Here is an 81,570-nt window from a genome sequence, read left to right as displayed (position 1 = left end):
AGTGCCCACACAGATTGTCTGATAAATTGTTAAAGAGCAGTGCCGCTTCGTTTTCGCTGCGGCGCGGGGTGTGCATATTACGCTTTCCCGCTACAGAGTCAAGCGTTTATTTTGCTTTTCTCTGCTGGCCCGGCGGCGTGTGTGCCGTTGTTCCGTGTCAGTGGAGGCGCATTATAGGGAGTTATTTCGACGTGACAAGCATAAAATACAAAAAACTTTTCGTTCGCTCACTTTTCAAACTCAACGCTTATTTAACCCGCGAATCGCCCGATAAATGCGCGATTTCACGCGCAAAACTGGCCACCTGCGACCAGTCGGTATAAACCACTTCTTTACGCGTATCGGTTTCGCCCCCCGTCATCTTCATAATCAGGCGGATCATGAAGCGGTCATACCAGCGATAGCGAGGATAACGCAGCGCACCAGCAAAGACGGCACAAAGGTCTGGCTGCCATGGAGAGTTCAGCAAGAACTTGCGCGTGTAGCTGTTGGTCTGCGGCGTACGCTTCTCTGCTTTACGAGCAACCAGATTGACCGAGTAGAACGCGCCAGGCAATTTGTTGAGCACCGCGGTGTGCTTTTTCACGAAGCGATCGAGTGCCGGATGAAAATGACCGTAACGAATTGACGCGCCAATCACCACGCGATCGTAATCCTGCCAGGTAATCTGTCCGACACGATTCAGGTTCACCACATCAGAGTAAATTCCCAGCTCTTTTAATTCCGAAGCCAGATACGCAGCAATCTCACGCGTTTGTCCGTCTCGCGTAGAGAAAAGAATAAGTGTTTTCATCAACGGCTCCTTATTCGCGCCAGAACGTTGGGGTGAACAGCACCAGCAACGTAAAGACCTCAAGACGGCCAAACAGCATATTGGCAATGAGGATCCATTTCGCAACCGGGTTCATACTGGCAAAGTTATCCGCCACAACCCCCAGGCCTGGCCCAAGGTTATTTAATGTTGCTACGACGGATGCAAAAGCAGAGAAATCATCCACCCCCGTCGCGATGATCGCCAGCATACTGACGATAAAGACCAGCGCATACGCCGAGAAGAAACCCCACACGGCTTCGAGGATACGTTCCGGCAGTGCCCGGTTTCCCAGTTTGATGCTGTAGACCGCGTTCGGGTGGACCAGACGTTTCAGTTCACGGTTGCCCTGCTTGAACAGCAGCAGAATACGAATCACCTTCAGACCACCGCCCGTGGAGCCCGCGCAGCCGCCGATAAACGCGGAACACAGCAGGAGCACCGGCAGGAACAGCGGCCAGCGCGCAATACTGTCCGTGGTAAACCCGGCGGTCGTCGCCATCGACACCACCTGGAAGAACGCCTGGTTTAACGTGGTCAACGCGGAGTTATAGACATCATGGAACCACAGCACCAGGGTACAGATGATAACCAGCGTAAGCTGAACGCCAATGAACATGCGGAACTCGGGGTCACGCCAGTACACTTTCAGGCTGCGCCCGCTGAGTAAAGAGAAGTGCAAACCGTAGTTACAGCCGGAAATCAGCAGGAAAATAGCAATGATGGTGTTAATCGTAGGACTGTCAAAGTAGCCCACGCTGGCATCGTGGGTGGAGAACCCGCCGATAGCAATCGTCGCAAAGCTGTGTCCGATAGCGTCGAATGCAGGCATCCCGGCAAACCATAATGCCAGCGCACAGGCCACAGTAAGCAGGACATAAATCAGCCACAGGGTTTTCGCCGTCTCGGCAATACGCGGGCGCATCTTGTTATCTTTCAGCGGTCCGGGCATTTCGGCACGATAGAGCTGCATCCCACCGACGCCCAGTATAGGCAGGATAGCCACCGCCAGGACGATGATCCCCATACCGCCGAACCATTGCAGCATCTGGCGATAAAAGAGAATAGCGTGCGGTAACGAATCCAGTCCCACCAGCGTCGTCGCTCCGGTTGTTGTTAAACCAGAGAACGATTCAAAAAATGCGTCCGTGATGCTCAGATTCGGTTGTTCGGAGAAGATAAAGGGCAAAGAACCGACACTTCCCAGTACCGTCCAGAACAGGACGACAATCAAAAATCCTTCGCGTGACTTCAGCTCGCCCTTCTGACGACGGTTAGGCCACCACAACAGAGAGCCGATCGCCAGCGCAACAAAGAAAGTCTGGGTAAATGCCCGCCCCGCGCCGTCCCGGTAGATAAGCGCCACCAGCCCAGGGAGAATCATCGTCCCGGAAAAGAGTATGACCAGCAGTCCAACGATTCGGGTTATGGCACGAAAATGCATCTCTGCCGCTTCCTTTGGTATTCAAAAAAGTGAGGTGGGGATTATTCTTCAATCGGCAGCAATTGCAACGAACCACGACTAAAATCAGCCAGTTTTGCTGAAAAAGCAGCCAGTTCCGCCTGAGGAAGCGCCACGCGTAATTGCACCATTGCCTGATATTCACTGTGCGCGATAACGCCGTTAAACTGCTTCAGCAACGCTTCGATACCGGATAACTGTCCGTAATCGCACAGTAAAGTATATTCTGTGAGTGGTGTTTTGCGGGTAGTTATCAGCAAATTCAGTGCCTGCTGAACTCCGCCGCCATACGCTTTAACCAGCCCACCCGTGCCTAACAGGATCCCGCCGTAGTAGCGCACCACCACGGCGGTAATTTCACCCACACCGCTGCCCATCAGCTGCGAAAGCATGGGTTTTCCGGCTGTGCCAGCCGGTTCACCGTCGTCGGAAAAGCCCAACTGCTGCGAATCGTCCGGAGGCCCCGCGACCCACGCCACACAGTGGTGACGTGCGTCAGGATGCTCCGCCCGAACAGATTCAACAAACGCCTTTGCCGCCTCTACGCCATCGGTATGTGCCAGCAGCGTAATAAAGCGGCTTTTCTTGATTTCCTCAACAAAGGTGACCGGTTCAGCCGGTATCAGCCAGCTTTCCATCAGGCCAGCTTCAGATCTCGCGTCATATTCTCGATACCGTTTTCGTGAACGACCACGTTATCTTCAATACGAATACCACCAAACGGTTTCAGCGCTTCAATTTTTTCCCAGTTGAAGTGTTTGCTGAACTGACCTTCACGCCAGGGTGCTAACAGCGATTCGATAAAGTAGATCCCCGGTTCAATCGTCAGCACCATACGTGGTTCAAGAATGCGGGTGCAGCGCAGGTAAGGATATTTAGACGGTGCCGCCAGGTGCGTGCCGGTATCATCCTGCATAAAGCCTGCAACATCGTGAACCTGCAGACCCAACGGGTGACCGATCCCGTGCGGCATGAATGGCCCGGTCAGATCGTTCTCGACCATCGCCTCTTCGCTCATGTCTTTCACAATCTGGTGCTTACGCAACAGCTTCGCGATGCGCTGATGGAACTGGATGTGGTAATCCACGTAACTGGTTCCCGCTTTCATGGTACTGATAAGGGCCAGCTGTTCGTCATTGACGTCTTTGATCAGATGCGCAAAGTCAGTATCCGCGTTTGCCGCCCATGTACGGGTCAGGTCAGCCGCATAACCGTTGTACTCCGCACCCGCATCCAGCAGGAAGCTGCGCATCTCCGACGGCACATGGTGATCGAGTTTGGTGTAGTGCAACACGGAAGCGTGTTCATTCAGCGCGACGATGTTGCTGTACGGCACGTCCGTATCACGGTGCCCGGTCGCGGTCAGGTAGGCCTGGTTGATGTCGAACTCGCTCATGCCAGACTGGAATGCTTCATGCGCGGCGCGGTGGCCGTTCACTGCCGTTTTTTGCGCTTCACGCATGCAGTAAAGTTCGTAGTCGGTTTTATATGCGCGATAGTAATGCAGGTAATCCAGCACCCCTTTCGGGTTAAGCTTGTCAGCCGGAATATCCAGGCCCAATGCACGCTCCGGAACAGGGCCAATATAGGCGATGTCGCCGCGTGCGGCAGGCAGTTGACTGCCAATGCCGTCGGCTTTTGGTAATGCAATGATATCCACTTCTTCCGTCCAGAAGCTGGTCGGCAGCGGTTCCACGTTGTGCCAGTAATCGACAGGCAGATAGAACCACAATTTTGGCTTATTCACGCCATCCACCAGCAGCCAGCAATTTGGAACCTGGGTTACCGGCACCCAGGCCTTAAACTGCGGGTTGACCTTAAACGGATAAGCATGGTCATCCAGAAAAGTATTCAAAAGCTCGCCAGAGTGGATTAACAGCGCATCCAGCTTAAAGCGGGCCAGTACATCGCGGGTACGTTCCTGTAGGGTAACGATATGATTTTTATAAAGCGAAGCCAGTGAGTCCATCATTCTTCCTTTCGTTTTATTGACCTCAAGTCATCGCATCTTAGCACACCTCACTCCGGCTGCGTGATTTACACCGACCGTGATCAATGCAGCAATTTCTTAATGAGTAATTTGCATTTTATTAACATAAATTCCACACTCCGATTCATCTGGTATGACCAGATCCAATTGCTGGATTCAGGAGACTGACATGCTCTACAAAGGCGACACCCTGTACCTCAACTGGCTGGAAGATGGCATTGCCGAACTGGTGTTCGATGCCCCCGGCTCAGTGAATAAGCTTGATACCGCGACGGTGGCCAGTCTTGGCCAGGCGCTGGATGTACTTGAAAAACAACCTGAATTAAAAGGGCTGCTGCTGCGTTCGAACAAAGCGGCCTTTATTGTCGGTGCCGATATCACCGAATTCCTTTCTCTGTTCCTGGTCCCGGAGGAACAGCTGAGCCAGTGGCTGCACTTTGCTAACAGCGTCTTTAATCGTCTGGAAGATCTGCCTGTCCCGACCATTTCCGCCGTTAATGGCTACGCGCTGGGCGGTGGCTGCGAATGCGTATTAGCAACTGATTACCGTCTGGCGACGCCGGACCTGCGCATCGGCCTGCCGGAAACCAAGCTGGGTATCATGCCGGGCTTTGGGGGTTCAGTGCGTATGCCGCGTATGCTGGGTGCCGACAGTGCACTTGAGATCATTGCCGCAGGTAAAGATGTTGGCGCAGAACAGGCGCAGAAAATCGGTCTGGTCGACGGCGTTGTGAAACCTGAGAAGCTTGTTGAAGGCGCACTCGCCATTCTGCGTCAGGCGATTAACGGCGATCTCGACTGGAAAGCCAAACGCCAGCCGAAGCTGGAACCATTAAAACTCAGCAAAATTGAAGCCGCCATGAGCTTCACCATTGCCAAAGGCATGGTGATGCAGACTGCAGGTAAACACTACCCTGCCCCCATCACCGCGGTGAAAACCATTGAAGCTGCGGCCCGCTTTGGCCGCGATGAAGCCCTGAAACTGGAAAACCAGAGTTTTGTCCCGCTGGCACACACCAATGAAGCTCGCGCGCTGGTTGGCATCTTCCTCAACGATCAGTTCGTGAAAGGTAAAGCGAAACAGCTGACCAAAAATGTGGAAACGCCGAAACATGCGGCGGTACTCGGTGCCGGCATTATGGGTGGCGGCATCGCTTATCAGTCAGCCTGGAAAGGCGTACCGGTGGTAATGAAGGATATCAGCGAGAAATCCCTGACGCTGGGCATGACCGAAGCGGCCAAACTGCTGAATAAACAGCTGGAACGCGGAAAAATTGACGGACTTAAGCTCGCAGGCGTGATCTCCACCATTCAGCCTGTGCTGGAATATACCGGCTTCGACCGTGTTGACGTAGTAGTCGAAGCCGTCGTTGAAAACCCGAAAGTTAAAAAAGCGGTGCTGGCGGAAACGGAAGACAAGGTTCGCCCGGATACCGTGCTGGCCTCTAACACCTCTACCATTCCTATCAGCGAACTGGCGAGCGTGCTTAAGCGTCCGGAAAACTTCTGTGGGATGCACTTCTTCAACCCGGTACACCGGATGCCGCTGGTCGAAGTGATCCGTGGGGAAAAAACCTCAGACGAAACCATCGCCAAAGTAGTGGCGTGGGCAAGCAAGATGGGCAAAACGCCGATCGTGGTTAACGACTGCCCGGGCTTCTTCGTCAACCGCGTACTGTTCCCTTACTTCGCCGGTTTCAGCCAGCTGCTGCGAGACGGTGCAGACTTCCGCAAAATCGACAAAGTGATGGAAAAACAATTCGGCTGGCCGATGGGCCCCGCGTATCTGTTGGATGTGGTCGGCATTGATACCGCGCATCACGCCCAGGCGGTGATGGCGGCGGGCTTCCCGCAGCGCATGCAGAAAGATTACCGCGACGCCATTGACGCTCTGTTCGACGCTAACCGCTTCGGTCAGAAAAACGGTCTTGGCTTCTGGCGTTATAAAGAAGACAGCAAAGGCAAACCGAAGAAAGAAGAAGACGCGGCGGTGGATAGCCTGCTGGCCGAAGTTAGTCAGCCAAAACGTGACTTCACTGACGATGAGATCATCGCCCGCATGATGATTCCGATGATCAACGAAGTGGTGCGTTGCCTGGAAGAAGGCATCATTGCCAGCCCGGCAGAAGCAGACATGGCGCTGGTGTACGGACTGGGCTTCCCTCCGTTCCACGGCGGCGCGTTCCGCTGGCTGGACACGCTCGGCAGCGCCCGCTATCTCGATATGGCTCAGCAATATCAGCACCTTGGCCCGCTTTATGAGGTGCCGGAAGGGCTGCGTAACAAAGCGCGCCATAACGAACCCTACTATCCAGCAGTTGAGCCAGCCCGTCCGGTTGGCGAGCTGAAAACGGCTTAAGGAGTCACAATGGAAAAGGTTGTCATTGTTGATGCGATTCGCACCCCGATGGGCCGTTCAAAAGGCGGTGCATTCCGTAACGTGCGTGCGGAAGACCTCTCCGCGCACCTGATGCGTAGCCTGCTGGCGCGTAACCCGGCGCTGGACCCAACCGCGCTCGACGATATCTACTGGGGCTGCGTACAGCAGACCCTGGAGCAAGGCTTCAACATCGCTCGTAACGCCTCGCTGCTGGCGGAGATCCCACATTCGGTTCCGGCAGTCACCGTCAACCGTCTTTGCGGTTCGTCAATGCAGGCGTTACATGATGCAGCACGTATGATCATGACCGGCGATGCTCAGGCCTGCCTGGTCGGCGGCGTGGAGCACATGGGGCACGTGCCGATGAGCCATGGGGTCGATTTCCACCCGGGTATGAGCCGCAACGTAGCAAAAGCGGCGGGGATGATGGGCCTGACCGCAGAGATGCTCTCCCGCCTGCACGGTATTAGCCGTGAAATGCAGGATACCTTTGCCGCACGCTCTCACGCTCGCGCATGGGCGGCGACACAGTCCGGTGCGTTTAAGAATGAGATCATCCCAACCGGTGGTCATGATGCAGACGGCGTTCTGAAGCAGTTCAGCTACGACGAAGTGATCCGCCCGGAAACCACGGTCGAAGCCCTTTCCACGCTGCGTCCGGCATTTGATCCAGTCACAGGAACAGTAACGGCAGGTACTTCTTCCGCGCTGTCCGACGGGGCTGCCGCGATGCTGGTGATGAGCGAAAGCCGTGCCCGCGAGTTAGGTTTAACCCCTCGCGCCCGGGTACGTTCAATGGCGGTCGTGGGTTGCGATCCTTCCATCATGGGTTACGGCCCGGTTCCAGCTTCGAAGCTGGCGCTGAAAAAAGCAGGATTAACCGCCAGTGATATCGACCTGTTTGAGATGAACGAAGCCTTCGCCGCGCAGATCCTGCCGTGCATTAAAGATCTGGGACTCATGGAGCAGATCGACGAGAAAATTAACCTCAACGGCGGCGCGATCGCCCTCGGGCATCCGCTGGGCTGCTCCGGGGCGCGTATCAGCACCACGCTGATTAACTTGATGGAGCGCAAAGATGCCCAGTTTGGTCTGGCAACGATGTGTATCGGGCTGGGTCAGGGTATCGCGACGGTGTTTGAGAGAGTGTAAATCAGGAAAAGTATCTCAAAGCCAATGCCGTCAGAACAAGGCGGCAAGCGAGCGAATCCCGATGAGCTTACTCAAGTAAGTGATTCGGGTGAACGAGCGCAGCCAACGCAGTTATGGCGTCATTGGCGAAGAGAGACAGTTTAGTTGCCGTTCTTCCCGCCTGTCAGGGGCGGGTTTTTTATTTAGATGAAGGCAAAAGCATCGCCGAAGAGACGGTCTTCACGCGCATCACGTTCGTTACAGAACAAGTCACGGGCAATTTTCGCCATCTCAAAACGGCCAGCGATATAGATATCGTGCCCTGCCAGTGTGCCATGATCCTGTAGCACCGCCGTCAGTACCGTACCGCTGCGTCCACGCCAGCCTTCTTCCGGCTGCTCAACCACCGGCTCTATGCGCAGGTTAGGATGGGTTACGCTCAGCGCTTCCAGTTCAGACAGGTCATAGAGATGTTTCTCTTCACGGCCACCCCAGTAAATGGTGATGTCACGGTCCGGGTTACGCGCCAGTGCGGTCAGCAGAATAGAGCGCACATAAGAGAAGCCCGTACCGCCCGCGATCAGGATCAGCGGACGGTCTTCGTCATCGCGCAGCCATGCATCACCATGAGGAATGTCGACCACAATCTCACGCTCTTTAAGAATGCGGTCCATGACGGCCATCGCATACAGGTTAAGCTCTGACGCACCAATATGAAGCTCAATAAATTCCTGCTCCGCTGGCGTTGAGGCCATAGAGAAAGGACGCTTATCACGCTCATCCATCACGACCATCAGGTACTGACCCGCGCGGAAAGAGAATGGCGCTTCTGGCACTAAACGGACGCGATATACGGTGTCGGTGATGGCATCTACCGAGGTCACTTTACAGCTTAAGGTTGTCATTCGCTCTCTCTGTCGGGAAGTCTATAGGGCTTAACGGTCAAGCTCAGGGTTTACCGTTATTCATTATGGCCAGCTTGTCCCAGATCGCGTCAATTCGCGCGGTCACTGCAGGATCTTTTTTGATCGGGCGACCCCATTCACGATCGGTTTCGCCAGGCCATTTATTGGTGGCATCCAGTCCCATTTTTGAGCCAAGACCGGAAACCGGCGAGGCAAAATCCAGGTAATCTATCGGCGTGTTTTCGACTAACACCGTATCGCGCGCCGGGTCCATTCGCGTGGTAATGGCCCAGATTACGTCATTCCAGTCGCGGGCGTTAACATCATCATCGCAGACAATAACAAACTTGGTATACATAAACTGGCGCAGGAAAGACCATACGCCCATCATCACGCGTTTCGCGTGACCAGGATACTGTTTCTTCATCGTGACCACCGCCATGCGATATGAGCATCCTTCAGGCGGCAGATAAAAATCAACAATTTCCGGGAACTGCTTTTGCAGGATCGGCACAAACACTTCATTCAGCGCCACTCCCAGTACCGCCGGTTCGTCCGGTGGACGTCCGGTATAGGTGGAGTGATAGATCGCATCTTCACGCTGTGTAATGTGCGTAACGGTAAACACCGGGAAGTTATCCACTTCGTTGTAATAGCCGGTATGGTCGCCGTAAGGGCCTTCTGGCGCCATTTCACCCTGCTCAATGTAACCTTCCAGCACAATTTCCGCACTGGCCGGAACTTCGAGATCGTTAGAAATACACTTCACGACTTCGGTTTTGGTTCCGCGCAGCAGGCCTGCAAACGCGTATTCAGAGAGTGTATCCGGCACGGGGGTCACCGCACCCAGAATGGTGGCCGGATCGGCACCTAACGCGACAGAGACAGGGAAACGTTCACCCGGATGCTCAGCACACCACTCCTGGAAATCAAGCGCGCCGCCGCGATGCGACAGCCAGCGCATGATGAGTTTATTCTTGCCAATTAATTGCTGACGGTAAATACCGAGATTTTGCCGCTCTTTGTGAGGGCCGCGCGTAACCGTCAACCCCCAGGTGATCAGCGGAGCAGCATCTTCAGGCCAGCACTGCATAATAGGGATTTTGGTCAGATCAACCACATCGCCTTCCAGCACTTTCTGCTGGCACGGCGCGCCGCGCAGGCGTTTAGTTGGCATGTTCAATACTTGCTTAAACTGTGGCAGTTTGTCGAACAGATCGCGGAAGCCTTTCGGCGGCTCTGGCTCTTTCAGAAACGCCAGCAGTTTACCCACTTCACGCAGCGCCGTAACGTCTTCCTGCCCCATCCCCAATGCAACACGACGTGGAGTACCAAACAGGTTGCACAACACCGGCATGGCGTACCCTTTCGGATTTTCAAACAGTAATGCGGGGCCACCGGCACGCAGGGTGCGGTCAGCAATTTCTGTCATCTCCAGATAAGGATCAACAGGAAGTGTAATGCGTTTGAGTTCACCCTGCTTTTCCAGCAGCGTCAGGAAGTCGCGGAGATCGTGGTATTTCATGCAGTTAGTCATGGCCTCTCTGTAAGCGCTTCATTATACGGCGTAAGCCTGCTTGATGCTGTAATTTTGTTAAATTAGCGTGAACTTATGCGTTCTGTTCCATTTTCCCCCATTATAATCAACTTAGCGATCCCGCCAGGGTTTTGATATGCTTGCGCCCCGAACTAAGGGAAAGAGTGATTATGCAGGCCTGGTATTTACTTTATTGCAAACGCGGGCAGCTTCAGCGCGCGCAGGAACATCTTGAACGTCAGTCTGTAAATTGCCTGACACCCGTGATCACGCTTGAAAAAATGCAGCGCGGGAAGCGCACAACCGTCAGTGAACCCTTATTTCCGAACTATCTGTTCGTGGAGTTCGACCCGGAAGTCATCCACACCACCACCATCAGCGCCACACGCGGTGTCAGCCACTTTGTACGCTTTGGTACCAGCCCGGCGATGGTTCCGTCAACGGTGATCCATCAACTTTCGGTTTATCAACAACCCGAAGGTATCACCGACCCGGAAACACCTTACTCAGGGGACTGCGTCGTCATCACGGAAGGTGCTTTCGAAGGGTTGCAGGCGATTTTCGCTGAACCGGACGGCGAAGCACGCTCCATGCTGTTGCTCAACCTGCTGAACAAACAGGTTCTGCAAAGCGTTAAAAACACCGACTTCCGCAAAGTTTAAAAATCGATCCCAAACAGGTGACGCACGTTGTCATCCGTCTGCGCGGAAAGCCAGTGGGGATCTTCTCCGCGCCGTTTCGCCACGTTCTCAACGATGTGCCCAAGATGTGCAGGTTCATTTCGCCGCGACGTCGGTTTGGGTTTCATGTCTCTCGGCAGCAGATAAGGCGCATCCGTTTCCAGGAGCAAACGATCAGCCGGGATTACCGGCAACAGCTCGCGAAGCTCAAGCCCGCGGCGCTCATCACAAACCCAGCCAGTGATCCCCAGAAAGAGCCCACGTTCCAGGCAATCCAAAGCCTCCTGTCGCGAACCGGTAAAGCAGTGCAGCACCGCACCGGGTATTTTATCCAGCCACGGGTTCAGAAGGGCAAGAAAACGCTCATGCGCGTCGCGGCAGTGCAAAAACACCGGCATTCCAAGCTCAGCTGCCAGCGCAAGTTGTGCCGTGAACGCTTTTTCCTGCTCTTCAGGCGTGGAAAAGTTACGGTTGAAATCGAGACCGCATTCGCCGATCGCCACCACTTCTGGCATCTTCGCCAGCCTGTACAGGGTATCGCCACTTTCCGCAGTCCACTGGCTGCTGTCATGAGGATGTACACCAGCGGTCGACCAGCAGCGCTCGTAGCGTTGCGCCAACAGCTGCGCCTGCTCGCTTTCATGCAGGTTGGTTCCTGTCAGCAACAGTCCTTTCACTCCGGCAGCAAACGCACGTGCAACGACCTCATCACGATCTTTCGCAAACTGCGAGCTGGTCAGGTTGAGTCCAATATCAAACATGCGAATCTCCATATAACAACCGCCCTGACGGGCGGTTGATTTTACTCTTCAGTGGTCTTGTCTGACGTATCGTCTTCGTCATCTGTTCGACGTCCTTTACCCACGTAGAAACGCGAGAAGAAGACACCGACCTCGAACAGGCAATACATCGGTATGGCCAGCAGCGTCTGGGAGAACACATCCGGCGGTGTCAGCAGCATGCCAACCACAAATGCACCGACCAGGATATACGGACGCTTCTTACGCAGATCATCAGGGGTAGTCACCCCTACCCAGCAAAGCAACACAATGGCCACCGGCACTTCGAATGCCACGCCAAAGGCCATAAACAGTGCCATCACAAAGCTGAGGTAGCTAGCGATATCCGTCGACACCTGGACACCTTCCGGCGCGGTATGCGTCAGGAAGCCAAAGGCCAGCGGGAAGACAACGAAATAGGCAAACGCCATGCCGATATAGAACAGCAGCGAGCTGGATACCAGCAGCGGGATCACCAGCTTGCGTTCGTGTTTGTACAGTGCCGGCGCCACAAATGCCCACACCTGGTAAAGAATGATCGGCGCAGACGCAATCAACGATACCCAGAAAGTAAGCTTAATAGGGGTGAAAAACGGTGATGCAACATCTGTTGCAATCATCGTTGCCCCCAGCGGCATCTGCTTGATCAGCGGCGCAGAGACCACTTGATAGATGTCATTGGCGAAGTAGACCAGACACAGGAATATGAGTAAAACTGCAATAATGCAGTTTAACAGTCGCTTACGCAGCTCTATAAGGTGCGTAATAAGCGGTTGAGTATCATCTACTGCCATGTTTACGCTTTATCACTCGACGATGGGGATGATTCGGAAACAGGTGCTACGGGCTTAACTTCAGCCGCTTTTACCGCTGGCTCTTCCGGCTGCGCCTGTTTTTTCGGTTCAGGTTCCTGCGGCGTTTGTTCAGGCGCTACAGCCTGATGTTCAGCGCTAGCAGGCGTTACGCCCTCGCGCTGCTCCTCGCTGCCCTTCACCACCGGGTTATGGATGGTGTTCGCTTCATCACTCGCTTTTTCAGGATCGTTAATGCTAAAGGAGCGCTTCATTGATTCCGCCGCTTCGCGCAGCTCATCCATTGAGGCTTTCAGTTCCGGCGTCAGGTTATCCATGCTCGCCTTCTCTACCTTTTTCAGGCTTTCCTGAAACTCCTGCAACTTAAGTTCCTGTGCCAGCTCATTCTGAACGGTCGATGCAAGCGATCTCAGCGCACGAACCCAGCCCGCAACAGTTTTCACCGCCACCGGCAGACGCTGCGGCCCCAAAACGATCAGGCCAATCACAAAGACCAGCAGCAGCTCACTAAAACCAATGTCGAACACGACTTACACCTGCTCTTTATCGTGGCGTTTAGCGTCTTCCTTTTTGGTTTCGTCTTGCTTGTCGGAGATGGATTTAGCAGTAAAGTCAGCGTCCTGGCTGGTTTTATCCTGCTTGCTCTCATCATCGCTCATCGCTTTCTTGAAGCCTTTGATAGACGCGCCCAGATCGGAACCGATAGAACCGAGCTTTTTGGTGCCGAACAGCAGCACGACGATGACGGCAATGATCAACAATTGCCAGATACTGATACCACCCATACATGTTCCTCAGGGATAGATGATTAATTAGTCAGGTCGCATTATACGTATGCAACCTGTCGATAGCGACGCAAAATCAGCGCGTCTTTCTCCAGCCAACGAGCCAGACAACCACGCCACCAGCCATCAACCAGGCGGGCATCATCTGCCAGTCCGGACGGTTGATCAGAAGCAGCGTACCACTTAGCAGCAGCGTTGCTCCAATCCCAAAAAGATAGCGTGACTGACCCTGGCGAGCACGGCTGGACTGAAGTTCGCGGGCGATTTTATCCATGCTGTGCTGAAGGTTCTTGCTCTGACGCAAACTGTCGTAAACCAGTTCAGGAATTTCAGGCATTTTTTCGATCCAGAACGGGCCTTTCTCTTTCAGTGAACGCACCAGTGCCGGAATGCCAACCTGATCTTTAATCCAGGATTCAAGGAAAGGTTTCGCGGTCTTCCACAAGTCTAACTGAGGATAGAGCTGTCGGCCTACACCCTCAACGTAAAGTAATGTTTTCTGAAGTAAAACTAACTGTGGCTGTACTTCCATGTTAAAGCGGCGAGCCGTGTTAAACAGGTTTAAAAGCACGTGTCCAAAGGAGATTTCCGCCAGTGGCTTCTCAAAAATCGGTTCGCAGACGGTTCGAATAGCAAACTCAAACTCTTCGACGTTGGTATCCGGTGGCACCCATCCGGAATCGACGTGCAGCTCGGCCACCTTACGGTAGTCGCGGTTGAAGAAAGCGATGAAATTCTCAGCAAGATAGCGTTTATCTTCTTTGTTCAACGACCCCACAATCCCACAGTCGATACCGATATACTTCGGATTCTCAGGATGTTCGTAGCTCACGAAGATATTGCCCGGGTGCATGTCCGCATGGAAGAAGCTATCGCGGAACACCTGGGTAAAGAAGACCTGTACGCCACGTTCGGCCAGCAACTTCATGTTCGTTCCCTGTTTCTCCAGGGCCGTCACATCCGAGACGGGAATACCGTAAATACGCTCCATTACCATCATATTCTGGCTACAGTAGTCAGAATAGACTTCGGGTACGTAGAGCATCGGGCTGTTTTCAAAGTTGCGACGCAGCTGAATGGCGTTTGCCGATTCACGCAGCAGATTAAGCTCATCAATCAGAGTTTTTTCATATTCCCGCACCACTTCCATCGGGCGCAGACGACGTCCATCAGGCAGCAAACGGGGCACCCAACGGGCCAACCGGTAAATCAGCTTCATGTCCGCTTTGATGATCGGCAGGATGTCCGGGCGAATAACCTTAATGACAACTTCTTTACCGTTTTCTTTCAGACGTGCTGTGTGGACTTGTGCGATAGAGGCCGACGCCAGAGGCTGGATGTCGAAATCGTCAAACCAGGTTTCGACGGGAATGTTGCCCATCGCCTCTTCGATCTGCTTTTTCGCGCGTGCGCCGTCAAACGGTGCAACGCGATCCTGCAGCATCGCCAGCTCATCCGCAATCAGAGGCGGGAAGAGATCGCGGCGAGTCGAAAGCATCTGACCGAATTTAATCCAGACCGGACCGAGCTCCTGCAGCGCCAAACGCAGACGTTCACCCAGCGGCTGTCCCTTATGTCGATTAGGCATCCAGAACAGCATCCGCCGCCAGATACGAAGCGGCAGCGTGATACGCATTTTAGGGATAAGCTCGTCGAGCCCGTAGCTCAAAAAGATGCGAATAATGAAATAGAGGCGCCGCATTTCACCAGGCGTCATTTGCCCTCCAGTTTTTCCAGCCGTTTGGTTAACGCATCAACCGCACGTTCAACAGCAGCGGTCTCTTCCGCAAACCACGCCACTTCCAGTGGTCCAGGGGCCATACGCCACTCTTCCGTCAGCACTTCCGCCGCATAGCGTTGTTGCCGTTGCAGGTTTTTACGCAAAAAAGCCGCCCCACCATGAATAGCTTTACCGACCCCTTCGGCGGCAATGTCACCAACAAAAGGTGCAAGCAGCTCTGCGGGGTCGAACTCGGCAAGGTCACTGAGCGCAACGAAATTCTGTACAACCTGAATGTCGCCTTCCACTTCCAGCTCACCGCTGCGGATCAGTGCAGTTAATTGCTGGCGGTCGCGTAATTTTGGCAACACGCTCATGTGCGTGATAACAGAGCAGTCGGCTTCACCCTCCCACTCACCCAGAACGTCAAGCTGGCGTTCGCTGAAAACCAGCACCAGCGGCGTCGAGAACTCTTTTAAAACAATGCGTAATACCTTCCCGTTAAGCCGCTGACGTGCAGCTTTCAGCGCCGGGGCGCGATACAGAAAGGCATTCAGTACATTCTCGATGCCAGCAGTGACCAGGGGTTTAAAGGGCACAAGACACCTCCACTCAGAATTTGTAACCGCGATGCAGCGCGACGACACCCGCCGTCAGGTTGAAATATTCAACGTTCTCAAATTCCGCATCCTGCATCATGGCTTTTAATGTGTCCTGATCCGGGTGCATACGAATAGATTCAGCCAGATAACGGTAGCTTTCCGCGTCGTTTGCCACCAGCTCACCAATGCGAGGGAGCACGTGGAATGAATAAGCGTCGTAAGCTTTGCTCAGTGGTTCAATAATCGGTTTAGAGAACTCAAGCACCAGCAGACGTCCACCCGGCTTCAGCACGCGATACATAGAGCGCAGCGCTTTCTCTTTATCAGTGACGTTACGCAGACCGAAGGAGATGGTAATGCAGTCAAAAGTGTTGTCCGGGAATGGCAGCGCTTCGGCGTTCGCCTGCACATATTCCACATTCCCCACCACGCCGATGTTACGCAGCTTTTCGCGTCCCATTTTCAGCATTGAATCATTAATATCTGCCAGAACGACACGGCCAGTTTCGCCTACCAGGCGAGAGAATTTCGCGGTTAAATCGCCCGTGCCGCCAGCTAAATCAAGCACCGTTTGTCCACGACGCACACCGCTGCAGTCGATGGTGAAGCGCTTCCACAAGCGATGAATACCGAATGACATTAAGTCATTCATCACATCGTACTTCGCCGCCACAGAGTGAAATACGTGGGCCACCATGTCAGCTTTCTGCGCTTTGGCAACAGTCTGAAAACCAAAGTGCGTCGTGTCTTGTGAATCGTCAACCATCTCAGAGCCTGCTTATCAGTAAAATGTTTGTGAAGTGTACCAGATTGGACGCGTTTGCCCTACGATTCAACCACCGCGAAACAAACGCGTCGGCTGCTCATCTGGCGATAATTCCGCTGCTAGATCGTTGTCTTCACTGTTTGTCTTTTGTTCAGCACTGCCTTCACGCAGGCGGAACTCCTCGTCCTGCGACGTGGCCTGTTCAACCAGTTCCGGATTAATCTCGCGTTTTACTTCGACGCCCAGACTACGGAATGCCTCAGCTTGTGCCAGTAAGTTGCCACGTCCGGAGGAGAGTTTTTTCATTGCCTGACGGTAGTTATCCTGCGCGCGGTCAAGGCTTTGCCCGACCGAGGACATATCGTCCACGAACAGACGCATTTTGTCGTACAGCTTGCTGGCTCGATCGGCAATCTGTTGCGCATTGCGGCTCTGGTGTTCATAGCGCCACAGGTTCGCAATGGTTCGCAAGGCCACCAGCAACGTGGTCGGGCTGACCAGCATAATGTTATTTTTCAGCGCTTCGGTGATCAGTTCAGGCTGCCTGTCGAGTGCCAGCAGGAAGGCCGGTTCAACCGGAATGAACATCAGCACGTAATCCAGTGAGCGCAGGCCCGGCAGTTGCTGGTAGTCTTTTCTGCCGAGCAGACGGATATGGTTACGCACGGAAGCAATATGCTCCTGCAATGCCGACTCTCGGGTGTAATCATCTTCCGCATTAAAGTAGCGCTCATATGCCACCAGCGTCATTTTGGCGTCGATGACAACGTCTTTGCCCTGAGGCAGACGCACTATGACATCGGGCTGCATGCGCGAGCGAGCATCATTTTCGATGCTGACCTGAGTCTCATACTCATAACCTTCACGCAGGCCTGAGGCCTCGAGCACGCGGGTCAGGACCACTTCCCCCCAGTTTCCCTGGGTTTTGTTATCCCCTTTCAGCGCGCGAGTCAGGTTGACCGCCTCCTGTGCCATCTGTGCATTCAGTTGCTGAAGATTGCGAATCTCATGCGCCAGCGTGTGCCGCTCGCGAGCCTCCTGACCAAAACTGTCCTGCACCTGACGACGAAAACCGTCCAGCTGTTCACGCAGGGGCGTCAGAAGGCTGTTCAGGCTCTGGCGATTCTGTTCATCAACGCGGCGGTTGCTGTGCTCGAAAATGCGGTTGGCGAGGTTTTCAAACTGTTCGCTGAGGCGTTGCTCGCTGTTGATCATCTGGCGGATTTTGTCTTCCGCATGCAGTTGGGTGGATTCAAGACGGGTGGTCACTTCGCGGAGATCGGCCTCCAGCGAGGTGTTGATATCCCGCAGGTTGCGTAGTTCGTTGTTGAGCAACTCGCACTCATCGCGCCAGTGCTCGCTCAGAGCAAGTTGCTGTTTTGCCGCGCTTAAATCGGCGACCATCTCTTCTCGCTCGGCCAGTTGGTCGGCCTTCTGCTGTGCATGCTGGTAGCTGGAAATGAGCCAGCCAATCCCTAAGCCCACCAGCGCAATCACCGCGTAAATCAGGATCGAGATATCCACAATGCCCCCTGCATCAACGTATTACCCGCACAAAATAGAATTGTGCTGTATAAACGTCCAGTTTGAAAGGGTTTTCCTGCGAGGTGCTACGCAAAAAATAAAGGCCGAACGTGTCGGCCTTTTATTGCATGCAGAAGAGAGGACTAGATCAGGCGACGCGCCGCTTCCACCACGATTTTCACGGCATGACTTTCGGTCTGTTTCATGGTTTCGGCGTTCGGGATCTCCTGCTGGGTACGGTTGACGATAACGCCCGCCACCATACCGGCACGCAGACCCTGGCTTGCGCACATGGTCAGCAGCGTCGCAGACTCCATTTCGTAGTTCATTACGCCCATAGACTGCCACTCTTCCATAGAACCTTTGAAACGGCTCACCACGCGACCAGAGAAGGTGTCATAGCGCTCCTGGCCTGGGTAGAAAGTATCGGACGAAGCGGTCACGCCCACGTGCGTGGTCGCGCCCACAGATTTCGCCGCTTCAACCAGCGCAGTGGTACATTCGAAGTCTGCCACTGCCGGGAATTCCATTGGCGCGAAGTGCAGGCTTGCGCCATCCAGACGAACAGATGCGGTGGTGACCAGCACGTCACCGACATTGATATGCGGCTGAATAGCGCCGGTGGTACCGATACGCAGGAAAGTACGAATGCCCAGTTGCGCCAGCTCTTCAACAGCAATGGAGGTCGACGGGCCACCGATACCGGTAGAACACACGATCACGGCTTTGCCATCCAGCTCTGCACGCCAGGTGGTGAATTCACGATGGGCTGCCAGCTTAACCGGCTTATCCATCAGCGCGGCGATCTTTTCCACACGCTCAGGATCACCCGGGACGATAGCGAGCGTAGCCCCTTGTAAATCGTTTTTGGTGAGGCCGAGATGAAAAACATCAGACTTAGACATAGGTGACTCCTCTGTGGGTCGGTTAGTCAGAAGAAGTAAAATGGTACTTTACAGAAGCAATACGCATAATTTCGTGACGCACTTCACCATGAATGAAAATGATTGCAGTAAATTTCCATAAAAAAGTGATTTACATCACATTAACAAGTTATATCGTGGTGTGCTGCACAAAAGATAGACCGTTTAAGGCACTGTGGGTTGTTAACCTGGTGTCTATATTTACCTTTGCGCTAACTCATTGGTACGGAGAATGCCATGACTGAAAAAATCGGTTTTGCACCTGCTGCAGCCCCGCATGCTTCAACCATCGTTTCAACGCCCGAAGAGGCCATAACGGCGGGTGAGACCTCCATCCCCTCGCAGGGGGATAATATGCCGGCTTACCACGCGCGGCCAAAATCGGCAGAGGGTCCGCTGCCCATCGTCATTGTGGTTCAGGAAATTTTTGGTGTTCACGAACATATCCGCGACCTCTGCCGCCGGCTGGCGCTGGAAGGGTATCTGGCCGTTGCGCCAGAGCTCTACTTCCGTCAGGGCGATCCGAACGACTACAGCGATATTCCAACATTACTCAGCAACCTGGTCAGCAAAGTCCCTGACGCGCAGGTCATGGCCGATCTCGACCACGTTGCCAGTTGGGCAGCACGTAACGGCGGTGATGCACATCGTCTGATGGTGACGGGTTTCTGCTGGGGAGGGCGTATCAGCTGGCTGTATGCCGCCCATAACCCGCAGCTCAAAGCCGCTGTCGCCTGGTACGGCAAACTGGTGGGTGAAAAAACGCTGAATTCACCGAAACATCCGGTTGATATCGCCACCGAGTTGAATGCCCCCGTGTTAGGGCTTTACGGCGGTCAGGACACCGGTATTTCGCTGGATTCGGTAGAAACCATGCGCCATGCGCTCCGCGCGGCAAATGCGAAGGCGGAGATCGTGGTATACCCGGATGCCGGGCACGCATTTAATGCCGACTATCGTCCGAGTTATCATGAGGAATCTGCAAAAGACGGATGGCAGCGAATGCTGGCGTGGTTCAGCCAGTACGGCGGTAAAAAAGGGTAAAAGCAAAAAGCCCGGCGGCGATGACGCCTTACCGGGCCTACAACTTATCACGCCTGACGCAAATTCTGCGCCGCCTGCACCATGTTCGCCAGTGCAGCGCGGGTTTCCGGCCAGCCGCGGGTTTTCAGTCCGCAGTCCGGGTTCACCCACAGACGCTCTGCCGGAATGCGCTGGGCCGCTTTTTTCAGCAGAGCTTCGATCCACTCCACGCTCGGCACGTTCGGAGAGTGAATGTCGTACACCCCCGGTCCTATTTCGTTCGGGTAGTCGAACTCTTCAAATGACTCCAGCAGTTCCATGTCTGAACGCGATGTCTCGATGGTGATCACGTCGGCATCCAGCGCGGCTATCGAATCCATGATGTCGTTAAATTCGCAGTAACACATGTGGGTGTGGATCTGGGTGTCATCCTTCGCGACCGCGGCGTTGATGCGGAAAGCCTCCACGCCCCATTTCAGATAGGCATCCCAGTCGCTACGACGCAGCGGCAGACCTTCGCGCAGCGCCGGTTCGTCGATCTGAATAATGCCAATGCCAGCGGCTTCCAGATCCGCCACTTCATCACGCAGTGCCAGCGCGATCTGTTTGGCGATGGTTTCGCGGCTCACATCTTCACGCGGGAAGGACCAGCAGAGAATCGTTACCGGACCCGTGAGCATTCCTTTCACCGGTTTATCTGTCAGAGACTGGGCATACTTCGCCCATTCAACGGTAATCGCTTCTGGACGGCTGATATCACCAATCACCACCGGCGGCTTCACGCAGCGGGAACCGTAACTCTGCACCCAGCCATTTTGGGTAAACACGAAACCGTCCAGGTGTTCACCAAAGTATTCCACCATGTCGTTACGCTCGGCTTCACCGTGCACCAGAACATCCAGACCTAAACGTTCCTGCTCGATAATCGCCTGTTTAATGTGTTCAGCGATACCGGTGCGGTAATGATTCGCATCCAGATTGCCCTTTTTGAAGTCCAGACGCAGGCCGCGGATCTCGGTAGTCTGCGGGAAAGAACCGATCGTCGTGGTTGGCCAGGCTGGCAGGTTAAAGCGAGCGCGCTGGGCTTCAGCGCGCACTTCATAGGCGCTCTGGCGCTGACTGTCCTGAGCCGTGATGGCTGCCAGACGTTTTTCGACTGCCGGGTTGTGTACGCGAGCCGAGTCACGGCGCGCCTGGATCGGTGCGCTCCATTCGGTAATCGCTGCCGTGTCCCCCGTGTTCAATGCATCACGCAGCAGCGTCAGCTCCTCACATTTCTGCAAGGCAAAGGCAAACCAGCTCTTCACTTCTGCGTCCAGACGGGTTTCAGCGCTGAGATCAATTGGGCTGTGCAACAGTGAACAAGACGATGCCACCCACAACTCACGTTTGCCGACGATGTCTTTAACCTGAGCGTATTTCTCAGTGAGATCGGCACGCCAGACGTTACGGCCATTCACCACACCGGCCGAGAGCAGCCAGTCCGCAGGCAGGCGTTTGTGCAGCTCCGCGACATCATCTTTACCGTGTACAAAGTCAACATGCAGACCCTGCACTGGCAGCGCGGTGATGGTCTTCAGGTTTGGCGTCACGCCTTCGAAATAGGTAGTCAGCAGCAACTTCACCTGTCCGGCAAGTGCGTCATACGCCGGTTTGAAGGCATCTAGCCATTCCTGCGGCAACTCGAGCACCAGAGCAGGTTCGTCGATTTGCACCCACTGGATACCGCGTTTGCCCAGCTCAATCAGCACCTGTTTGTAGACCGGAAGAATGTCGTTCAGCAGGCTGAGGCGATCAAACTGCTCACCCTTCACTTTGCCAAGCCACAGGTACGTAACCGGCCCTAGCAGCACAGGCTTCACCTGGTGACCCAGCGCCAGCGCTTCGTCCACCTCATCCAGTAATTGCGTCCAGGTCAGTTTGAACTGCTGACCTTTAACGAACTCCGGCACCATGTAGTGATAGTTGGTATTAAACCACTTGGTCATTTCAGCCGCTGCCGCTGGCTCACCTGTTGGCGCGCGACCACGGCCGATGCGGAACAGGGTGTCGATATCTACCGATCCATCTTTGTTCTGATGACGAGCCGGCACATTGCCAAGCAGCAGGCTTGTCGTCAGAACATGGTCGTACCAGGCAAAATCGCCCACCGGCAGCAGGTCAATGCCCGTCTGTTTTTGCTGATCCCAGTGACGCGCACGCAGTTCGCGTCCAACGGCCAGCAGTTCTTCACGGGTGGTACTACCCGCCCAGTAGCTTTCTTGCGCTTTTTTCAGCTCGCGACGCAGGCCAACGCGAGGGAAACCGAGAGTGTGATTGCGGATTGTCATGTCATGCCCCTTGTCAATTTTCGGTATTTAGACGTCCAGATGTTTACACATCCATAATTGGCGGTTACTGTATATTCCTCAAGCGCAAAATGTTCATGGCGAAGTGAAGGACTTTCATGATCGAGATAAAACACCTGAAAACGCTACAAGCGTTGCGGAACTGCGGTTCTCTTGCGGCGGCGGCAGCCTCGCTGCACCAGACCCAGTCCGCCCTTTCTCACCAGTTCAGCGATCTGGAACAACGCCTCGGCTTTCGTCTTTTTGTGCGTAAGAGCCAGCCGCTACGCTTTACGCCTCAGGGTGAGATTTTGCTGCAGCTGGCAAATCAGGTGCTGCCGCAAATTGCCAGCGCCCTGCAGTCCTGTAACGAGCCGCAACAGACCAAACTGCGTATCGCCATTGAATGTCATAGCTGCATTCAGTGGTTGACCCCCGCACTTGAGAATTTCCGCCAGAAGTGGCCGCAGGTGGAGATGGACTTTACATCCGGGGTGACGTTTGACCCGCAGCCCTCGCTCCAGCAGGGCGAGCTGGATCTGGTCATGACCTCTGATATTCTGCCGCGCAGCGGCCTGCACTACTCCCCAATGTTTGATTATGAAGTGCGTCTGGTGCTGGCACCGGATCATCCGCTGGCGGCCAAAACGCGCATCACACCGGAAGACCTGGCGACGGAAACGCTGCTGATTTACCCGGTTCAGCGCAGTCGTCTGGATATCTGGCGTCACTTCCTGCAACCGGCAGGCATTAGCCCTCAGTTGAAAAGCGTGGATAACACTCTGCTGTTGATTCAGATGGTGGCGGCCAGAATGGGTATCGCGGCACTGCCGCACTGGGTGGTGGAGAGTTTTGAACGCCAGGGCCTGGTGGTGACCAAAACCCTGGGCGAAGGACTGTGGAGCCGGCTGTACGCCGCCGTGCGCGATGGCGAGCAGCGCCAGCCGATTACGGAGGCGTTTATTCGCTCAACGCGGAACCACGCGTGCGACCATCTTCCGTTTGTGCGGAGCGCGGAGCGACCCAGCGGCGATGGACCCACAGTGAAGCCAGGATCACCGTTCCCCCAATAAGGAAACTCGGCCAGTGGGGTTGCTGCTGCCAGATTGCAAGGTTAACCAGCAGACCCGCGGGCACATGCACGTTGTTCATGATCCCCAGCGTACCGGCGTCGACTTGGGTCGCGCCGTAGTTCCACATGAAGTATCCCAGCCCTGAGGCCACCACACCCAGCCAGACCAGAACGCTCCATTGCACCGTAGTGGTCGGCAGTTTTTGCGGGTTACCGAGCATGAACCACGCCGCTACCGCGATAATCGCGGCCCCCATATAGAACCATGCGAACGCGTTATGCTGCGGCATCGGACGGGTTTCCATCAGACGTTTGTAGCCCACCATACCGATGGCGAAACTGATGTTGGCGAGCTGGACGAACATCAGCCCGGTCCAGAAGTGGTCGCTGACTTTGTCATAGCGAATAATCGCCGCCCCAATAACTGCCAGTGCCGCGCTCAGCAAGTATCCCCAGCGTAAACGGCGCTTGCTGAGCAGATCGTAAATCAGCGTGATATAGAGCGGCGTGAGTACGGTAAAAAGCAGAAACTCCGAAACAGACAGGTAGACGTAGGCCCGAAAGCTGAACAGATACATGATGCCGAGCTGCATCGCCCCCACCAGCATATACAGCACAATGGTTTTCAGCGATTGCCCGCGCGTACGCAGAAACGGCAGGAATACCAGCGCCGCCAGCCCAACACGCATCAGCACCGAGAAATAACTGTCGACCGAACCAGCAAGATATTCGCCAATCAGGCTAAAGGAGAAGGCCCACAGGATAGTGGTGATAATGAGTAGCGCCACAATGCTTGTCTCTCAGAAAGAAGGACAGGCATTGTAGCGAACTCTTTAGTTGACAACTGAGCAATAAATAACCAAATGAAGATTATTCAAGGAACAGCTTGCGCAGATATTTCGGTACCGCGTTGTCACCGTTAGTGCCGATCACTTCCAGCTCCGGGTGCAGGTCTTTCAGACGCTGGTGCGCGTTCTCCATAATGCAGCCCTTGCCTGCCATCGAAAGCATTTCGGCATCGTTCATACCGTCACCAAAGGCGATACAGTCTTTCAGCTCGAAGCCCAGACGCTTTGCAACCGCTTCCAGCGCATGGCCTTTGGATACGCCCCCGGCCATCACTTCCAGACAGGTCAGCGTTGAGAAACTCACGTTAACACGGTCGCCCCAGCGAGCGTTGATCGCCTGCTCCAGCGGCAGCAATTCTTCGTGGCTTTCGCAGGTGAAGAACACCTTGCTGATACCTTCAGGTTCAAGCAGGGCTGGCTCGTACAGGGTGTAGTTGAATACCGCTTCCTTGAAGAAACGCATTTCGTCAGGGCGGTGGCGGTTCATAAACCACTCATCATCACGATAGACGTTAGTCACGATATCCGGGTTATTGTGCACCACGCCGAACAGATCGGCGGCGATATCGCGATCAAGGTTATGCGCGAAAATCAGGTTGCCGTCCGTATCGTGTACGCGCGCACCGTTAGAAGTGATCATGTACGATTTGATTTCCAGATTATCGCGGATCTGCCCCACGTCTACGTGGTGGCGGCCGGTGGCAAACACAAAGTTCACGCCACGGGCAGTCAGAAGCTTTAAGGTCTCTTTCGCGTAAGGCGACAGGGTGTGGTCGGGGGAAAGCAGCGTGCCATCTAAATCAGATGCAACAACCTGGTACATAGGGAAATTTAACCTCAATAAAAAAATCAGTTATGCCTGTTGAAAAATTCAACAATAGCGTTGAGCGCGACTGAGCGCATAGCGTCCTTTTCAAAAAGGATCTCATGGTACGCGCCGTTGATGACCAGCGGTTTTCCCCCTTCACAGGGGTGACCGGCGGCAGCGCGGAGTTCACAAAAACGATCGTGCATGCGGTTATCCACCACACGCTCTTCTTCAGCCTGAATCAGAAGTGTTGGCGTGTCATCATCACCCGCGCCAGCAAGCACCTGTTCCCCGGCAAGAATACCTTCCCGCACCCAATGATAGGTCGGACCGCCAACGCGCAGGCGTGGTTCATCGGCATAAAAACGCAGGTTACGACGATAACGCTGTCGGCTGTGGGTTAACACGTTCATTGCAAACGGCAATGCACGCCAGCGCCCCGTCCCGATGGCATAGCCTTCACGAATGCGCTGATGGCCCTCAGCCCAATCGAGAATATGGCGCACCATCCAGTCAGGAAAACGCATGACGATGCCATACATTGGCGCAGTAAGCGCAATGGCATCGCACTGGTGCTCATAGCGCTGCAAAAATAACGTAGATATGGCCCCACCCATAGAGTGCGCCAGAATATAGCGCTTACGCCATGGACCAGGTTCAACTTCCTGCTGCCAGAACGCGGCAAGATCGTCGACATAATCGCTGAAATTATCCACATGACCGCGGTGCGTGTCCGATAACAGACGACCAGAAAGCCCCTGCCCACGATGGTCGATAATCAACACATCAAAGCCAAGATGGACAAGATCATAAGCCAGTTCGGCGTATTTGATGTAGCTCTCGATGCGCCCAGGGCAGACGACGATCACCCGATCGTTTTTCACATTGCGGAAACGCACGAAGCGTACCGGAATATCACCGACGCCCGTAAACTCATCTTCCTCACGCTGCCGCCAGAAATCGGTCAGCGGCCCCATAGAGAAAGCAGCAAATGCGTTTTCTCGTGTTTCCCAGTCCTTTTTCTGCTGAAACATCGGGTTTCCACTCACGTAAGCCAAGGAATATCGTTTTTTCGTAACAGGTCACAAAATGACTCAACAATAGCGTATTGTGGCATAAAAATAGACGGTTCGGGAGCTTCAAATGACCTTCGAGTGGTGGTTCGCCTACCTGCTGACATCCATTATCCTCAGCCTTTCACCGGGCTCAGGTGCTATTAACACAATGACCACCTCCATCAACCACGGCTATCGCGGTGCGGCGGCGTCGATTGCCGGTTTGCAGACCGGGCTGGGCATTCATATTGTGCTGGTCGGGATTGGTCTGGGGACGCTGTTCTCCCGCTCTGTGCTGGCGTTCGAAGTACTGAAATGGGCCGGTGCAGCGTACCTGATTTGGCTGGGTATTCAGCAGTGGCGCGCGGCCGGTTCGATTAATCTCAACACGCTTGCCCAGTCGCAAACCCGTGGTCGTCTGTTCAAACGTGCAGTATTTGTAAACCTGACCAACCCGAAAAGCATTGTTTTCCTGGCTGCCCTGTTCCCGCAGTTTATCGCTCCACATCAACCACAGGTGATGCAGTATGTGGTGCTGGGCGCGACCACCATTATCGTCGATATCATCGTGATGATTGGTTATGCGACGCTGGCACAGCGAATTGCGGCGTGGATTAAAGGGCCTAAACAAATGAAGGCCCTGAATAAAGTGTTTGGTTCGCTGTTTATGCTGGTGGGCGCGCTGCTTGCATCAGCGCGTCACGCTTAGCGAGAAATGATGAGATGAATACCAAAGCCGGCGAACAGCGCGCCGGCAAAGCCGTCGATCCACTTCGCGATGCGCTGATAGCCACGGCGCATCGCCGGTAAGGCAAACAGGCTTGCAACAATGGTGAACCACGCAAACGTCTCAACGACGATCAGCAGGAAAATACCCCAGCGTGCGCCCGCACCAACGCTATCACCCACAAACAGCGAGAACACGGAGCCGAAATAGATAATCGCTTTTGGGTTTGCCAGATTGGTCAGCAGCCCCTTCACAAAGCTGCGGCCACCCGTTGCCAGCTCAACCTTTGGCTCTTCTGGTTTTTTCTCTTCTTTCTTCAGCGCCCCGCGCAGCATCTGGTAGCCCATCCAGCACAGGTACAGCCCGCCGCCAACCATAATGATGTTATGCAGCCAGGCCATCTTTGCCAGGATCAGGTTCAGACCGAGCAGTGCCACCGCCGCCCAGACCATCACGCCCATGGTGATACCCAGTACCCCCATCATCGCCTCTTTGCGGGAGCGGCTGACGGCCGTTTGTGATACGAAGAAAAAGTCAGGACCCGGGCTCATCAGCGCAACGATGTGCACTAACGCCACGGTGAGAAATAGCATTAACATAATTCGCTCGCGGGGAAATAATTCAGTGAGTCATCATCCTGGCACTTTTTCGCCCGGCTGACTACTCCTCATCATCACCGTCGGCGTGAGAGCGAATGAGCGCCATAAACTCTTTGCCAAAACGTTCGAGCTTACGCGTGCCGACACCGTTGACGCTGAGCATTTCGCTGGCGCTCAGCGGCATCTGTTCGGCCATCTCAATCAGCGTCGCGTCGTTGAAGACGACATAAGGCGGGATATTCTCTTCATCGGCAATGGCTTTTCGCAGCTTGCGCAGTTTGGCGAACAGCTTACGGTCGTAATTGCCGCCGTAGGATTTCTGCATCACGCGCGGTTTGAGAGCAACTACGCGCGGCACGGCGAGTTTCAGTTCCACGTCACCGCGCAGCACCGGACGCGCGGCTTCGGTAAGCTGCAGTGCGGAGTGCTGGGCGATATTCTGTGTGGCAAAGCCAAGGTGAATTAGCTGACGAATAATACTGACCCAGTGCTCGTGGCTCTGGTCCTTGCCAATACCGTACACTGGCAACTTGTCGTGGCCCATGTCGCGGATACGCTGGTTATTGGCACCGCGCAGCACTTCAACCACGTATCCCATGCCGAAGCGTTGATTGACACGGTAAATGGTCGAGAGCGCCTTACGCGCATCCATCAGACCATCGTACTGTTTAGGAGGATCAAGACAGATATCGCAGTTACCGCACGACTCCTGACGCCCTTCACCAAAATAGTTGAGCAACACCAGACGGCGGCAGGTTTGCGCTTCGGCAAAGGCCCCCATCGCGTTGAGCTTATGGCGCTCGATATCCTGCAGCTGTCCCTGCGGTTTCTCTTCCAGACAGCGGCGCAGCCATGCCATATCGGCCGGATCGTAAAACAGCATTGCTTCCGCAGGCAGGCCGTCACGCCCGGCGCGGCCGGTTTCCTGATAGTAGGATTCAATATTTCGCGGGATGTCGAAGTGCACAACAAAGCGCACGTTGGGTTTATTAATCCCCATCCCAAATGCCACCGTCGCGACAACAATTTGCAAGTCATCACGCTGGAATTTCTCCTGCACGTCGGCGCGGATGTGGTTTTCTAACCCGGCATGATAAGCCGCAGCGCTAAAGCCACGGTTTTGCAGACGCGCAGCCGTGTCTTCCACTTTTGCGCGGCTGTTGCAGTAAATAATGCCTGACTTGCCGCGCTGTTCCTGCACATAGCGCAAGAGCTGATCCAGCGGTTTGAATTTTTCCATCAGCATGTAGCGGATGTTCGGGCGATCGAAACTGCTGACCTGAATCAACGGGTCGTTCAGCCCCAGCAGACGGACAATATCCAGCCGCGTGGTGTCGTCCGCCGTGGCGGTAAGCGCCATAAACGGAAGCTCGGGGAAGCGCTGACGGAGCTGGCCGAGGGCCGCGTATTCCGGGCGGAAATCGTGTCCCCACTGGGAAATACAGTGTGCTTCATCTACCGCCAGCAGCACCGGATTCCAGTGCGCGAGATGGTCGAGGAAGTTATCCAGCATCAGGCGTTCCGGCGCGATATACAGCAGGCGGATCTGCCCGGTGCGGCACCCGGCCATCACCTCTTGCTGCTGCTCGCGGGTCTGCGTGGAGTTAAGACAGGCCGCCGCCACGCCGTTGGCAAGCAGCTGGTCAACCTGGTCTTTCATCAGAGAAATAAGAGGAGATACCACGACCGTCAGGCCGTTAAGCACCAGCGCGGGCACCTGATAACAGAGTGATTTACCGCCACCGGTCGGCATCACCACCAGGCAATCACGACCTTCCAGCACGGTTTCAATGATGGTTTCCTGGCCAGGGCGGAACTGCTGGTAGCCAAAGGTTTCATGCAAAACCTGTTTAGCCAGCGACTCCTGATTCAATACTTCCGCCTGCGCCACATTAACCCCATATGCCAGAAATGAAACAGGCGCTATTTTCAGCGCCTGAGAGAGAAACTTCAACGTTTAACGCAAAAACATTCGAGCAGTCTAGAAAATATCGTTCAGCATCACGCCCACACCCACGCGGGTCTGGTTGAAGTTATAGTCGATGAGCGACTCGCCGTAACCGCTGTAGACCTGGGTATAAATACGCACATGTTTGGTCATCGGGTAGCTTAAGCCCAGTTCTGCGCCGCCGTAGCCGGTATTCCAGTTGTACTGGCCTTTGGCGCTCAGCACCGCATCACCCAGTTGATAACCAATCTTGAGCTGATAGTAGCCCATATATTTGGTGATATCCGGGTTGTCATCGGTGCTCCCCACCACGTACCACGGCTTCACTTCCACCATCAAATTGCCATTCTGCGCCATCAGGCGTGTGTAGGCGCGGTTCCAGCTACGTGACGTTGGGTCAGAACGACCGTTTGAATCATGGTTGAAACCTACCTCGACGTCACGCAACGTCCAGCCGGCGAACTCGTAATCCGTAGCAAAACCAAGGAACAGCTGCGGCTCATAGTTGGTTTCACGGAACGGCGATGACTCCCCGCTGTTAGATAACTGCCACCAGGATTTCTGCGTATAAGACGCGCCGAATACCGAGTTTGGCCCCAGAATGCCGCGCCAGAACGGGAATGCGAGGCTGAGCTGATACTTCACTTCATCTTTACGCGCATTATCAGCCCAGTTATAGGAGCTTATCGCCTCTTTATTGAGATCGCTGGTCTGAGTGTAAATCACGTAGTTGGTGTCATAAGGATAGAGCGTGAACGGATTGTCATGCTCCTGAAGAAGGTTCGCGATAATGCTGCCGTGAACGGCAGGTTGATCATGCACCTCTTTAATCGTCGCTTCCTGCGCAATTGCTGTGAAGGGCAGCGCAACTGCCACCAGTAACCAGGCCAGATACGTCCGCATCGGTGGTGTTCTCCTGCAAAAAATTAAGATGACTTGAATAGTTATGTGGCGGACATTCTACAGACTTCTGCGACAACTGCTGCATCCTCGTTTCTGAAAGTGGAATTCCTTATTGCCACGGCATAAAATCAACATTTCGTTAACAATAAGGATGTGATGTCTCATGTCAGCCATGCTTACCGCCGAAGAAGTTTTAAAACTCGTGGGCGAGATTTTTGTCTACCATATGCCGTTTAACCGTGCGCTGGGGCTGGAACTGGAGCGTTACGAGAAAGACTTTGCCCAGCTGAGTTTCAACAACCAGCCGATGATGGTGGGCAACTGGGCACAAAGTATTTTGCACGGCGGGGTGATTGCCTCCGCGCTCGACGTGGCGGCAGGCCTGGTCTGCGTGGGCAGTACGCTGACGCGTCATGACACCATCAATGAAGATGAACTGCGCCAGCGCCTGTCGCGCATGGGCACTATTGATTTACGTGTCGACTATCTTCGTCCTGGGCGCGGAAATCGTTTTACCTGCACCAGCAGCCTGCTGCGCGCGGGGAATAAAGTTGCCGTGGCGCGCGTTGAATTACACAACGAAGAACAGGTTTACATTGCCAGCGCAACCGCCACTTATATGGTGGGTTGAGACGATAAAATCGGGTAAAATTAATTCACTTTTTTGTAACGGATTTTCCCGATGGATGCTAAACAGACGCGGCAGGGCGTTTTACTCGCTCTTGCCGCTTATTTTATTTGGGGTATCGCCCCGGCGTATTTCAAGCTTATTGCCTACGTTCCGGCTGATGAGATCCTCACTCACCGCGTCATCTGGTCGTTCTTCTTTATGATCGCGCTGATGAGCCTCAGCCGTCAGTGGTCGGGTGTCAAAACGCTGCTGCAAACACCGAAGAAAATTTTCCTGCTGGCGCTCTCTGCGGTGCTGATTGGCGGTAACTGGCTGCTGTTTATCTGGGCCGTGAATAACCACCATATGCTTGAAGCGAGCCTCGGTTACTTTATTAACCCACTGGTGAACATTGTGCTGGGGATGATTTTCCTCGGTGAACGCTTCCGACATATGCAGTGGCTGGCGGTGATCCTTGCATTCTGCGGTGTACTGGTGCAGCTATGGACCTTCGGTTCACTGCCGATCATCGCGCTGGGGCTGGCGTTCAGCTTTGCGTTCTACGGTCTGGTGCGTAAGAAAATCGCGGTGGAAGCACAAACCGGGATGCTGTTTGAAACCCTGTGGCTGCTGCCGGTCGCGGCAATTTACCTGTTTGGTATCGCTGACAGCGCCACCAGCCACATGGGCAGCAACCCATGGTCGCTGAACCTGATGCTGATGGCAGCAGGCGTGGTGACCACCATTCCATTGCTGTGCTTTACCGGAGCGGCAACGCGCCTGCGTCTCTCCACGCTGGGCTTCTTCCAGTATATTGGCCCGACGCTGATGTTCCTGCTGGCAGTGGTGTTTTACGGCGAAGTGCCGGGGGCGGATAAGATGGTGACATTCGCCTTTATCTGGGTGGCGCTGGCGATTTTCGTTGCCGATGCCATTTATACCCAGCGCAGGACCCGCAGAGGAATGTAGGTGTTTTGTAGGGCGGGTAAGCGTAGCGCTACCCGCCAGATTTTTACAGCCAGTTACGACGCTTAAAGTACAGATACGGCGCCAGCCCGGCGAGGATCATAAAGATAATCGCGCCAGGGTAACCAAAACTCCACTTCAGCTCTGGCATAAACTCAAAGTTCATCCCGTAGCTCGACGCCACCAGCGTCGGTGGCAGGAACACCACGGAAACCACCGAGAAGATCTTGATAATGCGGTTCTGCTCGATGTTGATAAAGCCCATCGCCGCCTGCATCAGGAAGTTCACCTTCTGGAACAGGGATTCGTTGTGCGGCAGCAGGGATTCGATATCTCGTAAAATCTCACGCGCCTGCTCCAGCTGACCACCCGGTAGACGCGCTTTACGCACCAGGAAGTTCAGCGCACGCTGGGTATCCATCAAACACAAACGCACCTTCCAGCCGATATCTTCCAGCTCCGCCAGCGTGGAGAGTGCTTCATCGTACTCATCGCCCTGATGGCCCTCCATGATCACGCGGCTCAGCTTTTCCAGATCGCTGTAGATGTTTTCAATCTCATCCGCCAGCTGTTCAATTTTGGTTTCGAACAGGTCAAGCAGCAGCTCATAGGCATTGCCGTCCACCATCGCCTGGCTACGGGCGCGCATGCGATAGAGACGAAACGCAGGCAGTTCGCGTTCGCGCAGCGTAAACAAGCGACCATCGCGGATGGTAAATGCCACGGTGGAGTTGCCCGCGTGGTCTTCGGCGTCTTCAAAGAAGAAGAAGGAGTGGATGTGCAGACCGTCTTCATCTTCAAAAAAACGCGCAGATGCTTCGATATCTTCCAGTTCCGGGCGAGTCGCCAGGCTTTGTCCCAGCTCAGATTGTACGCGAAGGCGTTCATCGTCGTCCGGCTCGACCAGATCCACCCATACGGCATCAATGAGGGGCTGTGACTCTTCGGCTTCAAGCCGAGTCAGTCGGTTATTTTCGAGTTGAAATGCGCTCAACATGACCGGGACTCCCAATGCAAAAAATATCGGACAGTTCGGTGGGCACACAGAAACAAATTGGGTTTCAGACCATTAAACAGCCTGACTCAGCGCGACAGGAATAATGCAGGTCGCTGACAACCACTAAGGCCATCAGCAAGAGGAGATAGCCTTAGGAGTTGTTCCTGGATGACAGGGAATTGAGCCAGTATCTACTGGGTGTGTCCAAGGCGAATGTCCTCTTAGCGTAATCGTGCGCGCATGTTACGCCAGCAATAACTGTGGCGTCAACACGCAACGGGACGCTGAAGGGCATTAATTGACCTTCAATGTATAAGGCTAGCAGATTATTACAAAAATATTATATTTTTCTGAATGTTAGACTGTTTCCAGCTTCGCATAGGCCGCCACCAGCCATTTGATCCCTTGCCCCTGGAACGCCACCTGCAGGCGGCTATGCTCGCCGCTGCCTTCCAGATTCACAATGGTACCTTCGCCAAACTTCGAATGGCGCACGCGCTGGCCCAGCTTGTAGCCGGTGTCGGTTTCCGCAATCGGCGAGCCCATACGCTGATGGCTGACCGGACGGCTGATGCTCGCACGCAGACGCACCTCTTCCACACACTCTTCCGGCAACTCGCCAATAAAGCGCGATGGACGGTGATACACCTCTTTACCGTACAGACGTCGGGTTTCGGCGTAGGTCAGCGTCAGCTTTTGCATCGCACGGGTGACGCCCACATAGGCCAGACGACGCTCCTCTTCCAGGCGGCCGCCTTCATCCAGCGACATCTGGCTCGGGAACATCCCCTCTTCCATGCCGACGATAAACACCTGCGGGAATTCCAGACCTTTTGCGGAGTGCAGGGTCATCAGTTGAACCGCATCCTGCCAGGTATCCGCCTGCCCTTCGCCCGCCTCCAGCGCGGCGTGAGAGAGGAACGCCTGCAGCGGCATCAGGTCTTCGTCTTCTTCGTTGTAGCTGAACTGGCGCGTTGCCGTGACCAGTTCCTCTAAGTTCTCAATACGGGTCTGGCCCTTCTCGCCCTTTTCCTGCTCGTACATGGTTCTCAGGCCGGAGTCTTTAATCACCCGGTCGGTCTGCACGTGCAGCGGCATATCGGCGGTTTCCTGCGCCAGAGCATCAATCAGTTCGAGGAAACGCTGCAACGCACTGGCGGCACGGCCGGCGAGCGCTTTTTCCTGCAGCAGCTCGCGGCACGCCTGCCATAGCGTGAGCTGACGATCGCGAGAGGCCTGACGTACGACGTCCAGCGTACGGTCACCGATACCACGGGTTGGCGTATTCACCACACGCTCAAAGGCCGCGTCGTCGTTACGGTTCGCGATCAGGCGCAAATACGAGAGCGCATCTTTGATTTCCTGGCGTTCGAAGAAGCGCATACCGCCGTAAATACGGTACGGCATGCCCACCTGCAGCAGCGCCTCTTCCAGCACGCGTGATTGGGCGTTGCTGCGGTAAAGAATGGCGCACTGCTCCAGCGCACCGCCGTTGTCCTGCCAGGTTTTGATGCGATTCACCACGAAGCGGGCTTCGTCGAGTTCGTTGAAGGCGCAGTAAATCGAAATCGGTTCGCCGTCGACGCCATCGGTCCACAGCTTTTTACCCAGACGCCCGTTGTTGTTTTCAATCAGGGCGTTGGCCGCGCTCAGAATGTTGCTGGTTGAGCGGTAGTTCTGTTCCAGACGGATGGTCTGTGCACCGGGGAAATCGTTGAGGAAGCGCTGGATGTTCTCCACTTGCGCCCCACGCCAGCCGTAGATGGACTGGTCGTCATCGCCAACGATCATCACCTTACCGGTATCACCGGCCAGCAGGCGGATCCACGCATACTGGATGTTGTTGGTATCCTGGAATTCGTCCACCAGGATATTGGTAAAGCGTTCACGGTAGTGCTGCAGGATGTGTGGTTTGTTAAGCCACAGTTCGTGAGCGCGCAGCAGCAGCTCCGCGAAGTCCACCAGACCGGCGCGATCGCACGCTTCCTGATAGGCCTTGTAGACGTTCTGCCAGGTCTGCTCGACCGGGTTGCCAAAGCTCTGAATATGGTGCGGGCGCAGCCCCTCGTCTTTCTGACCGTTGATGTACCACATCGCCTGACGCGGCGGCCACTGCTTCTCGTCGAGGTTCATCGCCTTAATCAGGCGCTTCAGCAAGCGGAGCTGATCTTCGCTGTCGAGGATCTGGAAATCCTGCGGCAGGTTGGCATCCATATGGTGCGCGCGCAGCAGACGGTGCGCCAGGCCGTGGAAAGTCCCCACCCACATGCCGCCCTGGCTGGTGCCCATCAGCTGTGCGATACGGTGGCGCATCTCTGCCGCCGCCTTGTTGGTAAAGGTTACCGCCATGATGGAGTATGGCGAACAGTTCTCCACGCTCTGTAACCAGGCGATACGGTGAACCAGCACGCGCGTCTTACCACTGCCCGCCCCAGCCAGCACCAGCAGGTTAGTACGCGAGGCCGCTACGGCTTCACGCTGTTTGTCATTAAGGCTGTCGAGCAGGTAAGAAACGTCCATTGGCACCGTCACGTCATGTCGGGCAGGCGAATATTTCCACTCGCCAAAACCCTGTTAATTTATACAGAACAATTGATGATTATATCAGCGTCGTGAGGGATGCCAACCGCGAAATTTCCACGTGCGGCAGAAGACGGCTATCGGAGGCGATCATCAGGTCAGCGTTTTCCGGCTTGATCCAGCAGGCCTGCATACCGCAGCGGATTGCACCGGCCACGTCAGTGGTCAGGTCATCGCCTACGTGCAGAATTTCACCCAGCGACAGATTCAGTTTTTCTGCCGCCAGATGATACATATCGCTGAATGGTTTGGAGCGCCCATGCGGGCCGGCACGCAGCACAAATTTGAAGTAATCGCCAAGACCAAACAGCTCCGGCTGGGCATTACCATTGGTGATCGCCACCAGCGGCCATTTTTCGGCCAGAGCAGCCAGCGTGTCGTGGGTTTCCTGTGGCACGTCGATACGGCTACGCCATTTGGCAAAGTTTTCCATCGACGCTTCAGCGCCTATCGCGGCATCACGCGCACTCATGCCGACGTTGAGCATGGCTTGCTCTACCGCACGGCGACGCCATTCGGTCACGTCGTGGTAAATGTCGGGTTCGGTCTCCCGCAGGGATTGACGCAGCTTCTGGAAATCCTTGTTCTGCATCGCCTTCAACGCCGGATGGTAGTTCTGCACAAACGCCAGTGACTCCTGCTCGGTACGCAGAATTACCTCGCGGTTGTCATAAAGGGTGTCATCCAGGTCAAAGGTCAGAGCTGAGATCTGCCCAAGTGGGCGGTAAAAACGCATTATTTCCCCCGTTTGGCGCGTGGATGCGCCGCGTCATACACCGAGGCAAGGTGTTGGAAGTCTAAGTGGGTATAGATTTGAGTGGTCGACAGATTCGCGTGGCCAAGCAATTCCTGCACGCCCCGCAGATCACCGCTCGACTCAAGCATGTGTGTCGCAAAGGAGTGACGCAGCTTGTGCGGGTGAACGTGGCTGTTCAACCCCTGCTTAATGCCCCACTCCGCAAAGCGCTTCTGCACGTTACGCGCCGAGATCCGCTTGCCGAGTTTCGACAGGAACAGCGCATCTTCTTCCGCGCCAAACAGCCCGCGCAGATCCAGCCAGTGCTCAATCCAGGAGACCGCATTGCGGCCAATCGGCAGACGGCGCTCTTTGCTGCCCTTACCCATCACCCACACTTCGCCGGTGTCCAGGTCGAGATGTTTTAAATCAAGATTGACCAGCTCAGATAGACGCAGACCGGCGCCGTACATCACCTCCAGCATTGCGCGGTCACGCACGGCCAGCGGATCGTTAAGATCAATATCCAGCAGGCGATTCACATCGTCAACGTCAATATTTTTAGGTAAATGGCGCGGCGCTTTTGGTGTGGCAATTCCTTTTGCCGGGTTGGCTTTTAACCCACCCTGGCTGACAAGCCAGTCGAAGAAACTGCGTAATGCAGAGAGCCTGAGTGCCAGACTCGCCGGGCCTAGTCCCTTGCGGCGACTACGCACCACAAAGGCTCGCACGGTTGCAGCGTCACATTGTTGCCAGCTTTTCAGGCCGATCTCTTCGGCAATCTGCATGATGGCATCAAGCTGACGCTGATAGTTCAGTAGCGTAATCGGGCTAAGCTGACGCTCCACGCCCAGATAGCGCAGAAAGCGCGTGACGTCAGTGGTGAGTAGTCCGTCCGTCATACGCGCTCAATCCAGCGCTCCAGCAGCTCAGGCAGCATCAGAGCGATCTCTTGTAACAGGTGCGTAGCTTGCCCCTGCTCATAATGATGCGCATCGCGGCTGGTAAATAACATCACGCCCAAATCGCCATCGCGCCCCATCAGCGACATCGCCACCGAGCCAATCGCTTTGGCCTCCGGTAATACCACCAGCAACTCAGGTCCGTTTAGCGGTCCCAGGTAGTGGTGCTCGTGGCCCAGACGCTGAATACGCAACGGTTCAAACGCCTGACGGCTGAGAGCCAGATGGGTAAAACCAGACGGCGCGCCAATACGCCAGCGGTCAGGGAAAAGACGAATCGTTGCGCCCGCCAGCCCAAGCTCGCGTGCCCAGCGGTGGAAGCGACTCAGGAACTCTTCAAGGCTGTGCGCCGACGCCAGACGCGCCTGCAGATGCAGCAGACGATAGAACAGACTTTCGTTGGTGCTGGCCTGTTCCATCAGCAGCGTCATGTTCTCTTCGAGCTGATTGATGTGGTTGCGCGAGCGTGCCATGTGCCATTCGACCAACGACACGGTCTCACGAACCGGATGCGGCACGCGCATCTGTTCGACGACGCGTGCATTGCGAATAAAAAACTCAGGATTGCGCAGCAGATAATCAACAACAGCTCTGTCGTCCAGTTCCGTCGCTGTTTCCTGCAGTTCTTCCCCTGGTTGTTTCATAGATGGATAAACCCGTCATAGACATGTGCCGCCGGGCCAGTCATATACAGTGGATGACCCGGTCCTTTCCAGGCGATATCAAGCCGACCACCTGGTAACTCCACGCGAACTTCTTCTGCCAGTAACCCTTGCGAGATGCCAACGGCCACAGCAGCACAGGCACCGCTTCCGCAGGCCTGAGTTTCGCCCGCGCCGCGCTCGTAAACCCGCAGACGGATGTGCTCACGCTTCACCACCTGCATAAAACCGATGTTCGCGCGCTCCGGAAAACGCTCGTGGCTTTCCAGCACCGGGCCGAGCGTTTCGACGGCGGCGGTTTCCACATCATCAACCTGAATCACGCAGTGTGGGTTACCCATCGAGACGACGCCGCACAATACTGTCTGCTCGGCCGCACGCATAATATAGGTCTTTTCCGCTTTGTTTGCGCGGAACGGTACTGCCGAAGGCTCGAAGTTAGGTTCACCCATGTTAACGCGAACCAGCTCGTCATCAGTCACGCTGAGCACCATGCGACCATTGGCGGTGCTGACGCGGATATCACGTTTGTTGGTTAGCCCCTTCAGGCGAACAAAGCGAGCAAAACAGCGCGCGCCATTACCGCACTGGTTAACCTCACTGCCGTCCGCGTTAAAAATACGGTAGTGAAAATCGAGGTCGGGATCGTACGGCGGCTCAACAACCAGCAGCTGATCGAACCCCACGCCCAGATGCCGATCCGCCAGGCGACGGATCAGTTCCGGGGAGAAAAACACATTCTGCGTTACCGCGTCGACGACCATAAAATCGTTGCCAAGGCCATGCATTTTAGAGAACTGCATCATTTGCTCCATTGCGCGGGTACAGAACGTTGTCGTCAGAGATTAACCTGAGTCGGGCCACCGTTGTCGCCACGATCGTTAGTATCTGGCGTAGAAGACTCAATGCCGCTTTGCACAGGTTTCGTCGGCGGCGGTGCGGTTTTATCCGCTGGCGGGAAATACAGTGGTCCTTTCAGTCCACAGCCAGTCAGGCTAAACAGCGTGATGAGAACGGCAAGCGTTCGAAAAGCGTTTTTCATTATAAAATTGCCCGTAAGTTCAAATCTGGTTCTATCATCGCAGGAGAAGACACAAAAGCAAGAGTTTGCCGCTTTCCTGCAACGGGAATTATTTAGCGTTATACTGCCGCCATCACGAAAAACAGGAACAAAACTATGAACGACAGTGAATTCCATCGCCTTGCCGACAACCTGTGGATGACCATCGAAGAACGTCTTGACGACTGGGACGGCGACAGCGATATCGATTGTGAAATCAACGGCGGTATCCTGACCCTGAGCTTCGAAAACGGCAGCAAAATTATTATTAACCGTCAGGAGCCGCTTCACCAGGTATGGCTGGCAGCCAAACAGGGTGGCTACCATTTCGACCTGAAAGACGGTGAATGGGTTTGCGACCGTAGCGGCGTCACGTTCTGGGATCTGCTGGAGCAGGCGGCGACCGCGCAAGCGGGTGAGGTCGTGAGTTTCAGGTAGTTTTGTTGCCCGGTGGTGCTTACGCTTACCGGGCGAAAAGACTCAGGAGAAATACTGCTGCAACAGTGGCGTGGTGTCCTGATTTGCAGGCACCGCAGGCGTGACGGCCTGGGTCCGGAACGGGATCACCTGCACGCGGCCATCGACGTTCACAATCTGGTAGAACTGCGGCAGGTTGAAGTTGATAAAGCTTGAGCCGTAGGTGAAGCGGTCGTGTGAAGAGGAATAGAAGCGGCTGACGTCGCGCACCAGTTCCTCTTTACTGCCTTCACAGTGGTGATAGACCTCGGCGCGGTTGGTCTCATCCAGAATGTAGATGTTGAAACCGGCATCGTCGCCCGACTCTTCAAAGAAGAACTGAATAATCCCTTCGCTGGCAAAACCATCCACCACCTGCGGCAGTTTGACGTGGTTGGTTTCCACCTGCACGGACAGGCCATGCAGCTTGTTGTGCGAAATTGCGCCATAAAATTCGATAGCGTTTTCCAGTTTCTGTACCGACACATTCAGACGTTCAAAGAACAAGCCCCAGGTCTGACCGGAGACGCGCAGCGCTTTAAAGCGCCCGGTTTCCTGGCGAGTACTGGAGAGGCGCAGTTCAATACATTCAGAGACCAGCTGCTGCACACGAGTACGAATCAACCCGCGCAGGTGCTGGCTGTAGCAGAACACTTCTACGCTGTCCGGCGGCGCGGCATCCTGGTGCATCTTACCGAGAATGGTTTTCAGCGCTTCGATCATCGCCTGCTCGCCGTTGAAATGCAGGGTACGCACTTCGTTCCACGAGTTGCGGTACAGCAGGTCAACGCTGCCCACCAGGCAGTTTTGCTGCTCGCCAAAGCTAAAGACGTCCAGCTTGCGGAAATCAAAATGAACCACCTGATTGCGGAAAGCCGCCGTCGGGTCGTATTCCAGGTTGACGATAATCGCCAGATGGCGGATTTCACACGGGCTGTAGAGCGCTTTTGGCGTTGGCGCAGGCAGGCGCAGCGGGAAGTGATGGGACACATCCGCTACCATCTCCTGCAGTTTGGCTAAATCGACGACCTCGTTACCCTTGATGAACAAACGGGTACGTGAAGTCAGCAGGCCGTTAAACCAGGCCCAGGCCACCAGCTTGTTCAGGTAGCGGTTATACTCCAGCGGCTGATGGCTGATGATCGAATCCATGCTTGGCGCACGGTTGTACAGATACCACCCGGTGCGGTTCGCGCGTCCCGGCGGCACATAGATAAACGTCAGATTCGGTTCAGACAGGTCAGGCGAAATCTGCGGGTTAACCAGCGTGACTTTACCTGGCAGCGCTTCAAACGCAGCGTACAGTTTACGGGTCAACACCCCGATATCCTGCGGGCTGGCGGAGACGCTGAGATTATTGCGGCGCGCAAAGCGGATCAGGTTACGGTAGCTTTGCATCATCGCATCAAGCAATTCGTTGTGCGCTTCACGCACCTGGTCGATTTTCCAGTTGGCGCGGTTGTCGAGCATGGACAGACGCTCTTCGTCCCATCCCCACTCTTTGACTAACTGACTAACTACCTCACGACGCCAGCCAACGCAGGCACGTTCGCGGCTCAATTTTTCACAGACTTTGAGATAGAAACATCGACGCACCAGGTCAAGACGCGTGGTGTCTTCAATGGCATTCAGGTATTCGGTGACGCGTTCGAGCATCATGCAGTAGGCATCAAGCCCGAAGGAGACAATCTCGCCATCGTGCAGACGCTGTTTGATGTCTTTCGCCAGCAGGCGTGGCGTGGGGTATTCCCAGGAGTAGGCTTCGAGCAGCAGCGTTTTCAGCACCGCTTTATACGGGGAGTCAATGCTCTTATAGAGCTGCCAGAGGCTCGCGCCAAAGTACTCTTCGGCCGAGAGAGAGCTCAGGCCGCCCAGGTCCAGCCATTCGTTTGGCGTCAGCACGCCCTGCGCATACAGCGACATGACGTAATCGTCGTAATGCTCTTCTTCTTCGCACGGCACCATATTCCAAAGAATACGCTTACCGGCCAGACGAACGGCAGTACGGTAAAATTCATCCAGCAACAAAATGTGCTGGGTCGAGCCGCAGTCCTCACCACCCAGACTGCCGCTTTCGTTATGACGGAAACGGTTTTCATCAATCAGGAAGAAACTCACTTCCACGCCGAGCGACGCAGCCCAGCTCTCCAGCAGGCTGCATTTACGCTGCAGCAGCTGACGCTCTTCGTTATCGAGCCAGGACTGATGGCAGACCCAGATGTCCAGGTCAGAAGAACAGCTTTGCCCTACCGATGAGGTACTTCCCATAGAGTAAACGCCGGTAATCGGCAGTTCACCTTTCGGGGACTCCTGCGGCGGCATGCCACGGTAGAGTTCCAGCTCATTCAGATAATGCTGTTGGGTTTCATCAGGCGTGAAAAGGCAAATGCCCTGGGGAACGTTACCATCGAGGTAACCCGGCATCAGCGGATGGTGATAGTGCAATAATGTCGGCAGCAGACTGTATACCTGCTGGAAAGCAGGGCCCATAGCAGCAAGCGCGCGATCCACACGCAGTTGATTTATGGCATCCAGTCTCTGTTTCAGAGTCTCAATATAGAGGTACAAGACGTATCGCCTGATGTTTCCGGGTGTCGCAAACTATTCAAAACACGAATAACAGCGGACCCGCAGTATTTCAAAAAGATAACCGTTACCCTTTTTCGCCCTTATCATTTTTGGTGGTACCGACGAAAAAATGGTCTAAAACGTGATCAATTTAACACCTTGCCGATTGACCGTAAAGAAAGATGCGCTACATACAAGTGTAGCACCGTTCTGTACGTGTAAATTCCTGAATACGGCTATGGCTGACGAATACGCCGCCTTGTCCCTCTCACTCTTCATCAACCGTAAAACTGCCATCCCAGAGTCAACAATGTTAGGATGGTTAGCGATTGATAATGACGGTAACAAGCATGTTAGACAATGTTTTGAGAATTGCCACACGCCAAAGCCCTCTTGCGCTCTGGCAGGCACATTATGTGAAGCAGCGCCTTGAAGCCTGCCACGGTGGATTGCGCGTCGAGCTAGTGCCGATGGTCACGCGTGGTGATGTGATCCTTGATACGCCGCTGGCGAAAGTGGGCGGCAAAGGCCTGTTTGTCAAAGAACTGGAACTGGCATTGCTTGAGAACCGCGCTGATATTGCCGTACATTCGATGAAAGACGTACCCGTCGAGTTTCCGGAAGGGCTGGGTCTGGTGACGATCTGCGAGCGCGAAGACCCGCGTGACGCGTTTGTCTCTAACCACTATGACTCGCTTGATGCGCTGCCTGAGGGCAGTGTGGTTGGCACGTCCAGTTTACGCCGTCAGTGTCAGTTGGCAGAGCGTCGTCCGGACCTGATCATCCGCTCGCTGCGCGGTAACGTCGGCACGCGTCTGAGCAAGCTGGATAACGGCGATTACGATGCCATTATTCTTGCGGTGGCGGGTCTGAAGCGTCTGGGGCTGGAGTCGCGCATTCGTGTGGCGTTGCCACCGGAGCTGTCGCTGCCCGCCGTGGGTCAGGGTGCGGTCGGCATTGAGTGCCGTCTGGACGATGCGCGAACCCGCGCACTCCTTGCCCCTCTGAACCATGACGAGACCGCTATTCGCGTAAAAGCCGAACGTGCGATGAATACCCGCCTCGAAGGGGGATGCCAGGTGCCGATTGGCAGCTATGCTGAATTAATTAACGGTGAGCTGTGGTTGCGTGCACTGGTTGGCGCACCGGACGGTTCGCAGATGGTACGCGGTGAGCGTCGCGGCAAAGCACAGGATGCCGAGCAGCTTGGCGTGTCGCTGGCAGAAGAGTTACTGGATAACGGCGCCCGCGAGATTCTGGCTGACGTTTATAATGGAGAACCCCCTGCATGAGTATTCTTGTCACCCGCCCTTCTCCCGCAGGAGAGCAATTAGTGAGCCGTCTGCGCGCACTGGGGCAGGTGGCCTGGAGTTTTCCGCTTATTGAATTCTCCCCGGGTCGGGAACTGTCTGTGCTCGCCGACCAGATGAATACCCTTCAGGAAGGCGATCTGCTGTTCGCGCTGTCGCAACATGCCGTGGAATATGCCCACGCACAGCTGCAACAGCAAGGTCTGACCTGGCCAACCGCCCCCCGCTATTTCGCGATTGGCCGCTCGACGGCGCTGGCTTTACATACCATCAGCGGTGCGAATGTGCGTTACCCGTTAGATCGGGAAATCAGCGAAGTCTTGCTACAATTACCTGAATTACAAACTATTGCCGGCAAGCGTGCGCTGATTTTACGCGGTAACGGCGGACGTGAACTGTTGGGTGAAACGCTGCTGGAGCGTGGAGCTGATGTCACGTTCGTTGAGTGTTATCAGCGCTGTGCAAAACACTACGATGGCGCGGAAGAGGCGATGCGCTGGCACGCGCGAGGCATCAATACGCTGGTGGTGACCAGCGGCGAAATGTTACAACAGCTTTGGGCACTGATACCGCTTTGGTATCGCGAAAACTGGTTACTCCGCTGTCGACTTCTGGTCGTCAGTGAGCGTCTGGCGAACAAGGCCCGGGAACTGGGCTGGCAGGATATTCGGATCGCTGATAACGCCGACAACGATGCGCTGCTGCGCGCATTACAATAACTCTCAAATGGGAAGCCATAATGACGGAACACGATAAATCCTCCGCCGTGGTTGAAGAGACCAGGGAGACTGTGGACGCGACGCCACAGCCAGAGACGAAAGAGAACATCGCTGAGAAGAAAAACGGCAGCAACAAAAAAAGCCTCGCGCTGAGCGCGATTGCCATCGCTATTGCGCTGGCGGCCGGCGTTGGCCTGTACGGTTTGGTGAAACAACAGAGTGCTAACCAGACGGCCACCAGCGACGCACTGGTGAATCAGCTTACGGCTCTGCAAAAAGCGCAAGAGACACAGAAAACCGAACTGGAAGCGGTGATTAAACAGCAGGCAACCGCACTCGCCGAGGCGAACAGTAAACAAGAAGAGTTGACCAAACAGCTGGGCGACGTGCAGCAGAAAGTGGCGACGATCTCCGGCACCGATGCTAAAACCTGGCTGCTCTCCCAGGCTGACTTCCTGGTGAGGCTCGCCGGGCGTAAGCTCTGGAGCGATCAGGATGTCACCACTGCCGCCGCACTGCTGAAAAGCGCCGATGCGAGCCTGGCGGACATGAACGATCCAAGCCTCATCACCGCACGTCGCGCGATCACCGAAGACATCGCCAGCCTCTCCGCCGTCTCACAGGTGGATTACGATGGCATTATCCTCAAAGTGAACCAGCTTTCGAATCAGATTGATAACCTGCAGCTGGCAGATAACAACGACGACGACTCCCCGATGGATTCCGACGGCACCGAGCTTTCCAGCTCCCTGAGCGAATGGCGTGTGAACCTGCAAAAAAGCTGGCAGAACTTTATGGACAGCTTTATCACTATCCGCCGTCGCGACGAAACCGCCGTTCCGCTGTTAGCGCCGAATCAGGATATTTATCTGCGCGAAAACATTCGTTCCCGCCTGCTGGTTGCCGCCCAGGCCGTGCCGCGTCATCAGGAAGAGACCTACAAACAGGCGCTGGATAACGTCTCTACGTGGGTACGCGCCTACTACAACACCGATGATGCGACGACCACCGCCTTCCTCGAAGACATTGATAAACTGAGCCAACAGAACATCACCATGAACGTGCCAGATAAGCTGGAAAGCCAGCCGATTCTGGAGAAGCTGATGCAGACGCGAGTGCGTAATTTGCTGGCACAGCCAGGTGTACCGGCTGAGCAAACTGGCGGAGCCGCTCCTGCTCCTGCACCTGAAAGCGCGCCGCAAGGAGAGTAATGATGCTAAAAGTCCTCTTACTCTTCATCCTGCTGATCGCCGGGATCGTGCTGGGTCCAATGCTTGCCGGTCATCAGGGTTACGTCCTGATCCAGACCGATAACTACAACATCGAAACCAGCGTAACGGGTCTGGCGATCATTCTGATCCTCGGTGTGGTCGTGCTGTTTGCTGTCGAGTGGGTCCTGCGCCGTATTTTCCGCACCGGCGCGCATACGCGTGGCTGGTTCGTGGGTCGTAAGCGCCGCCGCGCCCGTAAGCAAACCGAACAGGCACTGCTGAAACTTGCGGAAGGTGACTATCAGCAGGTTGAAAAGCTGATGTCAAAAAACGCCGATCATGCCGAACAGCCAGTAGTGAACTATTTGCTGGCCGCGGAAGCCGCGCAACAGCGGGGTGACGAAGTCCGCGCTAATCAACACCTGGAACGTGCGTCTGAACTGGCGTCTAACGACCCGATTCCGGTGGAAATTACGCGTGTTCGTCTGCAACTGGCACGCAATGAAAATCACGCTGCACGCCACGGCATCGACCGCCTGCTGGAAATTGCGCCACGTCACCCGGAAGTTCTGCGTCTTGCTGAACAGGCGTATATTCGGACCGGTGCATGGGGTTCACTGCTGGACATCATTCCATCAATGGCGAAGGCCGAAGTGGGTGATGATGAACATCGTGATGAGCTTCAGCGCCTGGCATGGATTGGCCTGATGGATCAGGCTCGCGCCGATTTGGGCAGCGACGGTCTGAAAACCTGGTGGAAGAATCAGAGCCGGAAAACGCGTCAGCAGATCCCACTGCAGGTGGCAATGGCAGAACATCTTATTGAATGTGACGATCATGACACCGCGCAGGAGATCCTTCTCGACGGTCTCAAACGCCAGTATGACGATCGGCTGGTGATGGTGATCCCACGCCTGAAAACCAACAATCCAGAACAAATTGAAAAAGTGCTGCGTCAGCAGATTAAAACCGTCGGTGACCGTCCGCTGCTGTGGAGCACGCTGGGTCAGTCGTTGATGAAGCATGGCGAATGGCAGGAAGCGAGCCTCGCCTTCCGCGCGGCACTGAAACAGCGTCCGGATGCGTTTGACTACGCATGGCTTGCCGATACGCTGGACAAACAGCATAAGCCCGAAGAGGCAGCCGCCATGCGACGTGATGGGTTGCTGTTGACGCTGCAAAACAACGGTACTCAGCAGTAAATAAACAGGAGGCCAAATGGCCTCCTTTTTTTATCGCCCATCTCCTGCTACATTCTGTGTACCCATATCTGCAAACGCACCCGCCAATGTAACGATGTCTTTTCATTAACCTTTTTCACACACGCGCACATTCTGCAGCGCGGACTAAATTGTTTTTGAAAGGAAATCTTCATGAACTCGCTTTTGTATGCGCTTATTGAAGCGCTGCGCGGCCACCGCTGGCTGCGCCTGCTTGCCTGTGCTTTTATCTTTACTTCGCTGGGAAATGGTTTAACCCAGGTTGTGGTCTTCGGTTTGCTGTTAGCGTGGTCAGCCTCGCCAGCACTGCTAACCCTCGCTTTTCTTTTCGCTACGGTACCAGGATTTGTCGGTAGCCTGATCGGTGAAAAGCTGTGCTCGAGCTTTTCTCCAATATCTCTGCTGATACTGACCGAAGGACTGGGCTTGCTCGCCCTGCTTTTTCCCTTGTTTGGCGTGGGTTATCACAGCATTGCCGCTTTACTCGCCGTGCAATCCACCGAAGCGCTGCTCAGCGGGATGAGTTGGCCCGCGCTGACGTTGCTCTTTAAGCGCGGTCTCAGTGAAGCGGAGTTACCTGCGGCAACCTGTCTGGAAACTGTGATTTTTGCTTCTCAGGTGTTGTTAGGAACCGGACTGGGCGTAGTGCTGTTCCAGAAGACATCCGTGTTTACACTGCTGGCTGTTGATGCCGCCAGCTTTCTCGGGTCACTGTTAATGCTATGGCTGGCTGAGCGCCAGTTTTCTGCACCATCACTCCCGCCCCCTGATGAAAAGAAAGCGCCTGCGGCGTTACGCTGGCGAGCGTTGACCAGTCGGCAAAAACGCAGCCTGCTCATCCTCCCAGCGCTGGCAGCCGTCGGTTCACCGGCGATGGCGCTCCTTCCGGCACTCGCGCAACAGATCCATCCTCAGAATGCGGCGGGTCTTGCGCTGCCTCTGCTTTTCGCGAGGAGTATGGGACAGCTTTGCGGCCCCATGCTGCTAAAAAGAGACAGCCTGGCGCACTTTGCTGCCCACACACCGCGAATCATCGTTTGTCTCGGTATCTTTCTGGCCGCTTATGGCATGCTTCCGTTTTTATCCGGAGGGCTGGCCTGTGCGCTGGGGATGATCTTTATCGCACATCTGGCTTCGAATGTTCTCTTTGCGGCTGGCACGTTTGCTGTTCTTAGTAGCTTTGATGACACGCAAACCGCTTCAGCCAGCGGTAAAGCCTGGCGCTGGCAAACGCTCAGCGCCTCTCTTTTCACTGGCATCGCAGCGATGGTGGCAACCGGGTTTGGCTCAGTGCAGGCACTCTATACCGTCTCGTCAGTGGCTCTACTGATCGTTGCTCTGATCATGTGCTTTTATCGGGAGTAAGACATAAAAAAACGCCTGCTATAAAAGCAGGCGTTAAAACAGGTCTATAAGACAACATATTTGGTGCTTCACTCAACGTTGTGTCCATGGTGTTTGATGAGGCCGAAGCGACATCTGTCAGTGGACGATAAGCACCGTAAATGGCTCTGCGTCATTCCTGAGTTTATGAGGCACTAAGGCGAACATAAGAGATGGAATGAGCATCTACACGCATATTATTGCACGTAACGTGCCAACATAACACTCCGAACTTTTACACCGCGCAACATTTTAAGATAAAAGAAAATTATGCTGTTAAGCACCCTCTGAGGCCCGACAATAATCCGGCAAACACAACAATATGTCTCCTGGAGGAGACAGTAAAATCAGCAAAGGATTTTTTTCTATTTTTTCAATTAATTGCATGTCGCTAAATCGCGACAATAAATGTAGGTGCTGTCGGGGGATTGCTACAGGATGAAAAGGAGCAGAAAACAAAAAACCCCGCCGAAGCGGGGTTCAAAATTGGTCGGCGAGAGAGGATTCGAACCTCCGACCCACTGGTCCCAAACCAGTTGCGCTACCAAGCTGCGCTACTCGCCGATGTACTGCTTTTTGAATTTTTAGTTCAATTCATTTAAAAAGTCGTGGTGCGAGGGGGGGGACTCGAACCCCCACATCCTAAGGACACTAACACCTGAAGCTAGCGCGTCTACCAATTCCGCCACCTTCGCAATTCACAACTCTTTCAATAATGGGGTGGCTAATGGGATTCGAACCCACGACAACTGGAATCACAATCCAGGGCTCTACCAACTGAGCTATAGCCACCACTGTATTCTTAACTCACGCGGTACTGACTACTTCTCAGACCACCGCAGCTCCAGCACCGGGTAAATGGTGCGCCCGACAGGATTCGAACCTGAGACCTCTGCCTCCGGAGGGCAGCGCTCTATCCAGCTGAGCTACGGGCGCTTAGCGCCGTTGCGGGGCTGGATATTACGTACCTCCGTCCCCGCTGTCTAGTGCTTTTTTGAAAAAAATGCGCGTTTGGTTATGGTTTGCACATTTTGCCGCTTATTCCTCCACTTTCTGCGTGGTGGCACGGCTACCCAGGCCAAAAAGCTTATACGCAGCTGTCACTGCCGCCAGGAAGATCACCCCGACAAACAGCGACATGCGGGTATCTTCATTAAAGTACATTCCAATTAATACGCAAACCAGGAACGCCATCGTTAAATAGTTCGCATACGGGAACAGAATTGAGCGGAACGGATGGCTTTCAATCGCCTTTTTATGCGCATGGCGGAAACGCAGCTGGCTTATCAGGATAACAAACCACGGCACCATGCCTGGCAGCACGCTGGCGCTATAGACGTAAACAAATACGCGCTGCGGGTTAGGAATGATGTAATTCAGACAAGAGCCAACCAGCAGTATCGCAATGGAGACCGCCACGCCCGCAACCGGAACGCCAGAACGTGAGACTTTACTCATCGCCGCAGGCAGCTGGTTATTCTTCGAGAGTGCATAAAGCATACGACCACAGCTGTACATTCCACTGTTACAGCCTGACAATGCCGCCGTCAGTACCACAAAGTTGATGATACCTGCCGCCGCCGTGATGCCAATTTTCGCGAAGGTTAAAACAAACGGGCTACCGGTCGTGCCAATTTCGTTCCACGGGAAGATGGTCACGATGACGAAGATCGCGCCCACATAGAAAATCAGGATACGCCACAGCACCTTACCCACCGCACTACGCAGCGTGACTTGCGGGTTTTTCGCTTCACCGGCGGTAATACCGATAAGCTCCACGCCCTGATACGAGGCCACAACGATACACAGCGCCGTCAGGAAGCCCTTCCAGCCGCCAGCGAAGAAGCCGCCGTTTTCAGTCAGGTTACCAAAGCCGATAGCGTGTCCGCCGTTGCCAAAGCCGAAGAAAATCACGCCCAGGCCAACGACAATCATCACGATAATCGTGGTGACTTTAATCATTGCGAACCAGAACTCAATTTCACCGTAAAGGCGCACGGCGGCCAGATTTGCCAGCGCCACCAACCCTACGGCAATGAGCGCGGGTATCCACTGAACCATGTCCGGGAACCAGAACTGGACGTAGACCCCTATCGCGGTGATCTCTGAGATGCCTACCGCCATCCACATAAACCAGTATGACCAGGCCGTCAGGTAGCCGAAGAACGGGCTCATATAGCGATGCGCGTAAACGGCGAAAGAACCGGTCACTGGCTCCAGGAAGAGCATTTCGCCCATCGAACGCATAATGAAGAAAACAAACAGCCCGGCGATAATATACGCCAGTAATACGGAAGGGCCTGCCCATTTGAGCGTACTTGCGGAGCCCATAAACAGGCCGACGCCGATAGTGCCGCCCAGCGCTATCAGTTCAATATGACGAGCTTCCAGCCCACGCTGTAGCTCCGGTTTTTTCTCTGCCATAGATCCTCGATTGTGTTTGCTGTTTCCCGACTTAAGACCGGGTATTGTTTTTTAGGGGTACTAAAATACGGAGCGAATGGTTTCTTAAAATCTGCCAAATGGCAAACGATGCATTAAAAAAATGAATGCATTGCACAGATTATCAGCAGTTTTGCAGGGGAGTTGCAGCGCGAATAGCATATCGCGCTACATTTTGATTACATTTTCCCGGTGTAATGCCAGGCGAGGTAGCGAAGCAGGCGAATCTGTCGTTTAATGCGCGTCGGTTGCGATAGCAGGCGGTACAGCCACTCAAGGCCCAGATTTTGCCAGACCTTGGGCGCACGCTTAACGTGGCCAGTAAAGACGTCGTACGTGCCGCCGACGCCCATGTACAGGGCATCCGGGCAGACCAGACGGCAGTCACGCATCAGGATCTCCTGGCGCGGGGAACCCATCGCCACGGTGACAATTTTCGCCCCGCTGTCGCGAACGCGCGCAAACAGCGCCTGCCGATCTTCCGGTTTGAAGTACCCATCCTGGCTGCCGACAATATTAACATTCCATTGACGACGCAGTTTCTCCTCCGTCTGGACCAGTATCTCCGGCTTCCCGCCAATCAGGAACACGGGCGTGCCCTGCGCACCTGCGCGGGCCATAAGCTGCTCCCAGAGATCGGCACCCGCCACGCGGGAAACATTAGCGTCAGGATACTTTTTACGGATTGAGCGAACCACGCTGATACCGTCCGCGTATTTAAACTCAGCGGCTTCAATCAGACTTTTGACTTCCGCATTATCCTCAACTGCCAGCATTTTTTCCGCATTGATGGCCACCAGCGTCCCGGATTTCATTTGGCCGTCGGCAAAAAGAAAATCCAGTGCGTGCTGCATGTCGCGCCAGCCAATAAGCTGCAAACCACGTAGCGCATAGCGCGGTGCAGACGTTTTATCAGTCATTACTATCCTTACTCAGACTTGCGACAGCGTTGTGCTGCCCTGCGGCTCGCGCTTGTGCACAAGCCCTGCACTGTCAAACAGCCAGTACAACAATTTAGCCAGTAACAGGCAGACGCCGAAAATGACCATGAAGAACACCACGCGCGAAACGAATGAGTCCAGCCCTTCGCGCGCCAGAACGATCATATTGAAAATGGCACCAAAGCAGAAACTGTGCAAAATGGCCGCTTTATAGCGGTTGGTCTCTTCGTTACCACGCACGTAAAGCCAGTCGAACCACTTAATAATCAACCCTACGGCAACGGCCCCGGGCAGAATGAACCACGCCCCACCCATCACGACCAGAGAGCCAATCAGCGTTGGCGAGATGGCCAGTCCGGAATGGTTGTTCAGTACTTCCCAGGTAAAATAGTTCGCGGTATTGAGCACCACGCCAGGACGGTCCGGCCATAGCCAGGAAGGGATAAAGACGTAGAAGTCGCGAACGATTGGCGCCAGGCCCTGGAAATCAATCTTGTCGTAGTTTTGCAGCAGTAATGCCAGGTTTTCCCACGGCGAGAAGGTATCACGCGTCAGGTAGAGGAACGTGTAAAACGCTTCATCACCCGCCACATTCATTCCGTAGCGCTTCAGTGCCAGCCAGAACATCCCGACAATGCCAAACACCCCAGCCGCCACCAGCATCCACAGCGAGATCCAGCCGCGAATAATGCCGATAAACAGGAAGATCGCGAAGGCGATAATGATGTTCGCGCGCGTCCCCCCCACAATCATGTAGGTCAGAATGCCGAACGCGACGGTACTGACCAGGAAGAACAGCCACGCTTTGCTGTCCTGGCGCAGGAAGAAGATCACCAGCATTGCCGGGATGAAGAAGTAGAAGAAACGCTTAAGCGCCACGCCTGAGACTTCGGCCGAAAAAATCTGGCTGTAGGAGTGCAGCTTAAACAGCAGGAAGCCGTTATGCATGAAGAAAATGCCGACACTGACCAGGGCGATGGTCATTAGCATCACCCATGTCAGGTGGGTCTCCACCCTGTTCATGGTAAAAAGCGCCCGGCGTGGTGCGGTTGCCTGCGTTGAACGCAGCCGCGTTTTATAGGTGACGTAGTAAACTGCATAGAAACAGGTTGCAGCCAGAAGTGCCTGGAGCAAAATTTCTGGTGGCGCGACGCTCACGTCGAAGCGGAAGACCAGAATGCTGGTCAGTGGGAAGCCAAAAAAGAACGTCAGCAAAAACAGTAACGAGAAGAACACGTTAAAGTTGAAACGCACGCGGCGGAATTCGAACCAGGTGAGCGTAGCGATAAACAGCGTGCTCAGGAGCCAAACGACCAGCAAACCGCTGAATTGCAACTGGCTCATGCTTTGCCTCCTGCAGCGATACGCAGCGCACGGTGCCACGGCGAGAGGTAATTCGGGCTAAAGAAGTCGATGGAATTTTTGTCCACCAGCGCCAGTTGTCGCTGTGCTTCCCGAACAACTTCTTCATTAAGCACATCGGTGGTAAACAGCACCGGCAGATTCTGCTCGACCATATCTTGCCAGAACGGATTATCGCGATTAAGTACACAGGGGATCCCGGCCTGAATCAGCAGACACAGTGTGCCAATCCCCTGCTGGCGGGCAAAGATAAAATACCCGAGATCGCATTTCCTCAGCAGCGCAAGGTACTCATCAAATTCCAGCTTATTATCGAGAATTTGCAAATTCCCGGCGCTGAATAACGCCAGCCCCTGTTGGCGAACCTCGTCGATATAGGCGTCGTTGTTGAGGGGGTAACCCATCGGGACAACCACATTGACGGTATCGCCAAATTGCTGATGAACAGCCCTGAGCGCGGCAGCATGTTCGTTGCTGCGATCGCCAGAGTTACCGACCAGAATCGTCAGTTTCCCCTCCCGTGGCGTGCCGGTCCCCATGGTGTTAAGCGCCGGGTTCATTCGGGTCGGGAAATAGAGCAATTCGCCGCGCACATCAGGATGCTGTTTCGCAAAATAATTCAGATCGCCACGGGTGGCAAAAACACAGCCCACGCGTCCCTGCGCCATGCGACGCAGCGGGTAGAAAAGCCGGAATTTCCAGCCGCGGGAAACCTCGTAAAGATCGGCCCCCCAGATATGCCAGCTGCACTGGGAGGGTTTAATTCCGCCGCTTAACAGTGCCAGCCACAGACCGGTATTAAACTGCCCGTGGAAGAAGAAGCGTTGCTCACGATCCGCTTTGGCTTTGGCAACGACCGCCTTCGCCAGCGTAGCCTTATCCGGCCAGAAGCGAATCTTCAGCGCCGGACACGCCTCGCTCAGGCCCTTATCCTGACCTGCAACCATAAATTCACGCGCATCAGGATCGTCCGATGCCAGCTCATCGTTAAAGAACCGCAATACGGTCTGGTTATGGTGTGGGATATCCGATCCCAGGATGTGAATCAGTGCAGTCATGCGCGTTTACGCCAAAGTAAAAATACGCCGCAACAGGCAGCAAAATAAACGATATAGGTTGCCATGTAGGCCTGAGCCGCTCCCAGTGCCCCGTGCGCGGGGATCAGCCAGTGCGAGAACACCGTCAGGAGCGTAAACTGGCTAATCTCAGCCAGGATATACAAACGCAGCGAGGCTTTCGCAATCACCAGATAGCCAAAAACGTAAGCCCCCACTTTCAGTACATCCCCCACCAGCTGCCAGGCAAAGAGATCGCGCATGGCGGTAAACTTCGCCGAGAAAAGCAGCCAGATGGCAACATCGCGCAATAACCAGACGGTAAAACTCGCAGCCGCAACAGCCGGCAACACAAAGCGCAGAGATCGAAAAATCTCACGGGTAATATCCTGTCTGGACGTCAGGCGCGATAAGGTTGGCAGTAAATAAACGCTAAAGGAAGCCGTTATAAACTGGAGGTAGGCGTCGGAAATGCTACTTACGCCCTGCCAGATACCGACCTCATCCCAGCTATAATGCGCCGCCAGCAGGTTTCGCATCATCACGTAGGCCACGGGTAGCGTGACGGAGGTGATGAGCGCCATCAGGGTAAATTTACCCAGCTGGCTGGCAAGAATCTTATCCCATTGAGGTTTCAGGTAGCTCAGAGGGATGACGCCACGACGCATCAGCATAAAGGCGGCAGGAACAACAACCAGCGCCGGGACGAGCGCCAGCCCCAGCAGTGCGCCTTCATACCCTCCAAGGCGATAGCAGAAGTAATAGGCAATAACGCCGATGACGCTCCCGAGAATTAACGCAAGGGCATTCCCGGCAGCATCACGAAAGCCTTTCATCAGCGCCAGCAGCAGGTTAGCCCAAGCAATCCCCATCTGAACCAGCGCAACCAGACGCACCAGCCCCTGGTAATGGGTGTGCCCAAACAACCCCTGGCTGATGGGTGCCGCCGCCAGCAGAAAGATAATCGCCATCAGGGTTGAAAACCCCGTGACCATCGCCGAGGAGGTGCCCACCACCCTGCGAAGCTGAGCCGCATCATCGTGATACTGCGCAACGTATTTGGTCACGCCGTTAAAGATGCCGGCACCGGCCAGCACCCCAAGAACGGTAACAAGCTGACGGAAATTACCCGCCAGCCCCACACCCGAGGGGCCAAATGAGACGGCCAGCAGCTTGACGACCAGCAGCCCGGCGCCAATTTTTACAAGCGTGGACGCGGCGGTCCACACCGATGCTTTTGCCAGAGACATATCAGCCGAAATAACTCAGAAGGGTATTAATCACCGTACGCTGGTTAACCGGCGCGAGGTTGTAGAACAGTGGCAGGCGAAGCAGACGCTCACTTTCTTTGGTAGTGTAACGGTCTTCACCTGAGAATACCCCAAACTCCTCGCCCGCCGGGCTGGAGTGCAGCGGAATGTAGTGGAACACCGCCATAATTTCGGCTTCTTTCAGCCAGGCAATAAGCTGGCTGCGATCGTCGTTATCGCGTAGCTTGATGTAGAACATATGCGCGTTGTGGACGCAATCTGCCGGAATGGTCGGCAGCTCAATACGCCCGGCTTTTGCCAGAGGTTCAAGCGCATCGTAATAGGTTTGCCACAGGGAGAGACGCTGAAGGTTGATGCGTTCCGCCGCTTCAAGCTGCGCCCACAGATAGGCCGCCTGCAGATCCGCCATCAGATAGCTTGAGCCAATATCGCGCCAGGTATATTTGTCGACCTGGCCACGGAAGAACTGGCTACGGTTGGTGCCTTTTTCGCGGATCACTTCCGCACGCTCCACCAGCGCCCGGTCGTTAATCAGCGTCGCACCGCCTTCTCCACCCGCGGTGTAGTTTTTGGTTTCGTGGAAACTAAAGCAGCCAATATGGCCGATCGTGCCCAGCGCGCGTCCCTTGTAGGTCGACATCACGCCCTGGGCGGCATCTTCCACCACGAACAGATTATGTTTTTTGGCGAGCGCCATGATGGTGTCCATTTCACAGGCCACACCCGCGTAGTGAACCGGCACGATCGCGCGCGTTTTGTCGGTGATAGCCGCTTCAATCAGCGTCTCGTCAATGTTCATGGTATCCGGGCGGATATCCACAAAGACGATTTTCGCCCCGCGCAGGACAAACGCGTTCGCTGTGGAAACGAAGGTATAGCTCGGCATGATCACTTCATCGCCGGGCTGGATATCCAGCAGCAGCGCCGCCATTTCCAGAGATGCCGTACAGGACGGGGTCAGCAGCACTTTGGCACTGCGAAAACGCTGTTCCATCCACTGCTGACAGCGACGGGTAAAACCGCCGTCACCACAAAGTTTGCCGCTGCCCATGGCAGACTGCATATAGTCGAGTTCCGTTCCGACGACGGGTGGTGCGTTAAATGGAATCATCTTGTCACCTGTATAACCAGTAGGCGGTGGCGTCGATGTTGGCACCACTCGCAATATAACGTTTAAGCGCAGCGGTGTTGCCCACCTGGGTCGCCACCCGCAGCGTCGAAACCTGCTGCTGTTGCGCCCAGTGCATCGCCGCCTGCATGAGTTTTTCACCCATGCCACGCCCGGCTAATAAGCCAATACGCGCCTCACGCTCGTTGAGCTTACGCAGCGAGACGAACCCCTGGATTTGACCGTCTCCAGCACGAAAAACCAGGCAGACGTGGTCAAAGGTGCCTTTGACCGCATTCTCCACCCACTGCGCGTAGAAACGACCGCTGTCGTCAGGCGCGTACCAGGGCGTGCGAAAACGGCTCTGAGCAAACGCCCGAACCGCCATCTGACGCAGCACGGGAATATCCTGTTCGGTTGCAAATTCCGCGCCTGACGCATCATGCCGGGTGAGCGTTATAGAAAGATCGACCTCACCTTCAACCAGCTTAAAGCCGTGTTGCTGGAGCGCATCAAGCAGGTCAGCACGGTCTGCTGGGATCTTAGCCTGAACCCTCTGCCAGGCCGTAAAGTCAGATTCCGTCAGTGCCGGCGCATTATCGCGCAGACGCACAATGGCCGAAGGTAGACCGAAAAAGGTACTCTCCCAGTTCAGAGGTTCAAGCACCCCATTCAGGCTACTCAACGCCAGACACCTTTGGTATCAACAATATACTGCTGACGAACAGCAGCGCCGGACGTTGCTTTAAATTCTTTATGATCCACCAGCAGCACCAGCACATCCGCCGTCGCCAGCGCATTCTCCAGCGCGGTCAGCGTACAGTGCCCCGCCAGTTTTGTCGGCAGCTCATGAATATTCGGTTCGACCACCAGCGTTTCGCCCTTGTGCCATCCGGCAATCATCTCAGCAATTTCCATTGCCGGGCTTTCACGCAAATCATCAATATTCGGTTTAAATGCCAGACCAAAGCAGGCAATTTTCAGTTCACTGGCGCGCTTGCCGCTCTCTGCCAGACAATCCGCAACCGTGGTTTTAACCTGATTGAGAACCCAGTGAGGTTTGCTGTCGTTCACTTCACGCGCGGTGCGAATCAGACGTGCCTGCGCCGGGTTTTGCGCCACGATAAACCACGGATCGACGGCGATACAGTGACCGCCCACGCCAGGGCCTGGCTGCAGAATGTTGACGCGCGGATGGCGATTCGCCAGGCTGATTAACTCCCAGACGTTAATCCCCTGATCGGCGCAGATCAGCGACAACTCATTCGCAAACGCGATATTGACGTCACGGAAGCTGTTTTCCGTCAGCTTGCACATCTCGGCGGTGCGGGAGTTAGTCACCACACACTCACCTTCCAGGAAAATCTTGTACAGCGCGCTGGCACGTTCGGAACAGACTGGCGTCATACCGCCAATCACGCGGTCGTTTTTAATCAGTTCGACCATGACCTGCCCCGGCAGCACGCGCTCCGGACAGTAGGCAATATTGACATCGGCCTGCTCACCCGCCTGCTGCGGGAAGCTGAGATCGGGACGCGCTTCAGCCAGCCACTGCGCCATCTGCTCGGTTGCCCCAACCGGAGAAGTTGATTCCAGGATCACCAGCGCCCCTTTCTTCAGCACAGGCGCAATGGATTTCGCCGCCGACTCGACGAAGGCCATGTCGGGCTCGTGGTCGCCTTTAAATGGCGTTGGAACAGCAATCAGGTACGCATCAGCTTCAACAGGCGTCGTGCTGGCACGCAGGAAGCCCCCCTCAACCGCCTCTTTCACCACGCGATCAAGATCGGGCTCCACAATATGAATTTCGCCACGGTTAATGGTTTCTACCGCACGCGCGTTGATATCCACACCGACAACCTGCTTTTGACGGGAGGCAAACGCTGCCGCAGTAGGCAAGCCAATATAGCCAAGACCAATGACAGAGATGGTAGTAAAACTCATAGCGATATCCGATTGTGTTTAAGTGCATGCAAAATACGACCACAAGCCTGCCCGTCTCCGTACGGATTATGGGCCCGGCTCATCGCCTGATACTCTTCATCGTCGTGCAGCAGGCGCGTGACCTCTTCGACGATCAACTGTGTGTCAGTACCGACCAGGCGTACCGTTCCCGCTTTGACGGCTTCCGGACGCTCGGTCGTTTCACGCATCACCAGAACGGGCTTGCCAAGGGACGGAGCTTCTTCCTGAATGCCACCGGAATCGGTGAGGATCAACCAGGCATGATTCATCAACCAGACAAACGGCATGTAATCCTGAGGTTCAATGAGAAGGACATTTTCGACATGACCCAGGATACGGTTGACGGGCTCGCTAACATTTGGGTTGAGATGCACCGGATAAACAATCTGTACATCGTCGTTCTGCGCGGCGATTTCAGCCAGTGCATGACAGATTTGCTCAAAGCCCCGGCCAAAGCTTTCTCGACGGTGCCCAGTGACCAGGATGGTTTTCTTGCCATTATTCAGGAACGGATAGCGGGCATCGAGGTCCTTCTGCAGATCGCTGTTTGCCAGTACGCGATCGCGTACCCAGATCAACGCATCAATGACCGTATTGCCGGTTACAAAGATTTTGTTATCAGCGATATTTTCACGCAGCAAGTTCTGACGCGAGTTTTCGGTTGGCGCAAAGTGGTACATGGCCAGATGACCGGTGAGCGTGCGGTTGGCCTCTTCCGGCCATGGGGAATATAGGTTTCCGGTACGCAGACCCGCCTCAACATGACCGACGGGAATACGCTGGTAAAACGCAGCCAGACTTGTCGCCACGGTGGTGGTGGTGTCACCGTGAACCAGGACAACGTCAGGTTTGAATGACTCCAGAATCGGCTTGAGCTCTTGCAGAATCCGGCAGGTTATCTCGGTCAACCCTTGCCCCGGCTTCATAATATTGAGGTCATAATCCGGGACGATGGAAAAGAGCGTTAAGACCTGATCGAGCATCTCACGGTGTTGGGCTGTGACGCACACTTTCGCTTCAATATCAGGATCATTGGCCAGCACGTGAACCAGAGGTGCCATCTTAATGGCCTCCGGCCTGGTGCCAAATACGGTAAGTACTTTCACATCGATTCTCTTCGATTAGACGATGAAGGCCTTAGCCTTCATCGTAGACGGCGTTCTTAGTTTGTGCGACGACGCGTTAACGCCACGCCAGCGCCCGTTAGTGCTCCTACAATCCCCCACATAATCATCAGGAATGCACGACGCGGACTATCGCGTTTTACAGGTTCTTCAGGCGTTCGCAAATAACGATAGGTCTGAAAACGCGGGTCCAGCGTTGGACCAACATTCAGCGTAGTGAGCATCGCGCGGTTTTGATCGTAGTCGAGGTCAAAATCAGGGCCAACGGCCTGGAGGTTTTCCAGACGAGCCTGCAACATTGGGCGACCAAGCAGGAACATTTCAGAATCAGGCAGTTCATCCGCCGGGACATCCGTTTCGCTGCGGGAAATATTACGCTGCTCCGCAATTTTCAGCGCCTGCTCAATATTGTGTACGCGGCGAGAGAAAATGGCTTGTGCCACCTCTTCCTGACGTTTTACCTGGGCTTTCATCTGGATGGTACGGGCCGCCCAGGCACCTTTAAGCTCTTCATTGAGATGGCTTGCAGCACGCTGGCTGGCAAAAGCAACATACTGACGCAACAGGTTATTAGCATCCGGTGCCGTTTCCGCAACCAGTTTGACGCTGTCATTAACGTTACGCAGCGCATCACCCGGCGTGAACTGGATGTTGTTTATCAGGTCATCCAAAAACGCGGCATCCGCTTTGCTGTTGCCCACCATACGCTGCTTGTAATAATCCGTCTGACTCCAGAAATCGCGGCGTGTATCCCACGAGGCCAGTTGCATCACAAACTCTTTGTATGCCTCATCCATGACGGAAGCCTGATCGGGTGCCGCCAGATTCGCCTTGATATCCAGATTACGCAAGAACTGCTGCTGGGAATAAAACCCGCCGAGCATGTTAACCGTTGGTCTGTCTGTAATTGCCGTGGCGCTCCACTCTTGTTTTGCAAAGAAAGTGTAGGCCAGCGCTAACAGTGCGAACACCAGCGCGATCCCCGCAATCCAAAGTTTGCCTGCCCATAACACGCGAAACAAACCCCGAATATCCAGTTCATTCTCAGTTACCACTGATTTCGCTCCCGCCAACGGTTGAGTCATCATAGTCCCGGTTTTACTTAGTTAATGTTGTGTTTTTGTCATTGTTACGACGCATCCTGCGTTTAATACGTTTAATGAATCGCGCTACTTTCCATGCGCGCTTAATGCAGTAGCCGTAGAAAGAAAAAGCTAGCAAGAACAATACCAACATAGCCCACTCAGGCACAAAATGTGTATATTCCGCCGTCACGCCAATCCCTGCTAGAATAGCAGCCGCCAGAGTAATAAGCACAAATGCCTGTCGGGAAGTGAATCCGGCTCGCATGATCAAATGATGAATGTGTTGACGGTCAGCAGAGAAAGGACTCATCCCTTTACGCAGGCGGCGATACATAATCGCAACCATATCCATTAATGGGATAGCAATAATCCATAATGCCGTTACCGGACTAATAGGATGAACATCACCCTGAGTGGTTTCCAGTAAGATCCAAATGATAGTAAAGCCAATAAGCGTGCTGCCCGCATCCCCCATGAAAACTTTATAGCGTCGCCCCAGTGCGCCAAGGTTTAACAAGATATAAGGCAAGATGGCCACAATCATGGCAAAACACCACATAGCGAGGCTATATTGTCCATCGAACCATAAAATGAAACCAATTGCGGCAAATGAGACGCAGGACAACCCTCCCAGCAAACCATCAATACCATCAACCATATTAAACGCGTTGATCGCAACCCACACTGCGAATAGGGTCAAGAAATAGCCAAATGGACCAAGCTCCATCTCCCATGAGCCAAAAATATAGCCCAGGCTACTCAAGTGCAATTTTGCGAACACCATCATTGTAATCGCGACCGCTGCCTGAACGAAGGCGCGAATTTTGACACTAATATCGTATCTATCATCAAGAGCACCAATCACTACAAGGACGGCGGCACAAGAGAGATACAACCTGGCATGCGGGATATAGTAATCTGCGATAGCAAACGTGAAGCCAATCCCCGCGAAAACAGAGATACCCCCGACCAAGGGGATCATACCTTGATGACGTTTACGGAAGTTGGGTTTATCCACTAATCCCAGATATTTCGCCACCTTACGCGCAAAAAACAAAAAACAGGTGGTAAACAAGAAAATACTGGTTAGTTCAGTAAACGTATCAAGTAGGTTCACAATGGATGTTCTCAACAAATGTTAGTCAAGGAAGTATAACCATCAAGGCGCTTAGCCTGAAGTTATAAAGCAAACCTCTTACAGTTCCATTTGTTTATTATTCAAGCTATTAATGTTTTTACTGTGCGAATTATCTTATTGTTGCACCTACACGTCAAAATTGGGAGTAGGTGGTACTAGCGTATAGTCCATAAAAGAAAAACGCCACGTAAAAACGTGGCGTTCGCTGGCTTTATTTGCGTTACGAGCGTTTCATCATGTCGAAGAAATCGTCGTTGGTTTTGGTCATCGCCAGTTTATTAATGAGGAACTCCATTGCATCGATTTCACCCATTGGATGGATGATTTTGCGCAGGATCCACATTTTCTGCAGCTCTTCCTGTGTGGTGAGCAGCTCTTCTTTACGGGTACCGGAACGGTTGTAATCGATAGCCGGGAAGACGCGTTTTTCTGCAATCTTACGAGAGAGGTGCAGTTCCATGTTGCCTGTACCTTTAAACTCTTCGTAGATAACTTCGTCCATTTTGGAGCCGGTATCGATCAGCGCCGTCGCGATGATGGTCAGGCTGCCGCCCTCTTCCACGTTACGTGCAGCACCGAAGAAACGCTTCGGACGATGCAGGGCGTTGGCATCCACACCACCGGTCAATACTTTACCGGAAGCCGGAACCACAGTGTTGTACGCACGGGCCAGACGCGTAATGGAGTCGAGCAGGATGATCACGTCTTTCTTGTGCTCAACCAGGCGTTTCGCCTTCTCGATAACCATTTCCGCAACCTGAACGTGACGAGATGCAGGTTCGTCAAAGGTAGAAGCCACAACTTCACCTTTAACCAGACGCTGCATCTCCGTTACTTCTTCCGGACGTTCGTCAATCAGCAGCACCATCAGCACACAGTCTGGGTGGTTATAGGCAATGCTCTGCGCGATGTTCTGCAGCAGCATGGTTTTACCCGCTTTTGGCGGTGCCACAATCAGACCACGCTGACCACGACCAATTGGTGATGCCAGGTCCAGAACACGCGCAGTTAAGTCTTCGGTAGAACCATTACCACGCTCCATGCGCAGGCGAGAGTTCGCGTGCAGCGGCGTTAAGTTCTCAAAAAGGATCTTGTTACGTGAGTTTTCTGGTTTGTCGTAGTTAACTTCATTAACTTTCAACAGCGCAAAGTAGCGTTCACCCTCTTTAGGAGGACGAATCTTACCTGAAATGGTGTCACCAGTGCGGAGGTTGAAACGGCGGATTTGGCTAGGGGATACGTAGATGTCGTCAGGGCCGGCGAGGTAGGAGCTGTCTGCAGAGCGGAGGAAACCAAATCCGTCTTGCAATATCTCCAGCACACCGTCGCCAAAGATATCTTCGCCACTCTTCGCGTGCTGCTTCAGGATGGCGAAAATGATGTCCTGCTTGCGCATACGAGCCTGGTTTTCCAGCCCCATATTTTCGCCGAGAGTGATCAGCTCAGAAACCGGCGTATTCTTTAATTCGGTAAGATTCATAATGGTGTGGGTTCTTAAACTCGGGGTGATTCTCGAACTTAATGTTGTGAATGGTATGGCAGGGTCATCCATGCCTGTTTAGCGGCCATCAACTCATGTCTGTTCGCTGTCTGGTCACAGGGAAAGAACGCAGAACTGAAACGACAAGACGGATTGAGTGACAAGCCCGGAATTTAGCCACTTCACGCACTGTATAAGTCAACAACGGGAAGTATCGGGTAAAACAAGATTCAAACAACAAGATATGTTTAAAACGAAGTCATAGCTAACTTAGCACGACTTCAGCCGGGCGTCCAGAGTTCCTCATCATTTAGCCGGGAGCTCTGAACGCACAGCGGAGAAACCTTACGCCAGGTTAGCGTCGAGGAACTCTTTCAGTTGACCTTTGGACAGCGCGCCCACTTTGGTCGCCGCCACTTCGCCGTTTTTGAACAGCAGCAGGGTCGGAATGCCACGGATACCGTATTTTGGTGCGGTGCCCGGGTTCTGGTCGATGTTCAGCTTGGCAACGGTCAGTTTGCCCTGATATTCGTCGGCGATCTCATCCAGAATCGGGGCGATCATTTTGCAAGGACCACACCATTCAGCCCAGAAATCGACGAGGATCAGCCCGTCAGCCTTAAGTACGTCCGTGTCAAAACTGTCGTCAGTCAGGTGAATAATTTTATCGCTCATATATAACTCCACAGGAATAAGCCTGGTACGTTGGTTTTGTCTCCACCAACGACGTGTTGATGTCGCATTAACCAACTAAAGGTTGACTTTATTTCACCGGATACGCTTTCGTAAAGCAATAGTAAGCTGATATTCTACCACACTATGAGCAAAACACATTTAACAGAACAGAAGTTTTCCGACTTCGCCCTGCACCCAAAGGTGACGGAAGCCCTTGAAAAAAAAGGGTTTCATAACTGCACGCCCATTCAGGCCCTCGCGCTGCCGCTAACGCTGGCCGGTCGCGATGTTGCAGGGCAGGCGCAAACCGGTACTGGCAAAACGATGGCGTTTTTAACGTCAACGTTTCATTATTTACTTTCTCATCCAGCGATTGCAGACCGCAAAGTTAACCAGCCGCGTGCGCTAATTATGGCCCCAACGCGAGAACTGGCGGTACAGATCCATGCAGACGCTGAGCCCCTGGCGCATGCTACCGGCCTGAAGCTTGGCCTGGCCTATGGCGGCGACGGCTACGATAAACAGCTTAAAGTGCTGGAAAGCGGTGTGGATATCCTAATCGGTACCACGGGCCGCCTCATTGATTACGCTAAACAGAACCACATTAACCTCGGTGCCATCCAGGTTGTGGTGCTGGATGAAGCTGATCGTATGTACGATCTGGGCTTCATTAAAGACATCCGCTGGCTGTTCCGTCGCATGCCTCCGGCAAATCAGCGTCTGAACATGCTGTTCTCCGCGACCCTTTCTTATCGTGTACGTGAGCTGGCGTTCGAGCAGATGAACAACGCCGAATACGTGGAAGTGGAGCCCGAGCAGAAAACAGGTCACCGCATTAAAGAAGAGCTCTTCTATCCATCCAATGAAGAGAAAATGCGTCTGCTGCAAACGCTGATCGAAGAAGAGTGGCCAGACCGCGCCATTATTTTCGCGAACACCAAACACCGCTGCGAAGACATCTGGGGTCATCTGGCTGCAGACGGTCACCGTGTTGGCCTGCTGACCGGCGATGTGGCGCAGAAAAAACGCCTGCGTATTCTTGAAGAATTTACCCGTGGCGATCTCGATATTCTGGTCGCAACCGACGTGGCAGCACGTGGTTTACACATTCCAGCCGTGACGCACGTCTTTAACTATGACCTGCCAGATGACTGCGAAGACTATGTTCACCGTATCGGTCGTACCGGTCGTGCGGGCGCAAGCGGTCACTCTATTAGCCTTGCGTGTGAAGAGTATGCGCTGAATCTTCCAGCCATTGAGACCTACATCGGTCACTCTATTCCGCAGAGCAAATACAATCCGGAAGCGCTGTTAAGCGAACTGCCGCCGCCTAAGCGCCTTACCCGCGCCCGCTCCGGCAATGGCCCGCGTCGCTCTGGCGCACCGCGTAATCGTCGTCGTTCAGGTTAAGAAAATATGCTCAGTTCCACCTCGCTTTATGCGGCAATTGATCTCGGTTCGAATAGTTTTCATATGCTGGTTGTGCGCGAGGTGGCGGGAAGCATACAAACGCTGACGCGTATTAAGCGCAAGGTCCGCCTCGCGGCGGGCCTGAGCAGCGATAACCACCTATCCCATGAAGCCATGGAACGTGGCTGGCAGTGTCTGCGGCTCTTTGCTGAGCGTCTGCAGGATATCCCGCATTCCCAAATTACCGTTGTCGCCACGGCGACGCTCCGCCTGGCAGTTAACGCCGTAGATTTTATTGCTAAAGCGCAGGAAATTCTGGGGTGTCCGGTTCAGGTTATCAGCGGTGAAGAAGAAGCCCGCCTGATCTATCAGGGCGTTGCCCATACGACAGGAGGTGACGATCGCCGTCTGGTCGTGGATATCGGCGGTGCCAGCACCGAACTCGTGACCGGCACCGGCGCCCAAGCAACGTCACTGTTCAGCCTGTCGATGGGCTGCGTGACCTGGCTTGAGCGCTACTTCACTGACCGGAATCTGGGGAAAGAAAACTTCGACGAGGCGGAGAATGCCGCACGCGAGGTGTTGCGTCCGGTCATGAATGAACTTCGTTATCACGGCTGGAAAGTCTGCGTGGGTGCTTCTGGCACTGTGCAGGCCTTGCAGGAAATCATGATGGCGCAGGGAATGGATGAGCGGATCACGCTTGCCAAGCTCCAGCAGCTTAAACAGCGCGCTATTCAGTGTGGGCGGCTGGAAGAGCTTGAAATTGAAGGCCTGACGCTTGAACGTGCGCTGGTTTTCCCGAGCGGGCTGGCCATTCTGATTGCGATTTTCACCGAGCTAAACATTCAGTGTATGACGCTGGCTGGCGGCGCACTGCGAGAAGGCCTGGTCTATGGGATGTTGCATCTGTCGGTTGATCAGGACATTCGCAGCCGTACTCTGCGCAACGTGCAGCGTCGTTTTCTGGTTGATATCGACCAGGCGGGTCGTGTGGCGCAACTGGCATCACGCTTCGCCGATCAGGTTGCCACCGGCTGGGATCTTGACCCTTTGAGCCGTGATTTATTGCTGAGCGCCTGCGCGCTACATGAAGTGGGGCTGAGCATTGATTTCAAACAGGCCCCTGTTCATGCGGCCTATCTGGTACGTAACCTCGATTTACCGGGCTACACGCCTGCACAGAAAAAGTTGCTGGCAACCCTGCTGCTGAACCAGACCAACGCCGTTGACCTCTCCTCTTTACATCAACAAAACGCCGTACCGCCACGCGTGGCCGAGCATCTTTGCCGACTGCTACGTCTGGCGATTTTGTTTGCCAGCCGCCGCCGCGATGATTTGCTACCTGCCATCAATCTGGTCGCTGATGGCGAGAAGCTTTCGCTGACGTTACCGGAAAATTGGATTGATAATCATCCACTTGGGGCAGAGATGATCGAACAGGAGTGCCAGTGGCAGAGTTATGTACACTGGGTTCTTGAAGTGAAGTAATACCCTGAGCATTGCCGGGTGGCGGTTTCGCCATACCCGGCCTTCGAATAATTATCCTTTCTCTTTGGCTTTCGCGAGCATCGCGCGAATGTTCGCCACGTTAGCCTGCCCCTTGTGCATCCGCTCTTCTGCCGTAATCACTTTGCGCTCCTGCTCCCAGATCAGATCGTCCTGCGGTAGCTCCAGCAGAAAACGACTCGGTTCCGGACGCACCAGTTCGCCATACTGACGGCGCTCTTTGCACAGCGTGAATGTCAGCTCCTTCTGCGCGCGGGTGATCCCGACATAGGCCAGACGGCGTTCCTCGTCGACGTTATCTTCATCAATGCTGCTCTGGTGCGGCAGCAAACCTTCTTCCATACCGACCAGATATACATACGGGAACTCCAGTCCTTTTGACGCGTGTAACGTCATCAGCTGAACCTGGTCAGCCTCTTCCTCGCTCTCGCCACGCTCCATCATGTCGCGAAGGGTAAAGCGGGTGACCACCTGAGTCAGGGTCATTGGCTCATCTATCTCCGAGCCTTCCAGCATTTCGGTCATCCAGCTGAAGAGCTGGTTAACGTTTTTCATCCGCATCTCAGCCGCCTTCGGGCTGGCGGAGGTTTCGTATAACCAGGATTCGTAATCAATACCGTGAATGAGATCGCGCACTGCCGCGACAGGTTCACGTTCCGCAAGGCGCTGCACTTCACCCAGCCAGTGGGTGAAACGGGTTAACGAATCGTAACCACGTCCGGTCAGCGTCTGACTCAGCCCCATATCAAAGCTGGCGGTAAACAGGCTTTTGTTGCGGGTCATCGCCCATTCGCCAAGCTTTTGTAGTGTCGCCGGGCCGATCTCACGTTTCGGGGTGTTCACGATGCGCAGAAACGCGCTGTCATCATCCGGGTTGGTGAGCACGCGCAGATAGGCCAGCAGATCCTTGATTTCAGGACGCGAGAAGAACGACGTACCACCCGAAATTTTGTAGGGGATGCGGTTTTGCATCAGCATCTTTTCAAAGACGCGCGACTGGTGGTTACCGCGATACAGGATGGCGTAATCCTTGTACTCGGTTTTATTCACGAAGTGGTGGGCAATGAGCTCGCCGGTAACGCGTTCAGCCTCATGCTCTTCATTATTGGCACTGAGCACTTTCAGCTCGGTGCCGTAACCCAGTTCGGAGAACAGACGCTTCTCAAACACATGCGGGTTATTGGCGATCAGGATATTCGCCGACTTGAGGATACGCCCGGAAGAACGGTAGTTTTGCTCCAGCTTAATCACCTGCAACGCAGGAAAATCTTTGCTTAACAACACCAGGTTTTGTGGACGCGCACCGCGCCAGGAGTAAATTGACTGGTCATCGTCACCCACCACGGTGAAACGCGCGCGCTGCCCCACCAGCAGCTTCACCAGTTCGTACTGGCTGGTGTTGGTATCCTGATATTCATCCACCAGCAGGTAGCGGATCTTGTTCTGCCAGCGTTCACGTACCTCTTCATTACGCTGAAGCAGCAGCGTTGGCAGGAGGATCAGATCGTCGAAATCCAATACGTTGCACGCTTTCATATGCGCGTCGTACAGACCATAACAGTGTGCGAAGATCCGATCCCGTTCGCCCTTCGCACTCGCTGCCGCCTGTGCAGGCGTCATCAGATCGTTTTTCCAGTTTGAGATCGTCGAGATCAGCTGTTGCAGCAGAACTTTGTCGTCTTCGATCAGGCCTTCGGTGAGCTCTTTGAGCAACGCCACCTGGTCAGTGTCATCGAAAAGAGAGAAGTTAGACTTCATCCCCAGTGCGGCGTATTCGCGTTTAATGATATCCAGCCCCAGGGTATGGAAGGTGGAGATCATCAGCCCGCGCGCCTCTTTGCGCCCCAGCGTCTGGCCAACACGCTCTTTCATCTCGCGCGCTGCTTTATTGGTAAATGTCACCGCCGCAATGTGGCGTGCCTGATAGCCACACCCACGAATTAAGTGGGCGATTTTATTCGTGATCACGCGGGTTTTACCGGAACCCGCCCCTGCCAGCACCAGGCATGGTCCAGTAACGAATTCGACCGCTTGTTGTTGTCCAGGGTTTAAACGCATGGGAATATTGCTCAATCTTCGAACGGGGTGTGGATTGTAGCAGAAAGCCGGGCGCAGATTTACCGGCTAATGATAAAGTGGATAAATCGCGTTTAACCCGTAGAGCAGAACCATGAAAAAGAGCGCAGCAGCCCTGCATATTCTGGTAAAAGAAGAGAAACTGGCCCAGGAGATCCTTGCCAAGCTTGAGCGCGGCATCAGCTTTGATCATCTGGCAAAGCGCTACTCTAAATGTCCGTCCGGACGCAATGGCGGGGATCTCGGGGAATTTCAACAAGGTGCGATGGTCGGCCCGTTCGATCAGGCAGTCTTTAGCTGCCCGCTCCTGAAGCCCTACGGCCCGGTAAAAACCAAATTTGGCTACCATATCATTAAGGTGCTGTATCGCCGCTGACGCGTGGTATATTGCGCCCCGATTTATTTCAACCAATTCAAGGCACGATCATGGCAAAAACAGCAGCAGCAGTGCACATCCTCGTTAAAGAAGAGAAACTGGCTCTGGATCTTCTGGAGCAAATTAAGAACGGTGCCGACTTCGGTAAGCTGGCGAAGAAGCACTCCATCTGCCCATCAGGCAAACGCGGTGGTGACTTAGGTGAATTCCGTCAGGGTCAGATGGTTCCGGCGTTCGACAAAGTGGTCTTCTCTTGCCCGGTACTGGAGCCAACCGGCCCGCTGCACACGCAGTTCGGTTATCACATTATTAAGGTTCTGTATCGCAAATAAAAAGCCGGGTAGCGGCTGCGCCTTACCCGGCTTACGTCTTAGCGTTTTGTAAGTCGGGTAAGCGAAGCGCCACCCGACAAGGTTGTTAACCCGCTACCGCGATACGTTTCATATCGGTCATGTAGCCACGCAGTTTGTGACCCACTTTCTCGATCTGATGGCTGCGAATCGCTTCGTTTACATCGCGCAGCTGCGCGTTATCCACGGCTCCTTCTGCAATCGCTTTACCCAGATCGCCTGTCTGCAGCGTAGTCATGAACTCTTTCAGCAGCGGTACGCAGGCGTAAGAGAACAGGTAGTTACCATACTCAGCGGTATCAGAGATCACCACGTTCATTTCGTACAGACGCTTACGGGCGATGGTGTTCGCAATCAGCGGCAGCTCGTGCAGTGATTCGTAGTACGCAGACTCTTCGATGATGCCGGAATCCACCATGGTTTCGAACGCCAGCTCAACGCCTGCTTTCACCATGGCAATCATCAGTACGCCTTTATCGAAGTACTCCTGCTCGCCGATTTTACCTTCATACTGTGGCGCGGTTTCAAACGCGGTTTTACCGGTCTCTTCACGCCAGGTCAGCAGTTTCTTATCGTCATTCGCCCAGTCAGCCATCATGCCGGAAGAGAACTCACCGGAGATGATGTCGTCCATATGTTTCTGGAACAGCGGCGCCATGATGGTTTTCAGCTGTTCAGACAATGCGTAAGCACGCAGTTTCGCCGGGTTAGACAGACGGTCCATCATCAGCGTAATACCACCCTGCTTCAGGGCTTCAGTGATGGTTTCCCAGCCGAATTGAATCAGTTTTTCAGCGTATGCAGGGTCAGTACCCTCTTCCACCAGCTTGTCGAAGCACAGCAGAGAGCCAGCCTGCAACATGCCGCACAGAATGGTCTGCTCACCCATCAGGTCAGATTTCACTTCTGCAACGAAGGAAGATTCCAGCACGCCCGCACGGTGACCACCGGTTGCGGCAGCCCATGCTTTGGCAATCGCCATACCTTCGCCTTTTGGATCGTTTTCCGGGTGAACCGCGATCAGGGTTGGCACGCCGAAGCCACGTTTGTACTCTTCACGGACTTCCGTACCTGGGCACTTCGGAGCCACCATCACAACGGTGATGTCTTTACGGATCTGCTCGCCCACTTCAACGATGTTGAAACCGTGGGAATAACCCAGCGCCGCGCCATCTTTCATCAGCGGCTGTACGGAACGCACAACGTCAGAGTGCTGTTTGTCTGGCGTCAGGTTAACCACCAAATCCGCCTGCGGGATCAGCTCTTCGTAGGTACCCACTTTAAAGCCGTTTTCGGTCGCTTTGCGCCAGGAAGCACGCTTCTCGGCAATCGCTTCTTTACGCAGGGCGTAGGAGATATCCAGACCGGAGTCACGCATGTTCAGGCCCTGGTTCAGACCCTGTGCGCCACAGCCGACAATGACCACTTTTTTACCCTGAAGGTAGCTCGCGCCATCGGCAAATTCGTCGCGCGCCATGAAGCGGCATTTGCCCAGCTGCGCCAGCTGCTGGCGCAAGTTCAGTGTATTAAAGTAGTTAGCCATGGGTGATACCTCGTGATGTTGTGTGTCTTATTGTTCGGTTCGCTGTTCAGCGAGAATGTACCCACATTACAACAGGAAATTCATTGCGGAAATTGATATATTCACAACGTCACGTTGCAATATCTGCAATGTAAAAAAGGGGAGTGACATCAGTGGATTTACGCGATCTGAAAATGTTCCTGCATCTTGCGGAAAGCCGCCACTTTGGCCGCAGCGCCCGGGCGATGCACGTCAGCCCCTCTACGCTTTCGCGGCAAATCCAGCGCCTTGAGGAAGATCTCGGCCAGCCGCTGTTTGTGCGTGATAACCGTACCGTTACCCTCACGGAAGCGGGTGAAGAACTGCGCATTTTTGCCCAGCAGACGCTGTTGCAGTACCAGCAGCTGCGGCACTCGATTGACCAGCAGGGGCCGTCACTTTCCGGCGAGCTGCATATTTTCTGCTCCGTGACCGCCGCTTATAGCCATCTCCCGCCCATCCTTGACCGCTTCCGCGCGGCACATCCGTCGGTTGAAATTAAGCTCACTACCGGCGACGCCGCCGATGCAATGGAAAAAGTGGTGACTGGCGAAGCGGATCTCGCCATTGCCGGGAAACCCGAAACCTTACCGGGTGCGGTGGCATTTTCAATGCTGGAGAACCTGGCGGTAGTGCTGATTGCCCCGGCACTGCCCTGCCCGGTGCGTAATCAGGTATCGGTGGAGAAACCGGACTGGTCAACGGTGCCGTTTATCATGGCCGATCAGGGACCGGTACGCCGCCGTATTGAGCTGTGGTTCCGCCGTCAGAAGATCAGCAATCCGTCGATTTACGCAACAGTTGGTGGCCATGAGGCGATGGTCTCAATGGTGGCGCTCGGCTGCGGCGTGGCGCTGCTGCCGGAAGTGGTGCTGGAAAACAGCCCGGAGCCGGTACGTAACCGCGTGATGATTCTGGAACGCAGCGACGAGAAAACACCGTTTGAGCTTGGCGTGTGTGCACAAAAAAAGCGGCTGCATGAGCCGCTTATTGATGCGTTCTGGCAGATCCTGCCAAACCATTAACCCGCGAGGAAGAACCTGAACGCCGGGTTATGCGTCTCATCGTGACAGTCATAGCCCAGTTCGTTCAGCCGCGTTTCGAAATCAGGCTCATGTTCGCCCAGTTCAAACGCTGCCAGCACGCGACCATAGTCCGTGCCGTGGCTGCGGTAGTGGAACAAAGAGATGTTCCAGTGCGTACCCAGCGTATGCAGGAACTTAAGCAGTGCGCCCGGAGATTCCGGAAACTCAAAGCTGAACAGACGTTCCTTGAGCGGTTTCGATGGACGTCCGCCCACCATGTAGCGCACGTGCAGCTTCGCCATCTCGTCGTCAGAGAGATCAACCACGCTATAGCCGCCCTCATGCAGCAGATTGAGGATCTCTTTGCGTTCTTCCAGACCGCGACTCAGGCGCACACCGACAAAAATGCACGCATCTTTGGCGTCAGCAAAACGGTAGTTAAATTCCGTCACTGAGCGGCCGCCGAGTAGCTGGCAGAATTTCAGGAAGCTGCCCTTCTCTTCCGGGATGGTCACCGCCAACAGTGCTTCCCGCTGTTCACCCAGCTCGCAGCGCTCTGAAACATAGCGCAGACCGTGGAAATTAACGTTAGCACCGGAGAGCACATGCGCCAGGCGTTCGCCGCGAATGTTGTGCTGAGCGATGTATTTTTTCATCCCCGCCAGCGCCAGCGCGCCGGACGGTTCCGCCACCGCGCGAACATCCTCGAACAGATCTTTCATCGCCGCGCAGATCGCGTCGCTATCAACCGTGACAATATCGTCAAGATACTCCTGGCACAGGCGGAAGGTCTCATCGCCGATGCGCTTAACAGCCACACCTTCCGCAAACAGCCCGACGCGCGGCAGGTCTACCGGATGACCGGCATCCAGCGCCGCTTTCAGGCAGGCAGAATCTTCCGCTTCAACGGCAATGACTTTGATCTGCGGCATCAGCTGTTTGATCAGCACCGCCACGCCCGCAGCCAGGCCGCCGCCGCCGACCGGTACAAACACGCGGTCAAGATGGGCATCCTGTTGCAGCAGCTCCAGCGCCAGCGTGCCCTGCCCGGCAATCACCATCGGGTGATCGAACGGCGGCACCCAGGTGAACCCCTGCTGCTGCGCCAGCTCAATCGCTTTGGCTTTTGCTTCGTCGAAGTTAGCCCCGTGGAGCAGCACTTCACCGCCAAAACCTCGCACCGCATCGACTTTGATGTCTGCGGTAGCGACCGGCATCACGATCAGCGCTTTCAACCCTAAGCGAGCAGAGGAGAATGCGACGCCCTGAGCGTGGTTACCTGCAGAGGCGGTAATTACGCCGCGTGCTTTTTGCTCGTCGGTTAACCCGGCCATCATCGCGTAGGCCCCGCGCAGCTTAAAACTGTGTACTGGCTGACGGTCTTCGCGCTTCACCAGGATCACGTTATCAAGGCGCGAAGAGAGTTTTTCCATTTTCTGCAGCGGGGTGACCTGCACCGCTTCATAGACCGGCGCGCGTAGCACCGCTCTTAAATATTCCGCCCCCTCAGGGGCGGCAGATAAGGGTTGTGATTCGGCCATCATTAGCCCCCAAGTTTCGATTTATCGCGCACCGCGCCTTTATCTGCACTGGTGGCAAGGCTTGCGTAAGCACGCAGAGCGAAGGAGACTTCACGCTGACGATCTTTCGGCGTCCAGGCTTTGTCGCCGCGCGCTTCTTGCGCCTCACGACGAGCCGCAATTTCCTGGTCGCTGAGCTTCAGCTGAATACCGCGATTTGGAATATCGATTTCGATCAGGTCGCCATCTTCGATAATGGCGATGTTGCCGCCACTCGCTGCTTCAGGGGAAACGTGGCCGATGGACAAGCCGGACGTACCGCCAGAGAATCGACCATCAGTGATCAGTGCGCAAGCTTTACCGAGTCCCATGGATTTCAGGAAGGTGGTTGGGTAAAGCATCTCCTGCATACCCGGCCCGCCTTTCGGACCTTCGTAGCGGATCACCACCACATCACCTTCCACCACTTTGCCACCGAGAATCGCCTCTACCGCCTCGTCCTGGCTTTCATACACTTTTGCCGGGCCGGTGAATTTCAGGATGCTGTCGTCCACGCCTGCGGTTTTCACGATGCAGCCGTTTTCCGCAAAGTTACCGTACAGCACGGCCAGACCACCGTCTTTGCTGTAGGCGTGTTCCAGCGAGCGGATGCAGCCTTCGGCGCGATCGTCATCCAGGGTGTCCCAGCGGCAGTCCTGCGAGAACGCCTGGGTGGTGCGAATACCCGCTGGACCCGCGCGGAACATCTTTTTCACCGCGTCGTCTTTGGTCAGCATCACGTCGTACTGGTCCAGCGACTCCGGCAGCGACAGGCCAAGCACGTTTTTCACATCACGGTTCAGCAGCCCGGCGCGATCCAGCTCGCCCAAAATACCGATTACGCCACCGGCACGGTGCACGTCTTCCATGTGGTACTTCTGGGTACTCGGCGCGACCTTACACAGCTGCGGGACTTTGCGGGACAGCTTGTCGATGTCGCTCATGGTGAAGTCGATTTCGGCTTCCTGCGCGGCGGCCAGCAGGTGCAGCACAGTGTTGGTGGAACCGCCCATGGCGATATCCAGCGTCATAGCGTTTTCGAACGCCGCTTTGCTGGCGATATTGCGCGGCAGCGCGCTGGCGTCGTCCTGCTCGTAGTAGCGTTTCGTCAGCTCAACAATGCGTTTACCGGCGTTGAGGAACAACTGTTTACGATCGGCGTGGGTCGCCAGCAGCGAGCCGTTGCCCGGCTGCGACAGGCCGAGCGCTTCGGTCAGGCAGTTCATGGAGTTGGCGGTAAACATCCCGGAACAGGAGCCGCAGGTCGGGCACGCGGAGCGTTCCACCTGCTCACTCTGCTCATCAGAGACTTTCGGGTCCGCGCCCTGAATCATCGCATCAACCAGGTCGAGCTTGATGATTTTGTCGGAAAGCTTGGTTTTTCCAGCTTCCATAGGGCCGCCGGAGACGAAGATCACCGGAATGTTCAGACGCAGGGAAGCCATCAGCATCCCTGGGGTGATTTTGTCACAGTTGGAGATACAGACCATCGCATCCGCGCAGTGGGCGTTAACCATGTATTCCACTGAGTCGGCGATCAGTTCGCGAGATGGCAGTGAATAGAGCATGCCCCCGTGACCCATCGCAATACCGTCATCCACCGCAATGGTGTTGAACTCTTTCGCCACACCGCCAGAGGCTTCGATTTGCTCGGCAACCAGTTTACCGAGATCGCGCAGGTGCACGTGACCCGGCACAAACTGGGTAAAGGAGTTCACCACGGCGATAATTGGCTTGCCGAAATCGGCGTCGGTCATTCCGGTGGCGCGCCACAGTGCGCGAGCACCCGCCATGTTACGGCCGTGGGTGGTGGTGGCTGAACGATACTTAGGCATGCTTTATTTACTCCCGTCTGACTATTTAAATGGGACGGTGCGTGCCGTCCCATATTTATACTTAGTGATTAACCTGATCCAACCAGCCGTATTTATCTTCTGTTTCACCGGTGAAGAGGCCAAAGAAGGCTTGCTGAATACGTTTGGTGACCGGGCCGCAGCGGCCTTCGCCCACCTGGATACCGTCTACGCTGCGTACCGGCGTAATTTCAGCCGCAGTACCGGACATAAAGACTTCATCCGCCAGGTAGAGAGATTCGCGGGACAGTACCTGCTCGCGCACTTCGATACCCAGATCTTTCGCCAGCTTGATGATGGCGTCACGGGTGATGCCCGGCAGCGCAGACGAGGTAAATGGTGGCGTGAACAGAATGCCATCTTTTACTTCAAACAAGTTTTCGCCCGCACCTTCTGAGATGTAGCCATTCACGTCAAGGGCAATACCTTCCTGATAGCCGTGACGGCGCGCTTCGCTACCGACCAGCAGTGAGGAGAGGTAGTTACCGCCCGCTTTAGCCGCGGTCGGGATGGTGTTCGGCGCAACGCGGTTCCAGGAAGAGACCATTGCGTCGATCCCCTGCTCCAGGGCTTCCGCTCCCAGGTAAGCACCCCATGGGAACGCGGCAATGATCACATCGGTGGTATAGCCTGCTGGTGGGTTAACGCCCATGCCCACATCACCCACAAACACCAGCGGACGAATATACGCGCTGGTCAGGTTGTTTTTACGGATCACGTCACGGCAGGCTTCCATCAGCTCATCAACGCTCTGGGAAACCGGGAAACGATAAATTTTGGCTGAGTCATGCAGACGCTGCATATGTTCACGATGACGGAACACCACTGGCCCTTTGTGAGAGTCATAGCAACGGATGCCTTCAAACACAGACGTACCGTAGTGCAGCGCGTGGGACATCACGTGAACCTTCGCGTCCTCCCAGCGAACCATCTCACCGTTGAACCAAATGTAATCAGCTTTTTTTGTCGTCATTTTTTCGTCCTGTCACGCTTAAGCGCGGATTTGTTGTGATGTGGTTGTGCTCTGGCAGATGGCTACATGGGCAACGTCTACCAGCTTTGATAACTGACTAAACAGTAAGTCGACCGGGCGCGGACTGGCAACGGTTAATTCGATACTGATATTTTGCGCATCAGTGGCCGTCTCCATATTCATAGAGCAAATCTGAAAACCACGATGACGGACCACACGCAAAACGCGTTCTAAGGTTTCTGGATTGAAGCGAGCCTGCACGGCGACCTGATGTTGCATCATGATAATTTCTCCAGCATTTGTGAGTTACTGGCACCTGGCGGTACCAACGGCCAGACATTCTCAAGCTCGTCGATTGAGACATGAAGCAGGTAAGGCCCTTCGCTTGACAGCATGGTGTCGAGTGCCGCTTCAACCTGGTCTTTACGGGTAATGTGCTGGCCAGGGATGCCAAAGGCGCTGGCCAGAGTGAGGAAATCGGGGTTATCGGTCAGGGTGGTTTCGCTGTAACGCTCCTGGAAGAACAACTGTTGCCACTGACGAACCATCCCTAAACGCTGGTTATCGAGTAACACAATTTTCAGCGGCAACTGCTTACGCTTCACGGTGCCCAGCTCCTGAACATTCATCATGAAGGAGCCATCACCGGAGATACAGATAACGATATCGTTCGGTCGGGCAACCTGCGCGCCCACTGCTGCTGGCAAACCGAAGCCCATCGTCCCTAACCCGCTGGAAGTGATGAAATTTTCCGGGCGAGTGTAGGTCATGTGCTGGGCTGACCACATCTGATGCTGGCCCACGTCGGTGGTAACGACGCTGTCTGCGGGTTTACGATCGGACAACTGTTTCAACAGCAGCGGTGCGTAGATGGCCTCACCGGGGTGGTCGTAACGCCAGGCATGCTCAGCGCGCATATCGGCGGTGTGCTGACGCCATGCGTTAATGTCCAGCGGCTGCTGTAATGCCGGTAACAGCGCATTGAGATCGCCCTGCAAGGCGACATGCGCCTGACGCAGCTTGTTCATCTCCGCCGGGTCGATATCCATATGGATAACTTTGGCATTCGGCGCGAAGGTGTTCAGCTTGCCGGTGACGCGGTCATCGAAACGTGCCCCTACGGCGATGAGCAGATCGCACTCCTGCACCGCCAGGTTTGCGGCTTTGGTGCCGTGCATCCCCAGCATACCGAGGTAGTACGGATAGTCAGCATCTACCGCGCCCAGACCTTTCAGCGTGCAGGTCGCTGGCATCTGCGTTGTTGCGATAAATTCGCGCAGGGCTGGAACGGCCTGTGCCATGCCTACGCCACCGCCGACGTACAGCATCGGCTGTTTTGCCTGCGCCAGCATCTGGCGCGCCTCTGCAACGTCCTCATGTGGAAACACATCGTCGCTTTCAACGGTGGAGAAGTGCGGTTCCAGATCGCCGAGAGCCACCTGGATATCTTTGGGGATATCCACAAGAACCGGGCCAGGACGGCCAGAACTGGCAACAGCAAATGCTTCAGCCATCACACGCGGCAACTCTTCCAGAGACTGGACGAGGAAACTGTGTTTGGTGCAAGCCAGCGATAAACCAAGTACATCCACTTCCTGGAAGGCATCGGTACCGATAAACGGAGAAGCGACTTGACCAGTGATTGCCACGACAGGAACAGAGTCGAGCAGTGCATCAGCCAGACCGGTGATCAGGTTGGTTGCACCCGGTCCTGAGGTTGCCATGCAAACCCCAGTTTTGCCGGTAGCCCGCGCATAACCAATGGCTGCCATTGCTGCGCCCTGCTCGTGTCGGCACAACAGGTGTTCCACGCCGCCGTCATACAATGCATCGTAAATCGGCATAATTGCGCCACCCGGATAACCGAATACTGTCTCGACTCCCTGCGCGCGCAACGCATGTACTACCCACTGTGCCCCATTCATAGTTAGTTCCCCGTCATAAATCGGGAGAAACAGAATTTTGTGCTAGTGTTCATTCTCTGCTCCTCGCTTAAGTTTTTTAGTCATAAAAAAACCCCCGGACCTTTCGGTGCGGGGGTCTTAGTTCGTTAAGGCTTGATTTCTAAGCCTTTCCTCGTCCAAGTGCAGCCCCGCACGGTGGGATAATAATCACCACCACGCTAATCACGACCAGGCTAATCACTCGTAGAAGGGCTGTCATTTTCAGTTCTTTTTGCATCTTGTTCGAAGGAATACCTAAAGAGTTATCACAGTTTTTAAATCAAACACAAGATTTATTTATGACCATTTTGATTAGCACACAAATCATACTCCGAAAAATCATTGTTTTATATGAGAAAAACAGAGTGTGAATATTTTTCATAATTTCAAGCGTACTCAGGTCATCAAAACGAACCGCTCTTTTTCTGCGAGAAGGCTTCCGCCAAGACGTAATGGTTGCATTTTGTCGCCAAAAGCCTGGAACAAGCGTCGTAAAACACAGAACTGACACTAAAGGTGTGATCGAGATACTGGCATAGTCGGCCCTCAAGGAGGTGCTTATGTCACTGTCAGTTGTTTATACGCGTGCGGCTATTGGAGTCAAAGCACCGCTGATTTCCGTAGAGGTCCATCTGAGCAATGGGCTTCCCGGATTAACGCTCGTCGGCTTGCCGGAAACAACGGTGAAAGAAGCCAGAGATCGGGTACGCAGCGCAATCATCAATAGCGGTTATACCTTCCCCGCAAAGAAGATCACTATCAACCTGGCGCCTGCGGACCTACCCAAAGAGGGAGGTCGATATGATTTACCTATCGCTATAGCGCTTCTCGCGGCCTCTGAACAGCTTAATGCGTCCAGGTTAGGGTCGTATGAGCTCATCGGTGAACTGGCGCTTACAGGTGCATTGAGGGGCGTTCCTGGTGCAATCTCAGGTGCACTGGAAGCCATTCGTGCTGGTCGACAAATCATTGTTGCCAATGAAAATGGTTCCGAGGTGAGCCTGATAGCCGAAAAAGGATGCCTGATAGCAGGGCACTTGCAGGAGGTCTGTGCATATCTTGAGGGGCGACATGAGTTAGCAGAGCCTGAAGAAACAGGGGATCTCCTACCTGAAAGCCTGGACGATCTCAGCGATATTATCGGTCAGGAGCAGGGGAAACGGGCACTGGAGATTACCGCTGCCGGAGGGCATAACCTGCTGTTGATTGGTCCGCCGGGTACGGGGAAAACGATGCTGGCAAGCAGATTGAATGGTCTGCTTCCCCCACTCAATAACCATGAGGCACTTGAAAGCGCTGCGATATTTAGCCTGGTGAGTTCTGTGTCGTTACAAAAACAGTGGCGACGTCGCCCCTTCCGCTCTCCGCATCACAGTGCCTCACTAACAGCCATGGTAGGGGGAGGTTCTATACCGGGGCCGGGAGAGATCTCACTGGCCCACAATGGCATTCTGTTTCTTGATGAGCTGCCTGAGTTTGAAAGGCGAGTGCTGGATGCTCTGAGGGAGCCTATCGAATCGGGTGAAATTCATATCTCCCGTACACGTGCCAAAATAAGCTACCCCGCGCAGTTCCAGCTGGTTGCAGCAATGAACCCCAGCCCGTCAGGACATTATCAGGGTAATCATAATCGCTGTACGCCTGAGCAGACGCTGCGATATCTGGGGAAACTCTCTGGCCCTTTTCTGGATCGTTTCGATTTATCCCTGGAGATCCCTTTGCCTCCTCCTGGCCTGCTCAGCCAGAGTAGCGTCAGAGGGGAGAGCACGGTAGAGGTTCGCGAGCGGGTTATCGCCGCTCAGGCCCGACAGTATATACGTCAAAATAAACTGAATGCCCGTCTGGATAATGCTGAGATTCGGCAGTTTTGCCAGCTAAAGGCTGAGGACGCAAACTGGCTGGAAGAAACATTGACGCGATTTGGGCTCTCAATTCGTGCGTGGCAGCGTCTCTTAAAAGTCGCCCGAACTATTGCCGATGTGGAAAGGTGTAATGAAATTGAGAGACAACATCTGCAGGAAGCGTTGAGCTATCGTGCAATCGATCGTCTGCTTTTGCACCTGCAAAAGTTACTGGCGTAAAAAAGGGGCCGTAGCCCCTTTCTTATTAGTCGTCAGACTCGGTGTAGTCTTCTGCACCTTCCATCTGTGGCTTACCGCCAGACAGCGTATGGAAGCGCTTTGGACGCTTAATGCGCGCCATGTACTTGATCCATACACGTTCCGCTTCAGACTGCGGCTCACGCTCGCCACGGCAAACAGAAACAAACTGTTTTTCGTCTTCAGTTGCAGGTTCACGCTTACCCAGATCCAGCTCGTTAAAGGCATAACCATGGCGCTCAAGCAGTTGAGCTTCTTTGATGGTGAAATCGCCGTGACGAGAGAACCCGCGCGGATAATGTTTATTGTCGAAAAAACGATTAGTCGTCGTAAAGCTTTCCGCCATCCTACACGCTCCTAATTCTTTGGCCGAGCTATTTATGGCGCGGAGTATTAGTTACGCTTGACAGAGTGTAAAACAAAACATTTAAATCATAACGACAAATAATTTTGCGGAGAAAGATGTGGATACGGAATTGCTAAAAACTTTCCTTGAAGTGAGCAGAACGCGCCACTTTGGGCGAGCAGCTGAAGCCCTTTACCTTACGCAGTCAGCAGTCAGTTTTCGTATTCGACAGCTGGAAAACCAACTGGGCGTGAATCTTTTTACCCGCCATCGCAACAACATACGTTTAACCCCTGCCGGAGAGAAACTGCTCCCGTACGCAGAAACGCTGATGAATACCTGGCAGGCTGCCCGCAAAGAGGTTGCACATACTTCCAGGCATAATGAGTTTTCAATAGGGGCCAGTGCTTCACTGTGGGAATGCATGCTAAGTCAATGGCTTACCCGGCTATATCATTCTCATGGGCATTTGCAATTTGAAGCCAGGATTGCACAACGGCAGTCGCTGGTTAAGCAACTTCATGAACGCCAGCTTGATCTTCTGATCACAACCGAAGCCCCCAAGATGGACGAATTTAGCAGCCAGATTGTGGGTCAGTTTGGCCTGGCGCTTTATGCTTCTGAACCTTCAATGATGAAGGCAGACTTGACCTATTTGCGACTGGAGTGGGGGCCTGATTTTCAGCAGCACGAGACGGGGTTGATTGCAGTTGATGATGTTCCGCAGTTAACAACCAGCTCTGCAGAGATCGCCTGCCAGCAACTTTCCTTGCTGAAGGGTTGCACCTGGTTACCTGTCCGCTGGGCTGATGCTAAAGCCGGGCTTCACACTGTATTGGATTCCACAACGCTTACCAGGCCGCTGTATGCGATTTGGCTGCAAAACAGTGATAAACAATCACAGATAAAAGATCTATTAAAAATCAATGTAATAGATTGATACATCAGCCAGCAGGAATGCTGGCTGAAAATTAAGAAGAGAGTTTTCTGTAGTGTATCAGGCAAAAAAAAATCCTTTGCCGGAGCAAAGGATTATATATGGCAGGGGCGGAGAGACTCGAACTCGCGACACCCGGTTTTGGAGACCGGTGCTCTACCAACTGAGCTACGCCCCTAAAGTTTTTTGCCATTAAGCCTGCCAATAAGGCAGGCTTAATGTCTTAATAAGTGGCGGAACGGACGGGACTCGAACCCGCGACCCCCTGCGTGACAGGCAGGTATTCTAACCGACTGAACTACCGCTCCACCGAAGACTGCTGTAACCACCGGATTTATGCACCGGCTTAC

Annotated in this window: 75 protein-coding genes and 6 tRNA genes; 21 read left to right on the top strand and 60 right to left on the bottom strand. The window is 54.4% G+C overall.

Annotated features, from left to right (window positions below; all coding sequences use genetic code 11):
- Window positions 1-247: 247 nt before the first annotated feature.
- From hemG to pepQ, 4 genes are read right to left on the bottom strand one after another with little or no spacing between them, the layout of a single operon-like run.
- Window positions 248-793 carry a menaquinone-dependent protoporphyrinogen IX dehydrogenase gene (hemG, locus tag JGF26_RS21880; RefSeq protein WP_028018162.1) on the bottom strand — a complete coding sequence of 182 codons (546 nt, stop codon included), beginning with the start codon at window positions 791-793 and terminating at the stop codon, window positions 248-250.
- A gap of 10 nt (window positions 794-803) precedes the next feature.
- A complete protein-coding gene (trkH, locus tag JGF26_RS21875; RefSeq protein ID WP_023309600.1) occupies window positions 804-2,255 on the bottom strand; it encodes a Trk system potassium transporter TrkH in 1,452 nt (483 codons plus the stop codon).
- 41 nt (window positions 2,256-2,296) lie between these two features.
- Window positions 2,297-2,911 carry an IMPACT family protein gene (locus JGF26_RS21870; protein WP_028018163.1) on the bottom strand — a complete coding sequence of 205 codons (615 nt, stop codon included), beginning with the start codon at window positions 2,909-2,911 and terminating at the stop codon, window positions 2,297-2,299.
- Window positions 2,911-4,242: a Xaa-Pro dipeptidase gene (gene pepQ, locus JGF26_RS21865; RefSeq protein ID WP_134708752.1), complete on the bottom strand. Its 1,332-nt coding sequence runs from the start codon at window positions 4,240-4,242 to the stop codon at window positions 2,911-2,913. The genes JGF26_RS21870 and pepQ overlap by 1 nt, the downstream gene beginning before the upstream one ends.
- A 190-nt stretch (window positions 4,243-4,432) precedes the next feature.
- Here pepQ and fadB point away from each other — a divergent pair, with 190 nt between their 5' ends.
- Together fadB and fadA are read left to right on the top strand one after the other, a co-directional pair.
- A complete protein-coding gene (gene fadB, locus JGF26_RS21860; protein ID WP_134708717.1) occupies window positions 4,433-6,622 on the top strand; it encodes a fatty acid oxidation complex subunit alpha FadB in 2,190 nt (729 codons plus the stop codon).
- A 9-nt stretch (window positions 6,623-6,631) separates the two neighbouring features.
- Window positions 6,632-7,795: an acetyl-CoA C-acyltransferase FadA gene (gene fadA / locus JGF26_RS21855; RefSeq protein WP_108091162.1), complete on the top strand. Its 1,164-nt coding sequence runs from the start codon at window positions 6,632-6,634 to the stop codon at window positions 7,793-7,795.
- Window positions 7,796-7,977: 182 nt separating this feature from the next.
- Here the strand turns inward: fadA and fre are convergent, their stop codons facing one another.
- Window positions 7,978-8,679 (bottom strand): NAD(P)H-flavin reductase, encoded by a 702-nt coding sequence (gene fre, locus JGF26_RS21850; protein WP_008501516.1) that lies wholly within the window; start codon window positions 8,677-8,679, stop codon window positions 7,978-7,980.
- Window positions 8,680-8,722: 43 nt separating this feature from the next.
- Window positions 8,723-10,216 carry a 4-hydroxy-3-polyprenylbenzoate decarboxylase gene (ubiD, locus tag JGF26_RS21845; protein ID WP_167587229.1) on the bottom strand — a complete coding sequence of 498 codons (1,494 nt, stop codon included), beginning with the start codon at window positions 10,214-10,216 and terminating at the stop codon, window positions 8,723-8,725.
- 170 nt (window positions 10,217-10,386) lie between these two features.
- Here ubiD and rfaH point away from each other — a divergent pair, with 170 nt between their 5' ends.
- Entirely contained in the window at window positions 10,387-10,878 is a 492-nt protein-coding gene (rfaH, locus tag JGF26_RS21840; protein WP_028018168.1) for a transcription/translation regulatory transformer protein RfaH, read from the top strand.
- Here the strand turns inward: rfaH and tatD are convergent.
- From tatD to udp, 9 genes are all read right to left on the bottom strand, one after another.
- Window positions 10,875-11,657 carry a 3'-5' ssDNA/RNA exonuclease TatD gene (gene tatD, locus JGF26_RS21835; protein ID WP_134708719.1) on the bottom strand — a complete coding sequence of 261 codons (783 nt, stop codon included), beginning with the start codon at window positions 11,655-11,657 and terminating at the stop codon, window positions 10,875-10,877. The genes rfaH and tatD overlap by 4 nt on opposite strands.
- Window positions 11,658-11,698: 41 nt before the next feature.
- Window positions 11,699-12,469, bottom strand: coding sequence for a Sec-independent protein translocase subunit TatC (tatC, locus tag JGF26_RS21830; protein WP_028018170.1), 771 nt, complete (start codon window positions 12,467-12,469; stop codon window positions 11,699-11,701).
- A gap of 2 nt (window positions 12,470-12,471) precedes the next feature.
- The gene (gene tatB / locus JGF26_RS21825; RefSeq protein ID WP_134708721.1) at window positions 12,472-13,014 is read right to left on the bottom strand and encodes a Sec-independent protein translocase protein TatB; all 543 of its coding nucleotides are present in this window, start codon (window positions 13,012-13,014) and stop codon (window positions 12,472-12,474) included.
- A gap of 3 nt (window positions 13,015-13,017) precedes the next feature.
- Complete coding sequence (gene tatA / locus JGF26_RS21820; RefSeq protein WP_028018172.1) at window positions 13,018-13,272, bottom strand: Sec-independent protein translocase subunit TatA; 255 nt, start codon at window positions 13,270-13,272, stop codon at window positions 13,018-13,020.
- A gap of 76 nt (window positions 13,273-13,348) precedes the next feature.
- Window positions 13,349-14,989, bottom strand: a complete 1,641-nt coding sequence (gene ubiB / locus JGF26_RS21815) for a ubiquinone biosynthesis regulatory protein kinase UbiB (RefSeq protein WP_028018173.1) — start codon at window positions 14,987-14,989, stop codon at window positions 13,349-13,351.
- Complete coding sequence (ubiJ, locus tag JGF26_RS21810; RefSeq protein WP_028018174.1) at window positions 14,986-15,591, bottom strand: ubiquinone biosynthesis protein UbiJ; 606 nt, start codon at window positions 15,589-15,591, stop codon at window positions 14,986-14,988. The genes ubiB and ubiJ overlap by 4 nt, the downstream gene beginning before the upstream one ends.
- Window positions 15,592-15,604: 13 nt before the next feature.
- Window positions 15,605-16,360 (bottom strand): bifunctional demethylmenaquinone methyltransferase/2-methoxy-6-polyprenyl-1,4-benzoquinol methylase UbiE, encoded by a 756-nt coding sequence (gene ubiE, locus JGF26_RS21805; RefSeq protein ID WP_008501525.1) that lies wholly within the window; start codon window positions 16,358-16,360, stop codon window positions 15,605-15,607.
- Window positions 16,361-16,426: 66 nt separating this feature from the next.
- Complete coding sequence (gene rmuC, locus JGF26_RS21800) at window positions 16,427-17,884, bottom strand: DNA recombination protein RmuC (RefSeq protein WP_108091165.1); 1,458 nt, start codon at window positions 17,882-17,884, stop codon at window positions 16,427-16,429.
- Window positions 17,885-18,027: 143 nt separating this feature from the next.
- Complete coding sequence (gene udp / locus JGF26_RS21795; protein WP_003860792.1) at window positions 18,028-18,789, bottom strand: uridine phosphorylase; 762 nt, start codon at window positions 18,787-18,789, stop codon at window positions 18,028-18,030.
- Window positions 18,790-19,044: 255 nt separating this feature from the next.
- Here udp and JGF26_RS21790 point away from each other — a divergent pair, with 255 nt between their 5' ends.
- Complete coding sequence (locus JGF26_RS21790) at window positions 19,045-19,851, top strand: dienelactone hydrolase family protein (RefSeq protein WP_028018176.1); 807 nt, start codon at window positions 19,045-19,047, stop codon at window positions 19,849-19,851.
- 47 nt (window positions 19,852-19,898) lie between these two features.
- Here the strand turns inward: JGF26_RS21790 and metE are convergent, their stop codons facing one another.
- The gene (gene metE / locus JGF26_RS21785; protein WP_134708723.1) at window positions 19,899-22,160 is read right to left on the bottom strand and encodes a 5-methyltetrahydropteroyltriglutamate--homocysteine S-methyltransferase; all 2,262 of its coding nucleotides are present in this window, start codon (window positions 22,158-22,160) and stop codon (window positions 19,899-19,901) included.
- Between the two features lie 116 nt (window positions 22,161-22,276).
- Here metE and metR point away from each other — a divergent pair, with 116 nt between their 5' ends.
- On the top strand, window positions 22,277-23,230 hold the full coding sequence (metR, locus tag JGF26_RS21780) for an HTH-type transcriptional regulator MetR (RefSeq protein ID WP_028018178.1): 954 nt from the start codon (window positions 22,277-22,279) through the stop codon (window positions 23,228-23,230).
- Here the strand turns inward: metR and JGF26_RS21775 are convergent.
- The 3 genes from JGF26_RS21775 to pldB form a co-directional block, all read right to left on the bottom strand.
- Window positions 23,118-24,017: a carboxylate/amino acid/amine transporter gene (locus JGF26_RS21775; RefSeq protein ID WP_134708726.1), complete on the bottom strand. Its 900-nt coding sequence runs from the start codon at window positions 24,015-24,017 to the stop codon at window positions 23,118-23,120. The two genes, metR and JGF26_RS21775, sit on opposite strands and share 113 nt — an antisense overlap.
- An 82-nt stretch (window positions 24,018-24,099) precedes the next feature.
- Window positions 24,100-24,900: a sugar/pyridoxal phosphate phosphatase YigL gene (gene yigL / locus JGF26_RS21770; protein ID WP_028018179.1), complete on the bottom strand. Its 801-nt coding sequence runs from the start codon at window positions 24,898-24,900 to the stop codon at window positions 24,100-24,102.
- Between the two features lie 26 nt (window positions 24,901-24,926).
- A complete protein-coding gene (gene pldB, locus JGF26_RS21765) occupies window positions 24,927-25,919 on the bottom strand; it encodes a lysophospholipase L2 (RefSeq protein WP_028018180.1) in 993 nt (330 codons plus the stop codon).
- Window positions 25,920-26,028: 109 nt separating this feature from the next.
- On the opposite strand from pldB, the gene rhtB reads away from it, so the two are divergent.
- On the top strand, window positions 26,029-26,649 hold the full coding sequence (gene rhtB / locus JGF26_RS21760) for a homoserine/homoserine lactone efflux protein (protein ID WP_028018181.1): 621 nt from the start codon (window positions 26,029-26,031) through the stop codon (window positions 26,647-26,649).
- Here the strand turns inward: rhtB and rhtC are convergent.
- The 3 genes from rhtC to pldA all read right to left on the bottom strand — a co-directional run bounded on the left by rhtC (window position 26,646) and on the right by pldA (window position 30,117).
- Window positions 26,646-27,266 carry a threonine export protein RhtC gene (gene rhtC / locus JGF26_RS21755; protein ID WP_010426287.1) on the bottom strand — a complete coding sequence of 207 codons (621 nt, stop codon included), beginning with the start codon at window positions 27,264-27,266 and terminating at the stop codon, window positions 26,646-26,648. The two genes, rhtB and rhtC, sit on opposite strands and share 4 nt — an antisense overlap.
- 61 nt (window positions 27,267-27,327) lie before the next feature.
- Complete coding sequence (recQ, locus tag JGF26_RS21750) at window positions 27,328-29,157, bottom strand: ATP-dependent DNA helicase RecQ (RefSeq protein ID WP_128348551.1); 1,830 nt, start codon at window positions 29,155-29,157, stop codon at window positions 27,328-27,330.
- A gap of 90 nt (window positions 29,158-29,247) precedes the next feature.
- Window positions 29,248-30,117, bottom strand: coding sequence for a phospholipase A (gene pldA / locus JGF26_RS21745; protein ID WP_028018183.1), 870 nt, complete (start codon window positions 30,115-30,117; stop codon window positions 29,248-29,250).
- Between the two features lie 163 nt (window positions 30,118-30,280).
- On the opposite strand from pldA, the gene yigI reads away from it, so the two are divergent.
- Together yigI and rarD are read left to right on the top strand one after the other, a co-directional pair.
- Window positions 30,281-30,748 carry an acyl-CoA thioesterase YigI gene (yigI, locus tag JGF26_RS21740; RefSeq protein WP_028018184.1) on the top strand — a complete coding sequence of 156 codons (468 nt, stop codon included), beginning with the start codon at window positions 30,281-30,283 and terminating at the stop codon, window positions 30,746-30,748.
- A gap of 51 nt (window positions 30,749-30,799) precedes the next feature.
- Complete coding sequence (rarD, locus tag JGF26_RS21735) at window positions 30,800-31,696, top strand: EamA family transporter RarD (RefSeq protein WP_128348552.1); 897 nt, start codon at window positions 30,800-30,802, stop codon at window positions 31,694-31,696.
- 43 nt (window positions 31,697-31,739) lie between these two features.
- Here the strand turns inward: rarD and corA are convergent, their stop codons facing one another.
- The 8 genes from corA to JGF26_RS21700 all read right to left on the bottom strand — a co-directional run bounded on the left by corA (window position 31,740) and on the right by JGF26_RS21700 (window position 38,672).
- The gene (gene corA / locus JGF26_RS21730) at window positions 31,740-32,690 is read right to left on the bottom strand and encodes a magnesium/cobalt transporter CorA (protein ID WP_008501540.1); all 951 of its coding nucleotides are present in this window, start codon (window positions 32,688-32,690) and stop codon (window positions 31,740-31,742) included.
- A gap of 151 nt (window positions 32,691-32,841) precedes the next feature.
- Window positions 32,842-32,898 (bottom strand): YsgD/CorL family protein, encoded by a 57-nt coding sequence (gene ysgD, locus JGF26_RS22475; RefSeq protein ID WP_212743980.1) that lies wholly within the window; start codon window positions 32,896-32,898, stop codon window positions 32,842-32,844.
- A 149-nt stretch (window positions 32,899-33,047) separates the two neighbouring features.
- Window positions 33,048-35,210 (bottom strand): DNA helicase II, encoded by a 2,163-nt coding sequence (gene uvrD, locus JGF26_RS21725; RefSeq protein ID WP_114979873.1) that lies wholly within the window; start codon window positions 35,208-35,210, stop codon window positions 33,048-33,050.
- A 79-nt stretch (window positions 35,211-35,289) separates the two neighbouring features.
- On the bottom strand, window positions 35,290-36,006 hold the full coding sequence (yigB, locus tag JGF26_RS21720; protein ID WP_134708728.1) for a 5-amino-6-(5-phospho-D-ribitylamino)uracil phosphatase YigB: 717 nt from the start codon (window positions 36,004-36,006) through the stop codon (window positions 35,290-35,292).
- A complete protein-coding gene (xerC, locus tag JGF26_RS21715) occupies window positions 36,006-36,908 on the bottom strand; it encodes a tyrosine recombinase XerC (protein WP_028018188.1) in 903 nt (300 codons plus the stop codon). Before xerC ends, yigB begins: the two co-directional genes overlap by 1 nt.
- Window positions 36,905-37,612, bottom strand: a complete 708-nt coding sequence (locus JGF26_RS21710) for a DUF484 domain-containing protein (RefSeq protein WP_028018189.1) — start codon at window positions 37,610-37,612, stop codon at window positions 36,905-36,907. The genes xerC and JGF26_RS21710 overlap by 4 nt, the downstream gene beginning before the upstream one ends.
- Entirely contained in the window at window positions 37,609-38,433 is an 825-nt protein-coding gene (dapF, locus tag JGF26_RS21705; RefSeq protein ID WP_108091171.1) for a diaminopimelate epimerase, read from the bottom strand. The genes JGF26_RS21710 and dapF overlap by 4 nt, the downstream gene beginning before the upstream one ends.
- A gap of 35 nt (window positions 38,434-38,468) precedes the next feature.
- Window positions 38,469-38,672: a lipoprotein gene (locus JGF26_RS21700; protein WP_028018191.1), complete on the bottom strand. Its 204-nt coding sequence runs from the start codon at window positions 38,670-38,672 to the stop codon at window positions 38,469-38,471.
- A 135-nt stretch (window positions 38,673-38,807) separates the two neighbouring features.
- Here JGF26_RS21700 and cyaY point away from each other — a divergent pair, with 135 nt between their 5' ends.
- Window positions 38,808-39,128 (top strand): iron donor protein CyaY, encoded by a 321-nt coding sequence (gene cyaY, locus JGF26_RS21695; protein WP_028018192.1) that lies wholly within the window; start codon window positions 38,808-38,810, stop codon window positions 39,126-39,128.
- A gap of 42 nt (window positions 39,129-39,170) precedes the next feature.
- Here the strand turns inward: cyaY and cyaA are convergent, their stop codons facing one another.
- Window positions 39,171-41,714, bottom strand: a complete 2,544-nt coding sequence (cyaA, locus tag JGF26_RS21690; RefSeq protein WP_028018193.1) for a class I adenylate cyclase — start codon at window positions 41,712-41,714, stop codon at window positions 39,171-39,173.
- A 350-nt stretch (window positions 41,715-42,064) separates the two neighbouring features.
- Between cyaA and hemC the strand changes: the two genes are divergently transcribed.
- The 5 genes from hemC (at window position 42,065) to JGF26_RS21665 (ending at window position 47,539) form a co-directional block, all read left to right on the top strand.
- On the top strand, window positions 42,065-43,006 hold the full coding sequence (hemC, locus tag JGF26_RS21685) for a hydroxymethylbilane synthase (RefSeq protein ID WP_134708730.1): 942 nt from the start codon (window positions 42,065-42,067) through the stop codon (window positions 43,004-43,006).
- On the top strand, window positions 43,003-43,743 hold the full coding sequence (hemD, locus tag JGF26_RS21680) for a uroporphyrinogen-III synthase (RefSeq protein WP_134708732.1): 741 nt from the start codon (window positions 43,003-43,005) through the stop codon (window positions 43,741-43,743). Before hemC ends, hemD begins: the two co-directional genes overlap by 4 nt.
- Before the next feature lie 20 nt (window positions 43,744-43,763).
- Window positions 43,764-44,954 (top strand): uroporphyrinogen-III C-methyltransferase, encoded by a 1,191-nt coding sequence (gene hemX / locus JGF26_RS21675; RefSeq protein WP_134708734.1) that lies wholly within the window; start codon window positions 43,764-43,766, stop codon window positions 44,952-44,954.
- Window positions 44,955-44,956: 2 nt separating this feature from the next.
- Window positions 44,957-46,156, top strand: a complete 1,200-nt coding sequence (gene hemY / locus JGF26_RS21670; protein WP_028018197.1) for a protoheme IX biogenesis protein HemY — start codon at window positions 44,957-44,959, stop codon at window positions 46,154-46,156.
- A gap of 171 nt (window positions 46,157-46,327) precedes the next feature.
- The gene (locus JGF26_RS21665; RefSeq protein ID WP_134708736.1) at window positions 46,328-47,539 is read left to right on the top strand and encodes an MFS transporter; all 1,212 of its coding nucleotides are present in this window, start codon (window positions 46,328-46,330) and stop codon (window positions 47,537-47,539) included.
- A 505-nt stretch (window positions 47,540-48,044) separates the two neighbouring features.
- Here the strand turns inward: JGF26_RS21665 and JGF26_RS21660 are convergent.
- The 17 genes from JGF26_RS21660 to trxA form a co-directional block, all read right to left on the bottom strand.
- Window positions 48,045-48,121, bottom strand: a tRNA-Pro gene (locus JGF26_RS21660).
- Window positions 48,122-48,166: 45 nt separating this feature from the next.
- Window positions 48,167-48,252, bottom strand: a tRNA-Leu gene (locus JGF26_RS21655).
- Between the two features lie 21 nt (window positions 48,253-48,273).
- Window positions 48,274-48,349, bottom strand: a tRNA-His gene (locus JGF26_RS21650).
- A 67-nt stretch (window positions 48,350-48,416) separates the two neighbouring features.
- A tRNA-Arg gene (locus JGF26_RS21645) sits at window positions 48,417-48,493 on the bottom strand.
- A gap of 102 nt (window positions 48,494-48,595) precedes the next feature.
- On the bottom strand, window positions 48,596-49,981 hold the full coding sequence (locus tag JGF26_RS21640) for an amino acid permease (RefSeq protein ID WP_134708740.1): 1,386 nt from the start codon (window positions 49,979-49,981) through the stop codon (window positions 48,596-48,598).
- Between the two features lie 197 nt (window positions 49,982-50,178).
- A complete protein-coding gene (gene wecG, locus JGF26_RS21635; RefSeq protein ID WP_028018200.1) occupies window positions 50,179-50,919 on the bottom strand; it encodes a lipopolysaccharide N-acetylmannosaminouronosyltransferase in 741 nt (246 codons plus the stop codon).
- 12 nt (window positions 50,920-50,931) lie between these two features.
- Complete coding sequence (gene wzyE / locus JGF26_RS21630; RefSeq protein WP_028018201.1) at window positions 50,932-52,284, bottom strand: ECA oligosaccharide polymerase; 1,353 nt, start codon at window positions 52,282-52,284, stop codon at window positions 50,932-50,934.
- Entirely contained in the window at window positions 52,281-53,360 is a 1,080-nt protein-coding gene (locus JGF26_RS21625) for a TDP-N-acetylfucosamine:lipid II N-acetylfucosaminyltransferase (RefSeq protein WP_134708742.1), read from the bottom strand. The genes wzyE and JGF26_RS21625 overlap by 4 nt, the downstream gene beginning before the upstream one ends.
- Window positions 53,357-54,607: a lipid III flippase WzxE gene (wzxE, locus tag JGF26_RS21620; RefSeq protein WP_108091178.1), complete on the bottom strand. Its 1,251-nt coding sequence runs from the start codon at window positions 54,605-54,607 to the stop codon at window positions 53,357-53,359. The genes JGF26_RS21625 and wzxE overlap by 4 nt, the downstream gene beginning before the upstream one ends.
- Window position 54,608: 1 nt before the next feature.
- Window positions 54,609-55,739 (bottom strand): dTDP-4-amino-4,6-dideoxygalactose transaminase, encoded by a 1,131-nt coding sequence (gene rffA, locus JGF26_RS21615; protein WP_028018204.1) that lies wholly within the window; start codon window positions 55,737-55,739, stop codon window positions 54,609-54,611.
- A 4-nt stretch (window positions 55,740-55,743) separates the two neighbouring features.
- Window positions 55,744-56,421: a dTDP-4-amino-4,6-dideoxy-D-galactose acyltransferase gene (rffC, locus tag JGF26_RS21610; RefSeq protein ID WP_028018205.1), complete on the bottom strand. Its 678-nt coding sequence runs from the start codon at window positions 56,419-56,421 to the stop codon at window positions 55,744-55,746.
- A complete protein-coding gene (gene wecC, locus JGF26_RS21605) occupies window positions 56,418-57,680 on the bottom strand; it encodes a UDP-N-acetyl-D-mannosamine dehydrogenase (RefSeq protein WP_134708743.1) in 1,263 nt (420 codons plus the stop codon). The genes rffC and wecC overlap by 4 nt, the downstream gene beginning before the upstream one ends.
- The gene (gene wecB / locus JGF26_RS21600; protein ID WP_134708745.1) at window positions 57,677-58,807 is read right to left on the bottom strand and encodes a UDP-N-acetylglucosamine 2-epimerase (non-hydrolyzing); all 1,131 of its coding nucleotides are present in this window, start codon (window positions 58,805-58,807) and stop codon (window positions 57,677-57,679) included. The genes wecC and wecB overlap by 4 nt, the downstream gene beginning before the upstream one ends.
- 56 nt (window positions 58,808-58,863) lie before the next feature.
- Window positions 58,864-59,910 carry an ECA polysaccharide chain length modulation protein gene (gene wzzE, locus JGF26_RS21595; protein ID WP_049008159.1) on the bottom strand — a complete coding sequence of 349 codons (1,047 nt, stop codon included), beginning with the start codon at window positions 59,908-59,910 and terminating at the stop codon, window positions 58,864-58,866.
- Window positions 59,911-59,923: 13 nt separating this feature from the next.
- The gene (gene wecA, locus JGF26_RS21590; RefSeq protein ID WP_049008158.1) at window positions 59,924-61,027 is read right to left on the bottom strand and encodes a UDP-N-acetylglucosamine--undecaprenyl-phosphate N-acetylglucosaminephosphotransferase; all 1,104 of its coding nucleotides are present in this window, start codon (window positions 61,025-61,027) and stop codon (window positions 59,924-59,926) included.
- 241 nt (window positions 61,028-61,268) lie between these two features.
- Window positions 61,269-62,528 (bottom strand): transcription termination factor Rho, encoded by a 1,260-nt coding sequence (gene rho, locus JGF26_RS21585; protein WP_001054528.1) that lies wholly within the window; start codon window positions 62,526-62,528, stop codon window positions 61,269-61,271.
- A 345-nt stretch (window positions 62,529-62,873) separates the two neighbouring features.
- Complete coding sequence (gene trxA, locus JGF26_RS21580) at window positions 62,874-63,203, bottom strand: thioredoxin TrxA (RefSeq protein ID WP_006179218.1); 330 nt, start codon at window positions 63,201-63,203, stop codon at window positions 62,874-62,876.
- A 144-nt stretch (window positions 63,204-63,347) separates the two neighbouring features.
- Here trxA and rhlB point away from each other — a divergent pair, with 144 nt between their 5' ends.
- Together rhlB and gppA are read left to right on the top strand one after the other, a co-directional pair.
- A complete protein-coding gene (gene rhlB / locus JGF26_RS21575; RefSeq protein ID WP_134708747.1) occupies window positions 63,348-64,613 on the top strand; it encodes an ATP-dependent RNA helicase RhlB in 1,266 nt (421 codons plus the stop codon).
- Window positions 64,614-64,619: 6 nt separating this feature from the next.
- Window positions 64,620-66,104 (top strand): guanosine-5'-triphosphate,3'-diphosphate diphosphatase, encoded by a 1,485-nt coding sequence (gene gppA, locus JGF26_RS21570; RefSeq protein WP_108091182.1) that lies wholly within the window; start codon window positions 64,620-64,622, stop codon window positions 66,102-66,104.
- 51 nt (window positions 66,105-66,155) lie between these two features.
- Here the strand turns inward: gppA and rep are convergent, their stop codons facing one another.
- On the bottom strand, window positions 66,156-68,180 hold the full coding sequence (gene rep, locus JGF26_RS21565; RefSeq protein WP_028018212.1) for a DNA helicase Rep: 2,025 nt from the start codon (window positions 68,178-68,180) through the stop codon (window positions 66,156-66,158).
- A 112-nt stretch (window positions 68,181-68,292) separates the two neighbouring features.
- Between rep and ppiC (JGF26_RS21560) the strand changes: the two genes are divergently transcribed.
- On the top strand, window positions 68,293-68,574 hold the full coding sequence (gene ppiC / locus JGF26_RS21560) for a peptidylprolyl isomerase PpiC (protein ID WP_049008154.1): 282 nt from the start codon (window positions 68,293-68,295) through the stop codon (window positions 68,572-68,574).
- A 50-nt stretch (window positions 68,575-68,624) separates the two neighbouring features.
- Window positions 68,625-68,906 carry a peptidylprolyl isomerase PpiC gene (ppiC, locus tag JGF26_RS21555; RefSeq protein WP_023309650.1) on the top strand — a complete coding sequence of 94 codons (282 nt, stop codon included), beginning with the start codon at window positions 68,625-68,627 and terminating at the stop codon, window positions 68,904-68,906.
- A gap of 85 nt (window positions 68,907-68,991) precedes the next feature.
- On the opposite strand, the gene ilvC is transcribed toward ppiC (JGF26_RS21555), so the two are convergent.
- The gene (gene ilvC / locus JGF26_RS21550) at window positions 68,992-70,467 is read right to left on the bottom strand and encodes a ketol-acid reductoisomerase (protein WP_021242831.1); all 1,476 of its coding nucleotides are present in this window, start codon (window positions 70,465-70,467) and stop codon (window positions 68,992-68,994) included.
- Between the two features lie 152 nt (window positions 70,468-70,619).
- On the opposite strand from ilvC, the gene ilvY reads away from it, so the two are divergent.
- Window positions 70,620-71,510 carry an HTH-type transcriptional activator IlvY gene (gene ilvY / locus JGF26_RS21545; RefSeq protein WP_028018214.1) on the top strand — a complete coding sequence of 297 codons (891 nt, stop codon included), beginning with the start codon at window positions 70,620-70,622 and terminating at the stop codon, window positions 71,508-71,510.
- Here the strand turns inward: ilvY and ilvA are convergent.
- The 7 genes from ilvA to ilvL all read right to left on the bottom strand — a co-directional run bounded on the left by ilvA (window position 71,507) and on the right by ilvL (window position 78,058).
- Window positions 71,507-73,051 (bottom strand): threonine ammonia-lyase, biosynthetic, encoded by a 1,545-nt coding sequence (gene ilvA, locus JGF26_RS21540; protein ID WP_108091187.1) that lies wholly within the window; start codon window positions 73,049-73,051, stop codon window positions 71,507-71,509. The two genes, ilvY and ilvA, sit on opposite strands and share 4 nt — an antisense overlap.
- A 2-nt stretch (window positions 73,052-73,053) precedes the next feature.
- Complete coding sequence (gene ilvD / locus JGF26_RS21535) at window positions 73,054-74,904, bottom strand: dihydroxy-acid dehydratase (protein ID WP_049008151.1); 1,851 nt, start codon at window positions 74,902-74,904, stop codon at window positions 73,054-73,056.
- A 61-nt stretch (window positions 74,905-74,965) separates the two neighbouring features.
- Window positions 74,966-75,895: a branched-chain-amino-acid transaminase gene (ilvE, locus tag JGF26_RS21530; RefSeq protein WP_023309654.1), complete on the bottom strand. Its 930-nt coding sequence runs from the start codon at window positions 75,893-75,895 to the stop codon at window positions 74,966-74,968.
- A gap of 18 nt (window positions 75,896-75,913) precedes the next feature.
- Entirely contained in the window at window positions 75,914-76,177 is a 264-nt protein-coding gene (gene ilvM, locus JGF26_RS21525; RefSeq protein WP_003860184.1) for an acetolactate synthase 2 small subunit, read from the bottom strand.
- Window positions 76,174-77,820 (bottom strand): acetolactate synthase 2 catalytic subunit, encoded by a 1,647-nt coding sequence (gene ilvG / locus JGF26_RS21520; RefSeq protein WP_134708749.1) that lies wholly within the window; start codon window positions 77,818-77,820, stop codon window positions 76,174-76,176. Before ilvG ends, ilvM begins: the two co-directional genes overlap by 4 nt.
- 2 nt (window positions 77,821-77,822) lie before the next feature.
- Window positions 77,823-77,873, bottom strand: a complete 51-nt coding sequence (gene ilvX, locus JGF26_RS21515) for a peptide IlvX (RefSeq protein WP_108091188.1) — start codon at window positions 77,871-77,873, stop codon at window positions 77,823-77,825.
- 86 nt (window positions 77,874-77,959) lie between these two features.
- Complete coding sequence (gene ilvL, locus JGF26_RS21510; protein ID WP_001311244.1) at window positions 77,960-78,058, bottom strand: ilv operon leader peptide; 99 nt, start codon at window positions 78,056-78,058, stop codon at window positions 77,960-77,962.
- 340 nt (window positions 78,059-78,398) lie between these two features.
- Here ilvL and JGF26_RS21505 point away from each other — a divergent pair, with 340 nt between their 5' ends.
- On the top strand, window positions 78,399-79,919 hold the full coding sequence (locus JGF26_RS21505; RefSeq protein WP_134708750.1) for a YifB family Mg chelatase-like AAA ATPase: 1,521 nt from the start codon (window positions 78,399-78,401) through the stop codon (window positions 79,917-79,919).
- A gap of 25 nt (window positions 79,920-79,944) precedes the next feature.
- On the opposite strand, the gene JGF26_RS21500 is transcribed toward JGF26_RS21505, so the two are convergent.
- Window positions 79,945-80,283: a DUF413 domain-containing protein gene (locus tag JGF26_RS21500; RefSeq protein WP_008501577.1), complete on the bottom strand. Its 339-nt coding sequence runs from the start codon at window positions 80,281-80,283 to the stop codon at window positions 79,945-79,947.
- A gap of 118 nt (window positions 80,284-80,401) precedes the next feature.
- Between JGF26_RS21500 and hdfR the strand changes: the two genes are divergently transcribed.
- Window positions 80,402-81,223: an HTH-type transcriptional regulator HdfR gene (hdfR, locus tag JGF26_RS21495; RefSeq protein WP_129325071.1), complete on the top strand. Its 822-nt coding sequence runs from the start codon at window positions 80,402-80,404 to the stop codon at window positions 81,221-81,223.
- A 99-nt stretch (window positions 81,224-81,322) separates the two neighbouring features.
- Here hdfR and JGF26_RS21490 read toward each other — a convergent pair.
- Together JGF26_RS21490 and JGF26_RS21485 are read right to left on the bottom strand one after the other, a co-directional pair.
- Window positions 81,323-81,398 (bottom strand) — tRNA-Trp (locus JGF26_RS21490).
- A 53-nt stretch (window positions 81,399-81,451) separates the two neighbouring features.
- Window positions 81,452-81,528, bottom strand: a tRNA-Asp gene (locus tag JGF26_RS21485).
- Window positions 81,529-81,570: the final 42 nt, after the last annotated feature.

Origin of the sequence: Enterobacter sp. E1 (assembly GCF_016809815.1) — a bacterium.
GTDB lineage: Bacteria > Pseudomonadota > Gammaproteobacteria > Enterobacterales > Enterobacteriaceae > Enterobacter > Enterobacter adelaidei.
This window is presented reverse-complemented; position numbering and strand designations above follow the sequence as displayed.

Excerpts from the sequence above, each read along its gene's own strand:
- rho (WP_001054528.1), bottom strand. The coding sequence starts at position 62,528 with ATGAATCTTACCGAATTAAAGAATACGCCGGTTTCTGAGCTGATCACT.
- trxA (WP_006179218.1), bottom strand. The coding sequence starts at position 63,203 with ATGAGCGATAAAATTATTCACCTGACTGACGACAGTTTTGACACGGAC.
- tatC (WP_028018170.1), bottom strand. The coding sequence starts at position 12,469 with ATGGCAGTAGATGATACTCAACCGCTTATTACGCACCTTATAGAGCTG.
- rhtC (WP_010426287.1), bottom strand. The coding sequence starts at position 27,266 with ATGTTAATGCTATTTCTCACCGTGGCGTTAGTGCACATCGTTGCGCTG.
- yigI (WP_028018184.1), top strand. The coding sequence starts at position 30,281 with ATGTCAGCCATGCTTACCGCCGAAGAAGTTTTAAAACTCGTGGGCGAG.
- corA (WP_008501540.1), bottom strand. The coding sequence starts at position 32,690 with ATGTTGAGCGCATTTCAACTCGAAAATAACCGACTGACTCGGCTTGAA.
- metE (WP_134708723.1), bottom strand. The coding sequence starts at position 22,160 with ATGACAATCCGCAATCACACTCTCGGTTTCCCTCGCGTTGGCCTGCGT.
- udp (WP_003860792.1), bottom strand. The coding sequence starts at position 18,789 with ATGTCTAAGTCTGATGTTTTTCATCTCGGCCTCACCAAAAACGATTTA.
- xerC (WP_028018188.1), bottom strand. The coding sequence starts at position 36,908 with ATGACGGACGGACTACTCACCACTGACGTCACGCGCTTTCTGCGCTAT.
- yigL (WP_028018179.1), bottom strand. The coding sequence starts at position 24,900 with ATGTACCAGGTTGTTGCATCTGATTTAGATGGCACGCTGCTTTCCCCC.
- fadA (WP_108091162.1), top strand. The coding sequence starts at position 6,632 with ATGGAAAAGGTTGTCATTGTTGATGCGATTCGCACCCCGATGGGCCGT.
- JGF26_RS21500 (WP_008501577.1), bottom strand. The coding sequence starts at position 80,283 with ATGGCGGAAAGCTTTACGACGACTAATCGTTTTTTCGACAATAAACAT.
- tatA (WP_028018172.1), bottom strand. The coding sequence starts at position 13,272 with ATGGGTGGTATCAGTATCTGGCAATTGTTGATCATTGCCGTCATCGTC.
- uvrD (WP_114979873.1), bottom strand. The coding sequence starts at position 35,210 with ATGGACGTTTCTTACCTGCTCGACAGCCTTAATGACAAACAGCGTGAA.
- wecC (WP_134708743.1), bottom strand. The coding sequence starts at position 57,680 with ATGAGTTTTACTACCATCTCTGTCATTGGTCTTGGCTATATTGGCTTG.
- ilvG (WP_134708749.1), bottom strand. The coding sequence starts at position 77,820 with ATGAATGGGGCACAGTGGGTAGTACATGCGTTGCGCGCGCAGGGAGTC.
- ilvD (WP_049008151.1), bottom strand. The coding sequence starts at position 74,904 with ATGCCTAAGTATCGTTCAGCCACCACCACCCACGGCCGTAACATGGCG.
- wecG (WP_028018200.1), bottom strand. The coding sequence starts at position 50,919 with ATGACTGATAAAACGTCTGCACCGCGCTATGCGCTACGTGGTTTGCAG.
- metR (WP_028018178.1), top strand. The coding sequence starts at position 22,277 with ATGATCGAGATAAAACACCTGAAAACGCTACAAGCGTTGCGGAACTGC.
- yigB (WP_134708728.1), bottom strand. The coding sequence starts at position 36,006 with ATGCGTTTTTACCGCCCACTTGGGCAGATCTCAGCTCTGACCTTTGAC.
- JGF26_RS21505 (WP_134708750.1), top strand. The coding sequence starts at position 78,399 with ATGTCACTGTCAGTTGTTTATACGCGTGCGGCTATTGGAGTCAAAGCA.
- ilvL (WP_001311244.1), bottom strand. The coding sequence starts at position 78,058 with ATGACAGCCCTTCTACGAGTGATTAGCCTGGTCGTGATTAGCGTGGTG.
- ppiC (WP_023309650.1), top strand. The coding sequence starts at position 68,625 with ATGGCAAAAACAGCAGCAGCAGTGCACATCCTCGTTAAAGAAGAGAAA.
- pldB (WP_028018180.1), bottom strand. The coding sequence starts at position 25,919 with ATGTTTCAGCAGAAAAAGGACTGGGAAACACGAGAAAACGCATTTGCT.
- JGF26_RS21870 (WP_028018163.1), bottom strand. The coding sequence starts at position 2,911 with ATGGAAAGCTGGCTGATACCGGCTGAACCGGTCACCTTTGTTGAGGAA.
- JGF26_RS21625 (WP_134708742.1), bottom strand. The coding sequence starts at position 53,360 with ATGACTGCACTGATTCACATCCTGGGATCGGATATCCCACACCATAAC.
- rfaH (WP_028018168.1), top strand. The coding sequence starts at position 10,387 with ATGCAGGCCTGGTATTTACTTTATTGCAAACGCGGGCAGCTTCAGCGC.
- fadB (WP_134708717.1), top strand. The coding sequence starts at position 4,433 with ATGCTCTACAAAGGCGACACCCTGTACCTCAACTGGCTGGAAGATGGC.
- hemG (WP_028018162.1), bottom strand. The coding sequence starts at position 793 with ATGAAAACACTTATTCTTTTCTCTACGCGAGACGGACAAACGCGTGAG.
- cyaY (WP_028018192.1), top strand. The coding sequence starts at position 38,808 with ATGAACGACAGTGAATTCCATCGCCTTGCCGACAACCTGTGGATGACC.
- ilvE (WP_023309654.1), bottom strand. The coding sequence starts at position 75,895 with ATGACGACAAAAAAAGCTGATTACATTTGGTTCAACGGTGAGATGGTT.
- fre (WP_008501516.1), bottom strand. The coding sequence starts at position 8,679 with ATGACAACCTTAAGCTGTAAAGTGACCTCGGTAGATGCCATCACCGAC.
- wzzE (WP_049008159.1), bottom strand. The coding sequence starts at position 59,910 with ATGACTCAACCGTTGGCGGGAGCGAAATCAGTGGTAACTGAGAATGAA.
- rffA (WP_028018204.1), bottom strand. The coding sequence starts at position 55,739 with ATGATTCCATTTAACGCACCACCCGTCGTCGGAACGGAACTCGACTAT.
- hemY (WP_028018197.1), top strand. The coding sequence starts at position 44,957 with ATGCTAAAAGTCCTCTTACTCTTCATCCTGCTGATCGCCGGGATCGTG.
- JGF26_RS21790 (WP_028018176.1), top strand. The coding sequence starts at position 19,045 with ATGACTGAAAAAATCGGTTTTGCACCTGCTGCAGCCCCGCATGCTTCA.
- hemD (WP_134708732.1), top strand. The coding sequence starts at position 43,003 with ATGAGTATTCTTGTCACCCGCCCTTCTCCCGCAGGAGAGCAATTAGTG.
- JGF26_RS21700 (WP_028018191.1), bottom strand. The coding sequence starts at position 38,672 with ATGAAAAACGCTTTTCGAACGCTTGCCGTTCTCATCACGCTGTTTAGC.
- rep (WP_028018212.1), bottom strand. The coding sequence starts at position 68,180 with ATGCGTTTAAACCCTGGACAACAACAAGCGGTCGAATTCGTTACTGGA.
- hemX (WP_134708734.1), top strand. The coding sequence starts at position 43,764 with ATGACGGAACACGATAAATCCTCCGCCGTGGTTGAAGAGACCAGGGAG.
- ilvA (WP_108091187.1), bottom strand. The coding sequence starts at position 73,051 with ATGGCCGAATCACAACCCTTATCTGCCGCCCCTGAGGGGGCGGAATAT.
- tatD (WP_134708719.1), bottom strand. The coding sequence starts at position 11,657 with ATGTTTGATATTGGACTCAACCTGACCAGCTCGCAGTTTGCGAAAGAT.
- JGF26_RS21640 (WP_134708740.1), bottom strand. The coding sequence starts at position 49,981 with ATGGCAGAGAAAAAACCGGAGCTACAGCGTGGGCTGGAAGCTCGTCAT.
- rhtB (WP_028018181.1), top strand. The coding sequence starts at position 26,029 with ATGACCTTCGAGTGGTGGTTCGCCTACCTGCTGACATCCATTATCCTC.
- gppA (WP_108091182.1), top strand. The coding sequence starts at position 64,620 with ATGCTCAGTTCCACCTCGCTTTATGCGGCAATTGATCTCGGTTCGAAT.
- ilvM (WP_003860184.1), bottom strand. The coding sequence starts at position 76,177 with ATGATGCAACATCAGGTCGCCGTGCAGGCTCGCTTCAATCCAGAAACC.
- rarD (WP_128348552.1), top strand. The coding sequence starts at position 30,800 with ATGGATGCTAAACAGACGCGGCAGGGCGTTTTACTCGCTCTTGCCGCT.
- hemC (WP_134708730.1), top strand. The coding sequence starts at position 42,065 with ATGTTAGACAATGTTTTGAGAATTGCCACACGCCAAAGCCCTCTTGCG.
- JGF26_RS21665 (WP_134708736.1), top strand. The coding sequence starts at position 46,328 with ATGAACTCGCTTTTGTATGCGCTTATTGAAGCGCTGCGCGGCCACCGC.
- pepQ (WP_134708752.1), bottom strand. The coding sequence starts at position 4,242 with ATGGACTCACTGGCTTCGCTTTATAAAAATCATATCGTTACCCTACAG.
- wzyE (WP_028018201.1), bottom strand. The coding sequence starts at position 52,284 with ATGAGCCAGTTGCAATTCAGCGGTTTGCTGGTCGTTTGGCTCCTGAGC.
- ubiD (WP_167587229.1), bottom strand. The coding sequence starts at position 10,216 with ATGACTAACTGCATGAAATACCACGATCTCCGCGACTTCCTGACGCTG.
- rhlB (WP_134708747.1), top strand. The coding sequence starts at position 63,348 with ATGAGCAAAACACATTTAACAGAACAGAAGTTTTCCGACTTCGCCCTG.
- ppiC (WP_049008154.1), top strand. The coding sequence starts at position 68,293 with ATGAAAAAGAGCGCAGCAGCCCTGCATATTCTGGTAAAAGAAGAGAAA.
- wzxE (WP_108091178.1), bottom strand. The coding sequence starts at position 54,607 with ATGTCTCTGGCAAAAGCATCGGTGTGGACCGCCGCGTCCACGCTTGTA.
- trkH (WP_023309600.1), bottom strand. The coding sequence starts at position 2,255 with ATGCATTTTCGTGCCATAACCCGAATCGTTGGACTGCTGGTCATACTC.
- dapF (WP_108091171.1), bottom strand. The coding sequence starts at position 38,433 with ATGCAGTTCTCTAAAATGCATGGCCTTGGCAACGATTTTATGGTCGTC.
- pldA (WP_028018183.1), bottom strand. The coding sequence starts at position 30,117 with ATGCGGACGTATCTGGCCTGGTTACTGGTGGCAGTTGCGCTGCCCTTC.
- ubiB (WP_028018173.1), bottom strand. The coding sequence starts at position 14,989 with ATGACGCCTGGTGAAATGCGGCGCCTCTATTTCATTATTCGCATCTTT.
- ilvC (WP_021242831.1), bottom strand. The coding sequence starts at position 70,467 with ATGGCTAACTACTTTAATACACTGAACTTGCGCCAGCAGCTGGCGCAG.
- JGF26_RS21710 (WP_028018189.1), bottom strand. The coding sequence starts at position 37,612 with ATGAAACAACCAGGGGAAGAACTGCAGGAAACAGCGACGGAACTGGAC.
- ubiE (WP_008501525.1), bottom strand. The coding sequence starts at position 16,360 with ATGGTTGACGATTCACAAGACACGACGCACTTTGGTTTTCAGACTGTT.